At 66.9% G+C, this 110,966-nt stretch carries 120 protein-coding genes, 1 tRNA gene and 19 pseudogenes (1 of these 140 running past the window's edge); 66 read left to right on the top strand and 74 right to left on the bottom strand.

The window, feature by feature from the left end:
• From GNX96_RS61330 to mfd, 3 genes and pseudogenes are all read right to left on the bottom strand, one after another.
• On the bottom strand, window positions 1-201 hold the beginning of the coding sequence (locus GNX96_RS61330) for a hypothetical protein (protein ID WP_313885747.1). 315 nt of this gene lie to the left of the window's left edge; the window shows 201 of its 516 coding nt (coding positions 1-201); the start codon lies at window positions 199-201; its stop codon lies beyond the left edge, outside the window.
• Entirely contained in the window at window positions 176-1,669 is a 1,494-nt protein-coding gene (locus tag GNX96_RS61325) for a hypothetical protein (RefSeq protein ID WP_313885746.1), read from the bottom strand. The genes GNX96_RS61330 and GNX96_RS61325 overlap by 26 nt, the downstream gene beginning before the upstream one ends.
• A 236-nt stretch (window positions 1,670-1,905) precedes the next feature.
• Window positions 1,906-5,536: pseudogene (gene mfd, locus GNX96_RS22495) on the bottom strand (transcription-repair coupling factor).
• 397 nt (window positions 5,537-5,933) lie between these two features.
• Between mfd and GNX96_RS22490 the strand changes: the two are divergent.
• From GNX96_RS22490 to GNX96_RS54220, 8 genes and pseudogenes are all read left to right on the top strand, one after another.
• Complete coding sequence (locus tag GNX96_RS22490; protein WP_163569577.1) at window positions 5,934-6,821, top strand: hypothetical protein; 888 nt, start codon at window positions 5,934-5,936, stop codon at window positions 6,819-6,821.
• Window positions 6,818-6,955, top strand: a complete 138-nt coding sequence (locus GNX96_RS22485) for a hypothetical protein (protein ID WP_163569576.1) — start codon at window positions 6,818-6,820, stop codon at window positions 6,953-6,955. The genes GNX96_RS22490 and GNX96_RS22485 overlap by 4 nt, the downstream gene beginning before the upstream one ends.
• Before the next feature lie 124 nt (window positions 6,956-7,079).
• A complete protein-coding gene (locus GNX96_RS22480) occupies window positions 7,080-8,162 on the top strand; it encodes a DUF4185 domain-containing protein (protein WP_279581166.1) in 1,083 nt (360 codons plus the stop codon).
• Between the two features lie 198 nt (window positions 8,163-8,360).
• A complete protein-coding gene (locus GNX96_RS22475) occupies window positions 8,361-9,332 on the top strand; it encodes a helix-turn-helix transcriptional regulator (RefSeq protein ID WP_163569575.1) in 972 nt (323 codons plus the stop codon).
• Between the two features lie 147 nt (window positions 9,333-9,479).
• Entirely contained in the window at window positions 9,480-10,055 is a 576-nt protein-coding gene (locus GNX96_RS54230; protein ID WP_279581165.1) for a phosphoenolpyruvate carboxylase, read from the top strand.
• Complete coding sequence (locus GNX96_RS54225) at window positions 9,992-11,317, top strand: phosphoenolpyruvate carboxylase (RefSeq protein ID WP_313885749.1); 1,326 nt, start codon at window positions 9,992-9,994, stop codon at window positions 11,315-11,317. Before GNX96_RS54230 ends, GNX96_RS54225 begins: the two co-directional genes overlap by 64 nt.
• Window positions 11,314-11,472 (top strand): annotated as a pseudogene (locus tag GNX96_RS64495) (phosphoenolpyruvate carboxylase); the annotation flags it as partial. The gene GNX96_RS54225 and the pseudogene GNX96_RS64495, both read left to right, overlap by 4 nt.
• 58 nt (window positions 11,473-11,530) lie before the next feature.
• Complete coding sequence (locus GNX96_RS54220; RefSeq protein WP_279581177.1) at window positions 11,531-12,256, top strand: phosphoenolpyruvate carboxylase; 726 nt, start codon at window positions 11,531-11,533, stop codon at window positions 12,254-12,256.
• 385 nt (window positions 12,257-12,641) lie between these two features.
• On the opposite strand, the gene GNX96_RS22465 is transcribed toward GNX96_RS54220, so the two are convergent.
• The 3 genes from GNX96_RS22465 to GNX96_RS22455 form a co-directional block, all read right to left on the bottom strand.
• Window positions 12,642-13,229 carry a Uma2 family endonuclease gene (locus GNX96_RS22465; protein WP_279581164.1) on the bottom strand — a complete coding sequence of 196 codons (588 nt, stop codon included), beginning with the start codon at window positions 13,227-13,229 and terminating at the stop codon, window positions 12,642-12,644.
• Window positions 13,230-13,297: 68 nt separating this feature from the next.
• Window positions 13,298-13,474 (bottom strand): DUF397 domain-containing protein, encoded by a 177-nt coding sequence (locus GNX96_RS22460; RefSeq protein WP_163569573.1) that lies wholly within the window; start codon window positions 13,472-13,474, stop codon window positions 13,298-13,300.
• A 27-nt stretch (window positions 13,475-13,501) separates the two neighbouring features.
• Window positions 13,502-14,350, bottom strand: coding sequence for a DUF5753 domain-containing protein (locus GNX96_RS22455; protein WP_163569572.1), 849 nt, complete (start codon window positions 14,348-14,350; stop codon window positions 13,502-13,504).
• Between the two features lie 154 nt (window positions 14,351-14,504).
• Between GNX96_RS22455 and GNX96_RS22450 the strand changes: the two genes are divergently transcribed.
• The 4 genes from GNX96_RS22450 (at window position 14,505) to GNX96_RS22435 (ending at window position 16,843) form a co-directional block, all read left to right on the top strand.
• Window positions 14,505-14,723 (top strand): hypothetical protein, encoded by a 219-nt coding sequence (locus GNX96_RS22450; RefSeq protein ID WP_163569571.1) that lies wholly within the window; start codon window positions 14,505-14,507, stop codon window positions 14,721-14,723.
• A 53-nt stretch (window positions 14,724-14,776) separates the two neighbouring features.
• Window positions 14,777-15,244 carry a hypothetical protein gene (locus GNX96_RS22445; protein ID WP_279581163.1) on the top strand — a complete coding sequence of 156 codons (468 nt, stop codon included), beginning with the start codon at window positions 14,777-14,779 and terminating at the stop codon, window positions 15,242-15,244.
• A 335-nt stretch (window positions 15,245-15,579) separates the two neighbouring features.
• Complete coding sequence (locus GNX96_RS22440) at window positions 15,580-16,164, top strand: DUF222 domain-containing protein (protein ID WP_163569569.1); 585 nt, start codon at window positions 15,580-15,582, stop codon at window positions 16,162-16,164.
• A 25-nt stretch (window positions 16,165-16,189) separates the two neighbouring features.
• Window positions 16,190-16,843, top strand: coding sequence for a DUF222 domain-containing protein (locus GNX96_RS22435; protein ID WP_279581162.1), 654 nt, complete (start codon window positions 16,190-16,192; stop codon window positions 16,841-16,843).
• A gap of 282 nt (window positions 16,844-17,125) precedes the next feature.
• Here GNX96_RS22435 and GNX96_RS22430 read toward each other — a convergent pair whose 3' ends face one another.
• Window positions 17,126-17,476, bottom strand: a complete 351-nt coding sequence (locus GNX96_RS22430) for a hypothetical protein (RefSeq protein WP_279581161.1) — start codon at window positions 17,474-17,476, stop codon at window positions 17,126-17,128.
• Between the two features lie 32 nt (window positions 17,477-17,508).
• Window positions 17,509-18,216: a DUF4386 family protein gene (locus tag GNX96_RS22425; protein WP_163569566.1), complete on the bottom strand. Its 708-nt coding sequence runs from the start codon at window positions 18,214-18,216 to the stop codon at window positions 17,509-17,511.
• A gap of 129 nt (window positions 18,217-18,345) precedes the next feature.
• On the opposite strand from GNX96_RS22425, the gene GNX96_RS54215 reads away from it, so the two are divergent.
• Genes GNX96_RS54215 through GNX96_RS22415 form a run of 3 tightly spaced genes read left to right on the top strand, consistent with a single transcriptional unit; the run spans window position 18,346 to window position 19,403 of the window.
• Window positions 18,346-18,570, top strand: coding sequence for a hypothetical protein (locus tag GNX96_RS54215; protein ID WP_279581160.1), 225 nt, complete (start codon window positions 18,346-18,348; stop codon window positions 18,568-18,570).
• Complete coding sequence (locus GNX96_RS54210; protein WP_279581159.1) at window positions 18,548-18,802, top strand: MarR family winged helix-turn-helix transcriptional regulator; 255 nt, start codon at window positions 18,548-18,550, stop codon at window positions 18,800-18,802. Before GNX96_RS54215 ends, GNX96_RS54210 begins: the two co-directional genes overlap by 23 nt.
• A 1-nt stretch (window position 18,803) precedes the next feature.
• Window positions 18,804-19,403 carry a hypothetical protein gene (locus GNX96_RS22415; RefSeq protein ID WP_163569565.1) on the top strand — a complete coding sequence of 200 codons (600 nt, stop codon included), beginning with the start codon at window positions 18,804-18,806 and terminating at the stop codon, window positions 19,401-19,403.
• Here the strand turns inward: GNX96_RS22415 and GNX96_RS54205 are convergent.
• On the bottom strand, window positions 19,385-19,522 hold the full coding sequence (locus GNX96_RS54205) for a hypothetical protein (RefSeq protein WP_279581158.1): 138 nt from the start codon (window positions 19,520-19,522) through the stop codon (window positions 19,385-19,387). The two genes, GNX96_RS22415 and GNX96_RS54205, sit on opposite strands and share 19 nt — an antisense overlap.
• Here GNX96_RS54205 and cysC point away from each other — a divergent pair.
• The 4 genes from cysC (at window position 19,466) to GNX96_RS22400 (ending at window position 23,628) form a co-directional block, all read left to right on the top strand.
• A complete protein-coding gene (cysC, locus tag GNX96_RS22410; RefSeq protein WP_313885748.1) occupies window positions 19,466-20,068 on the top strand; it encodes an adenylyl-sulfate kinase in 603 nt (200 codons plus the stop codon). The two genes, GNX96_RS54205 and cysC, sit on opposite strands and share 57 nt — an antisense overlap.
• A gap of 248 nt (window positions 20,069-20,316) precedes the next feature.
• Entirely contained in the window at window positions 20,317-22,059 is a 1,743-nt protein-coding gene (locus GNX96_RS22405) for a SulP family inorganic anion transporter (protein ID WP_279581157.1), read from the top strand.
• Complete coding sequence (locus GNX96_RS54200; RefSeq protein WP_279581156.1) at window positions 22,047-22,568, top strand: carbonic anhydrase; 522 nt, start codon at window positions 22,047-22,049, stop codon at window positions 22,566-22,568. Before GNX96_RS22405 ends, GNX96_RS54200 begins: the two co-directional genes overlap by 13 nt.
• Before the next feature lie 22 nt (window positions 22,569-22,590).
• Complete coding sequence (locus GNX96_RS22400; RefSeq protein ID WP_163569564.1) at window positions 22,591-23,628, top strand: protein kinase family protein; 1,038 nt, start codon at window positions 22,591-22,593, stop codon at window positions 23,626-23,628.
• Here the strand turns inward: GNX96_RS22400 and GNX96_RS64490 are convergent.
• Together GNX96_RS64490 and GNX96_RS64485 are read right to left on the bottom strand one after the other, a co-directional pair.
• Complete coding sequence (locus tag GNX96_RS64490) at window positions 23,603-23,959, bottom strand: LysR family transcriptional regulator substrate-binding protein (RefSeq protein ID WP_390624113.1); 357 nt, start codon at window positions 23,957-23,959, stop codon at window positions 23,603-23,605. The two genes, GNX96_RS22400 and GNX96_RS64490, sit on opposite strands and share 26 nt — an antisense overlap.
• Window positions 23,960-23,975: 16 nt before the next feature.
• Window positions 23,976-24,482: pseudogene (locus GNX96_RS64485) on the bottom strand (LysR family transcriptional regulator); the annotation flags it as partial.
• Between the two features lie 70 nt (window positions 24,483-24,552).
• On the opposite strand from GNX96_RS64485, the gene GNX96_RS22390 reads away from it, so the two are divergent.
• Window positions 24,553-25,467 (top strand): serine/threonine dehydratase, encoded by a 915-nt coding sequence (locus GNX96_RS22390; RefSeq protein WP_163569563.1) that lies wholly within the window; start codon window positions 24,553-24,555, stop codon window positions 25,465-25,467.
• A 151-nt stretch (window positions 25,468-25,618) separates the two neighbouring features.
• Here GNX96_RS22390 and GNX96_RS54195 read toward each other — a convergent pair whose 3' ends face one another.
• The 6 genes from GNX96_RS54195 to GNX96_RS22365 all read right to left on the bottom strand — a co-directional run bounded on the left by GNX96_RS54195 (window position 25,619) and on the right by GNX96_RS22365 (window position 29,744).
• Window positions 25,619-26,113 carry an MFS transporter gene (locus tag GNX96_RS54195; RefSeq protein ID WP_279581154.1) on the bottom strand — a complete coding sequence of 165 codons (495 nt, stop codon included), beginning with the start codon at window positions 26,111-26,113 and terminating at the stop codon, window positions 25,619-25,621.
• On the bottom strand, window positions 26,008-27,006 hold the full coding sequence (locus GNX96_RS54190) for an MFS transporter (protein ID WP_279581153.1): 999 nt from the start codon (window positions 27,004-27,006) through the stop codon (window positions 26,008-26,010). The genes GNX96_RS54195 and GNX96_RS54190 overlap by 106 nt, the downstream gene beginning before the upstream one ends.
• 284 nt (window positions 27,007-27,290) lie before the next feature.
• A complete protein-coding gene (locus GNX96_RS22380; protein ID WP_163569562.1) occupies window positions 27,291-27,518 on the bottom strand; it encodes a GNAT family N-acetyltransferase in 228 nt (75 codons plus the stop codon).
• Between the two features lie 38 nt (window positions 27,519-27,556).
• Complete coding sequence (locus tag GNX96_RS22375) at window positions 27,557-27,868, bottom strand: WecB/TagA/CpsF family glycosyltransferase (protein WP_279581152.1); 312 nt, start codon at window positions 27,866-27,868, stop codon at window positions 27,557-27,559.
• Window positions 27,790-28,371 (bottom strand): hypothetical protein, encoded by a 582-nt coding sequence (locus tag GNX96_RS22370; protein WP_279581151.1) that lies wholly within the window; start codon window positions 28,369-28,371, stop codon window positions 27,790-27,792. The genes GNX96_RS22375 and GNX96_RS22370 overlap by 79 nt, the downstream gene beginning before the upstream one ends.
• Window positions 28,372-28,421: 50 nt before the next feature.
• Window positions 28,422-29,744, bottom strand: coding sequence for a hypothetical protein (locus tag GNX96_RS22365; RefSeq protein WP_279581150.1), 1,323 nt, complete (start codon window positions 29,742-29,744; stop codon window positions 28,422-28,424).
• 806 nt (window positions 29,745-30,550) lie between these two features.
• Here GNX96_RS22365 and GNX96_RS22360 point away from each other — a divergent pair.
• From GNX96_RS22360 to GNX96_RS22340, 5 genes are read left to right on the top strand one after another with little or no spacing between them, the layout of a single operon-like run.
• Window positions 30,551-31,285, top strand: coding sequence for a hypothetical protein (locus tag GNX96_RS22360; protein WP_279581149.1), 735 nt, complete (start codon window positions 30,551-30,553; stop codon window positions 31,283-31,285).
• Window positions 31,234-32,022: an O-antigen ligase family protein gene (locus tag GNX96_RS22355; protein WP_163569557.1), complete on the top strand. Its 789-nt coding sequence runs from the start codon at window positions 31,234-31,236 to the stop codon at window positions 32,020-32,022. Before GNX96_RS22360 ends, GNX96_RS22355 begins: the two co-directional genes overlap by 52 nt.
• A gap of 3 nt (window positions 32,023-32,025) precedes the next feature.
• On the top strand, window positions 32,026-32,640 hold the full coding sequence (locus GNX96_RS22350) for a hypothetical protein (protein WP_163569556.1): 615 nt from the start codon (window positions 32,026-32,028) through the stop codon (window positions 32,638-32,640).
• Window positions 32,637-33,335, top strand: coding sequence for a phosphotransferase (locus GNX96_RS22345; protein ID WP_279581148.1), 699 nt, complete (start codon window positions 32,637-32,639; stop codon window positions 33,333-33,335). Before GNX96_RS22350 ends, GNX96_RS22345 begins: the two co-directional genes overlap by 4 nt.
• Window positions 33,332-34,216 carry a sulfotransferase family protein gene (locus GNX96_RS22340; protein WP_279581147.1) on the top strand — a complete coding sequence of 295 codons (885 nt, stop codon included), beginning with the start codon at window positions 33,332-33,334 and terminating at the stop codon, window positions 34,214-34,216. The genes GNX96_RS22345 and GNX96_RS22340 overlap by 4 nt, the downstream gene beginning before the upstream one ends.
• On the opposite strand, the gene GNX96_RS22335 is transcribed toward GNX96_RS22340, so the two are convergent.
• Entirely contained in the window at window positions 34,168-34,383 is a 216-nt protein-coding gene (locus GNX96_RS22335; RefSeq protein ID WP_163569554.1) for a hypothetical protein, read from the bottom strand. The two genes, GNX96_RS22340 and GNX96_RS22335, sit on opposite strands and share 49 nt — an antisense overlap.
• Before the next feature lies 1 nt (window position 34,384).
• On the opposite strand from GNX96_RS22335, the gene GNX96_RS22330 reads away from it, so the two are divergent.
• The 8 genes from GNX96_RS22330 (at window position 34,385) to GNX96_RS22295 (ending at window position 41,051) form a co-directional block, all read left to right on the top strand.
• Window positions 34,385-35,008, top strand: coding sequence for a hypothetical protein (locus GNX96_RS22330; protein ID WP_163569553.1), 624 nt, complete (start codon window positions 34,385-34,387; stop codon window positions 35,006-35,008).
• 121 nt (window positions 35,009-35,129) lie between these two features.
• Window positions 35,130-35,942 (top strand): glycosyltransferase family 2 protein, encoded by an 813-nt coding sequence (locus GNX96_RS22325; protein ID WP_279581146.1) that lies wholly within the window; start codon window positions 35,130-35,132, stop codon window positions 35,940-35,942.
• A 72-nt stretch (window positions 35,943-36,014) separates the two neighbouring features.
• The gene (locus GNX96_RS22320; protein WP_163569551.1) at window positions 36,015-36,611 is read left to right on the top strand and encodes a YveK family protein; all 597 of its coding nucleotides are present in this window, start codon (window positions 36,015-36,017) and stop codon (window positions 36,609-36,611) included.
• Entirely contained in the window at window positions 36,536-37,453 is a 918-nt protein-coding gene (locus GNX96_RS22315) for a hypothetical protein (RefSeq protein ID WP_279581145.1), read from the top strand. Before GNX96_RS22320 ends, GNX96_RS22315 begins: the two co-directional genes overlap by 76 nt.
• A 66-nt stretch (window positions 37,454-37,519) precedes the next feature.
• The gene (locus tag GNX96_RS22310; protein ID WP_163569549.1) at window positions 37,520-38,611 is read left to right on the top strand and encodes a lipopolysaccharide biosynthesis protein; all 1,092 of its coding nucleotides are present in this window, start codon (window positions 37,520-37,522) and stop codon (window positions 38,609-38,611) included.
• Complete coding sequence (locus GNX96_RS22305) at window positions 38,608-39,231, top strand: polysaccharide biosynthesis C-terminal domain-containing protein (RefSeq protein WP_163569548.1); 624 nt, start codon at window positions 38,608-38,610, stop codon at window positions 39,229-39,231. The genes GNX96_RS22310 and GNX96_RS22305 overlap by 4 nt, the downstream gene beginning before the upstream one ends.
• Window positions 39,228-40,532 carry a ParB N-terminal domain-containing protein gene (locus GNX96_RS22300; RefSeq protein ID WP_163569547.1) on the top strand — a complete coding sequence of 435 codons (1,305 nt, stop codon included), beginning with the start codon at window positions 39,228-39,230 and terminating at the stop codon, window positions 40,530-40,532. The genes GNX96_RS22305 and GNX96_RS22300 overlap by 4 nt, the downstream gene beginning before the upstream one ends.
• Before the next feature lie 147 nt (window positions 40,533-40,679).
• The gene (locus GNX96_RS22295) at window positions 40,680-41,051 is read left to right on the top strand and encodes a VOC family protein (RefSeq protein ID WP_163569546.1); all 372 of its coding nucleotides are present in this window, start codon (window positions 40,680-40,682) and stop codon (window positions 41,049-41,051) included.
• A gap of 77 nt (window positions 41,052-41,128) precedes the next feature.
• Here GNX96_RS22295 and GNX96_RS61320 read toward each other — a convergent pair whose 3' ends face one another.
• From GNX96_RS61320 to GNX96_RS61305, 4 genes are all read right to left on the bottom strand, one after another.
• Complete coding sequence (locus GNX96_RS61320; protein ID WP_313885745.1) at window positions 41,129-41,332, bottom strand: ATP-binding domain-containing protein; 204 nt, start codon at window positions 41,330-41,332, stop codon at window positions 41,129-41,131.
• Window positions 41,332-41,976, bottom strand: coding sequence for a hypothetical protein (locus GNX96_RS61315; RefSeq protein WP_313885744.1), 645 nt, complete (start codon window positions 41,974-41,976; stop codon window positions 41,332-41,334). Before GNX96_RS61315 ends, GNX96_RS61320 begins: the two co-directional genes overlap by 1 nt.
• On the bottom strand, window positions 41,976-42,503 hold the full coding sequence (locus GNX96_RS61310) for a hypothetical protein (RefSeq protein WP_313885743.1): 528 nt from the start codon (window positions 42,501-42,503) through the stop codon (window positions 41,976-41,978). Before GNX96_RS61310 ends, GNX96_RS61315 begins: the two co-directional genes overlap by 1 nt.
• A gap of 93 nt (window positions 42,504-42,596) precedes the next feature.
• Window positions 42,597-43,424, bottom strand: a complete 828-nt coding sequence (locus GNX96_RS61305; protein ID WP_313885742.1) for a HelD family protein — start codon at window positions 43,422-43,424, stop codon at window positions 42,597-42,599.
• A gap of 227 nt (window positions 43,425-43,651) precedes the next feature.
• Here GNX96_RS61305 and GNX96_RS22285 point away from each other — a divergent pair, with 227 nt between their 5' ends.
• Window positions 43,652-44,086, top strand: a complete 435-nt coding sequence (locus tag GNX96_RS22285) for an SRPBCC family protein (RefSeq protein ID WP_279581144.1) — start codon at window positions 43,652-43,654, stop codon at window positions 44,084-44,086.
• On the opposite strand, the gene GNX96_RS22280 is transcribed toward GNX96_RS22285, so the two are convergent.
• Complete coding sequence (locus GNX96_RS22280; protein ID WP_163569545.1) at window positions 44,083-45,093, bottom strand: glycoside hydrolase family 26 protein; 1,011 nt, start codon at window positions 45,091-45,093, stop codon at window positions 44,083-44,085. The genes GNX96_RS22285 and GNX96_RS22280 overlap by 4 nt on opposite strands.
• A gap of 100 nt (window positions 45,094-45,193) precedes the next feature.
• Here GNX96_RS22280 and GNX96_RS22275 point away from each other — a divergent pair, with 100 nt between their 5' ends.
• Window positions 45,194-45,907 carry a GntR family transcriptional regulator gene (locus GNX96_RS22275; RefSeq protein ID WP_279581175.1) on the top strand — a complete coding sequence of 238 codons (714 nt, stop codon included), beginning with the start codon at window positions 45,194-45,196 and terminating at the stop codon, window positions 45,905-45,907.
• A 53-nt stretch (window positions 45,908-45,960) separates the two neighbouring features.
• On the opposite strand, the gene GNX96_RS54185 is transcribed toward GNX96_RS22275, so the two are convergent.
• From GNX96_RS54185 to GNX96_RS64475, 3 genes and pseudogenes are all read right to left on the bottom strand, one after another.
• The gene (locus GNX96_RS54185; protein ID WP_279581143.1) at window positions 45,961-46,236 is read right to left on the bottom strand and encodes a peptidoglycan-binding domain-containing protein; all 276 of its coding nucleotides are present in this window, start codon (window positions 46,234-46,236) and stop codon (window positions 45,961-45,963) included.
• 15 nt (window positions 46,237-46,251) lie between these two features.
• Window positions 46,252-46,398, bottom strand: a pseudogene (locus GNX96_RS64480) (hypothetical protein); the annotation flags it as partial.
• Window positions 46,399-46,618: 220 nt separating this feature from the next.
• Window positions 46,619-46,918: pseudogene (locus tag GNX96_RS64475) on the bottom strand (peptidoglycan-binding domain-containing protein); the annotation flags it as partial.
• Window positions 46,919-48,079: 1,161 nt separating this feature from the next.
• Between GNX96_RS64475 and GNX96_RS61300 the strand changes: the two are divergent.
• From GNX96_RS61300 to GNX96_RS22235, 10 genes and pseudogenes are all read left to right on the top strand, one after another.
• Window positions 48,080-48,613 carry an FAD-dependent oxidoreductase gene (locus tag GNX96_RS61300; protein WP_313885741.1) on the top strand — a complete coding sequence of 178 codons (534 nt, stop codon included), beginning with the start codon at window positions 48,080-48,082 and terminating at the stop codon, window positions 48,611-48,613.
• Window positions 48,585-49,178: an FAD-dependent oxidoreductase gene (locus GNX96_RS61295; protein WP_313885740.1), complete on the top strand. Its 594-nt coding sequence runs from the start codon at window positions 48,585-48,587 to the stop codon at window positions 49,176-49,178. Before GNX96_RS61300 ends, GNX96_RS61295 begins: the two co-directional genes overlap by 29 nt.
• A 34-nt stretch (window positions 49,179-49,212) precedes the next feature.
• Window positions 49,213-49,861: pseudogene (locus GNX96_RS22255) on the top strand (HAD family hydrolase).
• 22 nt (window positions 49,862-49,883) lie between these two features.
• Window positions 49,884-50,939, top strand: a pseudogene (locus GNX96_RS64470) (2-aminoethylphosphonate ABC transporter substrate-binding protein).
• Between the two features lies 1 nt (window position 50,940).
• Window positions 50,941-51,198: pseudogene (locus GNX96_RS67315) on the top strand (ATP-binding cassette domain-containing protein); the annotation flags it as partial.
• Between the two features lie 199 nt (window positions 51,199-51,397).
• Window positions 51,398-52,033, top strand: coding sequence for an ABC transporter ATP-binding protein (locus GNX96_RS67310; RefSeq protein ID WP_279581141.1), 636 nt, complete (start codon window positions 51,398-51,400; stop codon window positions 52,031-52,033).
• Window positions 52,030-52,428: a hypothetical protein gene (locus tag GNX96_RS54170; RefSeq protein WP_279581140.1), complete on the top strand. Its 399-nt coding sequence runs from the start codon at window positions 52,030-52,032 to the stop codon at window positions 52,426-52,428. The genes GNX96_RS67310 and GNX96_RS54170 overlap by 4 nt, the downstream gene beginning before the upstream one ends.
• Window positions 52,404-52,721: an ABC transporter permease subunit gene (locus tag GNX96_RS54165; protein WP_279581139.1), complete on the top strand. Its 318-nt coding sequence runs from the start codon at window positions 52,404-52,406 to the stop codon at window positions 52,719-52,721. The genes GNX96_RS54170 and GNX96_RS54165 overlap by 25 nt, the downstream gene beginning before the upstream one ends.
• 14 nt (window positions 52,722-52,735) lie before the next feature.
• Window positions 52,736-52,930: a hypothetical protein gene (locus GNX96_RS54160; protein ID WP_279581138.1), complete on the top strand. Its 195-nt coding sequence runs from the start codon at window positions 52,736-52,738 to the stop codon at window positions 52,928-52,930.
• Window positions 52,914-53,704 (top strand): annotated as a pseudogene (locus GNX96_RS22235) (ABC transporter permease). Before GNX96_RS54160 ends, GNX96_RS22235 begins: the two are co-directional and overlap by 17 nt.
• Before the next feature lie 989 nt (window positions 53,705-54,693).
• Here GNX96_RS22235 and GNX96_RS22230 read toward each other — a convergent pair.
• Both GNX96_RS22230 and GNX96_RS22225 read right to left on the bottom strand, forming a co-directional pair.
• Window positions 54,694-55,206 carry a DUF3291 domain-containing protein gene (locus GNX96_RS22230; protein ID WP_163569542.1) on the bottom strand — a complete coding sequence of 171 codons (513 nt, stop codon included), beginning with the start codon at window positions 55,204-55,206 and terminating at the stop codon, window positions 54,694-54,696.
• Between the two features lie 51 nt (window positions 55,207-55,257).
• On the bottom strand, window positions 55,258-55,455 hold the full coding sequence (locus GNX96_RS22225) for a hypothetical protein (RefSeq protein ID WP_163569541.1): 198 nt from the start codon (window positions 55,453-55,455) through the stop codon (window positions 55,258-55,260).
• A gap of 482 nt (window positions 55,456-55,937) precedes the next feature.
• Here GNX96_RS22225 and GNX96_RS22220 point away from each other — a divergent pair, with 482 nt between their 5' ends.
• Window positions 55,938-57,980, top strand: a complete 2,043-nt coding sequence (locus GNX96_RS22220) for a hypothetical protein (RefSeq protein WP_279581137.1) — start codon at window positions 55,938-55,940, stop codon at window positions 57,978-57,980.
• Here the strand turns inward: GNX96_RS22220 and GNX96_RS22215 are convergent.
• The 11 genes and pseudogenes from GNX96_RS22215 to GNX96_RS54140 all read right to left on the bottom strand — a co-directional run bounded on the left by GNX96_RS22215 (window position 57,961) and on the right by GNX96_RS54140 (window position 66,360).
• Window positions 57,961-59,088, bottom strand: coding sequence for a CBM96 family carbohydrate-binding protein (locus tag GNX96_RS22215; protein ID WP_163569539.1), 1,128 nt, complete (start codon window positions 59,086-59,088; stop codon window positions 57,961-57,963). The genes GNX96_RS22220 and GNX96_RS22215 overlap by 20 nt on opposite strands.
• A 329-nt stretch (window positions 59,089-59,417) precedes the next feature.
• A pseudogene (locus GNX96_RS22210) lies at window positions 59,418-60,707 on the bottom strand (sulfate adenylyltransferase subunit 1); the annotation flags it as partial.
• 3 nt (window positions 60,708-60,710) lie between these two features.
• Complete coding sequence (cysD, locus tag GNX96_RS22205) at window positions 60,711-61,616, bottom strand: sulfate adenylyltransferase subunit CysD (RefSeq protein WP_163569537.1); 906 nt, start codon at window positions 61,614-61,616, stop codon at window positions 60,711-60,713.
• Between the two features lie 13 nt (window positions 61,617-61,629).
• Window positions 61,630-62,377 (bottom strand): annotated as a pseudogene (locus GNX96_RS22200) (3'(2'),5'-bisphosphate nucleotidase CysQ).
• A gap of 200 nt (window positions 62,378-62,577) precedes the next feature.
• Window positions 62,578-63,306 (bottom strand): ABC transporter substrate-binding protein, encoded by a 729-nt coding sequence (locus GNX96_RS22195; RefSeq protein WP_279581174.1) that lies wholly within the window; start codon window positions 63,304-63,306, stop codon window positions 62,578-62,580.
• Window positions 63,249-63,563, bottom strand: a complete 315-nt coding sequence (locus GNX96_RS54155) for a hypothetical protein (RefSeq protein WP_279581136.1) — start codon at window positions 63,561-63,563, stop codon at window positions 63,249-63,251. Before GNX96_RS54155 ends, GNX96_RS22195 begins: the two co-directional genes overlap by 58 nt.
• Window positions 63,564-63,627: 64 nt before the next feature.
• Window positions 63,628-64,263, bottom strand: coding sequence for an ABC transporter substrate-binding protein (locus tag GNX96_RS22190; protein WP_163569536.1), 636 nt, complete (start codon window positions 64,261-64,263; stop codon window positions 63,628-63,630).
• A gap of 89 nt (window positions 64,264-64,352) precedes the next feature.
• Entirely contained in the window at window positions 64,353-64,739 is a 387-nt protein-coding gene (locus GNX96_RS22185; protein ID WP_163569535.1) for a YybH family protein, read from the bottom strand.
• Window positions 64,740-64,741: 2 nt separating this feature from the next.
• Window positions 64,742-65,485, bottom strand: a complete 744-nt coding sequence (locus tag GNX96_RS54150; protein ID WP_279581135.1) for a sugar transferase — start codon at window positions 65,483-65,485, stop codon at window positions 64,742-64,744.
• A complete protein-coding gene (locus GNX96_RS54145; RefSeq protein WP_279581134.1) occupies window positions 65,437-65,724 on the bottom strand; it encodes a nucleoside-diphosphate sugar epimerase/dehydratase in 288 nt (95 codons plus the stop codon). The genes GNX96_RS54150 and GNX96_RS54145 overlap by 49 nt, the downstream gene beginning before the upstream one ends.
• Window positions 65,725-65,883: 159 nt before the next feature.
• On the bottom strand, window positions 65,884-66,360 hold the full coding sequence (locus GNX96_RS54140) for a hypothetical protein (protein ID WP_279581133.1): 477 nt from the start codon (window positions 66,358-66,360) through the stop codon (window positions 65,884-65,886).
• A gap of 210 nt (window positions 66,361-66,570) precedes the next feature.
• Between GNX96_RS54140 and GNX96_RS22175 the strand changes: the two genes are divergently transcribed.
• Window positions 66,571-66,966, top strand: a complete 396-nt coding sequence (locus GNX96_RS22175; RefSeq protein WP_163569534.1) for a YunG family protein — start codon at window positions 66,571-66,573, stop codon at window positions 66,964-66,966.
• 487 nt (window positions 66,967-67,453) lie between these two features.
• Here GNX96_RS22175 and pth read toward each other — a convergent pair whose 3' ends face one another.
• From pth to rfbB, 4 genes are all read right to left on the bottom strand, one after another.
• Window positions 67,454-67,960 carry an aminoacyl-tRNA hydrolase gene (pth, locus tag GNX96_RS22170; protein ID WP_279581132.1) on the bottom strand — a complete coding sequence of 169 codons (507 nt, stop codon included), beginning with the start codon at window positions 67,958-67,960 and terminating at the stop codon, window positions 67,454-67,456.
• Between the two features lie 91 nt (window positions 67,961-68,051).
• Window positions 68,052-68,657, bottom strand: coding sequence for a 50S ribosomal protein L25/general stress protein Ctc (locus tag GNX96_RS22165; RefSeq protein ID WP_163569533.1), 606 nt, complete (start codon window positions 68,655-68,657; stop codon window positions 68,052-68,054).
• A gap of 461 nt (window positions 68,658-69,118) precedes the next feature.
• Window positions 69,119-70,357 carry a dTDP-4-dehydrorhamnose reductase gene (gene rfbD / locus GNX96_RS22155; RefSeq protein WP_279581131.1) on the bottom strand — a complete coding sequence of 413 codons (1,239 nt, stop codon included), beginning with the start codon at window positions 70,355-70,357 and terminating at the stop codon, window positions 69,119-69,121.
• A gap of 83 nt (window positions 70,358-70,440) precedes the next feature.
• On the bottom strand, window positions 70,441-71,433 hold the full coding sequence (rfbB, locus tag GNX96_RS22150) for a dTDP-glucose 4,6-dehydratase (RefSeq protein WP_163569587.1): 993 nt from the start codon (window positions 71,431-71,433) through the stop codon (window positions 70,441-70,443).
• 124 nt (window positions 71,434-71,557) lie between these two features.
• Here rfbB and rfbA point away from each other — a divergent pair, with 124 nt between their 5' ends.
• From rfbA to GNX96_RS22130, 4 genes and pseudogenes are all read left to right on the top strand, one after another.
• Window positions 71,558-72,463 carry a glucose-1-phosphate thymidylyltransferase RfbA gene (rfbA, locus tag GNX96_RS22145; RefSeq protein ID WP_163569531.1) on the top strand — a complete coding sequence of 302 codons (906 nt, stop codon included), beginning with the start codon at window positions 71,558-71,560 and terminating at the stop codon, window positions 72,461-72,463.
• Window positions 72,460-73,118, top strand: a pseudogene (locus tag GNX96_RS22140) (dTDP-4-dehydrorhamnose 3,5-epimerase family protein). Before rfbA ends, GNX96_RS22140 begins: the two are co-directional and overlap by 4 nt.
• Before the next feature lie 149 nt (window positions 73,119-73,267).
• The gene (locus GNX96_RS22135; RefSeq protein WP_279581130.1) at window positions 73,268-73,660 is read left to right on the top strand and encodes a hypothetical protein; all 393 of its coding nucleotides are present in this window, start codon (window positions 73,268-73,270) and stop codon (window positions 73,658-73,660) included.
• Window positions 73,657-74,067, top strand: coding sequence for a hypothetical protein (locus tag GNX96_RS22130; RefSeq protein WP_163569529.1), 411 nt, complete (start codon window positions 73,657-73,659; stop codon window positions 74,065-74,067). Before GNX96_RS22135 ends, GNX96_RS22130 begins: the two co-directional genes overlap by 4 nt.
• Before the next feature lie 33 nt (window positions 74,068-74,100).
• Here the strand turns inward: GNX96_RS22130 and GNX96_RS22125 are convergent, their stop codons facing one another.
• From GNX96_RS22125 to GNX96_RS22115, 3 genes are read right to left on the bottom strand one after another with little or no spacing between them, the layout of a single operon-like run.
• Window positions 74,101-74,994 carry a hypothetical protein gene (locus GNX96_RS22125; protein WP_163569528.1) on the bottom strand — a complete coding sequence of 298 codons (894 nt, stop codon included), beginning with the start codon at window positions 74,992-74,994 and terminating at the stop codon, window positions 74,101-74,103.
• Window positions 74,994-75,392, bottom strand: coding sequence for a polysaccharide biosynthesis protein (locus GNX96_RS22120; protein ID WP_163569527.1), 399 nt, complete (start codon window positions 75,390-75,392; stop codon window positions 74,994-74,996). Before GNX96_RS22120 ends, GNX96_RS22125 begins: the two co-directional genes overlap by 1 nt.
• Complete coding sequence (locus GNX96_RS22115) at window positions 75,389-75,949, bottom strand: AAA family ATPase (protein ID WP_279581173.1); 561 nt, start codon at window positions 75,947-75,949, stop codon at window positions 75,389-75,391. Before GNX96_RS22115 ends, GNX96_RS22120 begins: the two co-directional genes overlap by 4 nt.
• Before the next feature lie 86 nt (window positions 75,950-76,035).
• Here GNX96_RS22115 and GNX96_RS22110 point away from each other — a divergent pair, with 86 nt between their 5' ends.
• Window positions 76,036-76,491 carry a hypothetical protein gene (locus GNX96_RS22110; RefSeq protein WP_279581179.1) on the top strand — a complete coding sequence of 152 codons (456 nt, stop codon included), beginning with the start codon at window positions 76,036-76,038 and terminating at the stop codon, window positions 76,489-76,491.
• A 7-nt stretch (window positions 76,492-76,498) separates the two neighbouring features.
• Here the strand turns inward: GNX96_RS22110 and GNX96_RS22105 are convergent, their stop codons facing one another.
• Window positions 76,499-76,909, bottom strand: coding sequence for a hypothetical protein (locus GNX96_RS22105; RefSeq protein WP_163569524.1), 411 nt, complete (start codon window positions 76,907-76,909; stop codon window positions 76,499-76,501).
• 843 nt (window positions 76,910-77,752) lie between these two features.
• Here GNX96_RS22105 and GNX96_RS64460 point away from each other — a divergent pair.
• Window positions 77,753-78,514 (top strand): annotated as a pseudogene (locus GNX96_RS64460) (right-handed parallel beta-helix repeat-containing protein); the annotation flags it as partial.
• A gap of 516 nt (window positions 78,515-79,030) precedes the next feature.
• Here the strand turns inward: GNX96_RS64460 and GNX96_RS64455 are convergent.
• The 8 genes and pseudogenes from GNX96_RS64455 to GNX96_RS22065 form a co-directional block, all read right to left on the bottom strand.
• Window positions 79,031-79,807 (bottom strand): FkbM family methyltransferase, encoded by a 777-nt coding sequence (locus GNX96_RS64455; RefSeq protein WP_390624112.1) that lies wholly within the window; start codon window positions 79,805-79,807, stop codon window positions 79,031-79,033.
• 197 nt (window positions 79,808-80,004) lie between these two features.
• Entirely contained in the window at window positions 80,005-81,525 is a 1,521-nt protein-coding gene (locus tag GNX96_RS22090) for a PQQ-binding-like beta-propeller repeat protein (RefSeq protein WP_279581128.1), read from the bottom strand.
• Window positions 81,526-81,713: 188 nt separating this feature from the next.
• Window positions 81,714-82,199: a hypothetical protein gene (locus GNX96_RS54130; protein ID WP_279581127.1), complete on the bottom strand. Its 486-nt coding sequence runs from the start codon at window positions 82,197-82,199 to the stop codon at window positions 81,714-81,716.
• Window positions 82,200-82,578: 379 nt separating this feature from the next.
• Window positions 82,579-82,851 (bottom strand): annotated as a pseudogene (locus tag GNX96_RS64450) (hypothetical protein); the annotation flags it as partial.
• 163 nt (window positions 82,852-83,014) lie between these two features.
• Window positions 83,015-83,428, bottom strand: coding sequence for a hypothetical protein (locus tag GNX96_RS22080; RefSeq protein WP_163569519.1), 414 nt, complete (start codon window positions 83,426-83,428; stop codon window positions 83,015-83,017).
• Window positions 83,429-83,927: 499 nt separating this feature from the next.
• The gene (locus tag GNX96_RS22075; protein ID WP_163569518.1) at window positions 83,928-84,533 is read right to left on the bottom strand and encodes a hypothetical protein; all 606 of its coding nucleotides are present in this window, start codon (window positions 84,531-84,533) and stop codon (window positions 83,928-83,930) included.
• Window positions 84,482-84,988, bottom strand: coding sequence for a WD40 repeat domain-containing protein (locus GNX96_RS22070; RefSeq protein WP_390624111.1), 507 nt, complete (start codon window positions 84,986-84,988; stop codon window positions 84,482-84,484). The genes GNX96_RS22075 and GNX96_RS22070 overlap by 52 nt, the downstream gene beginning before the upstream one ends.
• Window positions 84,963-85,445 carry a hypothetical protein gene (locus GNX96_RS22065; protein ID WP_163569516.1) on the bottom strand — a complete coding sequence of 161 codons (483 nt, stop codon included), beginning with the start codon at window positions 85,443-85,445 and terminating at the stop codon, window positions 84,963-84,965. Before GNX96_RS22065 ends, GNX96_RS22070 begins: the two co-directional genes overlap by 26 nt.
• Before the next feature lie 434 nt (window positions 85,446-85,879).
• Between GNX96_RS22065 and dhaL the strand changes: the two genes are divergently transcribed.
• The gene (gene dhaL, locus GNX96_RS22060) at window positions 85,880-86,506 is read left to right on the top strand and encodes a dihydroxyacetone kinase subunit DhaL (RefSeq protein WP_163569515.1); all 627 of its coding nucleotides are present in this window, start codon (window positions 85,880-85,882) and stop codon (window positions 86,504-86,506) included.
• Between the two features lie 41 nt (window positions 86,507-86,547).
• Here dhaL and GNX96_RS22055 read toward each other — a convergent pair whose 3' ends face one another.
• The 7 genes from GNX96_RS22055 to GNX96_RS22025 form a co-directional block, all read right to left on the bottom strand.
• Window positions 86,548-87,489, bottom strand: coding sequence for a LamG domain-containing protein (locus tag GNX96_RS22055; RefSeq protein WP_163569514.1), 942 nt, complete (start codon window positions 87,487-87,489; stop codon window positions 86,548-86,550).
• Complete coding sequence (locus GNX96_RS22050) at window positions 87,441-87,923, bottom strand: hypothetical protein (protein WP_163569513.1); 483 nt, start codon at window positions 87,921-87,923, stop codon at window positions 87,441-87,443. The genes GNX96_RS22055 and GNX96_RS22050 overlap by 49 nt, the downstream gene beginning before the upstream one ends.
• On the bottom strand, window positions 87,920-88,882 hold the full coding sequence (locus GNX96_RS22045) for a WD40 repeat domain-containing protein (protein ID WP_163569512.1): 963 nt from the start codon (window positions 88,880-88,882) through the stop codon (window positions 87,920-87,922). Before GNX96_RS22045 ends, GNX96_RS22050 begins: the two co-directional genes overlap by 4 nt.
• Before the next feature lie 32 nt (window positions 88,883-88,914).
• The gene (locus GNX96_RS22040; protein ID WP_279581125.1) at window positions 88,915-89,997 is read right to left on the bottom strand and encodes a glycosyltransferase family 4 protein; all 1,083 of its coding nucleotides are present in this window, start codon (window positions 89,995-89,997) and stop codon (window positions 88,915-88,917) included.
• 63 nt (window positions 89,998-90,060) lie between these two features.
• Window positions 90,061-90,492 (bottom strand): hypothetical protein, encoded by a 432-nt coding sequence (locus tag GNX96_RS22035; protein WP_163569511.1) that lies wholly within the window; start codon window positions 90,490-90,492, stop codon window positions 90,061-90,063.
• Window positions 90,462-90,707: a hypothetical protein gene (locus GNX96_RS22030; RefSeq protein ID WP_163569510.1), complete on the bottom strand. Its 246-nt coding sequence runs from the start codon at window positions 90,705-90,707 to the stop codon at window positions 90,462-90,464. The genes GNX96_RS22035 and GNX96_RS22030 overlap by 31 nt, the downstream gene beginning before the upstream one ends.
• Before the next feature lie 27 nt (window positions 90,708-90,734).
• Complete coding sequence (locus tag GNX96_RS22025) at window positions 90,735-91,448, bottom strand: hypothetical protein (RefSeq protein WP_163569509.1); 714 nt, start codon at window positions 91,446-91,448, stop codon at window positions 90,735-90,737.
• Window positions 91,449-91,624: 176 nt separating this feature from the next.
• Here GNX96_RS22025 and GNX96_RS54120 point away from each other — a divergent pair, with 176 nt between their 5' ends.
• The 7 genes and pseudogenes from GNX96_RS54120 to GNX96_RS22005 all read left to right on the top strand — a co-directional run bounded on the left by GNX96_RS54120 (window position 91,625) and on the right by GNX96_RS22005 (window position 94,512).
• The gene (locus GNX96_RS54120; protein ID WP_279581124.1) at window positions 91,625-92,065 is read left to right on the top strand and encodes a glycosyltransferase; all 441 of its coding nucleotides are present in this window, start codon (window positions 91,625-91,627) and stop codon (window positions 92,063-92,065) included.
• Entirely contained in the window at window positions 92,038-92,814 is a 777-nt protein-coding gene (locus tag GNX96_RS22020) for a glycosyltransferase (protein WP_279581123.1), read from the top strand. The genes GNX96_RS54120 and GNX96_RS22020 overlap by 28 nt, the downstream gene beginning before the upstream one ends.
• A gap of 2 nt (window positions 92,815-92,816) precedes the next feature.
• Entirely contained in the window at window positions 92,817-93,236 is a 420-nt protein-coding gene (locus GNX96_RS22015; RefSeq protein WP_163569508.1) for an adenylyltransferase/cytidyltransferase family protein, read from the top strand.
• Entirely contained in the window at window positions 93,233-93,724 is a 492-nt protein-coding gene (locus tag GNX96_RS54115) for a CDP-alcohol phosphatidyltransferase family protein (protein WP_279581122.1), read from the top strand. The genes GNX96_RS22015 and GNX96_RS54115 overlap by 4 nt, the downstream gene beginning before the upstream one ends.
• Complete coding sequence (locus GNX96_RS54110) at window positions 93,721-94,104, top strand: hypothetical protein (protein ID WP_279581121.1); 384 nt, start codon at window positions 93,721-93,723, stop codon at window positions 94,102-94,104. The genes GNX96_RS54115 and GNX96_RS54110 overlap by 4 nt, the downstream gene beginning before the upstream one ends.
• Before the next feature lie 32 nt (window positions 94,105-94,136).
• Window positions 94,137-94,181: pseudogene (locus GNX96_RS54105) on the top strand (hypothetical protein); the annotation flags it as partial.
• Between the two features lie 4 nt (window positions 94,182-94,185).
• Entirely contained in the window at window positions 94,186-94,512 is a 327-nt protein-coding gene (locus tag GNX96_RS22005; RefSeq protein ID WP_279581120.1) for a hypothetical protein, read from the top strand.
• A gap of 5 nt (window positions 94,513-94,517) precedes the next feature.
• Here GNX96_RS22005 and GNX96_RS22000 read toward each other — a convergent pair whose 3' ends face one another.
• The 7 genes and pseudogenes from GNX96_RS22000 to GNX96_RS21975 form a co-directional block, all read right to left on the bottom strand.
• The gene (locus GNX96_RS22000) at window positions 94,518-95,336 is read right to left on the bottom strand and encodes a polysaccharide deacetylase family protein (RefSeq protein WP_163569507.1); all 819 of its coding nucleotides are present in this window, start codon (window positions 95,334-95,336) and stop codon (window positions 94,518-94,520) included.
• A 53-nt stretch (window positions 95,337-95,389) separates the two neighbouring features.
• Window positions 95,390-96,442 carry a sugar transferase gene (locus GNX96_RS21995; RefSeq protein ID WP_279581172.1) on the bottom strand — a complete coding sequence of 351 codons (1,053 nt, stop codon included), beginning with the start codon at window positions 96,440-96,442 and terminating at the stop codon, window positions 95,390-95,392.
• Window positions 96,339-96,740, bottom strand: a complete 402-nt coding sequence (locus GNX96_RS54100; RefSeq protein ID WP_279581119.1) for a hypothetical protein — start codon at window positions 96,738-96,740, stop codon at window positions 96,339-96,341. Before GNX96_RS54100 ends, GNX96_RS21995 begins: the two co-directional genes overlap by 104 nt.
• Window positions 96,741-96,751: 11 nt before the next feature.
• Window positions 96,752-97,000: a hypothetical protein gene (locus GNX96_RS21990; protein WP_163569506.1), complete on the bottom strand. Its 249-nt coding sequence runs from the start codon at window positions 96,998-97,000 to the stop codon at window positions 96,752-96,754.
• Window positions 97,001-97,333: 333 nt separating this feature from the next.
• A pseudogene (locus tag GNX96_RS21985) lies at window positions 97,334-98,280 on the bottom strand (ribose-phosphate diphosphokinase).
• 41 nt (window positions 98,281-98,321) lie between these two features.
• A pseudogene (gene glmU / locus GNX96_RS21980) lies at window positions 98,322-99,712 on the bottom strand (bifunctional UDP-N-acetylglucosamine diphosphorylase/glucosamine-1-phosphate N-acetyltransferase GlmU).
• 647 nt (window positions 99,713-100,359) lie between these two features.
• A tRNA-Gln gene (locus tag GNX96_RS21975) sits at window positions 100,360-100,438 on the bottom strand.
• A 129-nt stretch (window positions 100,439-100,567) separates the two neighbouring features.
• Here GNX96_RS21975 and GNX96_RS21970 point away from each other — a divergent pair.
• Together GNX96_RS21970 and GNX96_RS21965 are read left to right on the top strand one after the other, a co-directional pair.
• A complete protein-coding gene (locus tag GNX96_RS21970) occupies window positions 100,568-101,167 on the top strand; it encodes a TetR family transcriptional regulator (RefSeq protein ID WP_163569586.1) in 600 nt (199 codons plus the stop codon).
• A gap of 94 nt (window positions 101,168-101,261) precedes the next feature.
• On the top strand, window positions 101,262-102,065 hold the full coding sequence (locus tag GNX96_RS21965) for a mechanosensitive ion channel family protein (protein ID WP_163569585.1): 804 nt from the start codon (window positions 101,262-101,264) through the stop codon (window positions 102,063-102,065).
• Window positions 102,066-102,142: 77 nt separating this feature from the next.
• On the opposite strand, the gene GNX96_RS21960 is transcribed toward GNX96_RS21965, so the two are convergent.
• From GNX96_RS21960 to GNX96_RS54090, 3 genes and pseudogenes are all read right to left on the bottom strand, one after another.
• Window positions 102,143-103,264: an epoxide hydrolase family protein gene (locus tag GNX96_RS21960; RefSeq protein ID WP_163569505.1), complete on the bottom strand. Its 1,122-nt coding sequence runs from the start codon at window positions 103,262-103,264 to the stop codon at window positions 102,143-102,145.
• A gap of 86 nt (window positions 103,265-103,350) precedes the next feature.
• Window positions 103,351-103,869 (bottom strand): annotated as a pseudogene (locus GNX96_RS54095) (nitronate monooxygenase); the annotation flags it as partial.
• A gap of 36 nt (window positions 103,870-103,905) precedes the next feature.
• Complete coding sequence (locus GNX96_RS54090) at window positions 103,906-104,334, bottom strand: nitronate monooxygenase family protein (protein WP_279581118.1); 429 nt, start codon at window positions 104,332-104,334, stop codon at window positions 103,906-103,908.
• A gap of 49 nt (window positions 104,335-104,383) precedes the next feature.
• On the opposite strand from GNX96_RS54090, the gene GNX96_RS21950 reads away from it, so the two are divergent.
• The gene (locus GNX96_RS21950) at window positions 104,384-105,409 is read left to right on the top strand and encodes an alpha/beta hydrolase (RefSeq protein ID WP_163569504.1); all 1,026 of its coding nucleotides are present in this window, start codon (window positions 104,384-104,386) and stop codon (window positions 105,407-105,409) included.
• A gap of 9 nt (window positions 105,410-105,418) precedes the next feature.
• On the opposite strand, the gene GNX96_RS21945 is transcribed toward GNX96_RS21950, so the two are convergent.
• The gene (locus GNX96_RS21945) at window positions 105,419-105,904 is read right to left on the bottom strand and encodes a DUF4383 domain-containing protein (protein ID WP_163569503.1); all 486 of its coding nucleotides are present in this window, start codon (window positions 105,902-105,904) and stop codon (window positions 105,419-105,421) included.
• Between the two features lie 587 nt (window positions 105,905-106,491).
• Window positions 106,492-108,283, bottom strand: a pseudogene (locus tag GNX96_RS21940) (ABC-F family ATP-binding cassette domain-containing protein).
• Between the two features lie 148 nt (window positions 108,284-108,431).
• On the opposite strand from GNX96_RS21940, the gene GNX96_RS21935 reads away from it, so the two are divergent.
• Together GNX96_RS21935 and GNX96_RS21930 are read left to right on the top strand one after the other, a co-directional pair.
• Complete coding sequence (locus GNX96_RS21935; protein ID WP_163569502.1) at window positions 108,432-108,881, top strand: MarR family winged helix-turn-helix transcriptional regulator; 450 nt, start codon at window positions 108,432-108,434, stop codon at window positions 108,879-108,881.
• On the top strand, window positions 108,878-110,966 hold a 2,089-nt coding region (locus GNX96_RS21930; protein ID WP_279581117.1), incomplete at its 3' end, for an ABC transporter ATP-binding protein. The genes GNX96_RS21935 and GNX96_RS21930, both read left to right, overlap by 4 nt.

Below are 110,966 nucleotides of genomic sequence, written 5' to 3'. Positions count from 1 at the left end.
CAGGCCGGTGCAGTCGATGATGTAGTGCGCCGGTACGTCGACCACGCCCTGCGGCGTCTCCACCCGGCTGACCAGCGTGCCGTCGGTGTGCGCGGTGACCTCACGGACCTCGCCGGCCATCGTGACGTACCAACCGCCCTGCCGGCCCCGCTTCATCTGCTTCTGCCAGGAGCGCCTATACGGCGTGTTGGTGCCGCCCATCTCCTTGTAGAGCTTGGCCCGCGCTTCGCCCTCGGTCTTGCGGACGCGGCTCTTGAGCTGACCGCCCCACACCGACTTCGGGTAGTTGAAGCCCTGGTACGCGAAGCCGTGACCGCCCTTGCGGCGGTTCCACGCGTTCTTGCCGTGCGAACCGTTGATGAACGTACGGAAAATGTGCACGATCCGGGTTTCCAGGTTGTTGTTCGCCCGGTCGTCCATCAGCCGCTGCAGCACACCGGGACGCCACGATGCCGCCGCCGCGCACGACCACCGTGCCTGGACGGGTCTTCAGGAAGTCGTAGACGTGCTCGTGCGGCTCGTACGCGTTGACCACGTGTGTGTAGTCACCGCTCTTGGTGCGGAACTCCTGCAGGTCCGGCAGGAACCGCAGACCCGGGTAGCCGATCGCCATGTGCACGTGGCGGGCCCGGAACGCGATCCGCTTGGTCTGCGCGGCGCCCTCGGGTGGGGTCAGGATGACGAAGTAGCCGCCACCGATCCGTCGCCGGATCATCCGGACCTGGCCGTTGACGAGCATGTCGCGGAAGTTGATCCGCTTGAACTCGCGCTCCATCTGCCCGAAGACCTGGCCGGCTTTGGGAGTGTAGAAGTCGGCCCACATGGGCTCGACGAACACCTGCCACAGCGGCGCGATGGTCTTCTCATGCCAGGCCTCGGCCAGCGCGTACGACGGGAAGCCCCACAGGTTGTCGGGCCGGGAGGCCGAGTCCGAGCGGATCCGCGCGGTCCGCGGGATCTGCGAGACGCGGGTCAGGTATTCGTACGTCTGCCAGGGATATTCGAGGTTGGTGAGCACCTTCATCTGGCTGGTCGGCACACCGGCCACCCGCAGGTAGTCGACAGTGACGAACGAACCGATGCCGCCGCCGATGCTGATGAACGGCACGTCGTAGACCGGGATGGCGGCTTCCTGCAGCATCGGATCGGCCCAGAAGTCCTGCTGCAGCAGGGTGTCGGTGAGGTCACCGCTGCCCGGCGGGGCGCCCTTGGGGATCGGCGCCGGTGGCTCGACCGGCCGCGCTGGCGGCTGGTGCGGCGGCTGCTGCTGGGCGGGCTGGCCCGGCGGTGGGTACGACGGCTGGGTCGGGTAGCCAGGCTGTCCAGGCGGCGGACCGGGCTGACCAGGCGGGCCAGGCGGCGGGCCGGGCTGACCCGGAGGCGGCGGTGGGTACGCCGGCTGACCCGGCTGACCGGGCGGAGGCGGCGGATACGCCGGCTGCCCAGGTGGCGGGTACGCGGGCTGGCCCGGAGGCGGCGGGTACGCCGGTTGCCCCGGCGGCTGCGGAGGGTAACCGGGCGGTGCCGGCGGATAGCCGGGCGCCGGTGGGTAGGCGGGCTGGCCGGGTGGTGGCGGATAGCCAGGTCCAGGCTGGCCAGGGCCCTGCGGGTAACCGGGCGGCGGGGCTCCATGACGTTGCTCAACGCCGCCGGGATACTGCGTCGACATGGGTTCTCCGAGCTCCCTCGCGGTTAAGACATCCTTTAACATGTGTCAGCTTCGCAGCCTAGCCACCGCTTGCGCGTACGAGCCGCAGGCGCTCGCGGAACTGGCACGGAAAGGGGACAAGCGGGCTCGGCCCCTGGTCCGCGACACGAACGATATCGATCTGCCACCGTAGCGTCGCTGGCAGGCCTGTCGGTTGGTCGCGCCCGCGGTCAGGACGTGCGGGCAGGTGATACCGCCTATTCGGCCACGGTCTTGAGGACTTTGGCACACCACTCCAAGATGGCCACGTCCCGTAGCGGCGTGCCACCTATCCGTGCCGTGGTCGGCTGCGGCACCGCGAGCGTGTTCACCGTCTGTTTGTACGCCGTACCAGGATAAAGTCGCTGCATTCGCATCACCTTGGAGTCGGGCAACGCCCACGGCGAGAACCGAATGGTCTTGCCCTGCGTCGACACCTCGGTCAGCCCGGCCCGCCGGGCAACCAGCCGGAAAGCCGCCACCGCGAACAGGTTCTGCACCGGATCGGGCATTGGACCGTAACGGTCGGTGACCTCCTCGCGCAGGGCCTGCAGTTCCTCGTCCGTCTGTACGGACGCGAGCTTGCGATACGTCTCCATCCGCAGCCGCTCGGCCGGCACGTACTCATGTGGCAGGTGCGCGGTCACCGGCAGATCGACCTTGACGTCAGCGGGCGGAGCCTCCTGAGTGCCCTTGAACTCGGCGACCGCTTCCCCGACCAGCCGGACATAGAGGTCGAAGCCGATGTTGGCGACATGGCCGGACTGTTCGCCGCCGAGCAGGTTGCCGGCGCCGCGGATCTCCAGGTCCTTCATCGCGACCGCGCCATGCCGGCGCCGAGGTCGGTGTTCTGGGCGATGGTGGCGAGCCGGTCATGGGCCGTCTCGGTCAGCGGTTTCTCCGGCGGATAAAGGAAATACGCGTACGCGCGCTCGCGGCTGCGGCCGACCCGGCCACGGATCTGGTGCAGTTGCGAGAGGCCGAAGGTGTCCGCGCGCGCTCGACCACCAGCGTGTTCGCGTTCGGAATGTCGAGCCCGGACTCGACGATCGTGGTCGAGACGAGAACGTCGAACTCCTTTTCCCAGAATCCGACCATCACCCGCTCCAGCGCGTCCTCGTGCATTTGCCCGTGCGCGACCGCGACGCGCGCCTCCGGGACCAGCCCGCGTACTCGAGCGGCGGCCCGCTCGATCGACTCAACCCTGTTGTGCAGGTAGAAAATCTGGCCGTCGCGGAGCAGTTCGCGACGGATCGCGGCACCGACCTGCTTGTCCTCGTACGCGCCGACATAGGTCAGCACCGGATGCCGCTCCTCCGGCGGGGTGAGGATCGTCGACATCTCGCGGATGCCGGTCAGGCTCATTTCCAGCGTACGCGGAATGGGCGTCGCCGACAGCGTCAGCACGTCGATCGACGCGCGCATCTGCTTCAGATGTTCCTTGTGTTCCACGCCAAAACGCTGTTCCTCGTCCACAATGGCCAGTCCAAGCGCCTTGAACCTGGTGCTGTTCTGCAGCAGCCGGTGGGTGCCGACGACAATGTCCACACTCCCGTCGGCGAGCCCGGTGAGCACCTGGTTGGCCTCGGAATCGCTCTGGAACCGGGAAAGTTGTTTCACCGAGACCGGGAACTGCGCGAGCCGCTCGGCGAAAGTGGCGTAATGCTGCCTCGCCAACAACGTGGTGGGGGGGACCAGGATCGCGACCTGTTTTCCGTCCTGCACGGCCTTGAACGCGGCCCGTACGGCGATCTCGGTCTTGCCGTAACCGACGTCACCGCAGATCACCCGGTCCATCGGGAACGGCTTTTCCATGTCCGCCTTGACTTCCTGAATGGCGGCCAGCTGATCCGGGGTTTCGGTGTACGGGAACGCGTCTTCGAGCTCGCGCTGCCACGGCGTGTCCGGCGCGAACGCATGTCCCTCGGTGGCCGCGCGGGCCGCGTACAGCCGGATTAGCTCGGCGGCGATCTCCTTGACCGCCTTGCGGGCCCGGCCCTTGGCCTTCTGCCAGTCGGCGCCACCGAGCCGGTGCAGGCTCGGCGCCTCGCCGCCGACATAGCGGGTCAGCTGGTCGAGCGCGTCCGTCGGCATGAAAAGCCGGTCGCCCGGCTGGCCGCGTTTGCTGGGCGCATACTCCAAAACCAGGTATTCGCGCTCGGCGCCGCCGATGGTCCGGCGGATCATCTCGACATATTTCCCGACGCCGTGCTGCTCGTGCACGACGTAGTCGCCGGGCTGCAGCTGCAGCAGATCGACGGCGTTGCGTCGACGAGATGGCATCCGGTTCGTCCGCGTCGCCGGGCCCGTCCGAGCGCCGGTCAGGTCGGCTTCGCCGAGGATCGCCAGCTTCAGCTGGTCGTCGAGGACGCCTCGGTCGACGCTGCCGGTGGTGACCAGGACATCGCCCGCCTTGGGCGGGTCCAGGATCTCACCGACCAGTCGGGCCCCGATTTCCTGCTCCGCAAGCACCTCGACGGCACGCTTGGCAGGCCCGTGACCAGGGAAGACCAGCACCTGCCGCCAGCCGTCAGCGGCCCGCTTGCGGATGTCGTTGACGGCCCGCTCGATGTCGCCGCGATACGGCTCGACCGGGTGCGTGGGCAACGTCAGGATCGGCGCGCTGTCCTCGACGACGGTGATGGCCGGCATCGCGATGTCGTACGCGTCGTCGTCATCCAGGTCGCCCTGCTGCTCCTGGACCGTCGGCGCCTCGGCGAACGGGCTGACCGACCACCACGGCAGCCCGAGCGCGACCGCGGTCGCTCGCACGTCCGGGAGGGTGTGGAAAGCGGCCGCGCCCAGGTCGATCGATCGGAGCCTCGCCACCGATCGCCGCGGTCGCCCAGGACGCCTGCAGGAACTCCTCGCTGGTCGCCACCAGGTCCCGGGCCCGGCGGCGAATCCGCTCCGGCTCGACCAGCACGATGTGGGTGTCGGCCGGCATCTCGTGCAGCACCAGCCGCAGCTGGTCCGAGCCGATCAGGGCCGGAGTCAGCGACTCCATGCCGTCCACCGCGATGCCCTCGGCGACCTTGTCCAGCATCTCGGCCAGCCCAGGGTGCTCCGCAGCCAGCTCGGCGGCCCGCTTTCGGACGGCCGGGGTCAGCAGCAGCTCACGGCACGGCGGCGCCCACAGCCCCCGTGGGTGGCGACCTCCAGCGACCGCTGGTCGGCGACCGCGAAATACCGGATTTCCTCGATCTCGTCGCCCCAGAACTCCACCCGGATCGGGTGCTCCTCGGTCGGCGGGAAGACGTCCAGGATGCCACCCCGCACCGCGAACTCGCCGCGCTTGCCGACCAGCTCCACACGCGCGTACGCGATGTCGGCGAGCTTCTCGACGATGTCGTCCAAGTCGGCGTCGTCGCCCTGGTGCAGTTGCACCGGCACGAGGTCGGCGAGCCCGGCCGGCTGCGGCTGCAGCACGCTGCGGATCGGCGCGCAGACCACCTTGATCGGCCCGGTGGTGGCGTCGTCGGCGCTCGGGTGCTTCAGCCGGCGCAGCACCGCGAGCCGCCGACCGATGGTGTCCGCCCGCGGCGACAACCGCTCGTGCGGCAGGGTTTCCCAAGCCGGATAGGAGACCACCTCGTCGGCCGGCAGCAGGTCGCCCAGCGCCGCCGCCAGGTCGTCCGCCTCCCGGCCGGTCGCGGTCACCGCCAGCACCGCCTTGCCAGCGCCGTTGCGGCTCTGCGCGGCGGCAAGCGCGGCGATCGCGTACGGCGCCGCCACCGCCGGACCGGTCAACGCCAGCTCGGTGGTCCTGTTCTTCGCGGCCTCCACCGCGTCCGCCAGCCCTCCCTCTTCGAGAAGCGCGTCGAGGATGCCGGTGAGCGATCCGGACATGAGACCCTGCCTCCAACCACATGCTGAGAAGCCCCAGCGGCACGCACGAATGCCCCCAGTCTTGGTCGACAGGGGGTTGTACGACCCAGCGTACCCGCGCCCTCCGACATTCCCGCCGGCCCTTGCCGGCTGGCCCGGTCCGTCTTGCTGGTCGGGTCAGGGTCGGCTCGGTCGGAGCTGGGTCGGCTGGGTCGGCTCGAAAAATGCCGCCCCCGAATCGATGCTGCCGGTCGGGGCCGACAAAACCGGGCATCAGGCGGGCGTACGTGAAAACGATTTCACGTACGGATGGCCGATGTGCGCAATGTCTTATCTGCGCCACATCCGACTTATTGCCACTACCTGCCGGCTGGGTCATGGTTTTCCCCTGATTGGCACCGAACCGAGGGGAAAAGTTATGCAGCGTTATCTGCTGTTCGACGGGCATTGCGCCCAGTGTTCGCGGACCGCCCGCGCCGTACGGGAAACCGCGCAGGGCAAGGTCGAGGCGAGGAGCCTGCACGACCCGTTGATGCGGGCGCTGGCCGACCATCCGAACTGGGGATCCGAGCCGCTGCTGCTGGAGGTGGACGGCGAGCGCGTACGGGTCCGATCAGGCCTCGCGATGCGGGTGCGACTGCTTGGCGTCCTCGGCCCCGGCCGGGCCTTCCGCCTGGTGGAGCGGCTGATCGACAGCGAACCCGCGGCTGTCCCAGCCAGTGCGATCGGCCGCCGCAAGCTGCTTGCCAGGATCGCCGGCGTGGCGCTGCTGGGCACCGGCATTCTCGCGGTCGCCGGCCCAGCCGGCGCCCACACCACCGGCGTCTCCACCAGCGGCGAATGGGTCACCGACCCGGCCATCCTGGACCGCCTCCGCCGCACCGGGGTCGTCCAGGCCGCCACCAGGACCTTCGGCGCCCCGAACTGGGACCAGGTTTATCGCGGCGGCCCGGACAGCGCGCCTTTCTACGTCCTCAGCCACCCCGACGCTTTCACCGCGATCTGCGACCCAGTCACCGAAAACGTGCTGGGCTTCTGCTTCCGGGTACGGACCTCGTCGGGTCTTCCGCAAGTTGACTGGCTGCGCCCGGACAACGGTGAGCACGTGCTGCGTACCGAAGTCGATCCAAGCGGATCGGCGACTTCCTCGACACCCCACGGAAGTTGGGTACGTACCGAAAAGAACGGCGTCCGTTCCGGCCCGCTGTCCGACCCCACCAGCCCCGATGCCTGGATGGCGTTTTTTTTCCTTGCGTGGCGGGATGCGCCGCACCGCACATTCCGGCCTGCGGCGGTTTCTGTGTGACCTGCGGCGCTTCCGGCGGCGAGAACGCGCTGGCCTGCGCGCAGTGCGCCGGCTGCATCGCCGGTGTCGCGCTCGGCTGTGGAATGGTCTGCTTCGACAAGTTCCCGATCCCGCTTCCCCCGCCGAGCAACTGATGCGTACTGCAGCCGTGGCCAGATCGGCGCCGGTTTCACGCACCTGAGAAGGGACTCGCTCCATGGGATCAATCGACGCACCCTGATCACCGGCGCGGCCGCGATCGGCGCCGCCGCCCTGGCATTGCCGCAAACCGCCGCCGCCAGCCCGAAAGTGAGCCCGCAGCTGGCCAGTAGCAAGAAACGACTCACCGGCGTGGACATGCCACCGTCGCAGCGGTGGCAGGTCGGCGGCACCGACCTCGGCATCGCGTACTTGCTGGAAAACAACTCCGTCGGTTTCCTTTTCGGCGACACCTTCAATACCCGCTGGTACAACGACCCGCCGCTGCCCAACGACTGGCGGTCGCCGGTGATGCTGCGCTCCAACATCCATCCCGGCGATCCCGGCGGCATTGTTTTCGACAGCGCGGCAATGGTCGCCGGCGACGGGCGCGCACCGGAAATCACGTACAACGGCCACAACGGCAGCGACGGCGCTGGTACGTTCGAAGTCACCGTTATTCCGAACGACGCGGTGGCATTCCCGGATGGCACCCATGTGATGTCGTATATGAGCATCGCCCCGTGGTATAACGACGTGAACATCCAGTGGCGGACGAATTACGCCGGGCTCGCAATTTCCCACGACGGCAACAGTTTCCAGCGCACTCCGACAGTGTGGTGGAATGATGGCAGCAACACCGACCCGTTTCAGATGTGGACAATGCAGCGCGATGGCGACTGGGTCTACATCTTCTCGGTGCGAGCCGGCCGCCAAACCGGTCCGATGATGCTGCGCCGGGTGCCGGTGAACTCGATGTTCGACTCCGGCGCGTACCAAGGCTGGGGCTGGAACGGCACCAACTGGGACTGGGGTCGGCCGTGCACGTCAATCCTGCCCGAGTCCAGGTTCGGTGAGCCGTCGGTCCGCAGACTCAACGACGGCACCTGGGTGATGTCCTATCTGAACGGCGGCAGCGGCTCCATCGTGACCCGCCGCGCGGACGGCCCGGACAAGGCATGGACGGATGAGAACGTGCAGGTCACCCAGCTGCAGCAGCCGGCGATTTACGGCGGATTCATTCATCCGTATTCCAGCAGCGCGCCCAACGATCTTCACCTGTTGGTCTCGCGGTGGCCACAAATCAACGGGCAGAGTTTCGCGTACGACGTCACGCAATGGTCGGTTCGGTTTAGGTCCTGTCTGGTTATTGCGGTGGGATGAGAGTCGAGGTCCAGGAGTTGGCTGGTGGTGCCGCGGGGAAGCCTTCATAGCAGCGCTATGGGGGCTTTCCCGCGGTGCCGCCAGCCGGCTCCTGGGCTCGGCTATCGCCCGCCGCAATAACCAGACCGGGCCTAGTAGTAGGCCTTGTCGTGCTCTAGCCTCACCCCATGTCCGACCTGGAAGGGGTGAGGCTGGAGCATGTTCGACGTCTTTGACCCCGAAGCCGACCACGGCCGCGTCTATCGCGCCCTGGTGTCGGAGCCGCGCGGTTCGGTCCAGTCGCTTGCCAACCGTACGTCCCTGCCCGAAGACGTCGTCCGCGATCTTCTCGGTGAACTCCAGCAAGCCGAAATAGTGGTGTCCCTCGACTGCGACGGCGACCTTTGGGAGGCCCGGCGCCCGGATCTCGTGGTGGCCGGTGTGCTGCGCAAACACGACAGCTGGCGGGTCCGCCTGCACCAGGCCGAAGCCAGCCTGATGGACGCTTTTCGCTTTGCCCGACTGGAAAGCGCCGGCTCCATGGACGTTGAGTTGGTGCACGGGCAGGCAACGTTCTTCGCCCGCTTCCAGAAAATCCAGGAAGCCGCGAAATCCCACGTGCTGGCGATCGACCGGCCGCCGTATTACTGGGACGCGACCGAGATAGATCGACAGGAAAAGCTGCAGTGCGAGCAAATGGCCGCCGGCATCGGTTATCGGACCATTTACCAGGAATCCGCGAGCGATTCGCCGGTCCGCAATGCCAGCATGATGCGTACCATCACCGGCGGTGAGATTGCCCGTGTCCTGACCGATCCGCCGGTCAAAATGACGATCGTCGACGACGAGGTGGCCATTGTCGCGATGGATCCGCCAGCCGGCGCGGAAGGGACCTTGGTCATCCAACTGGTGTACGGGCCTGGGCTGTTGGAAGCCTTCACGAAGGTCTTCGAGTCCTTGTGGCGCCTCGCCGTGCCGATCAACCTGGCCCAGCTGAACCAGGACCTCAACGACCGTACCCGGGAAATCCTGACCATGATGGCCAGCGGCGCCACCGACGACGCGATCGCCCGCCGGCTCGGCCTCTCCAGGCGTACGGTCGTCAGAATCGTGGCTGGACTACTGGAACAGCTCGGCGCGACGACCCGGTTCCAAGCCGGCGCCCAAGCCGCTCGCCGAGGCTGGCTATGACGCCGCTCAGCAAAGGTAACGAAACGGACAAAACCTAGCTGTTCCGTTACGTTCGCGGTGGTGGCCGAGGGTTATGACACATCGCGTGGAGTGAAGAGCGGACGAAGCGAAGAGACGTGGAAGAACCGATTCAGTAAGGTCAGCGGCATGACCGTCGAGTCCACTGCCGACCATCAGCTCGCCGAACCCGAAGACGGCCCGCGGGAGCAGCCGCCCGCCGACGCGGAGCTGCGCCGGGACATCCGCCGGCTGGGCAAGCTGCTGGGCGAGTCGCTCGTCCGGCAGGAGGGCCCGGCGCTGCTGGAGCTGGTCGAGACGGTCCGCCGGCTGACCCGCTCCGACCCGGACAAGGCCGCTGAGCTGCTCCGGGACCTGGACGTGCCGACCGCGAGCCGGCTGGTACGCGCCTTTTCGGAGTTCTTCCACCTGGCCAACGTCACCGAGCAGACGCACCGCGGCCGCGAGCTGGCCGCCAAGCGGCGCGCCGAGGGTGGCTGGCTGGAAGGCACCGCGCGGATGATCCGCGAACGTGGTGTGCCATCCCATGAAGTCGCGGCGGCGGCTCGAAATCTGGCTGTACGTCCGGTTTTCACCGCTCATCCTACCGAAGCCGCTCGGCGCTCGGTGCTGGCCAAGCCAAGCAGCGCGCGGTCGGCGACCTGCTGGACGCCGAGGCGGCCGGCGGCTCGACCAGCCGCACCGAGCAGCGGCTCGCCGAGCTGATCGACCTGCTGTGGCAGACCGACGACCTGCGGTTGGAGCGCCCGGAGCCGGACGACGAGGCCCGCAACGCGATCTACTACCTCGACGATCTCTACGCCGAGGCCGCTCCCGAGGTGCTCACCGAGCTCGCCGATCGGCTCGCCGAGCTGGGCGGCCCGCTGCCCGCGGACGCCCGCCCGCTGACCTTCGGCACCTGGACCGGCGGCGACCGGGACGGCAATCCGTACGTGTCGGCCGAGGTCACCATGCGCGTCCTGCGGCTGCAGCACGAACACGGCATCCGGGACGCCGAGCGGATGCTCGCGTTGTTGGTCGACGAGCTGAGCGTTTCCAGTCGGGTCGCCGGTGCGTCCAACGAACTGCGCGAGAGTGTGAGACTGGACCTCGCCGCCCTGTCGGAAGTCGAGCAGCGCTTCCGGCGAATCAACGTCGAAGAGCCGTACAGGCTGAAGATCCGTTGCATCCAAGCAAAACTCCAGCGCACCAGGCAGCGCCTCGCGGCTGGACTCGGGCACACTCCTGGCCTGGACTACCTGGGCAGCGCGGCGCTGCTCGAAGACCTGGAGGTCATGCGCCGCTCACTGCTGGCACATCGCGGCTCGCTGATTGGGCAGGGCCGGCTCACCGAGGCGATCCGGGTGGTCCGCGCTTTTGGCCTGCACCTGGCCACTATGGACGTGCGGGAGCACGCCGACGCCCATCACGCCGTGCTCGCCACGCTTTTCGACCGGCTCGGCGAAATGGACCGCAAGTACGCCGACCTGGACCGTCCACAGAGGACGGCACTGCTGGTCAGTGAGCTCTCCAGTCGGCGGCCGCTGACTGGCCTGGCGACCCAGCTGGACGGCGCCGACGCGAAGACTTTTGGCGTTTTCACCACCATTCGGGACGCGCTGAACGACTTTGGCCCGGAGGTGGTCGAGTCGTACATCATCTCGATGACGCAGGGCATCGACGACGTGCTCGCGGCCGTTCTGCTGGCCCGCGAGGCCGGCCTGCTCGATGTCCACAGTGGAACATCGCGGATCGGTTTCGTCCCACTGCTGGAACAAGCGGCCGAGCTGCGGGCCGCTGGCGATATTCTTGACAAACTTCTGTCCATTCCAGCGTACCGACGGATCGTCGCTGCCCGGGACCAGGTCCAAGAGGTCATGCTCGGCTATTCCGACTCCAACAAGGACGCCGGGATCGCCACCAGTCAGTGGGAAATCCACAAAGCCCAGCGCGCTTTGCGTGATGTGGCCGCGAAAAACATGGCGTGAGACTGCAGCTTTTCCACGGCCGCGGTGGCACTGTTGGCCGTGGCGGCGGCCCGACTCACGACGCCATCCTGGCGCAGCCCTGGGGCACCCTGGACGGCGCCATCAAGGTCACCGAGCAGGGCGAGGTGATCAGCGACAAGTACATGTTGCCCACGCTGGCAAGGGAAAACCTGGAGCTGACCGTCGCAGCCGTCCTGCAGGCAGGCGTCGGTACTGCACACCGAGCCGCGCCAGTCCGGCGACCAGCTGGCCCGCTGGAACGCCGCAATGGAAGCGATCAGCGATTCCGCGTACGGCCGCTACCGCGCGTTGATCACCGACGAGGACCTGCCGAAATACTTCTGGGCCTCCACTCCGGCGGAACTGCTCGGCGAGCTGAACATCGGCTCCAGGCCAGCGAAACGACCGAACGCGGACGCCGGGCTGGCTGGTTTGCGGGCCATTCCGTGGGTGTTCGGCTGGACCCAGTCGCGGCAGATCGTGCCCGGTTGGTACGGGGTCGGCTCGGGCCTCGCGGCGGCCCGCTCGGCGGGGCTGGACAGCCTGCTGGCCGAAATGCACGCCGAGTGGCACTTCTTCCGTACGTTCATCTCCAACGTCGAGATGACCCTCACCAAAACCGACCTGCGGATAGCCGCGCAGTACGTGGAGCGGCTGGTCCCCGGCGAGCTGCACCACATCTTCGAGCGGATCCAGCAGGAGTACGACCTGACCATCGCCGAGTTGCTCCGGCTGACCGGCGAGGAACACCCGCTGGCCAGCCAGCCGCAACTGGCTCGGACGCTGGGCGTCAGGGACCGCTATCTCTCACCGCTGCACCAGCTGCAGCTGGAGCTGATGGCCCGCCGCCGCAAAGCCGGCGAACCGGACCTCGCGCTCTCCCGCGCACTCCTGCTCACCGTGAACGGCATCGCCGCCGGCATGCGAAACACCGGCTGACAGGCGATTTCCCCAGACACTACTGGACACCGCGTGGTACAACGTTGGAAAAGCAAGAAACCGATTTCCCGTCTCACGCATCACTACATAGAGAAGCTCACCACTCACGGGTGGGCACAATGCAGGAGGAACCATCATGCAGAGGACAATTGTCAAAATCGCCGCCGCGGCCGTCCTGACTCTGGGCGCGACCGTCGCCACCGGCGCCCTGATGGCTACCCCGGCCAGCGCGAGCAGCCACGTCGGCACGATCAACGGCGACAGCCGCCCGGCCAGACCAGCGGCATGGGTGGCACCATCAACGGCGACGGCAACCCCGGCGGCCACTAGAGATTTTCCGCTTCACGGGTGGGCATCTCTCGTACGAGAGATGCCCACCTGCCTTTCAGCACAACCTGTCGAGATCCACCACCAACGGCACTGGCAGTGCCGCCTCGTACTTGCCCGTGACAGTTCCGCCATCCATATAGCCGAAGCCCTCGGTCAGATGGCAGGCAGTGAGCGAGGTCGGTGGATCCAGGTCGATGATCCAGTACTGCCCAATGCCGGCGTCGGCATATTCAGCTCGCTTGACCACCAGGTCCATTCGTTTTGACCCAGGCGAGATGATCTCGACAGCCAAGAGAACCTCGGCCGCCCGGATCAACCGCTTGCGCCGACGCACCTCGTCCCGCACAGCGCGCTCAACGATGAACAGGTCAGGAGCCCTGACGAATCCTGGCTCGTCGGGAGCGGCGAGCTCCAGATCGACAGACGCATCCTGCATGACCCACAGGTCTCCCGGCAGCTGAGCCTTGATCTGGATCGCCAGCTCTAACGACGCGTCCACATGGTCATAGCCGGGTCGCGGCGACCTGAAGAGGATGCCTTCCTGAAGCTCCCAGGGGCGCAAAGCGTTCTGGGGAAGGGCCGCATACTCGGCAACCGTCAGCAGCTTGGCCAGCTGGTCCTCAGGAACCGGGAGTGCAGTCACAAATCCCTCCAAACGCTTGCCCAGAGCGTGGCACATTCCGAGCCGGCCGCCGGCTAGTTATCCACCGGCTACCTGTTGACCCAGGTCACAAAGGTAGCCCAACCGCCGGCCGGAACGAGCAGGACAGCGCCGGCCCGATTCTTGGAATCCCGGATCCCCACCACCTGTTCCCCGGATGCGACCTCGACACAGGAGGTCGAGTTGCCGCTGCGGATGCTTTTACGCCAAGAACCTACGGTAGTCATGTTGACTCCTTCGCCTGTCTGGTCACTTCATTGACTATTTGACCGACCGATGAATTCCGCTGATTGCTGAGCGGACAACGCACTTGCCAGAATTGCTTCCCACGCGAGCTGATAGGCGTCGATATGCGGCTCCTCTTCCAGGAAAACGCTCAGAACCTTGTTCTCCAGATAGACCAAGGTCGAGTACGACTCGAACTCCATGATCACGAACGGGCTCTCCAGACCGGGATGCGCGCCCGCCGCGACCGGCACCACATGCACTGACACCCGCGACCGACGACACACTTCGGCAAGATGACGCAGTTGCGCGGCCAGCACCGCATATCCGCCGACCGGCATCCGCAACACCGGCTCGTACAACAAAACCTGGAGGTCGGCGCCCAGCGGTCGGCTGAGGATGCGCTGCCGATCCAGCCGCGCCGCGACCATCGTTTCGATCTCGGCGTCGGTACGTTGCCGGACGTCGGTCATCTGGATGACCGCCCGAGCGTAGTCGGGAGTCTGCAACAGGCCCGGAACGACAAAAGGCTCGTAGTTCCACAGTGCGGTGGCCATCTTTTCGAAGTCTATAAGCGCCTTCCATTGTTCAGACAACCCCCGCCCGTGGACTTCGACCCAGCCTGGTTTGCCAGCTTGCCTTACCATGTCCAGAATTTCCTCCCGGCGGGTGAACGAGACGTGGTAAAGGCCAAGCATGGCGGCGACTTCTTCGAGGTGCAGGCCGAGCTGACTGTTCTCGATCCGACTGATCTTGCTCTGCGAAACTCCCAGCGCGGAGCCGACATCGCCGGTGGTGAGCCCTCGCGCCCGGCGCAACCGGCGCAACTCCGACGACACTTGCCTGGATCGTACGGTCGGCTTGGCCTGTCCCGCCACTGCCCCTGTTCCTCCCCTCGTGATTGTCCGAAGAAAATTCCGGGGTGGCATAAACGTGCGCTCCCGGCCTTTCGCATGCCAAAGTAGCGGTCATCGCCGGAAATGCAAAGCGCAGCAGCGGCAACGATAAACGCTAGGAAACTGGAGGAAAGAAATGGATCCCGTATCAGTGGAACAACAGGCAGCGTTGCGAAAATGGACCGTCGAAGGTGAGGTCCCACTGGTCATCACCATTCACCGGCCGGCGGTGACCCTGCGGTGTGGCGACGGGCCCGAGGTGCGGCTCACGCCAAAGCAGGTGAACGCGCTTTGTTGCCAACTCGACGACGCCGAGGCGTACTTTCTCGAAGAGGCGCCACTGACGATCAGCTGACACCCGGTTGGGCCATTCGGGCAGAGCCGCACAACGGCATGCAACCAGTTCGCATGGGGTTCCCGTCTTGGAGGTGTCCACCCAACGCGGTGTGGACGCGATCAGGAGGATCACATGCGAAAGACCATTGCTCGTACGCTCACGATCAGCGCGTTGCTGGCACTTCCGTTCGCCGGCGCGACCGCGGCAAGTGCCGCGCCGGCGCACGCGCAGCCCAGCGCAGCGCCGCGGGCATTAATGCGATCAGCGGAAACTGGGCCCGCGACCTGCAGGCGGACGACGGCCCGAACTTCGATCAGCTGACCGTGAAGAAGAATGGCTCGATTCGGCTCGGCGGCCAACCCGACAACCTCTACGACTGCACCGGCTCGGTCCGCGCGACTGGCAACAACCACTATCTCTTCAGTCTCCGTTGCCTGTCCGCGGGCGAGGTCTACTACCAGAAGGCCAAGGCGGAATACAGCCCCAAACACCGTGCCCTGACCATCCACATGGGACGGACCGAGACATTCCACCGCTGAATCGGCGCGGCGGACGTATATACCTGACCAGAACGACGATGCCGCAGTCCCGGACGGAAATGCGGCATCGTCGTAGTTGGCGCTTGGCTGCTCTCTCCCACTCACCAGAGTTCAATCCTGACAAATGGGACCGAAAAACGTCAAGCACGACCAACTCGGCAAGCCGGCGTACTCAACGTCGACTAGTTGTTCACCGTAGCCACCAACGCCTCACTCGGCTTTGGTTAGCAGAGCGCGCGCTTCGCAATAAGTAGCCCTTTTCCACAGGCGGCTTTCTTATCCACGAAACGAAATCAGCGTCCCCGACTGTCGGTGGCAGCCAGTAAAATCGGGTTATGAGCAGAAAACGACGGCGACCGGAATTCACCGACCCCAACAAACAACCATGGCGCACCATGCCACCCAGCGGAGTTCCCTTGTCCATGTTGGAAGAACTCGACAGGTACGGCCGAGCCGACGCTGACACCGCGCTGGCCGCGGTCGAGACACTGGACAAGGTGATTTCGTATACCCAGGCGATGCAGATGCGGTTCATGGACCGCTTCACCAACGCCCGCCCAGCCGTCGGCGCACCATTCTCCAAATACGCGGCCGGTGAAATCGCCGCAATGCTGACCTGGAGCGTGCCCGCGGCCCAGAAGCGGCTGAATTTGGCGTACCAACTCGTCCACGAACTCCCCGGCACCATGACGGGGATGTCTCACGGTCACCTTGACCTGCGCAAGGCATTCACGTTCGCGGACCAAGTCGGCCACCTCACACCCGAAGACGCACAGAAAGTCGAAGAAAAGGTCCTGCCCGGTGCCGACTCCAAGACGCCTCGATCGATCCGAGACCGGGCACGGCGAGAGAGGTCATCAAAATCGACCCAGCCGCTGCCGAAGCCCGCCGCAAGAAACTGGTCGCCGAGAGGCGAGTAGAAAAACAACCCCCTGCGAAGACGGCATGGCTCTGCTGGGCGCTTTCCTGCCCGCCGAATCAGCGGAGGCGATCTACCGTCTTATCGACGCGATCGCTCGCAAGCTTAAAGCCAAAGACGAGTCCCGCACCATGGACGCGCTCCGCGCCGACGCTCTTACCGACCTTTGTCTGGGTGTGCCGAGCAACGTACGCACCAAAATCGAACTCCGCGTCGACGCCACCACCTTGATGGGCCTGGACGACAACCCCGCGATCCTCAGTGGATACGGGCCGATGACCGCGCAACGCGCCCGCGAACTCGCCGGCGACCAGAACAGCGAATGGTACCGAATCCTCACCGACCCCGTCAGCGGAGTGGTCATCGACCACGGCCGTACACGCTACCGCCCCACCAAAGCGCTACGCGACCTGGTCAACGCCCGAGACCAACGATGCTGCGGACCCGCCTGCAACCGGCCGGCGGCGACCTGCGAATTCGACCACACCACCCCCTTCCGCGACCCGGAAGGCAAAACCGCGTACGACAGCACCGGACCAGCATGCAAATTCCACAACGACATCAAAGAACACGGCTGGACCGTCACCCAGCCAACGCCGGGCCATTTCCTTTGGACCAGCCCCACCGGACGCACGTACGACGTCACACCCAACGACGAATACCCACCACCACCGTTCTAACCCAAGTCCGGTGAGTGAAGGAGCTGAAGTCGCGCAGGCAGGAATGCTTGAGGAATTGGACCGACTTGTGGATGCCAGTCGGCGGAGCGACCCGGAATCAGCGTGGATGTGGACGACCAAGTCAACGCGAAACTTGTTCGTGGAGTTGACCTCGCCGGGATTCAAAGTTCAGGGAATGGCACCGGACTGGAGAGCTCGACAAAGTCAACACCTACGACTTCCCCTCACTTGCCGACAGGAAAGCCATCCCCCATGGGTGTATGACACTACAAGGCCTTGGTGTTAAAGCGAGTTCAGATAAGTCAGGGTGACCACGGCCGATGTCACCGCGGCGGCGAAAACCGCCAGGCTGACGAACAACCAGGTGCGGCCGCCGCCGGCCCGCCGCACCCGCTGCCCCCACCACACACCGAGCGCGAGAGCCGCGAACCACCCCAGCACCGGGCCGAAAACAGCGGTGTTCAGCATCGAGCCGGACCGGCAGAGGAACGGACCCGGATTGTCGGCACAAACGTCAGTGAAGGTCAAGGACATCAGGGTCAGCAGCGGGATCAGGAACAATCCACCGACCAGCACGACCAGCAGTTCTCCCCGCATCGCAGTCCGCGCGAAAGTCACCGAAGTTCCGGCCATTTCCACCACCCCCGTGTCGACGAAATGTCAGTCTAGCGTCCGCGCCGGACGGTGAACTGGCGCGGCAGCAGCGCCCCGACCGCGATCAGCCAGACGAAACCGGGGAAACGGGCCAGCGGCAGCAGGATGGCCAGTGCTGGTACGACCAGGCTGAGCGTGGAGAACTCGGCGATGACGGCCAGCACCACTCCGAGAATGGCCACCCAGCGCGGCAGCATCCGAGTGAACAGCGCGACCACCGAAACTCCGGCCATGAAGAGGCCGAAGAAGACCACGTGCGCGGGACCGCCGGTGAGGAACGACAGGTCCTGCACCGCTCGTACGACAGCGGGGTCACCGAGCACCTCCGGCCGGGCCAGCGGCCAGGTCAGGATGCCGGACAGCATCAGAAAGACCGAGGCGGCCAAGCCGCCGGTCAGCGCGATCACCGATCCCGCGACGGCGACCCCGAAATGCCTTAGCCGCGCGTAGACCGTCGCGGTGAACAACATCAGCGGCACCGCGGCGGCGAACTGGAAGAAGCCGACGAGCAGGGTCGCGCTCTGGTGCTGCGTGAAATATCCCAGGATGCGGCTCGGGGCGTCGAACGGCGACGGGAACGTCGTACCGGCAACCACGGTCGACCCGATCAGACCAGCCAGGAAGAGCACCACGAACACGATGCCGACGGTCAGAAGCGGCGGGCCAGGCAGCGCTCGGGGTTGGTCGGTGGCCTGTTGAGGGGACGTTTCGGTGGACATTTGATCACCTCTCGAAAAAACGATTTTCTTGATGAACCATTCATAGCACGAACGATTGCGGGTTGCTACTGTTAGAGCATGGCGACTTCGGACTCCCCCGGCGGCCCCCCTGCGATGGGCGCCGCATTCTTGCTCACGCAGCTGGGAACGCACTGCGCGTCCAAGTTCGCCGAGCGGGTGCAGGCCATCGGCCTCACTCCGCCGCAGGTCGGCATCCTCGGTTTGATCGCGCGGGCCCCTGGACAGAGCCAGCAGTCCGTGGCCACCACGCTGGGCCTGCTGCCCAGCCGACTGGTCGCGTTCGTCGACGATCTCGAAAGACCAGGGACTGGTGGAGCGGGTGCGCAGCAGTAAGGACCGACGGAACTACGCGCTGGAGCTGACGACCGCGGGCAAGCGCAAGCTGGCCGAGATCGGGAGGGTTGGCGCCGAACACGAAAAGGATATTTGTGGCGTTCTTAGCGAATCCGAACGTGCCGAGCTGATCGCTACCCTGCGGCGGCTCGCCAACGATCAGGGGCTCATCGCCGGTGTCCATCCCGGTTTTCGCAGCCTGAACCGCGCCCGCGGCGCCGAGGCGAGCTGACGTGCGGCTCGCTCTGCAAGGGGCCGCGCTCGGCCATGCCGAGTCGCTGATGTCCGGTGCGTACGCGCCGCTGACCGGCTTCATGTCGCGAGCCGACGCTTTCGCCGTGGCCGCCAACGGCACGCTCGCCGACGGCACGCCGTGGCCGGCGCCGGTCACTCTCGCCGGTGACACCGGTGACACCGCCGACGCTGGGGATCAGGTCGAGCTCAGCGACCCGGAGGGCGCGCCGGTCGCACTGCTGACGGTCACCGAGCACTGGGACGGCTTCCTCGCCGGCCCGCTGACGCCGTTGCGGCCTGTCTCTTATGGCGCCTTTCTATCGCTGCGCCGTACGCCCGCCGAGGTCGCGCTTCCAGCCGGCTCGATCGCCGTACTCGCCGACCGCCCCCTCCTCACCGATGACCTTCTCTCTCTCGACACCTCCGAGGCTTCTCGGTTGTTAGTGATGGTGCCGGCGATAGACGGGCAGGAAGCGCTGGTCAGGGCCGTAAGAGCCGGAGTCGCCGAGCTGACGGGGCCGGCCGAGTTGGTGGTCATACCGCTGCCCGACCCGACGCTGGCCGAGGTGGTGGCGCGGAACTACGGCGCTGCGCGCTGATCCGGCTGCGGCGTACGGAAACGGTTGTCACCGCGGAAAAACTCCTGGCCGCGGGTGCGCGAATCCCGGCCGAGATCGCATCGGCGGCGGCGGTCGCCGAGCAGCTCCGGCAGGTCCACCCACCGAAGGACCGGCGCGGGCTGGTCATCTTCTTCACCGGCCTGTCCGGCTCCGGCAAGTCGACAGTCGCCCGCGGCGTGGTCGACCGGTTACACGAGCGCGGCGGACGTACGGTCACGATGCTCGACGGCGACGTCGTACGCCGGATGTTGTCGCAGGGCCTGACCTTCAGCCGCGCCGACCGCGACCTGAACATCCGCCGGATCGGCTTCGTCGCCGCCGAGGTGGCCCGCCATGGCGGGATCGCGGTCTGCGCGCCGATCGCGCCCTATGCGGCTACCCGCGCCGAGGTCCGCGCGATGGTGACCGGGGCCGGCGGCGAGCTGCTGCTCATCCACGTCTCGACGCCGCTGGAAGTCTGCGAAGCGCGTGACCGCAAGGGTCTGTACGCCAAGGCGCGAGCCGGCCTGATCCCGGAATTCACCGGCATCAGCGACCCGTACGAGGCCCCCACCGACGCCAACCTCACCCTTGACACGTCCACCATGTCCGAACAGGCCGCCATCACCGCCGTCCTGACCCTCCTGGACTCCCACTCCCAGTAGCCGCTTTTGTCCGCATCGACGAAGTGGCGGAGCGACAGGCGTTTGGATACCGGATACAGTAATGGATAATTACGTGAGACTGTTCGTCCCATATATCCCACCTTCTCACTATGTGGACCGTTTCACGTGTTGCGTACGTCAATTTTGAGTAAAGGGAACTTTTGGATCGACTGTCCCGTATGACCTGTCGTGCGGCGTGATCATCACGTCTGTCTTCGGCCGGAAACGACGGGAAGGCGACCTACCCCATGACTTCGAGCGCGACCGTGGCGGGATGGCAGGACCAGGTCAGGAGCGCTCTGCGCTACGACGTACCGGCCTCACTGGTCGTCTTCCTGATTGCCCTGCCACTGTCGTTGGGCATCGCGGTCGCCTCCGGCGCACCGGTGGTGGCCGGGTTGATCGCGGCCGCGGTCGGCGGCATCGTGGCCGGTGCGATGGGCGGCTCGGTGGTTCAGGTCAGCGGGCCGGCGGCCGGGCTGACGGTGATCGTGGCGGAGATCAACCTGCAGTACGGCTGGGCCGTGACCTGCCTGATCACGCTCGCGGCCGGGCTCATCCAGATCGGGTTGGGCGCTGTCCGGGTGGCCCGTACGGCGTTGGCCGTCTCCCCCGCCATCGTGCACGGCATGCTCGCCGGCGTCGGCCTGACCATCGCGCTCGCGCAGCTGCACGTCCTGCTCGGCGCCCGGCCGCAGAGCTCGGCAATCGAGAATATCCTTGAAATGCCCGCTGAAATCCTGCGCCCGAATCCGCTGACCGCGGCGATCGGGCTGGCCGCGATCGCGCTGATGCTGCTATGGCCGCGACTTCCCTCGATGGTCCAGAAAATCCCGGCGGCGCTGATCGCGGTGGCGGTGCCGACCGCGACCGCGGCCGTCCTTGGTTGGGACGTGCCCCGGATCAGCCTGCCGGATCATCCGTTGCAGTCGTTCGCGCTCCCACAGCTGCCAGCCGCCGGACAGATCCAGGGTGTCATCCTCGCGGTGTTCACGGTGGCCCTGGTCGCCAGCGTCGAATCGTTGCTTTCGGCGGTGGCGGTGGACAAACTGCACGACGGGCCGCGGGTGAAACTTGACCGCGAGCTGATCGGGCAGGGCACCGCGAACGTGGTTTCCGGTGCACTGGGCGGATATCCGGTGACCGGAGTCATCGTACGCAGCTCCACCAACGTAAAAGCGGGCGCACGCTCGCGGGTGTCAGCTGTCCTGCACGGCGTCTGGATCGTCGCGGCCGTCGCCCTCCTGGCCGCCCACATCGAGCGCATTCCGGTCGCCGCACTCGCCGGGCTGCTGGTGGTGATCGGCCTGCAGTTGGTCAACATCAAACACATCCGGCACCTGCGGCATCATCGCGAACTGCCGGTCTACGTGGTGACGGTGGTCGGTGTCCTCGCGCTCAACCTGATCGAAGGCGTGCTGCTCGGTGTCGGCCTCACCGTGCTGATCGCGCTGCGCCGGCTCGGGCGTACGAGCATCCACACCGAGCGGTCCGGCGAACGCTGGCACGTCCGAGTGGCCGGCTCACTGACCTTCCTGTCGGTGCCGAGACTTTCCCGCGAACTGGCCGAAATCCCGGAGGGCGCGGCCGTCGACATCGATCTTTACGTGGATTTCATGGACCACGCGGCCTTCGACGCGTTGCATTCGTGGCGGCTCGACCACCAGCGGCGCGGCGGAATCGTGGACATCGACGAGATTCACGAGCGTTGGTATCACCCGTCCGCGGGCGGCACGCCTCCCCATCCCGCTGCCGAAAAAGCGCCGTCGCCCCGCTGGTTCGCGCCCTGGTCGACCTGGCAGAGCCAGCGGCCGGACGCCCGTACGAACGGTCAGCCCGCCGAGCTGGAGCCGCTGATGGTCGGCGCCCGCGACTACCATCGGCGGGCCCGCCGACTGGTGCACCCGTATTTGCGCAAACTCGCCCGCGAAGGCCAGCGACCCGCGCAGCTTTTCCTACCTGCGCCGATTCGCGGATCGTGCCGAACCTGATCACCGCGAGCGGTCCCGGCGATCTTTTCACGTTGCGGAACATCGGAAACCTGGTGCCGGCTTGCGGGTCAGCGGACCGGTCGGTGGGCGCCGCCATCGAGTACGCGGTGGAAGTGCTGGGCATACGGCTGATCACCGTCTGCGGGCATTCCGGTTGTGGCGCTATGAAAGCGCTCGCGAGCCCATCCGATCCGGCCGACCTCGGGCCGGCCAGCGCACTGTCGGACTGGCTCGGCTACGCGGCGAGCAGCCGGGAGCGCTGGCTCGCCGGTGATCCCGACTCGGATTCGGTGGAGCGGCTCTGTCACGTGAACATCCGTGAGCAGCTGGACAACTTGCTGACTTATCCCACCGTACGGACGAAAGTCGCGGCCGGTCAGCTGCGGCTAGCCGGTCTCTATTTCGATATCGACGGCGCCGAGGTGTTTTTTGCTCGACGACCAGACCGGCGACAGCTTCCACTCTCGATCAACCGTCCCATCGAGACGTCGATGACTGCCCTTCGGTGACCGCGGAAGCTATCGTGAGGCGATGCGACTTTCCTCGTACAGAGCCGTTTCCAACCATCTGGCACTGCTCAGTGATCGGCAGGTCGCCGAGCTGGTGGCTGGGGCCACGCCGGCCGGCAGTGGCATCGGAGGCGCCCGGGCGACGCTGGAAGTCGAAGGAGTCCAGGTTTTCGTCAAGAAGGTGCCACTGACGGATCTGGACAGGCAGCCGGAGAATCTTCGTTCCACCGCTAACTTCTACCGGCTGCCGACCTTCTACCAATACGGCATCGGGTCGACGGGTTTCGGCGTCTGGCGCGAGCTGGCCGTCCATGTGATGACCACCAACTGGGTGCTTTCCGGCGCGTACGAGGGATTCCCACTGATGTACCACTGGCGAGTGCTGCCCGACGATCCGCAGCCGCCGCTACGCGATGATCTGGCCGACACCGAGAAGGCGGTTGGCTATTGGGGCGGATCGGCGGCCATTGGCGAACGACTGGAAGGGCTTCGCGGCGCATCTGCGTGTGTCGCGATTTTCCTGGAATATCTGCCACAGCAGCTGGACGAATGGCTTGCCATCCAAGTGGCCAGCGGCCAGGTGGACGCGGCTTGCGAGATGGTGGAACGCGAACTGGCCGCGGGCATCTCCTTCATGGAGTCGCGGGGTCTGTTGCATTTCGACGCGCATTTCAGCAATATTCTCACCGACGGTGAGCGGATCTTTTTCACTGACTTCGGGTTGGCGATCAGCACTGGATTCGACCTTTCCGCGGCTGAACGGGAGTTCTTCGACGACCACCGGACATATGACTGGTGTTACGCGATGACCCATCTCGTACGCTGGCTGATCGCCACCTTCCACGGCGTGGAGTGGGGCGCCCACCAAGCCTTTCTACGCGACTGCGTCGAGGGCCGAAACCTGGACGACGTACCGAAATCGGTGGCTGTGCTGATCCAGCGGTACGCGCCCATCGCCGACGTGATGATGACGTTTTTCAAGAAGTTGCAGTCAGGAAGCAGGGCAACGCCCTACCCGGTGCAGGAGATCGCGTTCACTTTGGCTGCAGGAGGTCGATAAAGTCGGCCACCAGCGGAGTCGGGCGCTTACGGTGCACCAGGTGGACCTCTCGCGCGGCCCGAGTGCCGACCAGGTCGCCGACCGCGATCCGGTTGTCCCGGCGGCTGGCCAGAATGCTGGCCGGCACCAGCGCGATGCCCAACCCGGCCGCCACCAGCTCCAGAATCACCTCGTAGTCGGTTGTCTCGTACGCCACGTGCAAGGCCAGATCGCCGGCGAGCGTCTGCAGGCAGGTCCGGTTCGCCACTCCGCGGGCACTGGAGATCCACTGGTCGCCGGCCAGGTCGGCGAGGCGGTTCCGACTGCCCGCGCGCGGATGGCCGGCCGGCATCGTCAGTCAGCCGCAGCCGGTCCAGCAGCAACCGCTGCCGGTGCAAGCCGGCCGCGTCCGGCAGCGCCACGCCCGGATAGCGATGGGTGATGAGAACATCCAGGTCACGGGAGGTCACCAGGCCATAGCCGGCCGGCGGTTCGAGGTCGAGCAGGGACAGGTCCGCGGCCGGATGGCGACGGCGTAGGGCCGCGAGCGCGCGCGGCACGAGCGTCTTGCCGGCGGTCGCGAACGTACCGATGGCGAGCCGTTGCGGCGCCCTGCCGGCCGCCGCCGCGACCGCCACCTCCGCATCGCGCAGCTCGCCGATCACCCGCTCGCCGTGCTGGACCAGCACCTCACCGGCAGATGTCAGCCTGACGCCGGTAGGCCCACGGTCGAGCAGCGCCGAGCCCACCTCACGCTCCAGCTTCGCCAGCTGCTGCGACAACGCCGACGGTGTGAAGGACATCCGCTGCGCGGCCGCCGCGATCGACCCCGCGTGCGCCACCTCTACCAACACCCGCAGGCGGGCCACGTCCATTAAGCGCTCCTAATGTCTGACCAGGAAACGTCACTAGCGATTATGGCTGGTTTTCCTCCATGGTGGGTCCATGACAACTTGCGTGAATGTCCCCACCGCGGCCGACGTGGCAGCGGCGGCCGAGCGGATCCGGCCGTACGCGCGACGGACTCCAGCAATGCGCGTGGAAATCGACGGGCGGCCAGTGATCCTGAAGCTGGAACACCTGCAGCGCAGCGGATCCTTCAAACTGCGGGGCGCCTTGAACGCGTTGCTGACTGCGCGTCCTGCCCGAGTTATCACTGCTTCCGGCGGAAACCATGGCCTCGCGGTAGCCACCGCGTCGGCGCTGCTCGCACTGCCTGTGACCGTCTACGTACCGGAAACAGTGCCGACCGCGAAGGCCCGGCGCATCGAAGCCGCCGGCGCCCGGCTCGTACGACACGGCTCGACCTATGCCGAAGCAGCGGCGGCCGCCGTTATTGAGGCGCGTACGCAGGGAAGTCATTATGTGCACGCCTACGACGATCCTTCGGTCATCGCCGGCCAAGGCACCGCGGCCGCCGAGGTCATCGAGGACTTCCCGGGCGTCGACGCCTTTTATGTGGCGGTTGGCGGCGGCGGACTCGCCGCCGGAACCGCGGTGGCGATTGGCGATCGTACGACCGTAGCCGTGGAACCGGAAGGCTGTTGCGCGCTGCACCGCGCATTGAAGGCCGGCGAACCCATCGATTCTCCAGTCGACTCGGTGGCTTCCTCCGCGCTGGGCGCCACTCGTACGGGCGCATTGCCATTCGCGGTGCTTAATAACAAGAAGACGACGTCTCTTCTGGTAAGCGATAAGGAGCTGATCGAAGCCCGCGATTATCTGTGGGAGGAATATCGGCTCGCGGTCGAACCAGCCGCCGCGGCACCTCTCGCAGCATGGTTGAACGCGCGCTTATACAACGCGTTGCCATGCATCATCCTTTGTGGCGCGAACACCGACTGGCTACCGCAAGATTGACATTCGACATTCGCACAGGTTCCCTTTTCTCGCTTGAAAAATGTCGGTGGTGTGTGCTCTAACGTCTGCCGCGATCACAAGAACGTACGCATAAAGAAAGTGGTGAGCACCGGAGGGGGATCACGGTGCCCACCACTTGTCTTTGGGATGGTTAACGACCGCCAGTACGAGCACGGAGGTCGAGTTCGATTTCCTCCAGGCTGCGGCCCTTGGTTTCCGGGACGATGCGCTGGACGAGGAAGAACAGGACCACGCTGATCGCGGCGAAGATGAACACCGAGTTGGACAGGCCGAGGCCCTTGTTCATCGCTGGGAAAATGAACGTGATGGCGAAGGTGGCCGCCCACAGTGCGACGCTGCTCGTGCCCATGCCGATGCCACGAACCTTGAGCGGGAAGACCTCGGCCATCATGACCCAGACCACCGCGCCCCAGCCGAGTTCGTAGCCGGCCAGGTAGATGATCAGCAGAATGAGTGTGGTCAGGCCGACGGCGGTGTGGTTGTGGATGACCAGAATGGCCACTCCGAGCAGCCCGAGGGTCAGTGCCATGCACGCACTTCCCAGCAACAGCAACGGTTTGCGGCCCCAGCGGTCGACCATGAAGATGACCCACGCGGTGAACGCGACCTTGACCGCGCCGAGCACGATCGCGGCGAGCAGGGAGGTGAGGTGCCGTTGGTGAAGCCGAGGTTGGTGAACATCTGCGGTGCGTAGATGTTGATCGCGTTGACACCGGACAGTTGCTGACCGACGGCCAGCAGCAAGGCGACGATCAGTGCCGGCTTGGCCCATTTCGTGACCAGGTCACGCAACCGGCCCTGCCGCTCGGAGTCGAGCTGGATCACCTCGCGGATGTTGGCCAGCTCGGCCTCCACGTCGCCGGCCCTGTTCGTACTCGCGAGCACCGAACGGGCCTCATCGTCGCGGCCGGCCTTGAGCAACCAGCGGGGCGTCTCGGGCATACCCAGCATGCCAAGGAAAAGAACAACCGCGGGAATCAGCGCGGCGGCGAACATCGCGCGCCAGTTGGCCGACGGGGTCAGAGCCCAGTCGACGACGATGTAAGCCAGCAGGATGCCGGAGACGATCATCAGCTGGTTCAGGGTCGAGAGAGCGCCACGGATCCGGGCCGGGGCGAGCTCGGACAGGTACGTCGGCACGGTGGCCGACGAGCAGCCGACGGCGATGCCGACGATGAACCGGGAGATCACCAGGACCGTCACGTTCGGCGCGAACGTACAGCCCAGAGTGCCCAGCGCGAAGATCACCGCGGCCAGCATGATCGTCTGGCGGCGGCCGAGGCGGTCGGTCAGACGGCCGGCGAAAATCGCGCCGACCACCGCGCCGGCGGCCAGGCAGCCGCCGACCACGCCCTGTTCGAACGTACCCAACTTCCAGATCTTGTTGACGAACAACAAGACACCAGAGATAACGCCAAGGTCATAGCCGAAAAGGATGCCGCCCAGGGCTCCGAAGAAATAGAACAGCCAGGTGCTGGTGAATAAGCGCCTCGCTGGCGCAGCCGTCGCTTGTTGCACGTCGAATCCGCCCTCGTCTCTCGTTCCGCTGCCCGGTGGACGTACGGCCGCCCCGGGTGCCAGATAGTGCCGATGCCATCACGAACGGTGAGTCGTACACGCCGTCCACGCTTGGGCTGTGCCAACGGTCACATGACACAGACCTGAAGACAAGATGCCAGGGCGAAGTAATTCTTGAATATGAACACAATTCAGATACATGAATACACATTCCGTGCCCGATGCGGGTCAATAACGCATCCCATGTTTACCAACGAGACCCACGACCCGTGGCACCCATCACACTAGCGCCAGCCGCCTCGCCACTCGTATTCCAGCACGCTGTAGAGGTCCGAGTCCCGCCAGCCCTCGCGAGCGAGGACGTTCTCCCGCAGTTGGCCCTCGTACGACATGCCGAGTTTGGCCAGCGGTGCGGCTGGGTTTTCGTCGAGTGCGGGATTTTGTGCCGCACTCGACGTCGAGTGCGGGTTAAAGTCCCGCACTCGGCGTCGGGCCGTGGGATCGGGGCGCATCAGCGTTGCGGACAAAACGGCGGGAGGGTGACTGTGAGTTAGGAGGAGGAAAACCGGGAGCGGAGGCAGGCGGCAGCGAGGGCGGCGGTGGAGAGGGCGCCGCGGGCGTACCGGGGGGCGAGGCGGGCGGGGGCCTGGGCGATCCGGGCCACCCATTCCATCCCGGCGGCGCGCATGAAGGCGGGTGCGCGGCGCTCGTTGCCGGCGAGGAAGCCGAACCAGCCGCCGCAGGTGAGCACGAGCGTGGGCGGCAGGCGGTCGAGCCACTGCATCACCCAGCGCATCTCGGCGGGCGCGCCGAGGCCGACGATGAGCGCGTCCGGGCGGGCGGCGCGGAGCCGGTTGACCACCGGGGCCCAGTCCGGCTGGTAGCCGTGTTCGGCAACCACGATCTGTGCCCGCAGTTTTTCTCGGCGAGCACCGCCCCGGCCTCGCCGGCGAGGCCGATCGGGCCGCCGATCAGAGCCAGCCGCAGCGGCCGGCCCTGCCGGGTTTCCAAGCGGCGCAACACGTCCCAGCCGAGGTCGGTGGTCACCGACCGGCCGATGACGCGGGCGCCGGCCAGTCGGGCCAGTCCGACCACCGAAGCGCCGTCGGCGTAGATCACGTCGGCCTTTCGCATGGACGCCACGAAATCGGCGTCAGTGCGGTGGTTAAGGCCGCCAACATGCAAGGCGAAGGCCAAATACGGCCGGGATGGCACCGCGGCGACCGCGGACCGGGCGATGTAGTCGGCCAGCGGCAGTCGGGGCAGGTCGACCACCGAGAACGGGCCGACCGGTACGCGGGCCGGCTCGGCCTCGTCCGGCAGTCGCGGCACCGGGGAAATCTGGCCGGTCCGGGCCGAAGGCACAGCCGACGGTCCGATCGGAGGCAGCGTCGAAGAAGCCATCACAACACCTGTTACGTCTGGAAGGCGAACATCGCGGACGACTGCCAGTTGCGGCCGTCCACGCCGGGCCCGGACACCACGGCCGGTCCGGAGGTGACCGTGCCGTACGACACGGACATGCAGCGCAGGTTGGCGTCCGAACTCACCGAATAGCAGTAACGTCCGCCCGCGTAGAAACCGGATTTCACCTGCCCGAAAGCCGAACTCGTGCCGGCGGTGAACCGGAGCGCGCCGACCACGTCACTCTGGGCGGTGAAATACCGGTAATAGAGCTGATTCTGGCCAGCCAGCGTGTAATAAAGCCGGCCCTGATGGAAATACATCGAGGTGATCGACTGTACGTCCTGGTGCCAGTCCTGGTCGGCGACCACCCGGTCCGCGCCGGTCACGCCCACCTGGCCACCGAATGCGCCACCGCCAAACGCCCGGCGGACCAGCTGCCCATTCGACTGTCCGATGTAGACTTGGCCGTTCAGCATGAACGAGCCGCGTACGTCGGACCAGTTGATCCCGCCACCGGCGCCACCCATCGTCTGGGTGATTTTGCTGCCGTTAAACGTGAAGCTGCCGCTCGCGTACGGATTCGAGCCACCCTGCTTGTAAACCTTGGCAGGCAGGCCCGGAGCAGCCGTTCCCCGTACCGAAAAGCCACCACTGAGCGGCATGAAAGCGATCCGGGCGTGATATTGGTTGGCGATGTGGTCGGTGTCGCTGGCCACCCACAGCCCAGCAGAAGTCGCGAGCAGGTCCAACACGCCGACACCGAGCGGATTCCTGGTCGGATTCCACGTGAAGGGCAGGCCGTTGGACGGGTCGAGTGCGGAGATGCCCGGCGGGGACACCGCGCCGGCGGCCTCCGCGTTGTTGCCGTTCGGGTTGTTCTCCCAGCGAAAATGCCCACCAAGATAGATCGCGGTGCCGGTCACCACCACCGAATAGGCCGTGTCGCCGCCGGTGAAGTCCACCCAGCTGGGCCGCAGGCCACCGCCGGTCGAGGACGTTTCCCAGCGAGCCGACTCGTCACAAGGTGAGTCGGGGCCACGCGGGCCGCCGGTGGTGACGACCACGAAATAGCCGCCGTCCGGCGAAAAGCTGACGTTGCGCATGATCGACGGGAACTCGTCGTCACAGGCCTGGTCGTAGAAATCGGTGGCCCACCAGGCCAATCCGGCCTGCGAGCCGGTGGTCGTCAACTGCGCGATCTGGGCCCGGGCGTAGCCGTTGATCGTGTTGAAACTGCCCACCGCGACCAGCCGGGTGCCGGCCGGATTGACGTCCATTTTGGTCACCTGCAGCGGCGCGCCGTCCTGCGGCTCGGCGAATTTCAGGCTCATGTACGGCAAATAAGCGCCGGTGGTCGGGTTGACGGTGGCCAGCGCCGGCTGCGCCACCCCCACCGACCTTGGTGAATCGGCCGGCTACCCAGAGCCGACCGCCGACCAGTTTCAAGTCGGTGACGCCGCCATCGAGGCTGGGCGTGAAACCGCCCATCACCGCGCCGTCGCTCAGCCGTACGCGGGCCAGGCCCGGCCGGGCGACGCCACGGACGGTCTTGAAATAGCCGCCGACGTAAACCGTCTGGCCGTCGCCGGCCGACTGCACCTTGGTGACCTCGCCGTCGGTGCCGGGGTTGAACGCGCTGAGCGCGCCGGTGGTGGCATTGAAGGCGAGCAGGTGCTGGCGGGTCACTTTGGCGCCACCGCCGGCGTTCTGCGCCTGGGTGAACGTGCCGCCGAGGATGACCGTGCCGCCCACCTGCGCGATCGAGTCGACCTGACCGTCCAACACGTTCGGGGTGTACGACGCCGGGCCGGCGCTGACGACCTTGCCCTGCGCCGCCTGCGAGGCGTGTGCGGCGGTCGCGGGTCGCGAGGCCGCCGACGACCGAGGCCGCGCAGGTGAGCGCCACCAGGGCGGTGAACACCCGGCGAGCCCAGCTGCCGAACACGCTGCGCGATCGATCGTCCACAGTGACTCCTCCGCACGTTGCCCAACTCGCCCGGCTTGACGGCAAATATTATCCACTCACCGTCGCGGCCAGAGTACGTAGTGTCGTGCACACTACTCGGAGCGACCCGGCGGGTCGCGTAGGCTCTCCCGCCGGCGGACCTATGGCCAACGGCGACCTGTGGGGGCGGATGTGCGTACGACACGACGGCGGTCACTGCCGGCGGGCTGGCCACTGTCGGTGGCCTTCCTCGGCTACCCGCTCTGGTGGGCGCTCGGGGTCGGCGAGTTCGTGTTCCTGCTGGCGGCGGTGCCGCTGGCGGTGAGCCTGCTCAAACGCACCGGCTGGCGGCGGCTGCTGGCGCCGCGCGCGGTTTTCGGTTGGTGGCTGCTGTTCCTCGCCGTGGTGGTGGCCAGCGCCGCCGTCCTGACGACGTACGCGCCCGGGGCCGTGCCCGAGCCGGGTTCGCCGCTGACCTTCGGCTACCGGGTGCTCTGGTACGCGGCGGTGACCGTCGCACTGCTGTACATCGGGAACACCGAAGAGAAAACCGTCAGCGACCTGCGGATTTCTCGGCTGCTGGGCTACATGTTCGTGGTCACCACCATCGGCGGACTGCTCGGTGTGGTGGCACCACACCTGGAATTCCGTTCCCCGCTGGAAATGTTGCTGCCACATTCGGTGTCCAGCAAGGAATTCATGCACGTGATCGTGCACCCGGCCAGCGCTGAGGTGCAGAACGTGCTCGGATATGTCGAGCCTCGACCAAAAGCGCCGTTCACGTACGTCAACTCCTGGGGCGCCAACCTGTCGTTTTTCCTGCCATTCTTCCTTTATTCGTGGTGCCGCAAAAAAACTCCGGTTGGCGCCGGTACGTGGCACCGCTCGTCCTCGCGACAGCGGCCGTTCCCGTCGTCTACTCGCTGAACCGCGGGCTCTGGATCGCGCTGGCGGTCGGCGTCGCGTACGCGATCTTCCAGCTCGCCCGGGCCGGCCGGACCTGGGTGGTGGGAGCGGCCGTCAGCGCCGTGTTGGTGGTGGCCCTGCTCGTCGTCGTCTCGCCGCTCGGCGAGCTGATCAACGAACGGCTGCAGCACCCGCACAGCAACAACCGGCGATCCGCGCTCGCGGTCGCCACCGTCGATTCGATGATGCGGGGCTCGCCGCTGCTGGGCTTCGGCAACACCCGGGACGTGCAGGGCAACTTCTTCTCGATCGCCGGCTCCGGCACGCCCGACTGCCCCGCCTGCGCGGTGCCGCCGCTGGGCACCCAGGGCCACCTGTGGCTGCTGCTGTTCTCGCAGGGCCTGATCGGCACCCTGCTCTTCCTGGCGTTCCTGCTGATCCGCGGCCGGTACGCGTACCGGAGCCGAGATCCGATGGCGGTCATCGCGCTCGCGCTGCTGATTTTCTTCGGGATCGAGATGTTCGTGTACGACGTTCTCGGCCCGCCGGTCTTCACCCTGATGCTCGCTCTGGGGCTGGCCTGGCGGGCCGAGCGAAGAGCTGGAATCGGACAGGGCAAAATACTCGAAAACACTGCAATACCGCTTCAAGTACATCGAGGCACCACAGTTCCGGCGAATGGGGATGCCGCAATGCCCTCGAACACTGGGACCTCCACCCGTACGAAGCCTCGCCGGCTGACCGGAGTGAGGGGGTGAGAGGTGAGCGACATCGACGCGGACATCGGGCTCGCCGCACTGCCGGACAGTCCAGCGATCGCGATCCTCGACGAGCGGCTGTCGAACCGAGCCGCCGTGGACCTGGCCCGGGTGGCTCGCCGGCTGTGGCCGGAGCCGTCGCGGGTCGAGGTGGCATCGCGTCGTACGCCACTGCCGTCGGACCGGCGGCCGGTTCGCGAGCTGGCCTTCGTGCCCAATGTCCGGGAACCGCGGATGCTGGTGCCGGCCGACCTGCCGCGAGCCGCGTCCGGCGCGGTCCGCCGGTTCAGCGCGGGCCTGAGCCGTACCGAACACCTGACCCGGCTGGCCGCTGGCCTCGCGCTCCGGCTACCCGGCGCCGGCCGGCTGCTCGCGGACCGGCTGCGGATCAGCTCGGCCGGGCACTGCGCGGAGAACATCGAGACCCACCTGTCCGAGCTGCTGGGCATGCCGGTGCTGGTCAGCATCGGGGTCGGCGCGCTGCGGGCGAACCAGAAGCCGCCGGTTCTGCAGGTCTTCGACCGGACCGGCCGGACAGTGGCCTTCGTGAAGGTCGGCGACGGCCCGATCTCACGGCAGTTGGTAGAGCGCGAAGCGCGCGCGCGCTGCGCGAGGTGACCAGCCGTTGCTGGCAGCGGCTACGGACGCCGACGGTCGTGCACGACGGCGGCTGGCGCGACCTGCGATTGCTGGTGGTCTCCCCGGTGCCGGCGGCCAGCCGGCCCCGGCTCGGCCGGCCCAGCGGACCACCGGTCGCGGCGATGGCGGAGCTGGCCGCCGGCTTCGACAGCGGCGTGTGCCCGGTCGCCGACAGCCCACTTTTCGTACGACTGCGGGAAACCGTCGACACGCTGACCGACGGGCACCACGCCGAGGAGCTGCGGCTCGCGCTGGAGAAGATCGCCAATCGCTGCGCGGACGTGCGGCTGCCATTGGGCGGCTGGCACGGCGACTGGACGCCGTGGAACATGTCGGTACGCGGCCAGCAGGTCGGGCTGTGGGACTGGGAACGGTTCGACACCGGCGTACCGGTCGGCTTCGACCTGATGCATTTCCTGGTGCAGGCGGCCGCCCAGCGGCACGGCATCAGCGCGCCGGTGATCGAGCGCGCGGTGACGCTCGCCGGGCAGCGGCTCGGGCCGGACGGCGACCTGATTGGCACGCTCTACACGGCCACTATCGCGGCCCGCTATCTCTATGCGGCGCAGGCCGCCACCGGGGCGCCGCTGCGCGAGCAGGCCCGGCTGATGCTGCGGATCGCCGGCCGGCGCGCCGGCTCGGTGGAACCAGATGTCCAAGGACGGTGCCGATGACCGCTCTGCTCCCCCGCCTGCGGCGCTCCGCGCCAGCTCCGATGCGGGCCGCCGGCCAGAAAATGGTCCGCTCGGTCGGCCGGCTCACTCCGGCCGTACGGCTGCTGCCGACTTTCCTGGTGGTGGGCGCGCAACGTGCTGGCACCACCACCCTGCACCGGCTGCTGAGCGGACATCCGGCGATCATCAGCCCGCCACTTTTCCACAAGGGCACCAACTTCTTCGACCTCTGGTACGACCGCGGCTGGTCCTGGTATCGGGGTCACTTCCCGGTCCGGTCGCTGGCCCGGGCGCGGACGCACTCCGCCGAGCCGGTCACCTTCGAGTCCTCCGGCTACTACATGTTCCACCCGCTCGCAGCCGGCCGGATTGCCCGTGACCTGCCCGAAACCCGGCTGGTCGCGCTGGTACGCGACCCGGTCGAGCGGGCCTATTCGGCGTACCGGCACGAATTCGCCCGTGGCTTTGAGACCGAGGCGGACTTCGGTCGCGCGCTTGAGCTCGAGGACGAGCGGCTTTTGGGGGAAGAGCACCGCATCCGGGAGGATCCGGCTTACCAGAGCTTCGGCCACCGGCACCACGCCTACGCCCGGCGCAGCCTTTACACCCCGCAGCTGCGCCGGCTGCGGGACGCGGTGAGCCCCGACCGGCTGTTCACGCTGGACGCGGACGCTTTCTTCGCGGAACCGGAGAAACAGTTCGTACGCCTGCAGGAATGGCTCGGCCTGCCGGTGTGGATCCCCGAGGTTTTCCCGAAACTCAACGCCCGGCCGGGCCGGCCGCTGCCGACCGATCTTCGGCAGCGTCTGATGAACGGATTCGAGGCGGCCGATCAGGAGCTGGTCGAGTTTCTCGGCGATGTTCCGAGCTGGCGACGATGAATCCGAGCGTCCCGGTCGCCGACTACCTGCGGATCTCGCGTCGCGGCGGGGCCGTCGTCCTGGGCGGCGCACTGGCCGGGCTCCTCGTCGGCGCCGCTGTCCTGCTGGCCCCAGCCGGCCACCTTTCGGGCCACCGTCACGGTTTTCGTCGCCGACGCGCCGGTCACGGTGGCGCCGCCCGGCGACGGCACGCCGAAGTGGATCACCGTCGACACCGAGGCTCGCCGGGTGACGCAGACCGGCGTACTGGCCGGCATCATCCGGGCCACCGGCGATCCCGATCCGGCCGACCGGCTGGAGGTGGGGCGCGGTGCCGGGCACGAAGGTTCTCACCATCGGCTACCGGTCCGGTTCGGCCAGCGGGGCCAGCGCTGGCGTACGAGCCGCGGCCACCGGATATTTGGCCGCTCGGCAGGCATTTCTCAGTCAACGGCAAACCACCGCGATCGCCGGACTGGGTGGCAATGTCGACCGGCTCACCGTCGAACTCGCCGCGACTCCCAAGACGCCGGCCGGAAAAGCGGCCCGCAGCAGCTTTACAACCGTATTGGCCAACTGCAGACCGCGATGGTCAACAGCGCGAACCTCAGCGCCTATCCGGGCGAGGAACTGCGCGGGCCGCAGGTGAGCGCGGACGGCGACGCCAACCGGCCGACCGCGCCAGCTTCGGGGGCCGTGCTCGGCGCACTGGTCGGCCTTGGGCTGGCCCGCCGGCGTACCGACTCTGGCGCCCGTCGCCCCAGAAAATCCCTTTGGGGAAACAAAACCCGCACCACGAAAGGCAAGAAATAGATGACCGCACTGACAACGAGCGTCGTCGTGGCCACGCACCGGCGGCCCGAGCTCCTACGCGCGGCCGTACGATCGATCCTCTCGCAGGACTGCTGTGGCCCGGTCGAATGCGTCGTCGTTTATGACCGCTGCGAACCGGAAATCGGGCTGGCGCAGGAGTTCGCGCCGCTGGGGCCGGACCGGTCGCTGGTGGTCATCGCGAACGACCGTACGCCCGGCCTCGCCGGCGCCCGCAAACGCTGGCGTGGCGGCGAGTTCGGGGCAGCTGCTGGCTTTCTGCGACGACGACGACAGCTGGCGGCCGGACAAGCTCAGCCGGCAGATCGCGCTGCTGCAGCAGGGCAACCACGACCTTGTCGTGTGTGGCATCGAGATCCGTTACGGGACGGGAAAACAGGAGCGTACGCACGTTCGGATCCCGCGCCAGGAGGACCTCACGCTGGCCGAGCTGGCCCGTCGCCGGGTGATGGAGGCGCACCCCTCGACAGTGCTGGTGACCCGCGAGGCCTTCGCCCTATTGGTGAGGTGGACGAAAAAACTGCCCGGCAGTTATGCCGAGGACTACGACTGGATGCTGCGGGCGGTGGCGCATTCTTCGGTGGGTACGGTCCCGGAGCCGCTGGTCCACGTGCTGTGGCATCGCGGTTCGTACTTCGCCGATCGATGGCAGACGATCATCGACGCGTTGGACTACTGCGTCGACAAGCATCCGGCGCTACGGAACAGCTCGCGCGGACTTTCCCGGATCTACGGCCAAAAAGCGTTCGCCTACGCGGCACTCGGGCAGCGCGCGGACGCCCGCCGGTGGGCGATCCGATCGCTGCGGCTGCACCCGACCGAGCAGCGCTCGTACCTGGCGATTCTGGTCAGCGCGCGAGTCGTGTCGGCGGCCACCGTGCTGCACCTCGCGCACACCGCGGGTCGGGGGATTTGAACGGGTTGGGGCCGATAGGGGGTCGGTCGAATTGTCCTTATCCATACCGGAACAATGCGGTAGGTGACTGCGGTGAGTGAGCCTGGATACGTGTCCCCCCACCGACGCGGCCTCGGCTGGATCTGGCCCCGGCTGCGCGGCCGGTGGCCGGTGCTTCTGGTCGTCCTGGTCGTCCTGGTCGCGGTGGCCGGTTGCGCGGTAGCCGCTGGGCTGGTCCGTCCCGGCAGCACGGTGGCGACCGCGGCCGTACTGATCAACCCGCTGGACGGCAACCCGTACTCGACCGGCGCGCGCGGGCAGAACCTCACCAACCTGCAGACCGAGGCCGCGCTGATCAGCGGCGACGCGGTCGTCAACGCGGCGAAGAAGGACCTCGGGTCCACCGACGACAACGCGACGCTGGCGAGCCGGGTGACGGTCGACAACCCGAGCAACACGCAGGTGCTTGAGATCAGTTATGCGGCGCGTACGAACGACAGCGCACTTCACGGGGCGAACGCCTTCGCTACCGCGTATTTGGCCGTACGGGCCCAGCGGGCGGCCGTGAACGATGCCGCCGAGCTGCGCCTTTACACACCACCGAAGCGGCCAAAGTGCAGGCGTCCATGTCGTCGACCGCCGGCGAGCTCGCGAAGACTCCGGCCACCTCGCCGCGCGGGCAGGTGCTGACGCAGCAGCTGACCGTCTACTCGGCGCAGCTGGCGAAGCTGCAGGCCACCCTCAGCGACCTGCGAACCAACCCGCCGGACCCGGGCGAGGTCATCACGCCGGCGGCGACCGCGTCGACCGGCCTGGGCCTCGCGGTCTACGCGCTGGCTGGGCTGGTGCTCGGGCTGCTCGCGGCGGCCGCGCTGGCCGGTTGGCTGGCGCTCGCCGACGACCGCGTGCACGCGCCCGCCGACCTGGAACGGGCCGGTTTCGCAGGCCTTGGTCCGATCGTACGCACCGGCGCTGACCTGCCCAAACTGTTCTCCGACCCGGCCGCGCCCATCACCGAGGACGATCGGTCCCGGCGGATCACGGTCGCCGTCGGCGTCCCGTCCGTACCGGCGACGCTGCTGGTCGCTGGCGTGTGCGACGACTCGGCGTTGCCGGCCGCGGTCCGGTTGGCGGTCTCACTCGTACGCGCCGACAGCTCGGTGATCCTGGTCGACTCGGCCCGCGGCGGGCTGACCGACCTGGTCGAGGAAATGCCGTCGCCAGGCCTGTCCGAGGTGCTGCTGCGCCGCCGGGAGGCGTTGAAGGTGCTGCGCCGGCCGCAGCCGCGGCTGGCTGTCTTTCCTGGCCAGCGGCACCGAACCGGAAGAGGCCGCCGATCGGCTGCTCTCCGAGCGGTGGGGGCGGGCAGCTGGGGGTCCTTACGCAGCACGCCGACTATGTCGTGTTGTGCGCACGAGAAGCGGCCGGTGCCGACGGTTTGGCGCTGGCGAACTCAGCGACCGCCGTCATCCTGTCCGCGACTTCCGGCCGTACCCGGCTGCGCGACCTGCGGGCCGCGAGCGACGAGCTGACCCGTTGCGGCGGCGAGGTGCTCGGGGTGTTCCTGACCGCTCCGGACGCTGGCCCGTCGGTGTCCGATGGTGGGCCAGTCGCGCGTACGCACGCGCCAGACGCCGCGGCAGCCGTCGCGCCGAAACGGCCGTCACCACGGTCCAAGGCGCCGGCCGAACCCGAGCCGGCGGGGGCCGACCGGTCGTGACGACGGCCCGGATCACCCCGGTCACCGGCTCCCCGGCCGGCAGCCTCGGGGCGATCGCCCGCGGCGGCACCGCGAACCTGATCGGTGCCGGCATCTCCGCGGTCGCCACCTTCGCGGTGGTCGCGATCGTCACCAACCGGGTGCCGGCCGAGGTGGCCGGCAGTTTTTTTTTTTTCGCTCCACCTCGGTTTTCCTGGTCGCCATCGCGATCGCCGAACTCGGGTCGGACGTGTCGCTGGCCCGCTGGCTGCCGCACTACCTGGTGGAGCGACGTACGTCCGCGGCCCGCGTCTGCCTGCGGGTGTGCCTGCGGTCCGTGCTCATCGCCGGCCTGGTGTGTGGGGCCGCGATGCTGGTCGCCGGCCCGCCGCTGGCACCGCTGGTGGGCGGCGCGACCGACCAGCACGAAGTCGTCGTGGGACTGCTCGCGTTGGCGGTTTTCGTTCCTGTCGCCGGGGTTTACGACACGGTCATCGCGGCAACCCGCGGCTACGGGTCGATGCGACCGTCCGCGCTGGTGGAACGGGTCGGGCGGAGCCTGCTGCAGGTCGCCGCGGTGGCGCTGGCCGCGCTTGCCGGGGCCTCGCTCGCCTGGCTGTCGATCGCCTGGGCCATCCCGTACGGCGTCGGGCTGGTGGTCGGCTGGTGGTGGCTGCTCCGGCTGGTACGGGAGGCCGAGACCCAACGCCGGCCAAGCCCGATCGGGGCAGCCGCGGTGACCCGCGAATACTGGGCGTACACGATGCCGCGGGCGATCGCCCGGATCTGCCAGATCCTGTTGCAGCGCGCCGATATCATCCTGGTGGCGGTGCTGCGCTCGCCCACCGAAGCCGCCGTTTACACCGCGGCCACCCGATTTCTGGTGTCGGCCAGTTGGTCGCGTTGGCAGTACAGAACGTTTTGGCTCCACAGCTCTCAAAACTACTGGCCCGCGGCGACCGAGTGGCCGCCGAGCGGGTCTTCCAGGTGACCACCGCCTGGACCATGGCGGTGACCTGGCCGCTCTATCTGATCAGCATTGGCCTCGCGCCGCTGCTGCTGTCGATTTTCGGCGGCACGTACGCGACCGGTGACCTCGTCGTCGTACTTTTGGCTGTCTCAACGGTGGTTTCCGCGGTCTGCGGGCCGGTGGACACCGTATTGTTGATGGCCGGCGGCAGCGGGCGCAGCCTGATCAACAACGCTCTCGCGCTGCTGGTCGACCTGGCGCTGGACATCCTGTTGATCCCGTCCATGGGCATGCTCGGCGCGGCCATCGGATGGGCGGCCGCGATCGTTGTTCGCAACGTCCTGCCGCTGCTTCAGGTCCGCGGCCAACTACAGATGACCCCCTTCACCAACGCGGTGTGGTGGGTTGCCGGCCTGACTGTGGTCTGCTTCGGCTTGCCGCCACTGGCCCTGCGGTTTTTCTTCGGCCTGCACTGGTGGTCCGCCGCCCTCGTCGTCGGCGTGAGCTGCGTCGTCTACGCGGTGGCCCTGCTGAGCCGGCCGGACCTGCTCGCCCTCGACTCTTTCGCCAGCATGGTGCCGCGCAGGCTGCGGCCACTGATCACCCATCGACCCGCTTCGCTAAAGGAAAACTACTCATGAAGTCTCTCCCCCGCCGAGCCCTGAACGCGGCCCGGTTCCGTGGCCGCCGGGCCGCCGCCCGCGGCCGGGTAACCGCTGTCGCACTGGCCGACCGGGCGACTGGGGCCGCTCGCCGATCGGTGCCCGCGCCGGTACGCCTGCGGCTGTCGCGGACTTTCCTGCGACCGTCGCAATCTTCGATGGTCGCTATCGATCAGCTGTTGCTGGGCGCGCAGGGCGGGCTCAGTCCCAAGGAATTTTCCCAGGCCACCGGCGATTTGCTGTGGCCGTCGACGACGCCCCTCGCCGCCGGTCCACACGTACAGTTGCTCGCCGCGGATGGCGCCCTCACCGACGAGCAGATCCTGGCCAGCCCGTACGGACAGCTCGGGTTGCGTTGCCTGAAAACCAGCGGCAGCTATTTCTGGGCCGACGCGCCGGCCGGGGTTGTCGAGGTCGCCCGCGATTTCCTTGCTCGCAAGGAAAGTTCATCGTACGAGCCAAGAGCGAACCAAAGCGGCCCGGCCGACCCGATCCTGGTGGAACGCATCCGAGGCTCGGAGTATTTCGGCGTACTCGACGGCCACCACCGGATCGCTTTGGCTTATGCCGCTGGGGAAACCACTGTCCCGGTGACGGTGAAGCGGACCACCGCGAGCACTCCACTGCAGGATCTGTTGCTGCGGATGAGCTGGCTGGACGGAACGAAGGAGCTTTATCAGCCTCTGCCAGCGCCGGAGCTGGAGCGCGGCTGGACGTTGGTCCGCCAGTGCACGGACCGGCTGGAAAAGATGCAGGCTTTCCTTTCCGCGCGCGGAATTTCGCCTGGATCCTATCTGGACGTGGCGAGTTGCTACGGATGGTTCGTCGCCCAGATGAGCGCCGCCGGATTCCTCGCCGAAGGCGTCGAACGTGACCCGCTCGCCCAACCGCTCGGCTCGGCCGTCTACGGCCTGCCAGCCAGCGTCGTCCACATTAGACAGTGCGAGGACTTCCTGGCCGCCGCCGGCCGCCGCTGGGACGTGGTCTCCTGCTTCAGCCTCCTGCACCACTTCGCCCTCGGCCGCGGCACCATCGGTCCAGCCGAACTCGTCCGGCTGCTGGACGAGGTGACCGGCAAGGTGCTCTTTTTGGACACCGGCCAGGACCACGAAGCCTGGTTCGGCACCAGCCTCGCCGGCTGGGACACCCCCCGCATCGCCGGCTTCCTCGCCGAACACGGCACCTTCGACGAAATCATCAACCTCGGCCCGGACAGCGACGGCGTCGGCCCGTACGCCGGCAACTACGGCCGCCACCTCTTCGCCTGCATCCGCCACTAACCCCTATCCCTTCCACGAGGGTGACGTTTGGGGCCGAAATGCCCCGTTTTTCCACCACCCTCACTAAGGTCAGCACTGTCGAAATCTTGGATCCGGTTCCGACTATCTGGTGAAGCGCCCAACCGATGGCGTCACAAGAGGAGAGTCATGGCAGACGCAGTGGTGCATTTCGAGATCATCGGCCAGGACCCGGCCATGCTTCGCGGTTACTACGGCGAGCTGTTCGGCTGGACGTACGACGTCGGGGACGCCTCCACCGAAGCGGTGTCGGCGCCGGGGCAGTACGGGTTCGTCACCGGCGGCGCGGACGGGATCAACGGTGGGGTTGCCGGTGGGCAGGGATACGAGAGCCGGGTCCTGTTCTACGTGGGCGTCCCGGATGTGGAGGCGGCGCTGCGTAAGGCCGAGAGCCTCGGCGGGAAACGCCGGATGGGACCGGAGGGGGCGCCCGGCAAGCTGGTCGTCGGCCAGTTCACCGACCCCGAGGGCCACCTGATCGGGGTCGCAGGACCAGCCTGACGCAACACAACCAGATCAGTCTGACGCAGACCAGCAGGGCAGCGGGGCCGCCGGTCAGGCGGCCCCAGCGGGAAAACCTAGGCCGGCTCCAGCGACCGATCGGACAGACCGGCCAGTGCCGCTGGCAACGGCGTGCTGTGCAGGACACCGAGCCGCTGGGTGGGTCGCGTCATGCCGACGTAGAGGTCGTTCCAGCCATATTCCGACTCGTCCACAATGGACTGTGGTTCGACCAGCACGACGGCATCGAATTCCAGGCCCTTGGACTGGGTCGCGGACATCACCGCGGCTCGGGCGAGAGATCCCTTGGGTGCCAGGAAAGCCGCCGGCAGAGCCTGCGCGAGCGCCAGGGCCAGCGCGCCCACCTGGGCCTCCGGGACGATGACGGCGAGGGTGCCCTCGCCGATCGCGGCCAGCTCGGTCTGCACCGCGCGGGCCACCTCGTCGGCCAGCCAGTGGCGGCTGACACGGCCAGACGCCACGGCGGCACGCCGGTGCTGCGTACCGACCGGGGCGCGGTCGCATCAGTGCTGACCTCGGCCAACACGTCGGCGGCCACGGACATGATCTCGTCCGGCGTCCGGTAGTTCACCGTCAGCTCGGCCATCCGCCAGCGATCCCTGACGTACGGCCGCAAAACCTCGGCCCACGAGCCGGCGCCGGCCGCCACCGACCGCTGCGAGATGTCACCGACAATGGTCATCGACCGGCTCGGGCAGCGCCGCATCAGCGACCGCCACGCCATCGAGGACAGCTCCTGCGCCTCATCGACGATGACGTGTCCGAAGGTCCACTGCCGATCCGCGGCGGCCTTTTCCGCGGTCGTCTCATATTCCTTGCTGCTATAGCGATTTGCCAGCTGCTGCGCGGAAATCGCGTCCATCGCCTGCAGGACTTCCTCGTCGGCGTGGTCCGCCGGGGTCATCACTTCCAGCACACCCTGCGCGTATTCGACGACCCGCGGGCGGCGGCCAGCGCGGCCTGCCGCTCGGCCTCCCGGTTGTCCTGCCCGAGCAGCTCGGCGGCCTCGTCCAGCAGCGGTACGTCCGCCGGCGTCCACGGCGATCCGGGCCGGCGCCGCAGCAATGCCCTGTCCTGGGCGGAAAAACGGCCGGCGGCGATCTGCAACCGGCGGTCGCTGGCGAAAAGATCGGTGAGCAGCCGCTCCGGCGTGAGCAGCGGCCACAGGTTGTTGATCGCGGCTTGGACGGCCGGGTCCTCCCGAAGCTCGGAACGCACGTCCTCCATGTCCCCACGCTGCAGGAACTTGTCACCGAGCTTGCGTGCGTACTGGTCGCTCAACGCCCGGACGATGGCACGGGCGAAATTCGCCCTGGCGAGGTTGTGGGGCTGCCGGGACGACCGGGCGCGGTCGCGCGCTTTCACGCAGGTCTGCCTGTTCAGCCGCAACGGGTAGCTGTCGACGGTCACCTCCAGCATCGACTCGGGCATCCTGCCGGTCTCGTACGGCCGCGGCCAGCACCCCGACCATCGCCGCGCGGCCCTTCACCGCGGCCACCTTGGGCGACTCGGTGCCGGTCGCGGTCAGCCCGGGCAGCAGGTCGCCGAGGTCGGAGAGCAAGACGTCGGTTTCGCCCCCAGCGATGGCAGCACATCGGCGATGTAGCGAACGAAGGTGGCATTGGGCCCGAGCACCAGAACGCCCTGCTTGCGCAGCCGTTTGCGGTGGGTGTAAAGCAAAAACGCGGCGCGGTGCAGAGCGACCGCGGTCTTTCCGGTGCCAGGACCACCTTGTACGACCAGAACACCGTCGGAATGGGCGCGGATCACCGCGTCCTGCTCGGCCTGAATGGTCGCCACGATGTCACCCATCGTGCCCGTACGGTTGGCGTTGAGGGCAGCGAGCAGCGCGCCTTCGCCGTTCAGTGTGCTGATATCGGCGTCATTCAAAGACGCCAAATCGAAGATCTCGTCGTCGATGCCGGTGACCTGCCGGCCGCGCATCTTCACGTGCCGGCGCCGCCGTACTCCGCTGGAAGTCGCGGCGGTCGCCGTGTAGAACGGTTGCGCGGCCGGCGCCCGCCAGTCCACCAGCAGCGGCTCATAGTCGTTGGCAGGGTCGAAAAGACCGAGCCGGCCGACGTAGAACCGGTCGTCGTTGGTCAGGTCGAGCCGGCCGAAACACAGCCCGTAGTCGACCGACCGGAGCTGCGCCAGCCGATCGGCATACATCGAGTACGAGGCATCCCGCTCGACCTGCGCACCGGGCGTCCCGCCAATGCCCTGGCCCAGCACCTCACGGAGCCGCTGCTCGGTGGTTTCCCGCTGCCCGTCGAGATGGCGGTACAGAACGGCCAGATACTTACGCTCGCTTTCCAGCTCACTCTCGCGAAATTCGGTACCGTTACTCAAAGGATCCGGCTTAGTGCCGGACACTGGGCTTGACAACGAAGCAGCTCCTTGGTATCTTTGATGCCAATGGATTTATGTGTCGTTTTTGTAGTTTTCTCAGCAACATAATTTACCACAACGAGCCTCCCTTGTCGGATGCTCGTTCTTTTTTTTTTGCCCTCTCACGGTTTGACCATCTCTCGTCCTCACTATATTCTCAGTAGGTCATATACCTGAGGAGGCATTTTATGACTCGCTGCGTACCGGATTTGTCCGACCGGCCATACGCCCTGACCGTCCAGCGGCGAATGCCGCTCACTCCCGACGCGCTTTTCACCGCCTGGACCGAACAGTTCGGTGTCTGGTTCGCGGTCCCGGAGTCGGTGCTGATGAAGCCGGCGATCGACGTGCCGTTCTTCTTCGCCACCGCGTTCCAAGGCACCCTGCACCCGCATTACGGCCGGTTTCTGCGTTTGGAGCCCGGCCGGCTGGTCGAGCTCACCTGGGTGACCGGAGCCGGCGGCACCGAGGGTGCCGAGACGGTCGTCACGGTCGAGTTCTCCCCGGCCGCCGAGGGCACGTTGGTACGCCTCACCCCCACGCCGGTTTCCCGCGGGCGGAGCTGCGCGACCGTGCCGAAGCCGCTTGGCCGCTCGTACTGGAGCAGATGGAGCAGCAACTAGTGTCGTACGTTCACGACGGTGTTTCCTGACAGCGAACGAAAAGCGGTCAACGACCGGCCGGACGAGTCGATCCGGGTGGCGCCGACCGGGTTGGTTGCGGCCGCGTTCCAGTAGACAAGCGCTTTGACAGCAGGAAAATGTCGCAACCCGGCCGGCACCGCGGCGAAATAGCCGGACTTGGCGGCCGGCTGGCCGGGCTGCTCGTCCACTCCCCACTCGGCCAGAATGATCGGCTTGCCGGGATGTTTTCGCATTGCCCAGTCATAGAAGCCCGGCCAGGACGGGTCCGCGAAGTCTCGCCGATTCACGGTGCCGGCGAAGCCCGTACGCCACAGCGGGTTGGAGCCGAAGACGTACGGATCCTCAGCGACCCAGTCCACCACATCATCGCCGGGATAGAGCTGGTCGAACCATGGCTGGCCGCCCCATTTCGGGGTGCCGAGGTAGTTCATCACCGTCACGGCGTTGCGTACGCCGTCGGATCGCAGGCGCACCACGACATGCCGGAACATCGCCGCGTAGTCCTTCGCGGTGAAGCCAGAACTCGCCTGGTCGACCTCGTTCTCCGGCTCGTGGTGGACGACGAGAAAGAACGGCTTGGTGAAGTTTGCCTTCAGGTACGCCGCTTCCCGATCGATCTCGCCGTCGACCGCACCAGCGGCCACCTGCGCCCAGCTGTGACCGGCTTCGGGTTTCCAGTTCTCCAGAAGAAAAAAACGCTGGTCGGCGCGGCGGATTTCGTCAGCGGTCGGGAACAGTTCGCGGTCGCGGTGGTAGAAATGCGCGATGTCCACCCGCCGGCCCATCCGCGACTCGTACGCCAGCAGCGCCTGATCCCACGACTCTCCCGCCAGCGGATTCGCTGCCACGCCCCACCAAACGCCGCACGACGGCACCAACGTCTGGGAAACTCGGCAGGCCGGCTCTGGACGCGGCGCAGCGGCGCAACCCGCGAGCACCAGCACCATCGCCAGGCAACAACAACTTATCCGGACAAACCGCCGCACCGGCCGAGCCTACGGCCTCGCTTGTGGTGCGTAGGCTGCGGTCGTGCCTTCTGATATTCCGTGGCGTGGCCGGACCGGGCTGCCGCCGGTCAACAACGGCGTGCCGGAGCATGGCCGGGTGCCCAAGTACTTCGCGGTGGCCCGGCAGGTGTCGGCCATGCTGGCGGACCTGCGGCCGGGCGATCCAGTGCCGACCGAACGCGAGCTGGTCGAGCAGCTGGGATGTGCCCGCGAGACGCTCAGACGCGCACTGGACGAGCTGGTGCTGGCCGGCCGGCTGCACCGTACGCGCGGTCGCGGAACCACCGTCGCGGAGCCGAAACTGATCCTGCCGTTGGTGTTGCGCAGCTACACCGAGTCGCTCGCCGACGCCGGGATGAGCCCGCAGCGGCGGCCGGTGCGCGGTGAGGTGATCGCCGCCGGCCCGGTGCTGGCCGGCAAGCTCGGCATCGCCAACGGTGACAAGGTCGTGCACCTGGAGCGGTTACTGATCGCTGAGAACGAGCCGATCGGGCTGGAGAGCACCTACGTCTCGCTGGCCAGGTTTCCCACCATCCTTGAAGATTTCGACCCGACCACCTCGCTTTACCGTACGTACGTGACGGCGTACGGGATTCGGCTCACGACCGGCCAGGAAATCATCGAGACCGTGCTCGCGTCGCCCCGGGAGGCGCAACTGCTCGGCACCAACCCGGCGTTGCCGATGTTGCTGATGCACCGCGACACCTGGGACGAGGCTGGTGAGCCGGTCGAGCACGTACGCGCGTTGTGGCGCGGCGACCGGTACGCCGTCACCACGGCCCTGCGGGGATAGGAAAAGCCGGCTCCCGGTGGCGCCGGGAGCCGGCTTTGTTATTTGTTACCCCGTCACGTACCCGTGGCGGCGAGGGTGCGCCAGGTGGCGGCGTCCACGACGCCGGTCACCGCAAGGTCGAAGTGGGTCTGGAATCGCTTCACGACCGCCTCGGTGCCCGCGTCGTAAACCCCGGTGCCGGCGTCAATGCCTGGCGATTCGAACACCTCGTATCCGTTGTTGAGCAACTCTTCCTGCACGGCCTTGACGGCGTCGCCGGTGTCATTGCTGCGGACCGTGACCAGCAGCGCGTCCCAGGTGTGCGCATTCAGCGTGCCGTCGGCCGGCAATCCGTGCGCGGCCTGGAAAGTTTTGAGCGCGGCAGTGGTTTCCGGGCCGAATTTGCCGTCGCCCGCGGCGGGAATCGACGCACCGGCAGCGGTGAGCAGAAAAACTGCGCGGCCGAAACACTCGCGTCGGAGGCTCCTTCCTTGCGAATGGGCCAGGAACATACCGAATCGGTGCCGCGCTCGACGAGTTCGCGCCACGTCCGGCCCCCTCAACGACACCGTCGGCGGGCAGGTCGATCGCTGGATCCGCTTGGAAAGTCTTGATCGCCTGCTCGGTGGCACTGTCGTACGTGCCGGTGACCGCCAGCCCCAGCTCCACCTGCACGGCCTTCACCGCGGGTCCATCGCTGGTCTTGCCAACAGTCACCGCGAGGGCGTCCCAGGTGGACGGTCCGAGCACGCCGTCGATTTTGATTTGGTGGTGGAACTGGAGAAACTTCACGGCTCGTACGGTCGCCGCGTCGTACGAACCGGTCGGCTGGGCGGTCGCCGGCAGCTCACCGGCGGCGGCCAGCAGGAACTGCGCCGAGGTCACATTGCGGCCAGTGGCCCCCGCGGTCAGTGGCAGCCAACCGCACAGGGTGTTGCTGAGCGTGGGCGCGGCGGCCGCTGGCGTACTCGCCGCTGGTACGAGCGCCGCCGCGAGCAGTCCCGCGGCGATGAGTCTTTTCCTGAAACGCATCGTGTTCTCCTCGTTCTCGCGGCTCAGATGAGGCCGGCGAGGTGCTGTTTCATCGCCGTGATCGAGGTGGTGAAAGGCATCAGCGGACGGCGCCTGGGTGACGGTGTCCTGCACCGCCAGGAAGTCGAGCACGTTGTCGTCCTGGACCAACGCGAACTGCCGGTAGCCGGTGACGGTCCTGCCGGGGAGTGTCTGCTCGTACGCCCAGACTGGAATGTTCTGGATCGTGGTGACCTTGTGAACATTGATCCGGGCCGGCGGCGCCGAACATCCGGCGAGGTCGGTGTTCCACTGGGCGGCCACGGCCGAAGCGGCGGCCGCGTTCGGGTAGCGCAGGACGATGTTCGACTCGACCAGGTAAGGCAGGTCGGGCAGCAGCGGATCCTCGATGATCCCGGAACCGTAGACACCGTCGAGGTCGCCCAGTGGCCTGCTGGGGTGCCAGCACGCTGGCACCGTCCCGGCCGGGGCCTGGTCGAAAGGCACCACCGGGTTCAACGTGTAGCTGGCGCTGTAGGGAAGCTCCGGGTTGACCAGCGCGACCTGCTGCAACGGCAGCGGGACGGTGGCCAGCGGCGGCGGGTCGGCGGCGGCCGGCGCAGTGGAGGCGAGGACGAGCGCGGACACGGCAGCGGTCGCGGCGACTGCGAACGTTGTCATCTTTCGCCGAACAGACAAGGGATCACCAATCTTTGTGAGGACAGGGATGCAAACGAGCCACGCCGATGGTCGTCAGCGCAATACACGAGTGGCCGGTCGGAACGGTTCAATGTTTCGCGAAGTTATTCTCGATTTTCTCGAGGGATGTCGCTGACCTCAACAAACACCGGTCCTTTCGTGCTGCGGACAGGAATGTTTCCGGCTTCGCTGAAAGAGTGAACGCGTGACATGGTGACGATTGTCAAGAGCGGCGTGGCTCGCCCGCCAAATGGGCCGCATATACGTATCAGCGAGAAATGTCCGTTGTCAAGGCAGGATTCGCCGTACCAGCGAATTTCGTTTCCCGGAAACTTTCCTGACCGCAGGGCAGATGCCAGGAATAGGTCAGTTGACTGACTATAACGAGATAATAACAGGTCTAGACAACTGTTCACCTCTAGGTCATCCCGATGGCGACCAGGTGTCCAGTTGGGGTCAGCCGCGCCGGGCACCCTCTTGGACATGCGAATACTCATCGTGGGCGGCGGAGTGCTCGGCACCATGCATGCGTGGCATGCGGTCCGCCGCGGCCACCAGGTCGTCCAACTCGAACGTGACGCGGGTCCGCGGGCGGCAACCGTCCGCAACTTCGGACTGGTATGGGTGTCCGGCCGCGCCCCTGGTGCCGAGACCACGGTGGCACTGCGGGCGCGAGAGCTCTGGGAGGAGATCGGGAAAGCCGCCCGAGGGCTGAAATTCCGCGCCGCCGGATCTCTGACAATTGTCAACACAGACGCCGAAGTAGCCGTGCTGGAACAGGTGATGGCGTTGCCGGACGCCGCCGATCGAGAGCTGAAGCTGCTCGACGCGGGCGAGGCGCGAGCCCTGGAGCCGGCGTTGGGCGCGGACCTTCGGGCCGCGCTCTGGTGCGGACGGGACGCCATCGTGACCACGACTGGTGCCTGGCGCCCTCCGCCAGGCGCTAGCGGCTTCCGGGCGCTATCAGTTCCTGCCGGGGCGTACGGTCGTGGATGCCGACACCGGGATCGTTCGTGATCACCTCGGCGACACCCACCACGGCGACGCGGTGGTGATCTGCCCGGGCGCCGAACATTCGATCCTGGGCGGAAAAGCACTGTCGGGGCTGCACCGCTGCCGGCTGCAGATGATGCAGACCGCGCCGTTGGACATCCCACTGCGAACAGCGCTCGCAGATGGCGACTCGCTCCGCTACTACCCCGTTTTCGACGTACCAGCACGGAAAAACCTGCCAGCTCCGAGTCCAGCCACGGACCGCTGGCGGATGCAGTTGCTGTGTGTCCAGCGGGCCGATGGCGGGCTGACGATCGGCGACACGCACGCGTACGACGAACCGTTCGACGTTGGTGTCGCCGAGGAGGCGTACGACGAGCTGCGCGGCCGGGCCGAACGGATTCTCGGCCGTACGATCCCGAAAACCGTGACCCGCTGGGCCGGTGTCTACTCCCAGCAACCCGAACCGGTGGCAGCGGTGGAATCCCGGCACGTCCTCACCGCCGGGGTCCACCTGATCACCGGGCTGGGCGGCCGCGGCATGACCGCGTCGCCAGCGGTCGCCGAAAAACAACCGCGAAGGAGCTGAACTGGTGACCGGATTTTCGTTGGTATGCCTGGACATGGCTGGCACCACCGTACGCGACGACGGGGTGGTGGAAACGGCGTTCGCGGGCGCCGCGCAAGCTCTCGGCCTAGCCCAGGGCACCTCGGCGTTCGATGAGGCTCTGTCGTACGTACGCGAGACGATGGGGCAAAGCAAGATCGACGTGTTCACCCATCTGTTCGGCGCCGACCGAGCCGAGAACGCCGTTCAGATCTTCGAAAAGGACATGACCGCGGCGATCGCGTCCGGTCAGGTGACTGCTCTGCCGGGCGCGGTCGAAACCTTTGCCGAACTGCGCGAAGGTGGGGTTGAAGATCTGTCTCACCACCGGATTTTCGCCCGCCACGAGGGAAGCTATCCTCGAAGTCCTGCAGTGGACCTCGCTGGTCGACCTGGCACTGTCGCCGGCCGACGCCGGTCGCGGCCGGCCCTTTCCCGACATGATCCTCACGGCCGTCCTGCGGCTCGCCATTGACGACGTACGCACGGTCGCCGTCGCCGGCGACACGGTTTCCGACCTCTTGGCCGGCACCCGGGCCGGCGCCGCTCTGGTGGCCGGCGTGACCACCGGCGCGCACACCGCCGACCAGTTGACCCACGCACCGCACACCCACATTCTGCCCAGCGTTCACGACCTCGTTCCGTTGCTCACCGAGAATGCCTAAAAGAATCTGGAAGGGTTTCGCCATGAGTCGCTTCTCCCGTGCTCGTACGCTGGCCGTCGCGGCTGGCTGCGTGCTGCTCGGACTGACCGCCGGCTGCGGTGGCACCGCCGGTGCCACCACGAATGCCACCACTGTGACCGTTTTACACAGCCGATGGTCTCGCCGACTGGTACACCCCGACTTTCGCTGCCTTCACCAAGAAGACCGGCATCAAGGTGCAGATCGTCGAAGACGGTTCCGGAGTGGTGGAATCCCGGGTGGAAAAGGAGGCCCACAACCCGCAGGCCGACCTGCTGATCACCCTCCCACCCTTCATTCAGAAGGCCGCGAAGGCCGGTGTGGTGACCGACCTGTCCACAGTGGACGGGGTGAGCGCGGTGCCGGCCGCCGACCGCGACCCGAAAGGTCTGTGGACTTCGGTGGTCAACAACTATCTGTGTTTCGTCTACAACCCCAAATACCTGGCCAAGCCGACCGGCTGGAACGACCTGCTGAGCCCGAAACTGGCCGGCAAGCTGCAGTATTCGACGCCCGGCCAGGCCGGGGACGGCACCGCGGTCCTGGTGTTGGCGAGCCATCAGCTGGGTGGCACCCCGGCCGCCCTGCAGTATCTGAAGAAGCTGCAGACCAACAACAACAAGGGCCGTCCGCCTCCACCGGCAAGTTGCAGCCGCTGGTCACCAAGGGTGAGCTTTACGTGGCCAACGGGGACGTGCAGATGGATCTGGCCTTGATCGCCAACGAAAAAGCGGGCTTGGACCTCTGGTTCCCGCGGAACAGCACCGGAAAACCGGAGACCTTGGCACTGCCGTACGCGGCCGGGCTGGTCACCAAGGCACCGCACGGCGACGCTGGAAAACAGCTTCTGTCCTACCTGCTCTCAAAAGACGCACAGTCCACTGTGGCCAAGACCGCGTTCGGCGTACCGGTGCTGACCGGGCTGCCGGCCGATCCAGCGCTGGGCAAGCTGCAAACGACGATGGACGGTGTGCAGATCTACCACCCGGACTGGAACGCGGTGCTCGCGTCGCTGGACCAGGACGTCGCCGCGTACAACACCGCCACCGGCCAGGCCTGAGATGACTCCCGGCATCGAGCTCGATCAGGCAACCGTTACGTACCAACGAAACACCGTTCTGGATGGCTTCAGCCTGACCGTCGACGCGGGCGAGCTGGTGGCGGTCCTGGGGCCTAGCGGCTCGGGGAAGACGACCGCGCTGCGAGCGGTGGCCGGCTTCGTCCCGCTGGCGTCCGGCACCGTACGGTTGTCCGGCCGAGACGTCACCGGGATGCCACCGCACCGCCGCGACCTCGGCCTCGTGGTGCAGTCGTACGCACTGTTCCCGCACATGAGCGTCGCGGAAAAAACGTCGCGTTCGGGCCAAAATCCCGAGGCGTACGGAAAGTCGACATCGCCGAGAGAGTCCGCGAGTCGCTGGCCATGGTCGGCATGGCCAGCTTCGCTGACCGGGCTCCCCGGCAGCTGTCGGGCGGCCAGCAGCAGCGCAGCGAGTGGCGATCGCCAGGGCACTAGCGGTGAAGCCAAAAGTCCTGCTGCTGGACGAACCACTGTCCGCATTGGACGCGGCCCTGCGGTCGGAAATGACCGCCGAGATCGACCGGCTGCACCGGGCCCTGCCGGCGGTGTCGATCCTTTACGTCACCCACGACCAGACCGAGGCGTTGACGCTGGCCGACCGCATCGCCGTGTTGGCCGCCGGAAAACTGGTCGACGTGGGCACCGCGCAGGATCTCTACCTCCGGCCGCCGTCCGCGTTCACCGCGAGTTTCCTGGGCGCCGCGAACGTGCTGCCGGTGCAGGTTTTGGGCGCTGAGCGTACGAATGTGCTGCGCATCCAGCTCGGTGAGCACATCCTGACCGCGGCCGGGCCAGCCGACCATCGGCCGGGCGCCGCACAGCTGGCGATCCGGCCGCACCGGCTGCGGATCGAGACGGACCACAGCGACGGCACCAATCGGCTGCCCGGCCGGATCAGCGCCGTACAGTGGCGCGGCTCGAGTTTCCGTACGACAGTGGCCCTGGACGGCGGCGGCGAGGTGGTCGTCGAGTCGCCGGCGACCGGATCCGCACCGACCGCCGGCGAGCGAGCCGTCCTTGTCTTCGACCCCACCGACGGTGTCGTCGTACCGGCCGAGCTGGTCGCGTCATGACCGCGGTTGCGACCTCGATGGCTCGGCCCGCGACGCGGCCGAGCCCGCGCAGGACCGCGGCTCCCGGGCCGCTGCTGTGGGTGCTCCCACCACTGCTGATCCTGCTCGGCGTCGTCGGATATCCGCTGGTCATGGTCGTACGGGAGTCGTTCCTGCACCGCGACGGGCCGCTCGCGGCCGGCACCGTGACGGCCGCCGGCTACACCGGTCTGCTGTCGTCCAGCACCTTCGTGGACGCGCTTTTCACCACTGTGAAAGTCGCGGTGACAGCCACCATCGGCTGCCTGGTGCTCGGCGCCGCGATCGCGCGATCGTGGTGTCGCTCGTACCTTTTCCCGGCGCCAGCGCGGTGGCCCGGATTATCGACACCGTGGTCGCTTTCCCGTCCTTCCTGATCACCCTCTCGCTGGCTTTTCTCTACGGTGGCGCGGGATTGCTGACCGGGCCGCTCGGACTGCCCGACCTGACCGGCAGTTGGTGGGCTTTGGTCGTCGCCGAAATCACTTTCTATACGCCTTTTGTCGTACGTCCACTGCTTGCCGCTTTCAGCCAGCTCGACCCGGCTTTGTTAGAAGTAGCAGCGAGTTTGGGCGCACGGCCGGGCCGGGTGTTGCGCCGGGTGGTGCTGCCGGAGGCGCTGCCAGCGCTGCTGGCCGGCGGGGGAGTCTTTGTCTGCTGCTCACGCTGAACGAATTTGGGATCGTGCTTTTCCTTGGCGTCAAAGGCGTACAGACACTGCCGGTGCTGGTCTACTCGTACGCTGTGCTCGGCTCGTCCGCGCAGGCCGGCACAGCAGCCGCGGTCGCGGTGATCAACACCCTCCTGTCGCTGGCGCTTTATCTGGTCTACCGAGCGGCTTTGGCGCGGATCGGAGGTCGTCGTGCTGGTGTGGTCTAGGCGGGGCCGCTGGTTGGTCTGGGGCAGCACCGTCCTCATCGCCGCGGTGGTTTTCGGGCTGCCGCTGGCCACCATCGCGGTGGCCGGATTTTCCCGTCAGTGGAGCGGCGCGTTGCCCACCGGGCTCACCCTCGGGCGCCTCGTGGACGCGTTATCGGGCAACGATCTCGCGTCGCTTTCGGTCAGCGTGCAGACCGCGGCGGCGGCGAGCGCGGTGTCGATCGTGGTGGGGGCAGCTGGGCGGCGATGTCCGTACGAGCGTTGCCGCGCGGTGCCCGCGGCGTCCTCGACGCGGCCTTCCTGCTGCCGATCGCGGTGCCGTCGGTGGTGATGGGACTCGGCGTGCTGGCGGCCTTCAACACCGTCCTGTCCGGCACCGCCGTCATCGTGATCGTCGCCCACGTCGCGCTGGTGCTGCCCTTCACGTACGCGTCGGTCAGCGCTGGCCTGGACCGCCTCGACCCGCTGCTGGCGCACGTCGCGGCCAGCCTCGGCGCCGGCCCGGCGACGATCCTGCGCCGCATCACGCTGCCGCTGCTCGCGCCGTCCCTGCTCGCCTCCGGTGGGCTGGCTTTCGCGCTCAGCATGGGCGAACTCGGCGCCACCTCGTTCGTCTACCCGCCGACCTGGCAGACCCTGCCAGTCACCATCGGGGCCCTGACCGGCCGCGGCAGCGTCCTGCAAGCAAGCGCCGTCGCCGTCGTCCTGCTGGTGACCACCCTGCTGGTATTGGTCGGATTGTCCGCTGTGCGCACCCGCGCCAGCTACCGCTGAGACTTTCGACCCTGCCCGGGCTGCCCAAATGACCAGTTGAACGAACCCGGCGCGACGTGTCAGGCTTGACCCAGTCCCCACCGACTCCCCCCGTGGTCGGTGGGGACTACCACGTCCAGGCCTCGGTCGTCACCACGCCCTTGCACCGCTTCGCGAACGCTCGACTTTGTCCCTTTTTGTTACGTTTACGATTGGTCGAGTGTGCAGGAATCACTTGAGCCGCAGAGGTAACCGACGGGTCCGGAGTGCAGGACACTAATCCCAAGATGTGGGCCAGAATCCGGCAGGCACATTCCGCTGTTCTTATTGGGACTGATGGGATCAACTTTCACCGCCAGTAACCGGGTTCCGCGAATAGCGGCCCCAGAATCGGCAACAACGTCACAATCGGACATACCCCCACCCAGTACCCACTCGCTCACAGTCAAAACCGCACGGCCACCGGTCTTCCCACCCGCAAACGTAACGCTGGTTCGTTCTCCCCGCACCCAAACCCCATCCCACCCGTCGACCCCGTTCTTCCTTGAGGCTCCGTCCGAAGGGCACCCCACCCACTGCACAATCGGAATCCGATTGTGCAGCCCTCTCCACTGGGTGCGGCGCGAAAAACTGTCGTACCCACCCCGAAAAATCACCCCCACCCAAGAACGGGTGGGGGGGGGGGTTCGAGGGCCAATGTTCAACTAAAAATTAAGGTCCACCTCTCAACCCACCCCCCCCCGCCGTTCAAAGGGAGGGGGAAAGAAAAAAACAGACACCTACGACAATTTCGCGCCGCTACGGCTTGTCGCGGCTAAACCAGCCCCACGGGTTTCCATCCCGACCCCGCCCGCGCGGCGACCGGAGGCCGCCCAGGTTCGCGCGGCGACCGGAGGTCGCCCAGGTTCGTGGCGGTGGGGTGCCCGGTTTTTGGGCGCCTCGGCGACGCGAACCGGATGCGCCGCCGCAGGAACTGCGGCCAACAACTCAGCACTGCGGCCATCAACTCGTCAGGCGGGGCAGAGCCACCCCGGGTCGCCTTCCCGTACGACCGCGGGCGCGGCTTCAGGGGTCGGGAAGTGCTGTTTGAGGGTGAAGGTGTACGCGGTGGGGCCGTGCAGGCGCAGGTGCCGGACGCGGTCCTCGGCATCGTCGGTGGTGGGGCGGTGGCCGGTGGGGACCCACCAGAGGGCGGTCGCGGGGACCGGAATCTTCGCGAACCATTCGCGGCGGCGACGCAGCGCGGCGAGGTGGTCGCCGGAGTAGACGAAGTCGGCCAGCGCCTCGACCGAGGTCCACACGGACATGTTGACGATGATGCCGGCGCTGTCGCCCACGTCCCATTGGAAGGCGCGGATCGCGGTCGCGTCGCCGTCCTCGGTCTGCATCCGCCAGAGGAAGCCGGGCGCCGCGTCCGCCAGCGCGTTGACCGGCTCCAGCCCTGCGACGAAGTCCGCGAGCTGCGGGCTTTCCAGTGGGGCGAGCAGCCGGGAGAAGTTCACCTGTGCGAGTTCGTACGCCATGAAGCCAGTCTGCCATCCGCGCCCGCCTCTTGACGCACAAATCCACCCCGGTTAGCGTGCGACGCACTGCGGGAAACCGATTTCCTGCCGCCGGAAAGAGGCCCGGATGCGGATCGGTACGTGCCTGGTCACGCTCGTGACAGTCGCCGGCGGCCTGGTCGCCGCCAGCCCGCCGGCCAGTGCGACCGCGCCGCCGGAGAGCACCTTCTTCGCGACCGCCGGCGTCGAGGAACACGGCACCGCCAACACGGCGAGCGACGGCGACCTCTGGCCGTCGTGTTGGTCCGACGACGACAACCTCTACGCGGCCAATGGCGACGGGAAGGGGTTCAGCGGCAGCACCGGCTATGACACCGCGGTCAGCCGGATCAGTGGCACGCCCGGCAACCTGACCGGCGCCACCATCGCCGGCGGTGACGCGGTCGGCTCGGTCTGGAATTCGGCTTACAACCGCAAACCGACCGGCATGGTCTGCGTCGACGGCACGATCTACCTCGCGGTGCAGGATCTCAAGAAGGACACGAACGCCTTCGACGAGGCCGACGCCGCTTCGATTTCCAAATCCACCGACCACGGACATACGTGGACCTGGGATCATTCGGCGCCCATGTTCGGCAACTTCGCGTTCACCACGATCATGTTCCTGGATTACGGGAAAAGCGGCGCCAACAACACCGACGGATATGTGTACGCGTACGGGCTGGACAACAACTGGCGCGACTCCTACAGCGGTGTTGTCGCCGACCCGCAGGACATGTATCTGGGTCGGGGTTCCCAAGGACAGTGTGCAAAACCGCGCGGCCTGGCAGTTCTACGCGGGCACCTCCGCCAGCGCGCCGACCTGGTCCTCGGACATCAATGCCCGGGTGCCGGTGCTGACGGACACCAGCCGGCGCTATTCGGCGATGTACACCGGGACGCCCCCGCCCGGCGGCTACAGCGTGATCGGCCAGGGCGGAGTCGTCTACGACAAGCCGCTCAACCGTTACATCTACACTTCCTGGACCGAATTCACCTTCGAGTTCTACGATTCCCCGACGCCGTACGGGCCGTGGCAGCATTTCCTCACCAAGGACTTCGGCGGATATCCCTGGACCACGGCGAAACACGGCGGCTACGGCGTCACGATCCCGTCCAAGTTCATCAGCGCGGACGGCACGAACATGTGGCTGCAGTCCAATGTCTGCCCTTGCGCGAGCGCCGGAGTCACCAGCGTCTACAACTACTCGTTGCGTCGAATGACGGTCAGTCCGTACGCACCGACCACCCCGACCAACGCGCCGGACGACGGCCGCAACCTGGCTCAGGAACCCGGCACCGTACCCATCGAGAAATCCCTGCATTACGGCAATGTGGCCTATTACAACGACGGTGTTCTGGCGCAGACCGACGATGACTGGAACGACGAGAACAAGTCCACCAGTTGGTGGGGTTACACCTGGCCGCGGTCTTACACCGTCAACAAAGTCGCCTACACCACTGGAAACATGTTCAGCGACGGCGGCTGGTTCGGCACCGCGCCGACAGTCCAGGTCCGGGTGAACGGGGTGTGGACCACCGTCACCGGCCAACAGTCGACACCGGCCTACCCGACGAACAACACCGCCGGCCCCAACAAGACCTATGTGTTTTCCTTCGATCCGACGACCGCCGATGGCGTACGAATCATCGGCGGCGCCGGCGGTACGCGGACATTTACCTCAATCGCTGAATTGCAGGTCTATTACGGCGGCGCGGTCACCGATCCCGGCTTCGAGAAGCAGCCGACCAGCACGGTTTCCGCGCCCTGGACCGTCGAAGGGCCGGACCAGCACGGCATCGACCGCGGTGGCCAGCAGCACAGCGGGACGAACAACGCATGGATCCGTACGAGCAGCAAGAATTGGAATGCGGTGACCCAGGTGGTGCCGGTGAAACCGAACACCAGCTACCGGCTGACCGGTTGGATCCGCGACACCGCCAACGTCAGCGCGGCGGCTATTTCGGCGTACGGGCTGGCACGACCTCCAGTGTCCTCGCCGAAAAACTCACTACGGCAGCCAGCCCTCGTACGGGCAGCTGACCGTCCCGTTCACCTCCGGATCCAACACGACGATGACGATCTATGCCGGATATTGGTCGCCCGGCGCGGATTCCTGGATCCAGGTCGACGATGTGGCCCTCACGCCGACATAGAACTAGTCGACGGGCTGATTGACCAGCGGGACATCGGAAAGCTGGCGGTACGCTTGCAACGCGGCCTGCGACGAGTCGATGCGGGTAATCCCGACCGGGGGCATCATCGGCACCGAATTCCAGTAGACCAACGCCTTGACGTTCGGGTATTCCTGCATGCCGCTCATGTCCGCGAGGAAAAGGGCGGCTTTCCCGTTCGGCAGATTCGGCTCCTCGTCGACGCCCCACTCGCCCAGCATGATCGGCTTGTCCGGGTGGAACTGCTTGGCCCAGCTGTAAAATCCCGGCCAGTTCGGGTAATTACTGAGCTTGCGGTCCACGGTGGCACCGAAAGTGGTGGCCCACCAAGCGCCGGATCCGCTGATGACATACGGATCTTCGGCGACCCAGTCGACCACGTCATCGCCTGGGTAGAGATCGTTGAACCACGGCTGACTGCCCCACGGCGGAGTGCCCAGGTAGTTGACCACGAAAACCGCGTTCTGCACGCCGTCGGCCCGCAACCGCAGGACCACGTGCCGGAACATGGCGGCATAGTCCTTGGCAGTGAATCCGGAACCGGCGGCGGGTTTTTGACATTCAGCTCAGGCTCGTGGTGAATCGCCAAGTAGAGAACTTGTCAGTGAACTTCTGCTTGAGATAGGCCGCTTCTTTGTCGATATACGCGTCGACCTGGGGATCGCCGGCCGCTACCTGCGCCCAGCTGCGGCCCATTTCCGGTTTCCAGTTCAGGTAAAGGATCCGCTCGTGGTCCTTCTGGTGCGCCCGGGCGATTTCGCCCGCTGGCGGGAAAAGTTCCGGCGCCTTGTGATAATAGTGCGCGATGTCGACCGAGCGGCCGATCTGGTTCTCGAAGTTGGACAGCGCCTGGTCCCAGCTCTCGTCGTCGAGCGGGTTGGCGGCCACTCCCCACCAGGCACCGCAGGACGGCACCAGGGTGGCCGAGACCGGGCAGGGCGACTGGCTCGGTGGCGGTGACCCACCTGGCGCCGGAGACCCGCTGGGTGGTGCCGGAGATCCGCTCGGCGACGGAGAACCGCTGGGTGCCGGAGAACCGCTGGGAGTAGGGGAACCGCTCGGCGAGGGCGTACCAGAGGGCGACGGTGCGCCAGCAGGGCTGGCGGAGCCGGTGGGGCCGGGAGACACCGAAGTCCCGACGAACGGGCTGGCGGTGGTGTCAACGGTGCCGACCTGGCCGTTCGACCACAGTTGCAGCACCGGCGCGGAGCCACTTTCCCGGGAGTCGAACGCGCTGGCCGGGCCACTGCCCCAGACTGCGAGCGTGACCGCGCCGCCGCCGTGGATCGCGTGGCTTACGTCAATACTCACCGTGGACGAATGGGCCGCGCCAGATGCCCGCCCGACCGCGAAACCGGGAGTCGGTCCGTTGGCGGCGTCGACACCATTCTCGGACCACCAGGATCCGGCCAGCCCGGCGGAAAAGTCGCTGGCCGACGAACGGTCGGCGTATGTCAGCACCAGGTGGGCGGTCAAAGCGAGGCCGGCGGGTTCGGCCGGGAGCTGAAAACGAATGTACGACATCGACCAGGACCCGCCGCCGACCATCAGCTGACGCGACTGTCCAAAGTTGACAGTCGGGTGGTCATGGTCCACATAGGAATCGGCGACCGCGTTAATCACCGCGTCGGGCGCCGGATCGGTGGTGGCCACATTCGCGAGCACCACGCCGGAGGCACCGAGCGGCACCAACACCGCGGAACAGATCGCTACTAGGCGTAATGAACGCCTTCGCGGAACCCAAGACCACCGCGCGCGCATTCCATCGGCGCGTCGGTGCGTCTTTCCGATCCCGCTGGAATGCATTCCCACATCCATCGCCCGTTATCTGTTCCGGCCCTGGTCAGCACGGAAGAACAAATGCCATGGTGTGAGTAAAGGAGCAATACGTCAACTCGAAAGAGCTGACCGGAAGATGACATGCCAGCAGGTGAGACGGCGAATAGCGGCCATTACCCTGTGTTATAACATTCCGCAACCGGAAAATTACCGGCACGTCCATAGGGGCAATATTACGGACGCAGCAGAGTGCCGGCACCGACCGTGACGTTGCTGGCCTCGTCGATCAGAATGAAAGAACCCGTGGTGCGGTTCCGGCCGTAGTCGTCACACAGCAGCGGCAGGGTAGTACGCAGCCGCAGCCGGCCGATGTCGTTCAACCTCAATTCCGTCGCCGACTCGTCGCGATGGAGTGTATTCACGTCCAACCGATAGCGCATCTCGCGAACCACGGCTCGCACGGATCGGGTGGTGTGCGCGACGACGTACTTGCGGCCGACCTCCAGCGGATGCCGGTCATCCATCCAGCAGACCATCGCGTCCAGGTCCTGGGTGACGCTCGGCGCGTTGTTGGGCCGGCAAATCAGGTCGCCGCGGGACACGTCCAGGTCATCGGCCAGCCGGAGCACCACGGACATCGGCGCGAAAGCCTCGCTGACCGGCCCGTCGGCGGTGTCGATCCCGGCGACGGTGGTGGAGAATCCGCTGGGCAGTACGAGCACCTCGTCGCCGGGTTTGATGACGCCGCCGGCGACCGTACCGGCATAACCACGGTAGTCCGGATATGCGCTGGACTGCGGGCGGATCACATACTGGACGGGGAAACGTACGTCCACCAGGTTGCGGTCACTGGCGACGTGGACGTGCTCAAGGTGATGCAGCAGCGAACTTCCCTCGTACCACGGGGTGTTCTCCGACCGGCTGACGATATTGTCGCCGCGCAGCGCCGAAATCGGGATCGCGGTGAGGTCGGTGACCTCCAGTTTCGCCGCGAACGAGGTGAACTCGTCCTTGATCCGGTTGAAAATCTGCTCGTCGTAGTCGACGAGGTCCATTTTGTTGACCGCCAACACCAAATGTGGCACCCGAAGCAGGCTGGCCAGGAAAGCATGCCGACGGCTCTGCTCCAGCAGGCCTTTGCGGGCGTCGACCAGAATGATCGCGAGGTCCGCGGTGGAGGCGCCGGTGACCATGTTCCGGGTGTACTGGATGTGTCCGGGGGTGTCCGCGATAATGAAAGTCCGCCGCGGGGTGGCGAAATAGCGATAGGCCACGTCGATCGTGATGCCCTGCTCGCGCTCGGCTCGCAGGCCGTCGGTGAGCAGCGCCAGGTTGGTGTATTCGTCGCCGCGGTCGCGGCTGGTGCGCTCGACCGCTTCCAGCTGGTCGGAGAAGATCGCCTTCGAGTCGTACAACAGCCGGCCGATCAGGGTCGACTTGCCGTCGTCGACCGACCCGGCGGTGGCGAACCGGAGCAGCTCCTTGCCGGGCAGCTGCGTACGCGAAGATTCCTCGACTGTGGAAGTCATGGCTTAGAAATACCCCTCGCGCTTGCGGTCTTCCATGGCTGATTCGGAGAACTTGTCGTCGCCGCGGGTGGCGCCCCGCTCGGTGATCCGGGTGATCGCGATCTCGTCGATGATCGCCGTGACGGTGGTGGCGTCCGACCGTACGGCGGCGGTCAGAGTCGCGTCGCCGACCGTGCGGTAGCGGACGGTCTCGGTGCGTACGACCTCACCGTCGCGCGGCTGGCAGAACTCGTTCACCTGGAAAAGCATGCCGTCCCGGTCGAAAACCTGCCGCGGCGCCGCGTAGTAGATCTCCGGCAACGGAATGTTCTCGCGCGCGATGTACTGCCAGATGTCGAGCTCGGTCCAGTTGGAGAGCGGGAAAACCCGGATGCTCTCGCCCTGATGCACCCGGCCGTTGTAGAGACTCCAGACCTCCGGCCGCTGGTTTTTCGGGTCCCACTGACCGAAATCGTCGCGGAACGAGAAAACCCGTTCTTTCGCGCGGGCCTTTTCCTCGTCCCGGCGGGCGCCGCCGAAAAGTGCGTCGAACTTGTGTTTTTCCACCGCATCCAACAGAACTGGCGTCTGCGCCCGGTTACGCGAGCCGTTGGGCTCCTCGACCGCGAGGCCGCGGTCGATGCCGTCCTGCACGCTGGCCACGATCAGCTGGATGCCCAGTTCGGCGACCCGGCGGTCGCGGTAGTCGATGACCTCGCTGAAGTTGTGGCCGGTGTCGATGTGCATCACCGGGAACGGCACCGGCGCCGGCCAGAACGCCTTCTGCGCGAGCCGGAGCATGGTGATCGAGTCCTTGCCGCCGGAGAACAGCAGGCAGGGCCGCTGCATCACCGCCGCCACCTCGCGGATGATGTGGATCGACTCCGCTTCCAGGACGTCGAGCTGGCTCAGCCGGTAGTCCGCACGCACTCTCTCGTCTCCCTCACTCGCCCGCTTCGGCGATCGCCGCCAGCACCGCCGTGGCCAGGTCGGCACGGCACACCACCAGGTCCGGCAGCCACGGGTCAGCGTGGTTGTAGGTCAATGGTGAGCCATCGATCCGCGAGGTGAAGACGGATGCGGCATTCGCCACAACGACCGGCGCCGCGGAGTCCCACTCGTACTGACCGCCGGCGTGGACGTACGCATCAGCCTCACCGCGGATGACCGCGGCCGCCTTCGCGCCGGCCGAGCCCATCGGCACCAGCTCGGCGGCGAGGCGCTGGCCCACCGCCGTCACCATCGCGGTGGCCCGGCTGCGGCTGACCGCCAGCCGGATCGGGCCGTCGTGCGGCTTCGGCGGCGGCGGCGGCGGGGTCGTCGGTGGCCAACGTGACGCCCTGAGCCGGCAGCGCGACCGCGCCGGCGACCAGCTGTCCCCGCTGCCAGAGCGCGACATGCACGGCCCAGTCAGTGCGGCCGGCCTCGCCGTACTCCCGCGTGCCGTCCAGCGGGTCCACGATCCACACCCGGTCAGACGCCAGCCGGGTCTGGTCGTCGTGGCCCTCCTCCGACAGCACGGCGTCCGCTGGGCGAGTCTCCGCCAGCCGCTTCATCAGGAGGCGGTGCGACATCGCGTCCGCTTCGTCCCGCAACGCCTTCGGGTCCCCGAAGCCGCGCCGCTCCCGCAGCGCCACCAGCTCCGCACCCGCTTCGTCGGCCAACCGCCGCGCCAGCTCATCGTCGTTCATCGGTTGTCTATCTTCCCCTTCACCGGCCACCCCGGTCGCCGGGGTCACGTACGTCACAACGCGCCCACCCCGAATACCTTCCCCACCCGGCCCGGATGGGCCTTGGTACGGATACCTCTACGCCACCCGCGAAGGTAACGAAACGGGACAAAGCCTCGCCTTATCGTTACATTCGAGCGCAGTTGGTCCTCGTACGGGCGCTACTCGACACCCACGTTTTGCAGGCTCACGTCGAGATACTGGGAGCTGATTCGCGCGCCGGTGACCCTCGGGCCGACAATCAGGACCTGCTTGTTGTAGCGGATGGGGATCGCCGCGGCGTCTTCCTGGATCAGCTGGTCGACGGTTGCCCAGCTTGCCTGCGCGCTGTCGGTGTCGGGGACGGCTTCGGCGGCCTTGATCGCCTGGTTGATTTTCGGGTCGTTCAGTTGGGAGAAGTTGACGTTGCCGTCGGGCCGGATGCGGTCGCCGCTGAACTGCGGCGGGAAGATCGCCTCGCCGGACGGCCAGTCCGCGATCCAACTGGTCAGCAGGAGTTCGTTTTGCGCGGCGGGGCGCCCAACGATGGTGTGAAACGACTTGCGCGGCAACGGATTGGGATGCACGGCGAGGCCCACGCGAGCGAACGCGTCCGCGATGGCGGCGGCGATCCGGTCGCCGGTGGCAGACTGCGAATAGTCGAGCTTGATGTCCTGCGGGCAGTTGCGTGACTGCGCGAGGAGTTCTCGCGCTTTCGCCGGATCGCCTTCCGGTTTTCCAGCCAACCCGTACGGGTCGATTTTGCGGTACGCCTTGACTGTCGGCGCCGCGATTGTGGTGGCGTAGTCGCCAAAAGTCGGCCCGCCCTGGACCGTGAGGTAGGTTTTCTTGTTCATCGCATAGACGTACGCTCGCCGGCAGGCGAGGTCCGGGACTTTCTTCGTGTTGATAGCGATAAACGTCGTCGACCCGCCAAAAACCCGGTGATCGTACGCTGTTTGAGCGCGGGACTCGCGAGGATCTGTGCGGCTTGTTCGGGTGCGATCGCGCTGCTGCCGAACGAGACCGCCTGCTGGTCGGTGCCCTGGCCACGGACCAGCCGGTCGGTGATCACGGATCCTTCCACGCTGAGCTCGAAATCCAGCTCGTCAGGAAGGTTGAGACGAATGTGATCGGCGCTCTGGTCCCAGTGCGGGTTACGTACCATCCGGATACTCTTGTCTCGAACATGACTGGCGAATTCGTACGGCCCGTAAGAAAAAGGCATCGCGTCATAGCCGGTCCTGGCGTCGCGGTCCTGGCGTACGGCGGCGAAAACTGCTCATCGTCACCGCGTACGGGAAATCGGCAAGCGGCTGGGCCAGCTCGTAGGTGATCGTGTCACCGACGCAGGTGACGGACGGGATTCCGTGCGGATCAAGGTAAATCCCGCGGTACGTCTGACCGCCTTTCAGGAGTGCCTTCTGATAGCTGGGTCCGTCGGTCAACAGGTCGGAGAACGATCTGTTGACGCCGTACCGGAAGTCCTCGCAGGTGACCGGTTTGCCGTCCTGCCACCGCAGGTTCGGCCGGACGGTGAAACTCCACTTGGTCCTGTCGGCGTTCGACCGGCCGGTGCCGGTCGCCGCATCCGGCCCGATCGCCGTGCCCGCGGTCCCGGCGGCGTTGACGTACGAAGTGAGCGTGGGGCTGTAAAGCGTCTGCAGCTGCAGCTGGGTTTCGGTGTTGGCTCGGGCCGGGTCGAGGTGTTCCAAGTCGCTCGCCATCAACAAATGCAGAATGCCGCCGCGGTGCCCCGTCGCGGCGGCAGATCCGCTGGCGGATCCGCCAGCGGTGGTGCAGCCACTCCCGAGCAGCACCAGCCCGACCACGGCGGCCAACCAACTGACGATGGCTTTTCTTGTCATGACTGGGGGATTGTCCGACCCTGCCCAGGATCTCTGCGTCCGAAGAGGCAGTCGAGCAGGCAAGCCGGTACGGCCCCATCGGCCGGCGGCTACCGGCCGACGCCGAAGGGGTTGTCGATCACATAGCGCCACATCCCGTCGGCGCCACGCCGGGCCACATCGGTCGCGGTGGCTTTCAGGTGGATCTCGATGCCCGCCGTGGTGGTGCCGTCGATGGACCAGTCCACCAGCAGCAACGCGAGATCGCCGACGACATAGACATGCTGCACGGCGACCTCCATGGGAAGGCCGAAGTCCAGCAGGTGCCGATTGGCGGCCGATCGGGCCGGGCCGGACATCGGCTGACCAGGTGCTGGCACGAGGACGGCCGCGTCCTCGTACAACTCGTCCACGGCCTCCGCTGAACCGCTGTTGAAAGCGGTCACGAACGCGGCGACGAGGTCTGTTGGCTCGGGCAACACCTGGTTGTCAGTCATACCTATCTAGTGAAACACATGATCAACAGGCATTTTCCGCTATTCGGACGTTCGCTCATGAGCCCGTCAGTACGCGCCGGCGTGCCGGATGACCGCGCGGTGACCGTACGCAGCAGGATCACCAGGTCGAGGCTGAGGGACCAGTTCTCCACGTACCGCAGGTCGAGCCGTACGGCGTCCTCCCACGACAGGTCGGACCGGCCGCCGACCTGCCACAAGCCGGTGATGCCGGGTTTAACGACCATCCGGCGGCGGAACTCCTCGTAGCGGTGGCCCATCTCGCGAGCCGGCAGCGGCCGCGGGCCGACCAGCGACATCTCGCCGCGCAGAACGTTCACCAGCTGCGGCAACTCGTCGATGGAGAACCGGCGAAGGAACCGGCCGACCGGGGTCACCCGGGGGTCCAGCCGCATCTTGAACATCGCGCCGTCGGTGTCCGTACGATCCCGCAGGTCCGCCAACTGCTGCTCCGCGTCGGCGACCATGGTCCGCAGCTTCAGCACCACGAACTCGGTGCCGTTGTGGCCGACCCGGACCTGCCGAAACAGCATCGGCCCCGGGCTGGTGAGCCGGATGGCGGCCCCGATCAGCAACAGCGCCGGCGCCAGCACGACCAGCCCGGCGGCCGCCAGTACCCGGTCGAAGATGCCCTTGACCAGCCTTCGCACCCCGGAGAGCTCGGCGTGCTCGAGGTGCATCATCGGCAGCCCGTCGACCGGCCGGATGGTCGTACGGGGGCCGGCCACGTCGAGCAGCGCGCGCCGGCCACCATCAGGTCGGTGCCGGTGCGTTCCAGTCGCCAGGACAGCCGCCGCATCGCCGGCGCGTCCATCTCCGGGCACGCCAGCACCGCGACGATGTCGGCACCGGTCCGGCGTACCGCGGTCTCGACATCGTCGAAGCTGCCCAGCACCGCGACCCGGCCCTGGTCGAGCAGCCGGGTGGTGTGTCGGCCGGCCCGGTGACCGGCGCGAACGGCACGCACGCGCCGACCACCGACAAGCCGTGGTGGAAGTTGCGGCGCAGTTCCCGACACAGGTCCAGCACCGCGCGCTCGTACCCGACGACCACGACCTTGCGCATGCTCTGGCCGCGGGCCCGGCTGCGGACCAGCCACAGCCGCATCGCGTAGCGGGCGGTGATGTCAGCGGCGGTGAGCAATGGCAGCGCTATCAAAACGTACCCGCGAGCCACCTCCGTCCCAGTGGCGTACGAGAACAACGCGAGCGTCGCGGTGAGGCCGGTGACGGCGTTGAGCACCCTGCGGTACGTCGTCGTTGCCGTCGAAGAGGAACCGCTGTTCGTACGCCCGACCGAGGGCGAGCGCGGCCAGCCACAGCAGCGGCAGGGCGGCCGAGAAGATCAAATACGGCACCGTGAAGTCGCGGAATTTTCCGAACCGTACGGCGAAAGCGACCCCACCGGCCAGCAGCCCGACGCTGGCGTCGAGCACGACCAACCGGTGCACGTACCGGCGCGCCCAGTTCCCCGGCGCGGGCCAGGTGGCCTTCTTCTCCGGCTGGTCGGGAAAGATGATCCGCAGATCGTCCTTGGGTGGCGCGGCCATCGGCCGACCGTCGACGTCCTCCGACGCTGAGTCGGCGTAGTCAACGATCGACACCTGACCGCCCTCCAATGTCCGAAATATCAGCCAATACCGTGATAGAGCGGCATAGTACAGCTGTCGAACGCTGGTATCGCTTGTAGGCAGGTGTTTCGCGGCTCGAGTGTCCATGTAGGACAGACCTGGGACGTCCAGACCTGTGCGCACTGCACAATCCGCGGTTGGTGACCACGCAAATCGTCAGACCTCGCTGGCAGACTGCGGGCGATGACCCTCGCCCAGTTCGAAAGTCTGGTCCGGGCGAGTTGGGGCGCCGACACCTGCGATCCCGCCGATCTCGCCGACTGGCATCCGGAGAACCCGTCCAGGGGTCAATGCGGCGTGACGGCCCTGGTGCTGCACGATTTCTTCGGCGGCGACCTGATGCTCGGCGAGGTGCTGGTCGAGAGCGCGAAGGTCGGCTACCACTACTGGAACCGGTTCGGCGGCAGAATGGAAGTCGACCTCACCCGCGAGCAGTTCCGACCGGACGAACACGTGAGCGCCGGCCATGCCGTCGTACGCCCCGACGGACCGCCCCGACGCTGCCGAGAGCAGTACGAGACATTGCGCGACCGAGTGCTGACCAAGCTGACCGAGGCCGCCTTGACTGACCCCGCCTAGCCCCCGCGCTTGAGTGCGCAGGAATCACTTGAGTCGCAAGGGGTAACCGGCGGTCCAGGGTACGGGACGCCAATCCCAAGATGTGGACCAGAATCCAGTCAGGCACATTCCGCTGTTCTTATTGGGACTGGTGGGATCAACTTTCACCGCCAGTAACCGGATTCCGCAAATAACGCCGCCACCTATGTCCCCCACCCAGTACCCGCTCACCCACAGCCAAAAGCCGCACCCACACGGGTCCTGAACCACCCCACTGCACAATCGGAATCCGATTGTGCAGCTCTACACAGGGTGCGGCCCAAAACTGTCGTACCCACCCCCAAAAATCACCCCCCCCAGTGACGGGTGGGGGGGGGGGGTTCGAGGACCAATATTCAACTAAAAATTAAGGTCCACCTCTCGACCCACCCCCCCCCCCCCGTTCAAAGGGAGGGGGAAAGAAAAACAGACACCTACGACAGTTTCGAGCCGCACCGGGTGAAAAGTGTCAGGAGGCGTGGAAGGAATTCTGGGCGGCGAGCAGTCCCTCGGTGATGATCGCCTCGGTGGCGTCGGCGGCGAGGTCGGTGAGGAGGTCGAGTTCCTTGCGCTCGGTCGACGAGAAGTCGCGGAGTACGAAGTCGGCCGGGTCCTGGCGGCCGGGTGGGCGGCCGATGCCGACGCGGACGCGGACGTAGTCCTTCGTCCCGATCGACTGGCTGATGGAGCGCAGGCCGTTGTGGCCACCTTCGCCGCCGCCCTGTTTGAGGCGTACGACGCCAAAGGGCAGGTCGAGTTCGTCGTGGACGACCACGATCGCGGCCGGCTCCACGCGATAGAACTGGCGGAGCGCGGCGACCGGACCGCCGGAGACGTTCATGTACGACAGCGGCTTGGCCAACACCACTCGCCGGCCGGGCAACGGGCCCAGCCGGCCTTCTACTACGTGAGCACGACCCTTGCGGGCCACCTTGAACTTGCCGCCCACTCGGGCGGACAGCACGTCCAGCACCATGGCGCCGACGTTGTGCCGGTTGCCGGCGTACTCGGGCCCGGGGTTCCCGAGCCGACGATCAGTGCGGCGCCGTCAGGCGAGCCGGCGCCGGTCAGGCGTCGTCCCCGGAACCGGCGTCAGCGGTCGCCTCCGCGGTGGGCTCGGTGGAGGTCTCCTGCGCGGCGACGATGCCGACGACGTACGCCTCCGGGTCGATCGACAGCGTGGTGCCGGTGGGCAGCGTGATCTGCCCGGCGGTGATGGTGCTGCCGACCTCGAAGCCCTCGACCGACACCTCGACGCCGTCGGGCAGGTGGGTCGCCTCGGCCTCCACGGTCAGCCGGTCGAGCTCCTGGTTGATCATGCCGCCGGGGAACGGGTCGCCGACGATGCTGATCGGGATGTCGACGGTGACCTTCTCGCCGCTGCGGACCAGCAGCAGGTCGACGTGCTCGAAGGTGCCCTTGATCGGGTCACGCTGGATGGCCTTGGGCAGCGCCAGCTCCTTCGTGCCGTCGATCTCGACGGTCAGCAGGGGTTCACACCCCCCGCGCCGCGCATGACCATGGTGAAACTCGCGGGCCGGCAGCGCCACGTGCCGGGGAGCGGTGCCGTGGCCGTACAGCACGGCCGGGATCTTGCCCGCGCGGCGGGTGCGGCGGGCGCCGCCCTTCCCGAACTCGGTGCGCGGCTCGGCGGTGATGAGGACCTCGGACACGACTGATGCTCCTTACAAGCTGCGGTATGCGGCGCTCGGGCGCGCCTGCACTGCTGGTCTGGTAGTGGACTGGGAGGCACCGACGGGGTCAGCCACGTCCGTCACCCACCCGGTCAGCTGTCGTCCATCCTCGGTACGCCAACGCCGACCGCCGCATCAGTGACAACGCAGCAGCTCACCTGCGCGTCGATAACGGAGCCGTCATTGGGCGTCCCTCGCCGGGCAACCTCGCAAGTCTAGACGACCCTCTGGGAGATGTCCCCATCAGGTACGCGCGGGGCCGACTGACAGAAGATGTCAGGCGTACGCGGCTACCTTTCGGCCATGTCGTTCATCGAGAAGAACCTGACCAGCCCCCGGGCGTTGTCGTGGTCGCCGGGCGGTCCATCATCAAGCGGTACCACGTACGGGCCGAGGGTGTCGCCCTCGAGCCGGCCGTCGAAGAGGCCGCCTACGCTTGCCTACCCCAGCTGCTGGCCGACGTGGACGAGACCCCGCCGGCCGCGTTCACCGTGCTGCACCGCAGCTCGAACGCTGCCTACCTCAATGTCTACTCGTGGGTCTGGGACAACGTCATCGAATACCACAACGTGGCCGCCGGCATCCCGTTCCTGGGCTGCCCGGACGAGGACCCGACGAACTTCGTACCCGTCCGGAAGCCCTGGATCGGCTGCGTGTGGGAGCTGCCGCCGTTGGAGCACGAGCGCTCCTCGTGGGTCCGCCACCTGCTCAAACCCGAGATCCCGGACCTCGCCGGTTACCTCGCCGACCTCTTCCCCGCCGGCCCGATCGGCTCCTGATCTCCCTCCGCGCGAGGAAGCGGAGGAGGTCAGTCGAAGGTGCCGGTGCGGATGGCGGTGTCGAGCATGGTCCGCCACTGGGGCCAGCGCGGCAGACCGGCGCGGATCCAGCGGGTGTGGGCCAGCGCGGTGTACGACGGGCGGGCGGCGGGCGCGCAGTGACGGGGTGACGGTGGGGGTCAGCAGCGAGGTGTCGAGTCCGGCGGCTTCGAAGGCGGCGAAGGCCTGCTCGTAGCGGCTGGCCGCCCCGGACGCTGAGCCGTGGTAAAGCCCGGGCATCGCGTCCGACTCGACCAGCGCCAGGATCTGCTCGGCCACCGGCCGGGTCCAGGTCGGCTGGCCGACCTGGGTCGTCGGCAGCGTCAGCTGCTTGCCGGCCCGGCCGGCGGCCAGCACGGTCGACACGAAGTTCGCCCCATAACGGCCGTAGAGCCAGCACGTACGCACCACATAACCGCCGTTGGGCAACGCCATAAGTACGGCCCGTTCGCCGGCCAGCTTGCTCGCCCCGTACGCGTTGACCGGCCCGGTGTTGGCGTCCTCTTCGTACGGCCGAGTGGCCTTGCCGTCGAAGACGTAGTCGGTGGAGATGTGTACGAGCCGGGCGCCCACCTGGCCGCACGCGCCGGCCAGCGCCGCCGGCCCCTCGGCGTTCACCGCGTACGCGGTGGCCTGGTCGGCCTCGGCGGCGTCGACGTTCGTGTACGCGGCGGAGTTGACCACCACGTCCCCGGGTCCGACGTTCTGCCGTACGGCCGCGCCGACCTCCGACGGGTCGGTGATGTCCAGGTCGGCGTGTGGTAGCGCGACCACGATGTCATCCAGCCGCGACTGGGCCAGCAACTGCTCCAACTCGCGGCCGAGCATCCCGCCGCCGCCGGCGATCAGCCATCGGGTCACGGTGCGACTCCTTCTTTCCCTGCTTCGCTCAACTCCGGAGGATGCCAGCAGGGCCGGTCCGGCCGCACCTGAGGTCCAAGTGATCAAGACGCGGTGGCGCGCAGCGGCTCCCACCAGGCGCGGTGGGTGCGATACCAGTCGACAGTCGCGGCCAGCCCGGCGTCGATATCGACGGACGGCTGGTAGCCCAGCTCAGCGCGGCTGGCCGCGATGTCCAGCGAGTAGCGCAGGTCGTGTCCCTTGCGGTCCTCGACGTGCCGGACGCTGTCCCAGCCGGCGCCGCACAGCTCCAGCAGCCGCCCGGTCAGCTCCCGGTTGCTGAGCTCGGTGCCGCCGCCGCCGAGGTGATAGACGCCACCAGCCCGACCGTGTCGCAGCGCCGCGGCCACACCCTGACAGTGGTCGGTGACATGCAGCCAGTCACGGACATTCGCACCATCGCCATAAAGCGGCACTGTGCCACCGTCCATGAGATTCGTCACGAACAGCGGAATGATCTTCTCCGGGAACTGGAAAGGGCCGTAGGTGTTGGAGCCACGGGTCACCACGACATCCATGCCGTACGTCCGGAAATACGCCAAGGCCATCAGGTCGCCGGCCGCTTTCGAAGCGGCATAAGGGGAATTCGGCGCGAGCGGCTGGTCCGGTGTCCAGGATCCGGTGCCGATCGAGCCGTACACCTCGTCGGTGGAGACATGGACGAAACGGCCGACGCCGGCCCGGCGGGCCGATTCCAACAGGGTCTGGGTACCGACCGCGTTCGTACGCACGAATGCCGCCGGATCGGCGATGGAGCGGTCAACGTGCGATTCGGCGGCGAAATGCACGACCGCGTCCGCGCCGTACATGACTTGCGCAACCACCACTGGATCGCAGATGTCACCGGTCACGAAATGCAGCCGCGGATCGTCCGCGACATTCGCCAGATTGGCGCGGTTGCCGGAATATGTGAGCGCGTCCAGGACGACCAGGTCGAGGTCGCCGGCCGTCGACCCGAACTCCAACTGACCCGTCAGAGCTGCCCGGACGAACTCCGAACCAATGAATCCGGCGCCGCCGGTGACAACTAGTCGCACCTGTCGAGAGTAGCCACGCCGATGACCGCGCTCGCGCCGACACCGGGGGTGCTGGCCGTACGAGCGGGTAACCGTGCCCGTTCGGCGGATCACCGATCCCGATTCGACAACTAATGTCGCGAAGATGCGTGGAATAGTGCTGGCCGGCGGAACCGGGAGCCGACTGTGGCCGGTGACACGTGCGGTCTCCAAACAACTGCTGCCGGTGTTCGACAAGCCGATGATTTATTATCCGCTCTCGGTTCTGGTCGCCGCCGGAATTTCGGAGATCCTGATCATCACCACCCCCGACGACCGTCCGCTGTTCAGCCGGTTGCTGGGTGACGGCAGCCAGTTCGGGCTACGGCTGGAGTATGCGGAGCAGAGTCGTCCGGAGGGCATCGCGCAGGCGTTCGTGCTGGGCGCCAATTTCCTCGCCGGCGAGCCGGTCGCGCTGATTCTGGGCGACAACATTTTCCACGGCGTCGGTCTCGGATCCCAGTTAGCTGCCTATTCCGAGGTCGACGGCGGCCAGATTTTCGCGTATCCGGTGGCGAATCCGCAGGACTACGGCGTGGTCGAATTCGACCAGGACGGCCAGGTCGTCTCCATCGAGGAGAAGCCGGCCCGGCCACGGTCCCGCTATGTCGTGCCAGGCCTGTATTTCTACGACCGTGACGTGGTCGACATCGCCCGCGAGCTGCGGCCCAGTGCCCGCGGCGAGCTGGAAATCACCGCGGTGAACGAGATTTATCGGCGCGCGGGCCGGTTGCGGGTCTCGGTGTTGGACCGCGGCACGGCCTGGCTGGACACCGGTACGTTCGAGGCGATGGTGCAGGCTTCGGAATATGTCCGGGTGGTCTCCGAGCGGCAGGGCCTGAAGATCGGCTGCCTGGAAGAGGTCGCGTGGCGGGCCGGCCTGATCGACGACGACCAGTTGCGGGCACTGGCCGAGCCGCTGCGCAAGAGCGGTTATGGCGACTATCTTTATGAACTGCTGGCCGCGGACGACCGCGAGACCCGGCCGTCGGCGGAGGTGCTGTCCCGGTGAAGATCGTCGAGCTCGGCATTCCCGGGGCTTATCAGATCCTTCCCGACCAGCACACCGACACAACCGCGGCAGTTTCGCCGAGTGGTATCGCTTCGACCAACTGTCCGATGTGGTCGGTCACCCGCTGGAACTGGCCCAGGCCAACCTTTCCACGTCCGCGCTCGGGGTGGTCCGCGGCATTCATTTCGCCGATGTTCCTCCAGGACAGGCAAAATACGTCTCCTGCGTGTCCGGCGCGGTGCTTGATGTCGTCGTCGACGTGCGGGTTGGCTCACCGACGTACGGGAAATGGGAAGCCGTAAGGCTGGACGACACCGAGCGCCGAGCGGTCTACCTTTCCGAGGGACTGGGCCATTCTTTCTGCTCCCTGACCGACAACGCGACCGTCGTCTACCTTTGCTCGCAGACGTACGCACCGCAGTTCGAGCACGCCGTCAACCCGCTCGACTCCGAACTCGCCATCGACTGGCCCACCGACCGGCCGATCCTGTCCCCCAAGGACGCGGACGCGCCGAGTCTGGCGGAGGCACTCGCCGCCGGCACCCTCCCCCCGCTACCTGGCGCCACCCACCATCGACCTGCGCTAACCCCGGTGGGGCTGGGTTTTCGTCGAGTGTGGGACTTTGTGCCTCTCTCGGCGTCGAGTGTGGGTTAAAGTCCCGCACTCGAGGTCGGGCCTGTCACTGGCGGGGAAGGTGGTAATGACATCTGATAACCACTACTTATGACATTTATCGATTGTTTTCCGGACATTTGAACAGCAAGATCGGGCGTACCCCAAATCACCTCAACAGGGAGTTACGCGTGATCAGCGAGTGGGTCCGAAGAGCTGGAATGGTCACCGCCGGCCTGGCGATGGTCGCGGCGGCGCCAGCAGCGGCGTCGGCCGCGACGTTGCAACCGGCAGCGAGTGTCTTCTGCGCGAGTGTGCGGGACTGTCAGGGGCTGCCGCAGCACGTCGATGCCGGGAACTACTACCTGGACTACGACATCACCAACGACACCAAGACGCCCGCGGAAGCGACCGCCAGACTTGCCGTCGGGTTCTCGATCTGCCTCACGGTGGCGCCGATCGAAATACCCGCGCGTGGACATGCGAGCGGCACGATTGGGTGCGAGCTGCCAGCCGGCGATGCGCAGCTCAGCGCCACTTCGAACCAGGCCAGCGACATCTCCCTCGATTGGCGGCACCAGTGAGGAAAATAGCAGCGGTCGCCGGCGCGCTGGTACTCCTGGCCGTGCCGTCCGCGGCCTCAGCCACCACAGCCCAACCCGCGTTCAGCGCGGTCTGCCACACCACCGCGCAGTCCGACCACTGCCAGTCCCTGTCCAGTCCGGTCTCGGCTGGGAACTACTACCTGGACTACGACGTCAGTGGCCCGGCCGGAGCCCTGGTCTACGCCGAGCTCTCGGTCAACGGCGCGACCATCTGCCACACCGCCACTTCCCCCAACGTTCTGCAGCTCGATGGCAACGGCCGGGCCAGCGGCACGGTCGGTTGCGCTTACACCAATGGCGGCACCGGAGTGCTTTACGGGCAGACCGAGACCGAGACCGGGTCCGGCAACGTGCTGACCTTCAGCATGGACGCCCGCCGGGCCTGAGCGATTCCCGCCTGGCCCGGCGCGAACGCTGGGTCAGGCGGCGACGCCGGTACGCCGGCGGCTCATCCGGTGGCGGCCGCCGATGCGGGCGTCGGGTCGCGTACGCACCGCGATCTGACGCAGCCACACCGCCGCCACCAGGCCGCCGACCGACATCCCCCACGGCACCCACGGATATCCGAGCCCCGCGGCCAGCACAACGAGCGTGGCGACCACGCCCAGGACCGAGTCCACCAGCCTTACGACGAAAACATCGCGCGAACGCTGCCGGGCGACGATCTCCGTGACATACGGCAGGGTCGCCGCCCAGGTGGCCAGGTAGACGGCCCAGCCGACGACCGCGATCGCGGACAGCTCGTACTTCCCGCCGGTGACCAGCCACCCGAGTGGGCCGCGCAGCGCAGCCGCCACCACGCCGACCATGATCACCACCGCCACCACCAGCGCCCAGACCGCACGGTTCGCCAGCTTCTTCTGGGTACGGCCGCGCTCGCCGGACTTTTCGGCGGACACGAACGTGGACAGCAGGAAGCTGCCGGCGCCGCTGATGACCGTCTGCGCGGGCGCCAACAGCAGCCGCGCGGCTTCCATCGCGCCGACCGCGGCCAGCGAGCCGAAAATCTGCACCATCAGCCGCGCCACCAGCAACGTCGCCGGTCGCATGGTGGCCTGCCCGGATCGCCAGGCGGCGAAGGCGGCCACCGTACGCAGGCCGGCGAAACCCGGTCGGAGCGCGGACAGTTCCGCACGGGGCAACTGAATGACAGCCAACAAGATGGCGGCGACCGCGCCGACGGTCATCGCGCCGAGCAGCTCGGTCAGCGACCAGGGCACGCCGAGCAGCCAGCCGACGGCCAACGCCAGCAGCGTGACGGCGAAGTACGTGCCGTCGTTCGCGACCAGCTTGCCGAATTCCTGCCGCGCCATCAGCGTCCGCCGGCCGGTCTCCTCTCCAGCAGCCAACAAGTGATGAGGACACCCAGCAGGAAAGCGGCCGACAACGTGCCGCCGCCAAAGAACAGCAGATATGCCAGCCCGGCCAGGAATCCGCCGGCGGCGCCGATGATCACGCTGACCGAAATCGCCGCCCGGATCTGGGGTTCGAAGCGGTCCAACACGGTCACGCTGTCGCCGACCCAGCCGGTGTAGAGCGCGGTCGCGGTGATCAACACCGAGACGCACAGCGCGTACAAACCGAGGCCGGCGGCGCCGAGCGTACGTGCCGCGACCAGCTGCAACACCAGGCTCGCGAACGCGGTGATCCCCTGCGAGACCAGCGCCGAGCTGGCCCGCCGGGCCAGCAGCCCGCGGCCCGGTGGGCTCACGCCTGCGGCGCGGCGGCGCGGCGAGCCGGCCGGGACGTGCCGCTGAAGGTGAAGACGTGACCGACGACCGTCACCGAGTAGAGGTCAAGCTGCTGCACCAGCCGGCGGAGCGGGCCGAGCGTCGTACCCCGCCGGGTGACCACCAGGGCGGCCCCGCAGTGCCGGGCCATCGCGGCCGCGTCCGGGGAGCTGACCAGCGGCGACGAGTCGACGATGACCATGTCGTACTTGGTCCGCATCTCCACCAGCGCCTTGGCCATCGCGGCCGACCCGAAGACGCCCGGCACGTTGCCGACAGCGGCACCGGCCGGCATCAGCCACAGCGCGTTGTCGCCGCCGAGGTCCACCGAATACGTGCATTCGTCGACGGTCGCGTGCTGGGCGGCCAGTGCGGTCAGCCCGCGGGCCTCCCGGGCCAGCCCGAACAACTCGGACAGCCGCTGCACCCGGATGTCGCCGTCGACGATCAGTACGCGCGCGCCATCGCGAGCCGCCGCGGCCGCGAGGTGCAGGGCGGTGGTCGTACGCCCCTCGCCGCGGGTCGCGCCGGTGACCAGCAGAACCCCCGCCGCCCATGGTGGCCTGCAGGCCGGACGCGACCAGCTGGTAGCTCTCGGACGGCATGTTCGCCACGTGGTCGAGGGTGACCGCCTCCGCGCGGGTGACCTCGGGAACCTCGCCGAGCAGCGGCGCGCCGATGATCTCGCCGGCGTCCTCGGCGGCCCGGGCCCGCCGGTCCCGGTCGGCCCGCAGCCAGGCGAGTGCGCCGGCCAGCAGCAGGCCAAGCAGCAAGCCGATGCCCGCCTCCTTGTACGGCAGGCCGCCGCCGGCCGCACTGTCCGCGCTCGCCGGGTTCACCAGCGAGACGCCGTTGTTGAACAGCGTGGACCAGAGCCGGATGTGGCTGGCCTGCACGTCGAGCGCGGACAGCGTCTGGGTGGCCGAGCTCTGGTCGGCCTTGTCGATGCTGCTGGTCGCCGTCTTGGGGGTGCCGGCGTCGCCGCCAGACAGCTGCGACACCACTTTGGACCGAGCGGCCGAGATCGCGGCCAGCGCGGACGTGGTCGCGTCCGTGACGTCTGCCTGGGTCTCGTCCTGATACGCCTTCACCACGGCGTTCGCGCGTTCCGCGCCGCGGTCGTCGCGCTCAGCGCGGTGGCGGTCACCGCGATGTCCTCGCCGGTGTCGCTGGCGGTCGCGGTCACGCTCGTACGAAGGTCCGCCACGCTGGTGTCGCCGAGCGACTTCGCGGCCTGCTGCAGCACCTTGTCCGAGGTCACGTAGATCGCGCGCTGCTTCACATACCGGACGAAAGCGGCCTCGCTGTTGATGTTCACGCCAATGACGTTGTCCGGGCCGGGGGTCGACAGCGTCATCACCGCCTTAGCGGTGGCCTGCCCTTTCAGCACGAAAGTCACGCCGACGCTCAGCGCCACCGCCAGCAGCACGATCGCGGCCGAGGTCGCCCGGTAGCGCCAGAACGCCTCCAGGATGCCCGGCGCGGAGCGCTCATCCATCGCGCTCACTCCGGCTCACAGCCACCGCCCATTCCCGACCCCAGGTACTTAGCCCTTTAAGGCTACGTCCACCACTGGCCGTCACGGCCGAAACGGACGAAACCGGTGCCCAGACCAGGGTATTCGATGCGGCCGTACGAGTGCGCCGCTCCGAACGGCGACAAACGTCGGCCGAACATCCACCGGGCGACGGGCGGATGGCGAGCCGGCGTCGGCCAAGCGGTGATACGGGTGGTTTGGGCGTAGCATCCCACCGATGCCCTCCAGACCGGTCCAAAGAGACGCGCCACCGGACGCCCACTGGCGTCGGCGGTTGGCGGTATGGGCCGTGGTGGTGCTGGTCGGCGCGGTCACCATTGTGGTCGGCGGCCGGCTCCTGCTGGTCGACCTGCCCCGGGCGATGAGTTCGGAGAGCTCGGAGCCGCCGGGAGTGGACACCTCCCGGGCGGACCGTGCGAACACTGTTCCGGTAGCGATTCCGACCACCGACTACCCGATCCCACCGGGCAGCCTCTACGTCTCCCCCGCCGGGAATGACAGCGCGGACGGCGGCAAGGACACCCCCCTGCGTACGGTCGGCGCCGCCCTGGACCGGGTGCCCTCCGGCGCACCGTGGTGCTCCGCGCCGGCGTCTACCGGGAATCCGTGGACGGGCTGGGAAAACCGTTCATCCTGCAGCCGTATCCGGGCGAGCAGGCGTGGATATCCGGCGCCGACGTGGTCACCGGCTGGGTCGCCGACGGGTCGACCTGGCGGCACGACAACTGGGATGTCCAGCTGTGCCACAGCTGTTTCCTGCCGAACATCATCGATCCGGCCTACCCGCAGGCCGGTTTCCCTGACATGGTGCTGATAAACGGCCAGCCATTGCGCCAGGTCGGCAGCCGCGACAAGGTGCAGGCCGGCACGTTCTTCGTCGACCAAAGCCGCCATGTCCTGTACGTCGGCACCTCGCCAGCCGGCAAGACGGTGGAATCGGCCGTACGCACCCAGTTCGCGGTGCTGGACTCCGGCGCCGCCGGCGCGGTCATCCGGGGCGTCGGATTCCGTTCTTTCGCGTCCAACCAGGACTACAAAGACCATCCGGCGATGGTCTCGGTCAATGCTCGGAAGGTCACTTTCGAAAAGGATGTTTTCCTCGGCTCCGCCGCCACCGGGCTGCTGATCGCGCAGCCGGACGCGACCATCAGTAGCAGCCTCTTCGACCGCAACGGCCTCGCCGGCATCGTCGCCAACAAAGCCGACAACATCAGGATCGTCGGCAACACCATGGTCGGCAACAACGCCGAGCATTTCGCCATCTCCGGTGATTCGGTGGGGGCCGCCGGCACCAAGATCACCCGTACCAAACGGCCGTACATCGCCAGGAACATCTTTCGGGACAACCACTCCAACGGCTGGTGGTGCGACCTGGGCTGCAGCGACGCGGTGGTGATCGGGAACCTCGCGAGCGGCAACCAGGTCAACGGCCTGTTCTACGAGATTTCCGCACGGGCCTTGGTCGCGTCCAACGTGATGGCGGGCAATGCCAAGCTGGGCCTGAAAATCTCCAGCTCGGACAACGTTCGGGTGGTCAACAACACGATGGTCGGCAACCAGAGCAACCTCGGCGTCTACAACGATCCGCGCGGACCGGACAGCGACCCGTACTCCAACGGCATGGGCCAGGTCTGGGACAGCCGCAACACCCGGCTGCTGAACAACTTGATGGTCGGTGACGTGGATTCCGACCAGCCGTTCGTGATCACCGCGGACTACAAGAACCCACCGCGGACCAGTGCCGCCCAGATGATCGTGGCCAGTGACGGCGGTTGTTACGTACGCGCCAACGCCCACCTTCCCAGCGTGCTGGTTTCCTGGTGGAATTCACCGTCCGATGTGGACGCGTACGGATCGCTGGCGCAATGGCGACAGGCCACCGGCTTGGAGGCACACGGCCAGGAACTGACCGGTGGGCCGGGCGATGTCTTCGTCAATCCGGGCGCGCTGAATTTCCGCCCACAACCCAGTTCCCCGGCCGCGCACGGCGGTCAGCCACTGCCGTCCGAGGTGGCATCCGCGCTTGGCCTGACGACGACGGCCAGCCCAGCTCGCGGTGCTCTGGGTCGGGCCGGGCGTCGACTAAAGTTCTTTCGCGCGTTCGGCTGGTACGAGCACCACATCGCGGCTGCCATAGCGCGGAAGGGGCGCCGGGTTGGCCAGCTCGTCGGCGGTCAGCAGGTGCAGCGAGTCGTCGCCAATAGCGAAAACCAGATATCCGGTGGCGTGCAGGTCGCTGATCACTGCTCGCAGCCGCGGCACCTTTTTCAGCACCTCCACCACGATCGTGGGGCGGGTCTCGGCGATCCTCGACCGTACCGACTCCAGCACCTGGGCCTCATAGCCCTCGATGTCCAGCTTCAGCAGGTCCACACCGTCCACAAGGGACGACATGCGGACGGTCGGGACCGTGACCGCACGAGTGGACGGCCGGTTGCCGACGCCCTCGTTTCCGGCCGACAGATAAGCCCCAGTAGGCGCCGAATACTGTTCCTGGTCCGGCAGCGAAAGCTCCATCGTTTCCGGAGCGTCGTCACCCACCACGGCGGCCTGCACGATGTCCACATTCCGTAGTGCATTCAGCCGTACGTTCGCCCGTACGATGTCCGCCGACTCCGGATTCGCCTCCACCGCCACATATTTCGCGTCCGGCGCGGCCGCCGCGCCCTGCACGGTGTAGTAACCGATATTGGCGCCGAGCTCCAGGATCCCGGTGGCCCGCTCACACAATCGCCGCCACCACAACGTTTCGCAGCCCTCATAGCCGGATTCCCCGTACCAGTAAAGCAATCGGGCCAGCCGCGACTCGACCGCGGTGAGCCGCAGCCCCGGGTTGTCGGGAAGCGCGAAGTCGCGCATCGGCGCCAACGGCCGGTGCCGCAGCAGCGAAACCGCCGGCGCCCACAACCGCTGCTGGACGCCGGAGGATCCAGCGAACCGCCGGTGCACCTGTGCGACCACTCCCGGTGGCACCGCACGAAGGCCCCGCGACAGGCCCTGTCGAGCCCGTACCCGGAGCCGCGTACTTAATGGCAGTGTCATGCCACCATGCTAATTCAACTGGCGACCACTGCTGTGGAGTTCGGTGAGGAGCGGGCGTTCCCGTACGGATCGGAGACCCTGATCCGGTAGTAATGCGAACTGCCGCTGGCGAGGCCGGTGTCGGTGAACGACAGCGATGGCAGCGTCCAGAAATTCGTCGACGCGGTGGTGGTGTAAACCGGCGTCGACCCGTTGTCGCGGATCACCTCGTACGTGAGTTTCGCGTTGTCGCGGTCCCACGTGGTCTTCCAGGTCACCTTCAGCGTCTTGCTGCCAGCGGTGGCCACCGTGGGGGCCGCGAACGGCACCTCCGGCGCGTTGATGTCCGGCTTCACCGCGGTCGTCGCGAAATGCGTCAGGCCCTGCTGCGCGACCCCCCCCGACCTGAGTGAACTCGCCGCCCACCCAGAGATATTTGTCGTCGTTCGCCATCGACCACGGGCCCTGCTTGTAATACGAGCTGGTCGGGCCGTAGTTGATCTGCGGGAACCAGTGCAGCAGCTGGTTTTTCGAGGCGCCGCCGGAATCCGCGGTCTCGGCCAGCAACCGCTGGTACGTCGCCGGGTTGGTCTGTCCCCAACCGCCCATCGAACTGCAGTCATGCGCGTGCGATCCACTGTAGACAACGCCGTTCTGCACCGCGATCGTCGTCGTGGCGCCGAGGCAGGTGTCCTTCCATAACAGCTTTCCGGTGGCCGTGTCGACCGCCAGCCGACCGTCGAAAACTCCGCCGCCTTCACCATGCGCGCCGGCGAAAACCGTCGGACCGACCACGACCACATCGGTGACACCGGAATACTGGGTGCCGTTGCGCGGCGGGATCGGCCGCGGGGGGTGCTCCATGGGGTGAGCGCGCCGGTGCCAGTGGAGCTGACCGCGCCGATGCTGTTTTCGTTGCTGCCGTTGAGATGGTCGAAGTCGCCGCCGACGATGACCCGACTGCCGTCGGTGCTGAGCGCCATCGTACGAACGGTGTTGTCCGTCGACGGGTTCCACGGCAGCAAAGCGCCGGTGGCCCGGTCGAAGGCGGCCAGCCGAGTCCGCGGCTGGCCGTTGACGGTGGTGAAGTTGCCGCCGATGTAGACCGTCGTCGCCGAGACGGCGACTGCTCGTACGCGACTGTTGATGGTCGCCGAAATCGGCTCCAGCGCGCCGGTGCTCAGGTTGATGCCGGCGAACCGGCTGCGGGCATGCCCGTCCACCGCGGTGAAATCGCCACCGAAGTAGACGGCTTTGCCGTCCGGCGCCGCCGCGACGCCGAAAATCGCGTCGCAGAGCCACTTGTTCGTACCCACCGAGTCGCATTCCGGGCCGGGGTTGGTCGTCGACGTGTACGCCGTTCCGGTCACCGGGTGATTGAAGGTGGTCGGCGCGCCGGAAGCGATGTCAAACGCGGCCAGGTTCGACCGGGACTGCTGGCTGGACGCGCCGGCCGCCGCGCCCGGCGGCCGGATATCGTTGAAGTTCCCGCCGGCGAAAAAACGGTCGACCCGGACCGTGCCAGCGCCCAGACCCAGATGCCGTCCGTCTGCCACGTCGACAGCGGATCGGCGGTCACGGTGGCCGGGGTGCCGGCCGGTGGCGCGGTGTCGGCATTGGCCGGCACCGCAGCCGGCACCGCCAGCGCGAGACCGGCCGACAGCGCGACCGCGGCTGTCAGGGCACGAAATTTCCAGGACACTGGGAATCACTTCCTATTGTTGACAAGCCGCGGCCTGTGCGCTTACAAGCAGATGAACCACGGGCATTTGACGGTTACCGCGTCGCCGTACGGCGAGGAACGCTTGTTGTTGAACGGATCCGCGACCTTCACCCGGTAGTAGTGCGAGCTGCCGGTGACCAGACCCGTGTCCGTGAAGGAAAGCGTGGGCAGCGTCCAGAAATTCGTGTTCACCGTCGTGGTGTAGATCGGCGTGGTTCCGTCGTCTCGGAAAAGCTGGTACGTGGTGGCCGTGTTGTCCCGGTCCCAGGTCGCGTCCCAGCTGACCTTCAGCGAGGTTTTGCTGGCATTGGTGGCGACCGGCGCGGCGAAGGGCGCTTCGGGCGGGTTGATGTCCGGTGCCACGCTCTTGGGCGCGAACCGGGTCAAGCCCTGCTGGTCGACGCCGCCGACCTTGGTGAATTCGCCGGCGACCCACAAATACGTGTCGTCGTTGGCCATCGCCCACGGGCCCTGTTTGTAGTACGAGTCCGCCGGGCCGGTGTTCACCGAGGGGAAACCAGTGCAGCAGCTTGTTTTTCGAGGCACCGCCGGAATCCGCGGTCTCGGCCAGCAGCCGCTGGTAGGTCGCCGGGTTGGTCTGCGACCAGCCACCCATCGAGCTGCAGTCATGCGCATGGGAGCCGCTGTAGACAATGCCGCCTTGCACCGCGATCGTCGTGGTGGCGCCCAGGCAGGTGTCTTTCCATTGGGTCGTACCAGTGTTGGTGTCCACCGCGAACCGGCCGTCGAAAACACCGCCGCCTTCACCGTGTGCGCCACCGAAAACCGTCGGTCCGACGACGACCAGCTCGGTCACGCCAGAGAACTGGCTGCCGTTGGGCGACTGGATCGGCCGGCTGTTCCAGGTGGTCAGTGCGCCAGTGCTGGCGTCCACCGCGCCGATCGCGTTTTCGTTGCTGCCATTGAGATGCGGGAAGTCTCCACCGACGATGACCCGGCTGCCGTCCGAGCTGAGCGCGAGCGTACGCACGGTGTCATCCGCGGCCGGTGCCCACGGCAGCAACGCTCCGGTGGCCCGGTCCAACGCGGCCAGCCGAGTCCTGGTTTGTCCGTCCACCTGGGTGAAATCGCCGCCAATGTAGACGGTCGTCGCCGAGACGGCGATTCCTCGCACCCGCCCGTTGATGTCCGGGGTCATCGCCGGGTCCAGCTGCCCGGTGGAAAGACTGACACCGGCCAGCCGGCTGCGCGGCTCGCCGTCGACGTGGGTGAAATCGCCGCCGAAATACAGCGCGCTGCCGTCCGGCGCCGCCTTGACCCGGAAAATTGCCTGGCAGAGCCATTCGTTGGTGCCCACCGAGTCATTCGGGGCCCGGGTTGGTGGTCGAGCTATACGCCGTGCCGGTCACCGCGTGGTCGAAACCGGTCGGTTGCCCAGTGGCCACATTGAAGGCCGCGAGGTTGGACCTGGTCAGCTGGCTGGGATCGCCGTCAGCCGTGCCGGGCGGGCGAATGTGGTCGAAATTCCCACCGGCGTAAACCGTTCCGCCGCTCTGGGTGAGGCTCCAGACAATGCCGTTGGTCTGCCAGGTCGGCAGGTTGTCGGCGGTGACCGTCTCGGGCGTACCGGCCGGCGGCGCGGTGTCCGCGTGCGCGAGCGGCGCCAGCGCGAGGCTGGCGATCAAGGTCAGGGCAGCGCCAGCCGCGACGATCAGACCTCGTCGGAACCTGGCCTTTGGTGACGGGGACGCGGGCGACGATAACGCAGCTGGCATCTGTGGTCCTTGCTGGAAAGGGCCCGCGACGGCAGCGAAAGAGCCGCTCACGGAAAGCGATCGGTCCGCGCCACGCTAACTCTTTCCCACCATGGCGCGAATAGTCTGTTCGTCCACTCCAGATAGCCGGACCGCTATTCTTTATGACTCTTTCGACGGCCAATTGTGCGCGTTAATGAAGTGCCGAAAATCCCCGCAACAGCCAGCAAAACGGGCACAAAAACGCTCCGGGAGCCGCCCCTAAGGGCAACTCCCGGAGCGTACGGAAGATTCTTTTTTACTTGCTGATGGCTATGCCGGCACCGTGACGGAATTGGGGTTTGATCGGGTGTTGTGATACGGATCGCTCACTTTTACCCGGTAGTAGTGAGAACTTCCGGCGGCCAGGCCCGAGTCGGTGAAAGTCAGCGTCGGCAGGGTCCAGAAGTTGGACGTTGCCGTCGTCGTGTAGATCGGGGTCGTGCCGTTGTCACGGAAGACCTGATAGGTCAGGTCCGCGTTATCCCGGTCCCAGGTAGCCTTCCAGGTGACCTTCAGCGCGGTGCTGCCGACCGCGCCGACGGTGGCGGCTGCGAACGGCGTTTCCGGGCGGGTTGGTGTCCGGCGCCACGCTCTTGGTCGCGAACCGGGTGAGGCCCTGCTGATCGGCGTCGCCGGCCCTGGTGAATTCACCGCCGACCCACAGGTAGTTGCTGTCCGCGACCAGTGCCCACGGACCCTGCTTGTAATACGAGGTTTCCGGGCCGTAGTTGACATACGGGAACCAGTGCAGCAGCGTGCTCTTGCTGCCACTGCCGGCGGTTTCGGCTACCAGCCGCTGATAAGTCGACGGATTCGTCTGCGGCCAGCCACCCATCGAGCTGCAGTCGTGCCCATGCGATCCGCTGTAGACAACACTGCCCTGCACCGCAATCGCTGTGGTGGCGCCAAGACACGTGTCCGTCCACAGGGTGTTGCCGGTATTCGTGTCGACCGCGAACCGGCCGTCGAAAACGCCGCCACCCTCGCCGTGCGCTCCGCCGTAGACGGTCGAGCCGGCCACCACCAGGTCTGTCACCCCGGAGTATTTGCTGCCGGACGGCGCCGGCCCGGCCGACTGTTCCACTGCGTCAGCGCGCCGGTGCCGGTCGCACTCACCGCGCCAACGCTGTTTTCGTTGCTGCCATTGAGTTTTGCGAAATCGCCGCCGACGATGACCCGGCCGCCGTCGGCGGACAGGGCCAGCGCCCGTACGGTGTCGGTCGCGGTCGGCGCCCACGGCAACAACGCGCCGGTGGCCCGGTCGAGCGCGGCCAGCCTCGTACGCGGCTGCCCGTTAACCGTGGTGAAGTCACCACCGATGTAGACCGTGGTGGCCGAAACCGCGATGCCGCGGATCCGGTTGTTCACCAGCGCGCTCATCTTGGCGTCGAGCTTTCCGGTGGTCAGGTCGAAACCGGCGAGCCGGCTGCGGGCCTGGCCATCCACGTGGGTGAAATCGCCACCGATATAGAGCGCCTTGCCGTCTGGCGAGGTCTTGGCCCGAAAGACCGCGTCACAGAGGTATTCGTCGGTGCCGATCGTCTGGCATTCCGAGCCGGTTGGAGACGTAAGCCGTGCCGGTCACCGCGTGCGCGAAGGTGGTCGGTTTTCCAGTCGCCACATCGAAAGCGGCGAGATTGCTACGGCTGAGCTGAGCGTAGTCGCCAGGCGTGGTGCCGGGCGGTCGTACGAAGTCGAAATTGCCGCCGGCGAAAACCGTCGAGCCGGCCTGCGCCAAACTCCACACGATGCCATCGGTCTGCCAGGTCGACAGTGGATCGGCGGTGACGGTTTCCGGCGTGCCAGCCTTGGGCGAGGTGTCGCCCCAGGCGGTGGCGAGCACGGACGCGACGGTCACCACGGCGATCGAGCCGGCGGCGACGGCCAGTGGCTTCCAGAGCCGCTTTCGGGCACCTGACATTGCGCAGCACCTTTGCTGTCCAGGACCTGCCAGCAGCGCGCCGTCGGGCTGCTCGAAAGCGATCGGTCGAAGCACAATGTAGCGCCGCTCGACCGGCCGAAATACGGTGGCCGGCGGTACGAACGATGTTCGCGGCAAACAAAACGGCGGCAGCAAAAGAAACCCTGACCGACAACCGGACATTACGCCATCATTCTCGTCAAAAAACTAATGGCACCTTACGGCTCGACTCGTCCTTCCGGCCAGACTCGTCCTTCTAGTCAGAAAAGAGTGCCCTGTCAGTCGGCAGCGCGTCGAAGGTGTCCGCGAGCGCCCGGACGGCCTCTCGCGCGTCCAACCCTCTGCGGCGATGGTCAGCGGTGACACCTGGCCGCTGCTAATCGTACGATCGGCATATCCATCGATAGAGCTATCCATGGTTTCGGCGGGGTCGTGCCCGCATTGGTCGGCGACGGGATCGCGATCGCCCGTACGCTGGTCGGAATCGGTGTTATCTGGAGGAGAAAACGATGGACGTAGCCGCCACGCGCGACTGGGTGCACGGCATCGCCGCGGCCATCGACGAGCACACCGACCTGCTGACCCAACTCGACTCGGCGATCGGCGACGCCGACCACGGCGCGAATATGCACCGCGGGTTCGCCGCCGTCGTGGCCGCGCTCGAAGGCCGCGAGGTGGCCACGGTCGGGGACCTCCTCGTGACCACCGGCATGACCTTGATCAGCAGCGTCGGCGGCGCCGCCGGACCGCTGTTCGGCAGCGCTTTCCGGGCCATCGGCAAGGCCCTCCCTGACCCCAACGCCGACCCGAAACAGCTGCTGGTGGGCTTGACCGACGGTCTCGCCGCGATCCAGCGGCTAGGCGCGGCGGCGCCCGGCGACAAGACGATCGTCGATGCGTACGCGCCGGCGCTGGCCGCCTTCGAAGATGAGCTGGCGGCCGGCGGCGACCTCGTTTGCGCCACCTCGCGGGCAGCGGAAGCGGCCGAGAAAGGCATGCGGGCGACCGCGCCGCTGGTCGCCCGCAAAGGCCGCGCGTCCTATCTCGGCCAGCGCAGTGTCGGCCACCAGGACCCGGGCGCCACTTCGACCGCGCTGATCTTCCGGGCCCTCGCCGAGGCGGTGGCCGGCCGGTGAACAGCCCCCCCAAAATGGAGCGGCGCTGCTTTTAGCCTGAACTAGTTGTTACCGGCCGAGTAGTGCGTACCGACCTGAAGTGCGGTCAATGCGGTCGGATAGAAGGCCACATCGTCAATGCCACCGTGGAACCAGTTGCTCGCCGGCACGCCCGGCCAGTACGCGAGATTGTCGCCACCCAGCCGCCAATAACCGGTAATGGCCTGCGCGGTCGTCGTCGGGTTGGTCCCCACCAGCGCACCATCGACGTAGAGCGCCATTCCGGTCGCGCCCTGAGTCGCCACCACGTGATGCCATCCACCACTCTGGTACGAACCCGGCGACGTGATGGTCTGCGGCCCGTTATTCCACACACCGAACACCAGTTTCCCAGCGTTGTTGATATATATCTGCCGGTCGTAGTTGGTGCTGTTACCGGTGGCCGCGTTCCCAAAACCGACCAGTTTCCCACCGGTCGGATAGGCCGTACCAAACCAGAACTCGATGGAGTACGTGGTGGGTGCCGCAGCGGCGGACGGGGTGGTCAGAATGCCGTTCGAGGTCCCGTTCGTACGAATGGCCGCGTTCGGCAGCACTCCCGGCGCACCGGACTGGTTCAGCTGGATCCCGCTGCCGAATCTGCCGGTCTTGGAGCCGGTCGCGTCGGCCGCCGTGGTGCCACTCTTTTCGTTCAGTTGCCAGTAAGGACTGGGCCCGGACGCGGCGACCGCACCGCCGTACCTGCCCAGCGGGCTGACCGACCCGGCCACCGCGGCCGAGGCTGGTGACGTACGCGAATTACCGAACGGATCGGTGACTTTCACGGTGTACGTATGCGAACTGCCGGCGGCGAGGCCATTGTCCACATATCTGAGCACTGGCAGCGTCCAGAAATTCGAGTTCGCCGAGACGGTGTAGATCGGCGTGCTGCCACCATCGCGGTAAAGCGAATAGGTCAGGTTCGCGTTGTCCCGGTCCCAGGTGGCCTGCCAGTTGACGCCCAACGAAGTCGTGTGCCGCGCGGGGTCACCATCGGCGCCAGCATCGGCTCCGGCGGGTTGACGTCCGGCGCGGTGGCCTTGTAAACGTACCGAGTGAGGCCCTGCTGTGGCTGGCCGTTCGCGGTGGTGAACTCGCCGCCGACCCACAAATCGGTGTCATCGTTGGCCATCGCCCACGGTCCCTGCAGATAGTACGAGTTCGGCGGGCCCGGATTCACGGTGGGGAACCAATGCAGCAGCGTCGGTTTGGCCGCACCGTGGGAATCCGCGGTCTCGGCCAGCAATCGCTGATAGCGGCGCGGGGTCACTTCCCCGAAAGCGCCCAAATCGCTGCAGTCGTGCGCGTGCGAGGCGCTGTAAAGAACGCCCTTCATCAGCGCGATCGCCGAGGTCGCGCCGTAACAGTTGTCTTTCCAGATCAGGTTGCCGGTGTTCACGTCCGCGGCAAAGCGGCCGTCGAAAATGTTCGGACCGTGGCCGTTCGCGCCCGCGTAGACGGTGTTTTCCCGTCCACCACCAGGTCCCAGACGGTCGAATACGTGTCGGCGGCGGTGTTCCGCGGCGGCACCGGCCGGCTGCTCCAGGGCATCGTCGCACCGGAGGTGGCGTCCACCGTCGCGATGCCGTTGATCGTGGTGCTGTTGATGTGGTCGAAAACGCCGCCGACGATGACGTGCGATCCGTCTGTACTCAACGCCATGGTGTAGACCGTGTGATCGGCGGTCGGGGCCCACGGCAGCAAAGCACCGGTGGCGCGGTCAAAAGCGGCCAGCCGGGTCCGAGGCTGCCCGTTGACGCTGGTGAAATCGCCACCAATGTAGACAGTCGTGTTGGAAACCGCGATGGCGCGTACGCGACTGTTGATACTTGGCGCGAGGTTCGTCACCAAGGCACCGGTCGCGAGGTCGTACGCGGCGAGTTTCTGCCGCACCTGCCCTTCGGCGTGATCGAAGTCGCCACCCAGGTAGATCGTCTTGCCGTCCGGGGATGTCTTGACCCGCAACACTTCCTTGCACACGTACGTGCCGGTACCGGCCGCGTCGCACTCGCCGGGAGACGGATTGCTGGCCGCTGCGAACGGCGTTCCGCCGATGTCCGGCTGGAAGGCGGTCGGGTTGCCGGTCGCGATGTCGAAAGCCGCGACGCCGTGCCGGACCTGCTGATGGGAGTCGCCCACCGAGGTGCCCGGCGGCCGGATCGAACCGAAGTCGCCGCCCGCGATAACCGTGGAGCCGGACCGTGCCAGCGCCCACACGATCCCGTCGGTCTGCCAGGTCGGCTGCGGGTCCGCGGTCGCGGTTTCCAGGGTGCCGGCCGGCGGGGCGGTGTCGGCGGCCACCGGCCCGGCCGCGCCGATGCCGGCGACCAACACCGCGGCCACCGCGAGGACAAGCATTTTCGGTCTGTGTCTGGCGAAATATCCGAGTCTCACCGTTGAGGTCCTTCCGTCAGAAGCTCCGCGATAGCCGCGCGATAGCCGTCCGGCGAGAAGAGTCGGACCGCTCTTTCCTGTCCTTGTTGAGCCATTTCCCGGGCCCGCGGCCAGTCCTTGACCAGGCCGGTCACCGCGTCGGCCAGCGCCGCCGGGTCGCCGGCCGGCACCACCAGCCCGGTTTCGCCGGCCGCCACCGCCTCCACCAGACCTTGCGCGTCGGAACTGACCACCGGGCGTACGGCCAATTGGGCCTCGACCGCGACCAGTCCGAACGGCTCCAGCCGGGACGGCACCACCACGATGTCGGCTCGCTCGTACGCGCCCCACACATCGTCGGTGAAACCAGCGAAAGTCACCGCATCAGACAGGCCACGGTCGCGTACGCGATCGCGTAGGGCGGCCTCGAATGCTTCGTTCCCTGGAAAAACCGAGCCCACCAGCTCCAGGGTGGCCGGAATCCCCCGCTCGACAAGCAAACTCAGCGCGTCGATCGCGACGTCGGTGCCTTTACGCTCGGACAGCCGGCCGACATACAGCAGCCCCAACGGCGTCGAGGGGCTGGCCGGAAGATCCTTCAGCGGCCGGGGCGGGCCTGGAACCCCGTTGTAAATCAACACGGTTCGGCGAGCCAGCCGGCGGCTGCCGGCGGACAGGAAGTCCTTGGTGGCCGCGCTGTTGGCGATCACCTTGCGGGCCGCCCACAACGGACCAGTCAGTCCGAGTCTCACCAACCGGCCAACGCCAGCTTCCAGTTCGTGCACGTGGCCGATCACCGGGCGACCGGCTACCCGGCCAGCCAACACCCAAATCGGAATCGTCACGGTGTTCACGTACACGACACTTGGTTTGACCTTGCGTACCAACCGAACGCAGGCCGGCAGCGCGACCGCACTCTCGCGCAGAATGCGCAAAATGCCGCCGGCGGACAGATATCCGCGGCGCAGCACCGGCACCGGCAGCACCACAACCCGCGCACCAAGCTCTCTCACCCGATCGCTTAACGGCCCATCGGCCGGCACGGTCACCACGACCTCGATGCCTCGCTCACACAGCGCGGCCACGGTTTCGATCGCCATTTTGTCGGGGGGCGCCGTAGAGATCGGTGGAGGGATTTGCGACCAGGACTGCCCTTTTGCGCATTAACGCGGCCTCACCGGCATCGGGCGGGGCGTCATCGGCACCGCGGGGGACTGCGGGCCGGCCTGTCCGACAGGCGCGATCCGTTCACTGTCTGCGCGCAGCAATTCGGTCCAGGCCACCATCACGAAAAGCCAGGTGCTCGCGACATTAGCGGCGGCCCCGAGGCTCTCCACGAACATGCCGTCCACCACCAGGAAGGCGACCAGTCCCAACAGAATAGCCCTATCTGGGGCGATCGAGGGCGGAATCCGGCGAATGCGATAAAGCGTGAAGACCATCATCACCAGCAGCCCCACCCAGGCCACCGTGGCCACCAAACCGCCGTCCACCAGCACATTCACCAGCGCGTTGTGACCGCCGCCAAGGCCAATGGTCTGCAGGAAAAGTCCGCGGGTCGCGGTCAGCCCCCAGCCAAAGAGGGGCTTTTGCACAAAAAACTCCCACGCTGCGCCCACAGGTCGGTACGGGAATTCAGCGTCTCCAGCCGGGCGACCGATTCGCCGCGCTGGAAAAAGGCCAGGATCGCCGGCGCCGCGACGAGCGCGACCAGGCCGGTCACCAACCCGGCCACCAGGGTGATCTCCATTTTGCGGCGGCCCCGCCAGAACGTCCAGCCGAGCACCGCGAGACCGGCCGCCGCACCCACCACCGCGCGCGCGGGTCTGGGTCGCGATCAGTCCGCCGCCGACCAGCGCGAGCAAAAAAAGAGATAAACACTCAGCGGCCAGCGCGGCCCTTCCCGGTCGCCGCGATGGCTCAACAAATAGCCGACCACGATCATGGTGGCGATGCCGAGAAAAATGCCGGCCGTCACCGGGTGGATGGCCAGCCAGCTGAACCGGCCTTCCTCCTGCTGGGCATGTTGAAACGGAATAATGGCACCAAAGACGACAGAACCGGCAACCAGCACGAGGAAGGCGTGCGCGAAATTGTGCAACTCCCGACGGCCGGCGTGTTTGGCAATACAGCGAGTGACGACCAACACAATGACGAATTGCGCGGCGCGTACGAGCGCGAGCTGCGTGTACGGCGAATAAAGCGCTGAGACGGCCATCACAGTTACGTACGCGTACAGCAGGAAAACCATCGGACTGACCCGGCGAGGGCGCGGCGGACGGCCGTAGCGTAAAACGCAAAAAGCCCCAACTGTCAGATATATGACGATTTCCAGTAACACAAACGGATCTGCCTGACCACCCACCGCATCGTCGACCGACCGGGTGCGCACTTTGTAGTCGCTGGCCACGATCATCGCCAGCAAACACACCGGAACCCACTGTTCCCAGCGCTGAATGACCTGGTCACGGACCAGATGCAGGCGAAAACCAGTGCGGATGACCGCGGCCCGGCCGACCACTCGCCGGGCCGGCGTGCCTTCGGTCGCCATCAGAACCTCCCGGGCGCAGCGTAACGATCAGCCGGATGGACGATAAGGAGAAGCCGTAATTCGATCCATTCGGACCGGCACCTGGATACGGTCGGTGGGGTGCTGTCCAGAGTGGCTGGGCGGCGATCGGGTGAACAAAGAATCGTCTCGCCGGCGGCCGTCCGGACAGGAGTTTTATGCGGATAGCACTGGTCGGCACCCGCGGGGTGCCAGCCCGGTACGGCGGTTTTGAGACCTGCGTGGAAGAAGTTGGCGCCCGGTTGGCTGGTCGCGGGCACGATGTTCTCGTCTACACCCGGCGTGCGGGCGACCCCGCGGACCGGTTGAGCAGCTATCGCGGAATGCGGCTCACGCATCTTCCAGCCGTACGTCACAAAGCGCTGGAAACTCTCAGCCACACCGCGTTGTCGGTCGCCCACCTGCTGACCCAACGCGTCGACGCGGCCATTGTTTTCAATGCAGCGAACGCATTGTTTTTGCCGCTGCTGCGGATGCGCCACATTCCGGTGGCCACCCACGTGGACGGCCTGGAATGGAAACGCGCGAAATGGGGCGCGCTGGCCGGCGTTACTACCGGGCCGCCGAAGCGATGGCGGTCCGCTGGTCGGATGACCTGATCGCCGACGCGATCGGCATTCAGGAGTACTACCAGGACGAGTTCGGCGCCGGCTCGGACTACATCGCGTACGGCGCACCGATTCTGGACGGCATCGGCTCGGCCAAGCTGGCCGAACTGGAAGTCGAGCCCGGTGGCTATCACCTGGTGGTGGCCCGATTCGAGCCGGAAAACCATGTCGACGTGACCGTGGACGGATATGTACGCTCCGGCGCCAAACGGCCGCTCCTGGTGGTTGGATCCGCGCCATATGGCGCGGAACACACCGCGCGGATCCGGGAGTTGGCCGCTGGCAACGACAGTGTCCGGTTCCTCGGCGCGGTGTGGGACCAGGAACAACTCGACCAGCTTTACGCTGGCGCGTACACATACCTGCATGGCCATTCCGTTGGCGGTACGAATCCGTCGCTGCTGCGCGCGATGGGCGCCGGCGCACCGACGATCGCTTTCGATGTTCGCTTCAACCGCGAGGTGCTGGGTTCGGCCGGCCGCTATTTCGCCGACGCCACCGCGCTGGCCACCGAGATCACCGAGGCCGAAGCGGACCCGGACGGCACCGCGTCGCGCGGCCGGGGATCCCGGGCCGGGGCGGACCGTTACGACTGGGACGCGGTGGCCGAGAAGTACGAGCAACTGTGCGACCGGCTGGCCCGAGGCATCCGCCAACCACGGGTGTCCGGCCGTCGCGGCGCCCCGCATCGCGCACCGCTGCGGGCGGCCGTGGTCGCGTCGACCGGCACGGAGGACTGAGCATGCTGACCGGCTTCACCTTCGGGCTTTTCGATCTTTTCCACGTCGGCGACCTGGACCTGCTCCGGCAGTCCGCCGCGCGCTGCGACCGGCTGGTGGTCGGCGCGTACACGGACGAACTGGCCGAGCACACCTGGCGGTCCACGCCGTACGTGCCGCTGGCCGAAAGGCTGGACATTCTCGCCAACCTGCGCTTCGTCGACGACGTGATCGCGTTGTCATCGCTGGACATTCCGGCCGCCGCCGAGGCGGTCGCGGCCGACCTGGTGATGGTCGGTCCAGGCCGGGACGGCACGCCGACCGCCGACCAGCTGAGCCAGTCACTGACCGGCATCGGGGTTGTCACGATCGAGCCGAAGGCCGAAACTGGCAGCCCGATCCTGCGACAGGCATTGGACGCGGACTGGACGGCGGTGGCATGACAACCAGCGAGGGCACTGGATTCCGGGACGCGCTGCGCAGGCTGCCAGCGGCGCAGAAAAGCGCCAAAGGCGCGCCCGCCTATTCACGTTTTGTGAACCGCAAACTCGGCCGCTATCTGGCCGCTTTCGCCTATCGCGTACGCATGTCGCCCAACCAGGTGACGATCATCAGCGCGCTGTTCAGTTTCGCCGCCATCGCGATGATCGCGCTGGTACGCCCGTCGCTGCCGATGGGCATCGCGGTCTGTCTGCTGCTGCTGGTCATCGGCTACGCGTTGGACTCCGCCGACGGGCAGCTGGCCCGGCTCACCGGCCGCGGTTCGCGGGCCGGCGAGTGGCTGGACCATTTCGTGGACAGCGCGAAAATCGTCACGCTGCACGCGGCCGTCCTGGTGTCGTTCTACCGATTTTTCGCGCTGCCACCGGCACTTCTGTTGATCCCGCTGGTCTTCTGTTGCGTGGCAACGGTGTTGTTCTTCGGGGGATGATCTTGAAGGACCTGCTCCGGCGGGGCGTCACGGCCAAACCCGTCGGGCGGCCGTCGATCGTGCGATCGGTGCTGGTGATTCCCACCGACTACGGTTTGATGTGCCTGGTCTTCGTGCTCTACGGCACTGGCCTGGTTTTCGTGGGCATCTACGGTTTCCTGCTAGTCACCAACGCACTTTTCCTGGCCGCCGCCGGAATCAAGTGGTTCCGGGAGATCGCCGCCGCCGACGCGGCGCAGGCGCCGGCGCCCAATGCCGACGTGGTCCACAAACCGCTGATCGCCGACACCGTCATCAACATCCCCGCCGGCCGTACGCCCAACGCCGACGCCATCACCAAAAGCATCGGCGGCAGCGCCATTCCCGGGCGGCACCCGTGACGGTCGTCGGCTATGTCCCCGGCGCGTACGACATGTTCCACGTCGGCCACCTGAACATCCTGCGCCGGGCCCGCGAAGGCTGTGACGTTCTGGTCGCCGGTGTGGTCACCGACGAGACTGTCGTACGAGCAAAAAGGAAAGCCGCCGGTCGTACCGCTGGCGGAGCGGCTGGAGATCGTGTCCGCCATCGCCTTCGTCGATCGCGCGGTCACCGATCTGTCCACCGACAAGCGGGTCATGTGGGAGCTGCTCAAGTTCGACGTGCTTTTCAAGGGCGACGACTGGAAAGGCACCGAAAAGGGCCGCCGACTGGAGGCCGACATGGCCTCCGTCGGCGTGCGCGTCGTCTACTTTCCGTACACCGCCCCCACCTCCAGCACCGCCCTGCGCGCTCTCATCGCCCGCTAGTTGTCTTAGTGGATGTAATCTTCGAGGCGTCCGACGGAAAACCCGGGAGAGGCGGCGACCGCGGCCAGCAGCACGTGCATGTCACGCTCGAAGTCGGGCGTGAAGTGCATCAGCAGGATCATCCCGGGATAGAGCGGATTGTGCGGGCCGAAGGCGTGTTGCGCGATGTAGAGCGTGCCGCCGATGACCGAACCCTCCCAGAGGGTGTTGGCGGCGATGCCACCGCAGCTCTGGATGACTTTCAGCGTGGTCAGGTCATATTCGCCGTACGGCGGACGGAACAGGGTCGGCCGGCGGCCGGCGACGCCCTGGAGTTTGTCGACCGAGCCACAAATCTCGAAGCGTTGTACGTCCTCGGGCAACCCTTTGAGTTTGCGGTGTGACTGGGTGTGCGCCTCGATGGTGGCGCCTTCGGGCTGCAGGCTGCGAAAGAAATCGGCGTGCTGCACGGCCGGTGACGAGATCAGGAAAAGCGAGGTCGGAATGTGTGCCTCTTCGAGCACCCGGGCCGCCTCCGGCGGCTGGTAACCGCCGTCGTCGATGGTAATGAAAACGACGTTCCCGTTGACCGGGACTCGCAGGACGGTCTGCGCGTACTCACCGCCGGCGGCCGCGCTGAACGGCACCGGCCGTGGCGCTGGCGGCAGCTGCGGCATCGGGCCAAGGTTGCCGCTGACCCGCGGCGTTTGCCCGTACGAGTCAGGAAGCTCGGCGCCGAACGGCGGCGGGATGATGGGCGGCGCGGCGGTGGCCGCGCCGGGTGCGGCCAGCGTGAGCAGCAGGCCAGCGAGCGCGAGCCCGGCCCCGGTCCGGAGAGTACGCATGTGAGGAAATGGTCCTTTCGCACCCTAAAAGTAAAATGGATGCTAAAAGGCTATCAATACGCTCCCGCGCTGCGAACGACAGCGGTGACGGTGCGCAACAGGACGACCAGGTCGAGGGTCAGCGACCAGTTCTCCACATAGCGCAGGTCGAGCCGCATCGAGTCTTCCCACGACAGGTCGGCGCGGCCGCTGACCTGCCACAGGCCGGTCACCCCCGGCTTCACCACCAGGCGGCGCATCAGGTCGTCGGGATATTCGGCGACCTCGGACGGCAGCGGCGGGCGCGGTCCGACCAGGCTCATCTGGCCGGCCACCACGTTGAAAAGCTGGGGCAGCTCGTCGATGGAGAAGCGACGGAGCCACCGGCCAAGCGGGGTCACCCGGGGATCGTGCCGGATCTTGAAAAGCAGCCCGTCGTGCTCATTCAACGCGGCCAGCTCGCCGAGCCGGCTTTCCGCGTCCAGATACATGGTGCGCAGTTTGAGAATGGTGAAATTCTCGCCGTCCTTGCCGACCCGGGTCTGCCGGAAAAACGCCGGACCGGACGAGGTGACCCGGATCGCCAGCGCCACCGCGAGCAGCAGTGGGGAAAGCAGGATCAGCAGCAGCGAAGCGGAAAAGACGTCGAAAAAAAAGCGCTTGATCATCCACCGGCTGCCGGCCAGCTCGGCGTGGTCCAGGTGCAGCATCGGCAGCCCGTCGATCGGGCGCAGGGACGTACGCGGGCCGGCCACATCCAGCAGCGCGCCGGCCACGATGATGTCGGTGCCGGTGCTTTCCAGCGACCACACCAATCGGCGCAGCATCGCCGAGCTCAGCTCCGGACAGGGCAGGATCGCGACGGTGTCGGCGGCCACGTCGATGACCGCGCGGGTGATGGTGTCGAAAGTGCCGACCACCTCGATGCCGTCGACGCTGTTCCGGCCGTCTCGTTGTGGTGGCACGCAAACTCCGACCACCTGCATGCCGTGATATTGATGCCGGGCCAACTGACGATGCAGCTCACCGACCGTGGTGTCGTCGCCCACCACAATGACGCGGCGCATGCAGCGGCCGTGGGCGCGCTCTCGTACGAGCCAGCGCCGCAAAAGATAGCGACCAACCAGAGTTGCGACGGTAACCGCGGGCAGAACAACGACGACGTAACCGCGCCAGCTCTATGCTCGCCACGTATGAGACAAAGGCGACCGCGGCGGTCAGCACCAGGCCTGCGTTGAGTACGCGCCGGTATTCCTCGTTGCCGACGAAAAGATAACGCGACTCGTACGCCCGGGCGAACATCAGGACCAGCAACCAGATCGCCGGGAAGAACGCGCTGCCAATGACGTAAGCCCAGGCGTGGTGCGGAATCGAACCGAACCGGATCCAGAATCCGAGCCCGGCCGCGACCACCGCGGCGGCCACGTCGACCAGCGTCAGCAGGCTGACATAACGCTGCTCCCAGTCGGTTTTTTTTCGACTCGTACCGGCAAGGCCGGCAGTTCGTGCACGTCGGCGACCGGGTCCGGCGCCAGCACGGCCTGGCTGAAAGCGAACTGACCTCGGCCTTTGCGCCGGGACGGGGCGAGCGCGTGGGTCAGCGAGAGCCGCCGGCCGGTCGGCTCCGGCGGGCGGACAGCCGCGAGCGTCACGGTCTGGTCAGTGGTCTGGGGATCTGTGGTCACACCCGGCGCCCTTCGTCAGAACGCGCACATCTGGACGAACCAGACCACAAGACAGCACGCCGGTCAATCGCCCTCCCCATCGCGGGACCTGTTTCCTGACCCTATGGGGACAAAGCATGTGCCGGAACATACTTACGCAGCGGGAACAATGACTGATCGGATGAATTCCTGGTAACACCTGGCAATCACCGTCATCACGGACAGCTAATTTGTGGTCTGTCCGCTTACCGAACAGCGACCAGTGTTCTCGCCGGTGACAGAGTTTTCCGCGGGACGTACGAGAAAAGTAATGAACCAGTACGGAATTCGATGGTCCAGATCACAAAAAGAAATTCAGCTGACTCCGCCGAACAGGCTGGTGACCGATCCGTCCGAAAACACCTCGCTGATAGCGCGCGCGATCAGTGGCGCGATCGACAGCAGCGTCAGTTTGTCCAACTTCTTCTCCGGCGGCACCGGCAGCGTGTTGGTCAGCACCACCTCGCTGATCCGGCTGTTCTTCAGCCGCTCGGTGGCCGGGTCGGACAGCACGCCGTGGGTGGCCGCCACGATCACGTCACCAGCGCCCGCGTCGAACAGCGCGTCGGCCGCCTTGCAAATCGTGCCGCCGGTGTCGATCATGTCGTCGACCAGCACGCACGTACGGCCCTCGACCTCGCCGACGACCCGGTTCGCCACCACCTGGTTGGGGATCAGCGGATCGCGGGTCTTGTGGATGAAGGCCAGCGGGCAGCCACCCAGCTCGTCGGTCCACCGCTCGGCCACCCGGACCCGGCCGGAGTCCGGCGCGACCACCGCGAACTGGCGGCCCTCGTACGTCCGCTTCACGTAGTCGGCGAGGATCGACAGCGCGAACAGGTGATCCACCGGGCCGTCGAAGAACCCGGAGATCTGCGCGGTGTGCAGGTCGACGGTGAGGATCCGGTCGGCGCCGGCGGTCTTGAACATGTCGGCGACCAGCCGAGCCGAGATCGGCTCTCCCGGCCGCGGTGCTTCTTGTCCTGGCGCGCGTACGGGAAGAAGGGCAGCACGACGGTGATCCGCTTGGCCGAACCGCGTTTGAGGGCGTCGACCATGATCAACGCCTCGACCAGCCACTGGTTGATCGGCGTGGTCATGGACTGCACGACAAAGGCGTCCGAGCCGCGTACCGACTCCTCGAACCGGACGAAGATCTCGCCGTTGGCGAAGTCGTACGCGGCGGTCGGGGTGGGCTGCAACCCGAGGTGTGCGCCAATCTCGTCCGCCAGCTCCGGATAGGCCCGGCCGGAGAACAACATCAGGCTCTTGCGGTTTTCGGCTTGCAGGCTGTTCACGATGACTACTCCCCCTGGTTTTGCTCGGCCGCGGCACGCGCGGCGGCCTCGGCCGCCGCGGTCCCCGGCCGCTTGCGCTCGACCCATCCCTCAATCACCCGCGGCTTGGCACCCGGTATGGCCAGCGCCCCCGCTGGCACATCGCCCAGGATCACCGTCCGTCCCGGGCCGGAATACGCCCCGTCGCCGATGGTCACCGGCGCCACGTACATGTTGTCCGACCCCATCCGGCAGTGGCTGCCGACCACCGTCCGATGCTTGTGCACGCCGTCGTAGTTCACGAAAACGCTCGCCGCGCCGATGTTGCTCTGCTCGCCAATGGTCGCGTCACCCACGTACGACAGGTGCGGGACTTTGCTGCCCGCGCCCACCTGCGAGCCCTTGACCTCGACAAACGTGCCGATCTTGGCGGCCGTGTCCAGCACCGTACCGGGCCGAAGGTAGGCGAACGGGCCGACGCTGACCCGCTCGCCGATCCGGGCGCCCATGCAGTGCGCGCGGATGACCTTCGCGCCCGGGCCGACCAGGGTGTCGGTGAGCGTGCTGTCCGGGCCGATCTCGGCGCCGGCGGCCACGCTGGTCTCGCCATGCAGCTGGACGCCGGGCAGCAGCACCGCGTCCGCCGCCAGCTCCACCGTCACGTCCACCCCCAGTGGTGGCCGGGGGATCACCGTCACGCCGGCGGCCATCCAGCGGCGCAGCACGGCGTCGCGCAGCAGCGCGCCGCGCCGAGCCGCGCGAGCTCGATGCGGTCGTTGCAGCCCAGCGCCTCCTCAGCGGCTCCCGCATAGGTCCCGACGCCACGGCCTTCGCGTACGAGCATTGCCACCGCGTCGGTCAGGTATTCCTCACCCTGCGCGTTGGTGGTCGACAGTCGGGACAGCGCATCGCGCACCGCGGCCGCGTCGAAGACGTAGATGCCGGCGTTGATCTCGTGGATGGTCCGCTGCAGGTCGTCGCAGTCGCTTTCCTCGACGATCTCGGCCAGCTCTCCGGCGCCGTCACGGACGATCCGGCCAAGGCCCGTCGGATCCTCGACGCGCGCGGTCAGCACCGTACCCGCGCGGCCCGAGGACGCGTGCTCGGCGACCAGCCCGGCCAGCGTGTCCTGGCGCAACAACGGCACGTCGGCGTTGAGCACGACGACCGTGCCGGCGTTGGCCTCCAACGCCTCCAGCGCCACCCGCACGGCATGGCCGGTGCCGCGCTGCTCGGCCTGCACCACCGCCTCGGCGGCCGGCGCGATCTCGGCCAGATGCGCTTTCACCTCGTCGCGGCCGTGGCCGACGACCACCACCGTACGGTCAGCACCGAGCGGGGCCGCCGCCGCCAGCACGTGCCCGAGCAGCGAACGTCCGCCGATCTCGTGCAGTGCCTTGGGAATCGTCGACCTCATCCGCTTGCCGTGGCCAGCGGCGAGAACGACGACGGCGGCCGGACGGACACTCCTCACGCGGGTTTCCCCTTCCAGCGTATTCACCAGGTCACATGGTAGTAGCCCGTACGCCGGCCCTTCCGTGGGGCGTACCCGTCGCGAACTCGACGTTTTCGTCCCCGACACGCCGGTTTGACGACGAAAACGTCGAGTTCGGGCGCGGAGGTCGACGGCCTCAGCGGGAGGGGCGGAGGGCGTGTACGACAGGTGTGTCGTACCAGACTGCTCGCTCGCAGGATCCCGCGATGGCGATATCGCCGCAGCAGGAGCAGCGGGGGGGGTGTCCTGGTGGCTGAGTTCCACCGCGACCGCGTCGATGGTCTCCTCGCGCAGCCGGGTGTCGTAGCAGACCACCACCGCGCGATGGGCCTCCAAAGACACCGACTCGCGGAGAATGGAGAGGGCTTCGTCGACGTCTTTGGTGTCGACCGGGAGCGGCGTGATCTCACCAGAGGCGGACAGTTGGTAGCCGTACGGACGGAAGCGACCCGTCCATCGGATCGACCGGTCCGCCGGGCGAACGGCGTCGGTCAGCAGCCGGTCCAGGTCCTCGCGGACCGGCGCCGGCACGGCGGCCGGCCAGGGCACCTCGATGACCACCAGTTGTGCTCCCGGGGTAGGAATCGAACCTACGTCGCTAGTCCAGATTCAAAGTCTGGCGGCCCCTGCCAACAGAGCAACCCGGGAATGACGCGTTCATACCGTACCGCCCCCACAGCCAAGACGCTTTAACGTCGGGGCACCTGTCACCATGGGGCAGTGACTGAGCAGCGCAGGAGAACCGTGGCAGCGGAGTCTCGGGTGCCCCGGGTCCGGATGACCGGCAAGCAGCGCCGCGAGCAGTTGCTGGATATCGGGCGCAGCCTGTTCGCCGAGCGGGGATACGAGGCGACCTCGATCGAGGAGATAGCGGCCCGAGCCAACGTCAGCAAACCGGTGGTCTACGAGCACTTCGGCGGTAAGGAGGGCCTCTACGCCGTCGTCGTCGACCGGGAGATGCGCCAACTGCTCGACACCGTCACCGGCGCGCTGACCTCCGGCCACCCGCGCATCCTGTTGGAGCAGGCCGCGCTCGCCCTGCTGACGTATATCGAGACCCAGACCGACGGCTTTCGCATTCTGGTGAGAGACTCGCCGGTCACCTCGGCGACCGGCAACTTCTCCAGCCTGATCGGGGACATCGCGAGCCAGGTGGAATACATCCTCGCCGCCAAATTCAAGGCTCAGTCGTACGACGATCCCAAGCTCGCCACCCTCTATTCGCACGCGCTGGTCGGGATGGTCGCGCTGACCGGGCAGTGGTGGCTGGAGGCGCGCCGGCCCAAGAAAGAGGAAGTGGCCGCGCATCTGGTCAACCTGGCGTGGAACGGCTTGTCGAACCTGGAGAAGAAACCGCGGCTGCGCGGCCGTCGCTGAGGTTTTCCGCGCTGCCAAGTTGCTGCCGGTATGGGCCAGCGGGAGAATCGCCTTATCAATGCATATGTCCCGTATGCGTAGATGAGGGGGAATGATGCTTCAAGCACTAATCGGTGGACTGGGCGCGGCCTGGACGTCGATCGCGACCTTCGTCCCGAAACTGGTCGGATTCCTGGTCATTCTGCTGATCGGTTGGCTGATCGCCAAGGGCGTGTCCAAAGCCGTACAGCTGCTGCTCACCCGGACCGGCTTTCCCAAGCTGATTGACAAGTCCGGGCTGGGCGCGATGATGAGCCGGGCCAGTTTCGACGCCACCGGGCTGATCGTGAAGCTGGTCTACTACTTCATCCTGCTGATGGCCCTGCAGCTCGCGCTGCTGCCGTTCGGCACCGACAACCCGGTGAGCGCGCTGCTCAACCAGGTGATCGCGTTCCTGCCGCGGATCGTGGTGGCGATCGTGCTGGTGGTCGTCGCGGCGGCGATCGGCAAGGTGGTCAGCGACCTGATCAGGTCCGCGTTGGGCAATCGCGCGTACGCGCCGCTGCTGGGCACCCTGACCCAGGTTTTCCTGGTGGCGCTGGGCATCATCGCGGCGCTGAACCAGTTGGACATCGCCACCACCGTCACCACCCCGGTGCTGATCTTCGTGCTCGGCACGATCGGCGGCATCCTGGTCGTCGGTATTGGCGGCGGCCTGGTCCGGCCGATGCAGCAGCGTACGGACGGCTGGCTGCACCGCATGGAGCAGGAGCTCAAGGCGACCACTCCGCCGCCAGCCGCGGCTGCGCCGACCCACCCGGTCAGCAACGGCACCGTCCCAGAGAACGGCACGATGGCCGGTGCGTACGCCGGCACCAATGGAGACCACCCCACCGAGCGCCTGCCGCACACTAACTAACCGTCACCAAGCTTTGTCCGCAACGCCCCGATGCGTGCATCTGGCGCACGCATCGGGGCGTTGCGGACGTCACAGGGTTACCGTAGGTCACGGAAGAAGGCGCGGATGTCGGCGGTGAGCAGGTCCGGCACCTCCAGCGCGGCGAAGTGGCCGCCGCGGTCGAACTCGGTCCAGCGCGCGATCTTGTACGAGCGTTCGGCGAGCGGCCGGATCGACGGCACCAGATCTCGCGGGAAGACCGCGACGCCGATCGGCACCGGGCATGGGATCGGCAGGCCGCGGATGCCCGTATTGTCGAAATGCAGCCGGGACGACGACGCGCCGGTGCCGGTCAGCCAGTAGAGCGAGACGTTGGTGAGGATCCGGTCGACATCGATCGGGGTGGTCGGGTCGGCCCAGCTGACCATCTTGTCGGCGAGCCACGCCAACTGCCCCACCGGCGAGTCCACAAGTGCGTAGCTCAGAGTCTGTGGCCGGGTCGCCTGCTGGACGGTGTGCCCGGACGGGTTCGCGAGGAATTTCCGTACCGCTGCCACTCTTTCCGCGTCGAGCAAGGAAAATCCGGCCTGGTCTCCGGTTGGCACGGTCGGCAGGTAGTTCAGGTGGACGCCGACCACCTCGGCCGGCGCCAGGTGACCGACCACCCGAGAGATCGGCGATCCCCAGTCACCGCCTTGGGCTCCGTAACGGTGATAGCCGAGCCGGCTCATCAGCGTCACCCAGGTCCGCGCGATCCGCTCGACGGTCCAGCCCCGGTCGGGCAGCGGGCCGGCTGGTCCGTAGCCCGGCAGCGACGGGATGACCAGGTGGAAAGCGTCCGCTGGATCGCCGCCATCCGAACGCGGGTCGGTCAGCGGGCCGATCACGTCGAGGAACTCCAGGAACGAACCCGGCCAGCCGTGGGTCAGAATCAGCGGCAGCGCATCCGGTTCGACCGAGCGTACGTGCAGGAAATGCACCGTGGTGCCGTCGATTTCGGTGGTGAACTGCGGAAATTTGTTGATCTCCGCCTCTTTTTCCCGCCAGTCGTAGGACACCCGCCAGCGCTCCACCAGGTCTTTCACGTAGTCCAGCGGAAGGCCGTCGTCCGCCGCTTCCCGCGGCTGATCCGGCCAGCGGGTCCGATCCAGCCGGTCGCGCAGATCGTCCAGCCGCTCCTGTGGGACGTGCAGCTCGTACGGCCGAATGTCGTCACTCATCGCGTACCCTATCGTTGGTATCACCAATGTTGGTGCCACCAACAATAACACTGGTCATTGGGACGTCCAACGACTAGCCAGCCGGCTTAGGCGAGCAAGTCCCGGACCGCGGCCAAGTGGTGTTCGGCGTCGGCGGCCAGCTGGTCGAGGATCTCCGCGACCGGCTGCTCGGCCCGGACGAACTCGGCCGCCGAGCTGGCGTAGATGACGGCCTGCGAGTAGTCGCCGTCGCGAGCGGCCTGCGCGAGAGTCGTACGTGCCTCGGCCTGGTCGACTGAGAGCGCTTCCTCGTGCCCGTGCCAGCGGTCGGCGAAGTCGTTGCGCAACGCCCGGCCGGGATAGCGAGACGGCCACGCGAGGCCGGCGCCAATGTCGAAAACCCTGGTCAGGACGGTGTCCTCGGCGTCAGCCTCGATCACTTTCCGCTTCGCCGAAGGCTTGCCGGCGGCCTCGGTGGCGGCCAACAGCCGGGTGCCGACCAAGCCGGCCTGCGCACCGGCGGCCAGCACGGCGGCGAGGCCGCGGCCGGTGCCGATCCCGCCGGCCGCCACCACCATTGCCGAGCTGCCCTCGAGCGCCTCCAGAACCGTCTGGAGCAGCGCGGCAACGTGCCGATGACCGCACCGCTGTGCCCACCCGCGTCAGCGCCCTGCGCGATCACCACGTCGACGCCGGCACGCGCGGCCGCGACGGCTTCGGCGGCGGCCGTACTCACCCTGCGAGGCGACCAGCGCGCCCGCCTCGTGCAGCGGCCTGACGTACGACACGGGATCGCCGAAGGAGACCGCCACCAGGGCAGCTCCCGAGGCGCAGACCTCGTCGAACAGGCCCGGCTGGCCGTCCATCGCCCACAGCTGCAGGCCGATCCCGAACGGCGAGCCGCCGGCCGCCGCGATCGCCGCCTCCTCGCGTACGAACGCGGCGTCCGAGCGGTTCGAGACGCCCAGCATGCCGAGCCCACCGGCGGCGCTCACCGCGCGGGTCAGCGCGCCGAGCCCGGGACCGGCCATCGGTGCGCCGATGATCGGCAGTCGCAGTCCGAGCCGGCGGGTAAGTTCGGTGGCGATCATGCCCACTTTCTAGCGCGTTCTCCCGTACGAACGCTATAAGGAGCCGCAAATGCTGCCATGGTCAGCCGAACTCGCCGGCCGGCTCGACAAGCGGACGATCACCAGCGAACTGCTGCGCGACAACCCTCTCGGCGACCCGGCCGAGCGTCCGCTGTGGGTCTACACACCGCCCGGCTACGACGCGGACACCGACCGGCGCTATCCGGCGGTGTACGTGATTCAGGGCTACACCGGCCATCTGGGGATGTGGGAGAACCGAAACCCGTACAGCCAGCCCTATCCGGAGATGGTTGACCGGCTTTTCGTCGACGGGGCACCGCCGATGGTCGTGGTCTTCGTGGACGCCTGGACCGCGTACGGCGGCAGCCAGTTCGTGGACTCCCCCGGCACCGGCAAATATCACTCGTACCTATGCGAAGAAGTCGTGTCCTATGTGGACGCCCACTACCGGACGCTGGCCGATCCCGCGCACCGCGGCATCGCCGGGAAGTCGTCCGGCGGCTTCGGCGCGATGATCACGCCGATGTTGCGGCCGGACCTTTTCGGTGCGCTCGCGACCCATGCCGGCGACAGCTTGTACGAGGTGTCGTACATTCCGGAGTTCATTGGCGCGGTCCGCAGCCTGCGCGACTACGACGGCGACATTTTCCAGTGGTGGGCGGATTTCCAGAGCCGGCCGCCGTTCACCAAACCGGCCGACATCCCGCTGCTGGTGACGCTCGGCTGCTCAGCCGCCTTCTCCGCGTCTGAGGACGGGAAGCCGCAGCTGCCTTTCAAGGCGCACAGCGGTGAGCTGATCCCGGAGCTGTGGCAGCGGTGGCTGGACTGGGATCCGGTGCTGATGGCACCCAAATACGCCGACGCGCTTCGCGGGCTGAAGGCGATATGGATCGACGCGGGCAAGAACGACGAGTTCGCGCTCGACCTGGGCTCGCTGGCGTTCCGGGACGCGCTGACCGACGTAGGGGTACGTGACGAGGTCGTACATTTCGAGCTCTTCGAGGGCACCCACATGCGCATCGACTACCGCTATCCGATGGCGCTCGGGTGGCTCGCGGAGCGGCTCGCCCCTTAGCAGCTCTGCTCAGGCCTGAGCTGACTCGGCTTCTTGCACGGATTCGGGCGGGGTCCGGGCGGCGTCCCGGACCCTGCTCGACACCCGGCCGTAGAAGCCGAAGGTCAGCAGGATCAAGCCGACCACGAAGCTGAAGATGACGTTTTTTTCCATCTGGAAGCCGAAATAGTTCAGCTGGGTCCGCAGCAGGCAAATGTTGATCAGCCCGCTGAGCAGGAACAGGATGCCGAAGGTCACGTTCGCGACCGGCGCCAAGTTGCGGCCGATCAGCGCGGAGATCAACAGCAGTGCGCCGATCACCACCGAGATGATCGAGAGCAGCCCGTTGGACGGCAGGCCCAACACCCGCTGCCCGACCAGCGCGAACAGCGGCAGCTTCTCGACCAGCCCGATCACGCCGAAGATCACCAGCGCCAGGCCGACCAGCCCGCCACCGACCCGATAGACCGCACCCAACCGGTGGTCGACCGGGAACTCGGACTCGTGCTCGGACATCGATCCATCACTCCCTCAGCGGCAATGCCCTCGCCGACCTTCTACGTACGGTCGGACTTCCTCAGGGATCACGGTATCCGCTGACCCGCCCCCGCGCCGCACCGGGCACACCAGTCCGCGCCGACATCACACCACCGCCGGTCGCCGGGCCCCTGAAACTGTCGTCCCCACCGGGAAGACTCGACTTCGGGGGCGGCTTTTCGGCGTCCGTACGAGCCGCCCCCGAAACCAGCCTGCCGCATCGCCCTGACACTTTCGCGCCCCTCACTCGTACGCTGCCGGCTGCCAGTCGCTTGCCTGATTTCAAAGCTCGGTGGACCCAGGCGTACTGCAAGCAACGGGGCGTGGCGGACTTTCCGGGAGTGGTCGGTCAGCGTCGAGTGGCGGACTTTATCCCGCACTCGGCGTCGACTGCGGGATTTTGTACCGCACTCGACGCCGCCCCAACAGCTCAAAGGCCTGGCCGGCGGAAACGTCACACCCGCGGCGAAGACTCGATTCGGGGGCGGCTTCTTTGGCGACGAAAAATGCCGCCCCCGAATCCGAGTCTTCCGGTCGGGGGCGACAGTTTTGGCGGGGGCGGCGGGTCAGCCTTCGATTTGCTCGCCGAGGGCGAGCCAGCGTTCCTCGGCGGCCTCGACCTGCGCTCGTACGTCCCGGAGCTTCGCGTCCAGTTCGCTGACCTTCTCGTGGTCGGTGGCGTTGGCGGCCAGGTCGGCGAGCAGGCGTTTCTCCGACTCGGCGAGCTTGGACAGATCGCGCTCTAGCCGCGACAGTTCCTTGCGGGCGGCCCGCTGCTCACCGGCCGACTTGCCACTGACAGAAGCGACCGAACTGGGAGCGACAGCGGCCGACTCGATCTTCTCCCGACGCTGGACATACTCCCCGACGCCGCCGATCAGCATGGTCAGCCGACCGTCGCCGAGCAGCGCGTACACGGTTTCGCAGACTCGCTCGATCAGATACCGGTCGTGGCTGACCACAATCAGCGTGCCCGGCCAAGAGTCGAGCAAATCCTCCAGGCCAGCCAGCGTGTCGGTGTCGAGGTCGTTGGTCGGCTCGTCCAGGAGCAGCACGTTCGGCTCGCCCATCAGCAGCCGGAGCAGCTGCAACCGGCGGCGCTGACCACCGGAAAGGTCACCAACCGGGGTCCACTGCGACGACGAGCCGAAGCCGAAGAGCTCCGCCAGCTGACCGGCGGTCATCTCCCGCTTGCCGACCTGCAGCCGGCCGGCGACCTCCTGGATCGCCTCCAAGACGCGCAGGTGGTTGGGCAACTCGACGGCTTCCTGCGACAGGTACGCGACCTTCACCGTCTTGCCGACCTCGACGGTGCCGCCATCGGGCTCGCGCTGGCCGGCGAGCGTACGCAGCAGCGTCGTCTTGCCGGAACCGTTCGGACCAAGGACGGCGACGCGGTCGCCAGGGCCGATCCGCCAGGTCGTGTCGCCGAGCAGCTCACGGCCTTCGGGCGTGGCCAGCCGCAGGTGCTCGGCGTCGTACACGCTGCGCCCCAGCCGCGCGGTCGCGAACCGGCGCAGCTCAACGGTGTCCCGAACCGGCGGCTCGTCGGCGATCCAGCGCGTTGGCCGCGTCGATCCGGAACTTCGGCTTGCTCGTACGAGCCGGCGGACCGCGTCGCAGCCACGCCAGCTCCTTGCGCATCAGGTTCTGCCGCCGCGCCTCGGACGCCGCCGACTGCCGGGCCCGCTCGGCCCGCGCCAGCACCCACGCCGAGAGTAGCCACCCTCGTAGCTCTGCACGTTCGCGTCGACCACTTCCCACGTGGTCGTACACACCTCGTCGAGGAACCACCGGTCGTGTGTGACGACCAGGACCGCGATCTTGGCGCGCGCGTTCAGATGCCCGGCCAGCCACGCGACACCCTCAACGTCCAGGTGGTTCGTCGGCTCGTCGAGAACCAGCAGATCGAGGTCTCGTACGAGCAACGCGGCCAGGCCGACCCGGCGGCGCTCGCCACCGGACAGCGGGTCGACGACCGTGTCCAAGCCGATCCGGTCCAGCCCGAGGCCGTCGAGAATCTCCCGTACGCGCGCGTCCGACGCCCACTCGTGTTCGGCGCCGAGGTCGTCGGACAGCCAGGCGTTGCCCAGCACGACGTCTCTGACGGTGACGCCCTTCGGAAGCACCAACTGCTGGTCGAGGTTGCCCAGTCGCAGCCCGCCGCGCTGGGACGCCCGGCCGGAGTCCGGCGGCTCGGCGCCGGTCACCATCCGCAGCAGGGTCGACTTGCCGGCACCGTTCAGGCCGACGACGCCGACCCGGTCCCCCGGCCGCGATGCCGAGCGAGACGCCGTCGAGGGGCACCGTGGTGCCGTAGGTCTTGCCGACGCGCTCCAGGTTGACGAGGTTAGCCACCCCTCAATCCTGCCTCACGCACGCGTACGCGCATTTACTTACCACCTACTTACTACTTTCTTGGCCGCATCGACGCGATGCGTGCGCTGGATGCACGCATCGCGTCGATGCGGCCAAATGAGTTGCGGGAGTTTGTAAGCTGCTACTTATGGATGCGGAAACGGTGACGGCGGTCCGGCGGGCCACTGGCAAGTTGGCCAAGCGGTTGCGGCGGGAGCGACCGGACCGCTCGGTCAGCCCGTCGAAGATCAGCGCGATGGGCCAACTGGCTGTTCGCGGGCCGCTGACTGTGGGCGAGCTGGCCGCCGCCGAGCGACTGCAGCCGCAGGCGCTGACCCGGATCCTCGCCGCGTTGGAGGAGGACGGCTTGATCAACCGGGAGACGAGCGAGCACGACCGGCGCAGAACTGTCGTACGCCTCACCGAAGCTGGAGCTGCGGTGCTGAGGCGGGATATCGCGCAACGAGAGGCGTGGCTGGCGATGACAATGAGTGCGGAGCTCAACGAGACCGAGATCGCCCTGCTGCGGATCGCGGCGCCGCTGCTGGAGCGGCTCGCGGACAGCACGGCGGCCATGTCGCTGCGGCAGGCGTCATGACGACGGCGGTCCTGCGCGCCGAGCAGAAGGACGACGAGAAGGACCACACAGGTCCCGCTGCGGCGGATCCTGTTGCTCTTCCGGCCATATGTGTGCCCCAGATGGTCCTGTTGGTGCTGGTGGTGGTGCTGCAGGCGCTGGCCGGCATCGCGTCGCCGTTCCTGCTCCGGGAGATCCTGGACCGGGCGCTGCCGGCCCGCGACCTCGCCCTGGTCAGCCTGTTCGCCGGCGGCATGATCGTGGCGTCGGTGACCAGCGGCGCGCTCGGCGTGGCCACCACCCGGCTCTCCAACACCGTCGGGCAGAAAGTCATGCACGACGTACGCGTCTCGGTTTACGAGCACCTCCAGCGCCTTTCGCTGGCCTTCTTCACGCGTACCCGGACCGGCGAGATCCAGTCCCGGATCGCCAACGACATCGGCGGCATCAACAACGTCATCACCACGACGGCCACCTCCGCGGTGCAGAGCGGCACCACCGCGATCGCGGTCGCGGTCGCCCTTTTCGTGCTGGATTGGCGATTGGCGCTGCTCGCCCTGCTGGTGGTGCCGCTTTTTTTGCTCATCACGCTGCGGGTGGGCCGGGAGCGGCGCAAGCTGATCCGCGGCCGGGCGCACCGGTTCGCCGCGATGACCACGCTGATCTCCGAGTCCATCTCGGTTTCCGGGGTGCTGCTGGCCAAAACGATGGGCCAGCGGCAGGCGCTGGCGGACCGGTTCGCGGCCGAGTCCCGGCAGATCTCCGACCTGGAGGTGCAGGCCACCATGGCCGGCCGGTGGCGCGGCGCGACCCGCGGCATGAGCCTGACCATCATCCCGGCGCTGGTTTACTGGCTCGCCGGCGTGGAGTTCGCGCACGGCGCGGCGACCACCATTTCGCTCGGCACGGTGGTCGCTTTCACCAGCATGACCAACAGGTTCGTGTCGCCGGCGAGCACTTTGCAGGCCGTTGGCGCGAATGTCTCCACCTCGCTGGCGCTTTTCGGCCGGGTCTTCGAAGTTCTGGATTTGCCGATCGAGATCGCCGACCGGCCAAGCGCCACCAAACTGGCGGTGGCCAGCGGCGATGTGGAGCTGCGGGACATCTCGTTCCGGTACGAGCCCGATGCCGCCTGGACACTGAAAAACGTGTCGGCGAGGATCCCCGCCGGCACCACCACCGCGATCGTCGGTGCCACCGGCTCGGGCAAGACGACTCTCGCCTATCTGGTGGCCAGACTTTATGAGCCAGCGGAAGGATCCGTACGCATCGATGGCGTCGACATCAAGGATGTCACACTGGACTCGCTCGCCGACTCGGTCGGCCTGGTCGCCCAGGAGACCATGCTTCTGCACACTTCCATCAGGGAGAATCTGCGATTCGCCCAACCGGATGCGACCGATGAGGACATCGAGCGGGCGACTCAGGCCGCGCACATTCACGACCTGATCGCGTCGCTGCCCGATGGGTACGAAACGATCGTCGGCGAGCGCGGTTATCGGTTCTCCGGCGGGGAAAGACAGCGCATCGCGATCGCCAGGGTCCTGCTGCGCAACCCACCCGTGCTCATTCTCGACGAGGCGACCAGCGCCCTGGACAACAAGACGAGCGAGCCGTCCAGCAAGCACTGGACGAGCTTTCCCGCGGCCGTACGACGATCGCCATCGCACACCGACTGTCCACAGTGGAAACCGCGGAGCAGATCCTGGTGTTGGAAGCCGGCGAGATCGTCGAACGCGGCACCCACACCGAGTTGCAGGCACTCGGCGGCCGGTACGCGGAGCTGGCGGCTCGCCAACTCACATCCTGATCCGCAGCGCCTCGGAATCAGTGACCGGTGGGTCGAGCGCGATCCCGTGCAGGACGTGCGCCAGCACCTCGGCCCCGCGCACGACGCGAGGTCCGGGCCGGTTGAAGTAGGCGGGTCCGTCCAGCACCCACACTCGGCCGTTCCGGACGGCGGGCAGGTCCAACCAGCCGGGCCGGTCGGTGAGGAGCGACAACTCGGCAAGCGTACGCTCCGGCGGAAACCCGCATGGCAGCAACAAAACAACGTCCGGCTGGGCGTCCACCACCGCCTGCCAGTCGAACCGGGCTGGTGTGCTC

The sequence above is a fragment of the Fodinicola feengrottensis genome (assembly GCF_010993775.1).
In the GTDB taxonomy this organism is placed as follows: Bacteria; Actinomycetota; Actinomycetes; order Mycobacteriales; family HKI-0501; genus Fodinicola; species Fodinicola feengrottensis.
This window is presented reverse-complemented; position numbering and strand designations above follow the sequence as displayed.

Excerpts from the sequence above, each read along its gene's own strand:
- GNX96_RS54230 (WP_279581165.1), top strand. The coding sequence starts at position 9,480 with ATGACCGTCGAGTCCACTGCCGACCATCAGCTCGCCGAACCCGAAGAC.
- GNX96_RS22125 (WP_163569528.1), bottom strand. The coding sequence starts at position 74,994 with ATGGCGCGGCAGGAATTCGGCAAGCTGGTCGCGAACGACGGCACGTAC.
- GNX96_RS22185 (WP_163569535.1), bottom strand. The coding sequence starts at position 64,739 with ATGACTGACAACCAGGTGTTGCCCGAGCCAACAGACCTCGTCGCCGCG.
- GNX96_RS22080 (WP_163569519.1), bottom strand. The coding sequence starts at position 83,428 with ATGCCAGCTGCGTTATCGTCGCCCGCGTCCCCGTCACCAAAGGCCAGG.
- GNX96_RS22340 (WP_279581147.1), top strand. The coding sequence starts at position 33,332 with ATGACCGCTCTGCTCCCCCGCCTGCGGCGCTCCGCGCCAGCTCCGATG.
- GNX96_RS64490 (WP_390624113.1), bottom strand. The coding sequence starts at position 23,959 with ATGCCGGCCGGCCATCCGCGCGCGGGCAGTCGGAACCGCCTCGCCGAC.
- GNX96_RS22045 (WP_163569512.1), bottom strand. The coding sequence starts at position 88,882 with ATGCTTGTCCTCGCGGTGGCCGCGGTGTTGGTCGCCGGCATCGGCGCG.
- GNX96_RS22405 (WP_279581157.1), top strand. The coding sequence starts at position 20,317 with ATGACTTCGAGCGCGACCGTGGCGGGATGGCAGGACCAGGTCAGGAGC.
- GNX96_RS54120 (WP_279581124.1), top strand. The coding sequence starts at position 91,625 with ATGCGGATAGCACTGGTCGGCACCCGCGGGGTGCCAGCCCGGTACGGC.
- GNX96_RS61325 (WP_313885746.1), bottom strand. The coding sequence starts at position 1,669 with ATGTCGACGCAGTATCCCGGCGGCGTTGAGCAACGTCATGGAGCCCCG.
- GNX96_RS21965 (WP_163569585.1), top strand. The coding sequence starts at position 101,262 with ATGCTTCAAGCACTAATCGGTGGACTGGGCGCGGCCTGGACGTCGATC.
- GNX96_RS22475 (WP_163569575.1), top strand. The coding sequence starts at position 8,361 with ATGTTCGACGTCTTTGACCCCGAAGCCGACCACGGCCGCGTCTATCGC.
- GNX96_RS22000 (WP_163569507.1), bottom strand. The coding sequence starts at position 95,336 with ATGCGTACTCTCCGGACCGGGGCCGGGCTCGCGCTCGCTGGCCTGCTG.
- GNX96_RS54115 (WP_279581122.1), top strand. The coding sequence starts at position 93,233 with ATGACAACCAGCGAGGGCACTGGATTCCGGGACGCGCTGCGCAGGCTG.
- GNX96_RS22390 (WP_163569563.1), top strand. The coding sequence starts at position 24,553 with ATGACAACTTGCGTGAATGTCCCCACCGCGGCCGACGTGGCAGCGGCG.
- GNX96_RS22430 (WP_279581161.1), bottom strand. The coding sequence starts at position 17,476 with ATGGCCGGAACTTCGGTGACTTTCGCGCGGACTGCGATGCGGGGAGAA.
- GNX96_RS54110 (WP_279581121.1), top strand. The coding sequence starts at position 93,721 with ATGATCTTGAAGGACCTGCTCCGGCGGGGCGTCACGGCCAAACCCGTC.
- GNX96_RS54155 (WP_279581136.1), bottom strand. The coding sequence starts at position 63,563 with ATGGTACGTAACCCGCACTGGGACCAGAGCGCCGATCACATTCGTCTC.
- GNX96_RS22285 (WP_279581144.1), top strand. The coding sequence starts at position 43,652 with ATGACTCGCTGCGTACCGGATTTGTCCGACCGGCCATACGCCCTGACC.
- GNX96_RS22025 (WP_163569509.1), bottom strand. The coding sequence starts at position 91,448 with ATGGCGACCGAAGGCACGCCGGCCCGGCGAGTGGTCGGCCGGGCCGCG.
- GNX96_RS54090 (WP_279581118.1), bottom strand. The coding sequence starts at position 104,334 with ATGATCGCCACCGAACTTACCCGCCGGCTCGGACTGCGACTGCCGATC.
- dhaL (WP_163569515.1), top strand. The coding sequence starts at position 85,880 with ATGGACGTAGCCGCCACGCGCGACTGGGTGCACGGCATCGCCGCGGCC.
- GNX96_RS61320 (WP_313885745.1), bottom strand. The coding sequence starts at position 41,332 with ATGTCCGCGACCCAGTCCAAGGGCCTGGAATTCGATGCCGTCGTGCTG.
- GNX96_RS22440 (WP_163569569.1), top strand. The coding sequence starts at position 15,580 with ATGAGCAGAAAACGACGGCGACCGGAATTCACCGACCCCAACAAACAA.
- GNX96_RS22445 (WP_279581163.1), top strand. The coding sequence starts at position 14,777 with ATGGGGTTCCCGTCTTGGAGGTGTCCACCCAACGCGGTGTGGACGCGA.
- GNX96_RS21935 (WP_163569502.1), top strand. The coding sequence starts at position 108,432 with ATGGATGCGGAAACGGTGACGGCGGTCCGGCGGGCCACTGGCAAGTTG.
- GNX96_RS22300 (WP_163569547.1), top strand. The coding sequence starts at position 39,228 with ATGAAGTCTCTCCCCCGCCGAGCCCTGAACGCGGCCCGGTTCCGTGGC.
- GNX96_RS61300 (WP_313885741.1), top strand. The coding sequence starts at position 48,080 with ATGCGAATACTCATCGTGGGCGGCGGAGTGCTCGGCACCATGCATGCG.
- GNX96_RS22435 (WP_279581162.1), top strand. The coding sequence starts at position 16,190 with ATGGCTCTGCTGGGCGCTTTCCTGCCCGCCGAATCAGCGGAGGCGATC.
- GNX96_RS64455 (WP_390624112.1), bottom strand. The coding sequence starts at position 79,807 with ATGCGCGACTTCGCGCTTCCCGACAACCCGGGGCTGCGGCTCACCGCG.
- rfbA (WP_163569531.1), top strand. The coding sequence starts at position 71,558 with ATGCGTGGAATAGTGCTGGCCGGCGGAACCGGGAGCCGACTGTGGCCG.
- GNX96_RS22460 (WP_163569573.1), bottom strand. The coding sequence starts at position 13,474 with ATGACTACCGTAGGTTCTTGGCGTAAAAGCATCCGCAGCGGCAACTCG.
- GNX96_RS21950 (WP_163569504.1), top strand. The coding sequence starts at position 104,384 with ATGCTGCCATGGTCAGCCGAACTCGCCGGCCGGCTCGACAAGCGGACG.
- pth (WP_279581132.1), bottom strand. The coding sequence starts at position 67,960 with ATGGTGCTGGACGTGCTGTCCGCCCGAGTGGGCGGCAAGTTCAAGGTG.
- GNX96_RS22310 (WP_163569549.1), top strand. The coding sequence starts at position 37,520 with ATGGTGGGCCAGTCGCGCGTACGCACGCGCCAGACGCCGCGGCAGCCG.
- GNX96_RS22040 (WP_279581125.1), bottom strand. The coding sequence starts at position 89,997 with ATGGCGATCGAAACCGTGGCCGCGCTGTGTGAGCGAGGCATCGAGGTC.
- GNX96_RS22325 (WP_279581146.1), top strand. The coding sequence starts at position 35,130 with ATGACCGCTGCGAACCGGAAATCGGGCTGGCGCAGGAGTTCGCGCCGC.
- GNX96_RS22230 (WP_163569542.1), bottom strand. The coding sequence starts at position 55,206 with ATGGCGTACGAACTCGCACAGGTGAACTTCTCCCGGCTGCTCGCCCCA.
- GNX96_RS22365 (WP_279581150.1), bottom strand. The coding sequence starts at position 29,744 with ATGAGCCTGAAATTCGCCGAGCCGCAGGACGGCGCGCCGCTGCAGGTG.
- GNX96_RS54170 (WP_279581140.1), top strand. The coding sequence starts at position 52,030 with ATGACCGCGGTTGCGACCTCGATGGCTCGGCCCGCGACGCGGCCGAGC.
- GNX96_RS22490 (WP_163569577.1), top strand. The coding sequence starts at position 5,934 with ATGCAGCGTTATCTGCTGTTCGACGGGCATTGCGCCCAGTGTTCGCGG.
- GNX96_RS22425 (WP_163569566.1), bottom strand. The coding sequence starts at position 18,216 with ATGTCCACCGAAACGTCCCCTCAACAGGCCACCGACCAACCCCGAGCG.
- GNX96_RS21960 (WP_163569505.1), bottom strand. The coding sequence starts at position 103,264 with ATGAGTGACGACATTCGGCCGTACGAGCTGCACGTCCCACAGGAGCGG.
- GNX96_RS61310 (WP_313885743.1), bottom strand. The coding sequence starts at position 42,503 with ATGCCCGAGTCGATGCTGGAGGTGACCGTCGACAGCTACCCGTTGCGG.
- GNX96_RS22295 (WP_163569546.1), top strand. The coding sequence starts at position 40,680 with ATGGCAGACGCAGTGGTGCATTTCGAGATCATCGGCCAGGACCCGGCC.
- GNX96_RS21970 (WP_163569586.1), top strand. The coding sequence starts at position 100,568 with ATGACCGGCAAGCAGCGCCGCGAGCAGTTGCTGGATATCGGGCGCAGC.
- GNX96_RS22175 (WP_163569534.1), top strand. The coding sequence starts at position 66,571 with ATGACCCTCGCCCAGTTCGAAAGTCTGGTCCGGGCGAGTTGGGGCGCC.
- GNX96_RS22105 (WP_163569524.1), bottom strand. The coding sequence starts at position 76,909 with ATGGATGAGCGCTCCGCGCCGGGCATCCTGGAGGCGTTCTGGCGCTAC.
- GNX96_RS22450 (WP_163569571.1), top strand. The coding sequence starts at position 14,505 with ATGGATCCCGTATCAGTGGAACAACAGGCAGCGTTGCGAAAATGGACC.
- GNX96_RS22015 (WP_163569508.1), top strand. The coding sequence starts at position 92,817 with ATGCTGACCGGCTTCACCTTCGGGCTTTTCGATCTTTTCCACGTCGGC.
- GNX96_RS22020 (WP_279581123.1), top strand. The coding sequence starts at position 92,038 with ATGGCGGTCCGCTGGTCGGATGACCTGATCGCCGACGCGATCGGCATT.
- GNX96_RS22190 (WP_163569536.1), bottom strand. The coding sequence starts at position 64,263 with ATGACAAGAAAAGCCATCGTCAGTTGGTTGGCCGCCGTGGTCGGGCTG.
- GNX96_RS21945 (WP_163569503.1), bottom strand. The coding sequence starts at position 105,904 with ATGTCCGAGCACGAGTCCGAGTTCCCGGTCGACCACCGGTTGGGTGCG.
- GNX96_RS22400 (WP_163569564.1), top strand. The coding sequence starts at position 22,591 with ATGCGACTTTCCTCGTACAGAGCCGTTTCCAACCATCTGGCACTGCTC.
- GNX96_RS22380 (WP_163569562.1), bottom strand. The coding sequence starts at position 27,518 with ATGCGCCCCGATCCCACGGCCCGACGCCGAGTGCGGGACTTTAACCCG.
- GNX96_RS61315 (WP_313885744.1), bottom strand. The coding sequence starts at position 41,976 with ATGACCCCGGCGGACCACGCCGACGAGGAAGTCCTGCAGGCGATGGAC.